General features: G+C 59.3%; 112 protein-coding genes, 1 tRNA gene and 3 pseudogenes (2 of these 116 only partly in view). 71 read left to right on the top strand and 45 right to left on the bottom strand.

Translation table 11 applies throughout. The features are described 5' to 3' along the window. The 3 genes in view from NKJ00_RS17725 to NKJ00_RS17715 are tightly spaced (at most 34 nt apart) and all read left to right on the top strand, a layout consistent with a single transcriptional unit that may run on beyond the window. Nucleotides 1-1,668, top strand: the 3' portion of a protein-coding gene (locus tag NKJ00_RS17725; RefSeq protein ID WP_352551651.1) for an ABC transporter transmembrane domain-containing protein. The gene continues 1,047 nt to the left of window position 1, outside the view; the window shows 1,668 of its 2,715 coding nt (coding positions 1,048-2,715); its start codon lies off the left edge, out of view; it ends in the stop codon at nt 1,666-1,668. A gap of 34 nt (nt 1,669-1,702) precedes the next feature. After that, entirely contained in the window at nt 1,703-2,149 is a 447-nt protein-coding gene (locus NKJ00_RS17720; protein WP_031212612.1) for a cyclic nucleotide-binding domain-containing protein, read from the top strand. 23 nt (nt 2,150-2,172) lie between these two features. Continuing rightward, nucleotides 2,173-3,027 (top strand): MBL fold metallo-hydrolase, encoded by an 855-nt coding sequence (locus NKJ00_RS17715; RefSeq protein WP_127320283.1) that lies wholly within the window; start codon nt 2,173-2,175, stop codon nt 3,025-3,027. Nucleotide 3,028: 1 nt separating this feature from the next. Here NKJ00_RS17715 and NKJ00_RS17710 read toward each other — a convergent pair whose 3' ends face one another. Beyond that, entirely contained in the window at nt 3,029-3,790 is a 762-nt protein-coding gene (locus NKJ00_RS17710) for a polysaccharide deacetylase family protein (RefSeq protein ID WP_352630586.1), read from the bottom strand. Continuing rightward, nucleotides 3,787-4,875: a glycosyltransferase family 4 protein gene (locus NKJ00_RS17705; protein ID WP_023809547.1), complete on the bottom strand. Its 1,089-nt coding sequence runs from the start codon at nt 4,873-4,875 to the stop codon at nt 3,787-3,789. The genes NKJ00_RS17710 and NKJ00_RS17705 overlap by 4 nt, the downstream gene beginning before the upstream one ends. A 74-nt stretch (nt 4,876-4,949) precedes the next feature. Here NKJ00_RS17705 and NKJ00_RS17700 point away from each other — a divergent pair, with 74 nt between their 5' ends. The 8 genes from NKJ00_RS17700 (at nt 4,950) to NKJ00_RS17665 (ending at nt 15,093) form a co-directional block, all read left to right on the top strand. Then, on the top strand, nt 4,950-6,131 hold the full coding sequence (locus NKJ00_RS17700; protein WP_081734769.1) for a DUF3095 domain-containing protein: 1,182 nt from the start codon (nt 4,950-4,952) through the stop codon (nt 6,129-6,131). 179 nt (nt 6,132-6,310) lie between these two features. After that, on the top strand, nt 6,311-6,415 hold the full coding sequence (locus NKJ00_RS17695; protein ID WP_023809549.1) for a hypothetical protein: 105 nt from the start codon (nt 6,311-6,313) through the stop codon (nt 6,413-6,415). A 534-nt stretch (nt 6,416-6,949) separates the two neighbouring features. Further along, nucleotides 6,950-8,284 (top strand): adenylate/guanylate cyclase domain-containing protein, encoded by a 1,335-nt coding sequence (locus tag NKJ00_RS17690; RefSeq protein ID WP_352442503.1) that lies wholly within the window; start codon nt 6,950-6,952, stop codon nt 8,282-8,284. A gap of 157 nt (nt 8,285-8,441) precedes the next feature. After that, on the top strand, nt 8,442-10,337 hold the full coding sequence (locus tag NKJ00_RS17685; RefSeq protein WP_023809553.1) for an ABC transporter ATP-binding protein: 1,896 nt from the start codon (nt 8,442-8,444) through the stop codon (nt 10,335-10,337). Continuing rightward, entirely contained in the window at nt 10,334-12,232 is a 1,899-nt protein-coding gene (locus tag NKJ00_RS17680; protein WP_352630584.1) for an ABC transporter substrate-binding protein, read from the top strand. Before NKJ00_RS17685 ends, NKJ00_RS17680 begins: the two co-directional genes overlap by 4 nt. A gap of 2 nt (nt 12,233-12,234) precedes the next feature. Further along, nucleotides 12,235-13,233, top strand: coding sequence for an ABC transporter permease (locus NKJ00_RS17675; protein ID WP_023809555.1), 999 nt, complete (start codon nt 12,235-12,237; stop codon nt 13,231-13,233). Beyond that, nucleotides 13,230-14,411 carry an ABC transporter permease gene (locus NKJ00_RS17670; protein WP_031212616.1) on the top strand — a complete coding sequence of 394 codons (1,182 nt, stop codon included), beginning with the start codon at nt 13,230-13,232 and terminating at the stop codon, nt 14,409-14,411. The genes NKJ00_RS17675 and NKJ00_RS17670 overlap by 4 nt, the downstream gene beginning before the upstream one ends. 202 nt (nt 14,412-14,613) lie before the next feature. Then, a complete protein-coding gene (locus NKJ00_RS17665) occupies nt 14,614-15,093 on the top strand; it encodes a class I SAM-dependent methyltransferase (protein WP_023809557.1) in 480 nt (159 codons plus the stop codon). A 124-nt stretch (nt 15,094-15,217) separates the two neighbouring features. On the opposite strand, the gene NKJ00_RS17660 is transcribed toward NKJ00_RS17665, so the two are convergent. Further along, nucleotides 15,218-16,633, bottom strand: a complete 1,416-nt coding sequence (locus NKJ00_RS17660; RefSeq protein ID WP_023809558.1) for an adenylate/guanylate cyclase domain-containing protein — start codon at nt 16,631-16,633, stop codon at nt 15,218-15,220. Nucleotides 16,634-16,822: 189 nt separating this feature from the next. Between NKJ00_RS17660 and NKJ00_RS17655 the strand changes: the two genes are divergently transcribed. The 3 genes from NKJ00_RS17655 (at nt 16,823) to NKJ00_RS17645 (ending at nt 19,640) form a co-directional block, all read left to right on the top strand. Then, nucleotides 16,823-17,662: a hypothetical protein gene (locus NKJ00_RS17655; RefSeq protein ID WP_023809559.1), complete on the top strand. Its 840-nt coding sequence runs from the start codon at nt 16,823-16,825 to the stop codon at nt 17,660-17,662. A gap of 74 nt (nt 17,663-17,736) precedes the next feature. Continuing rightward, complete coding sequence (locus NKJ00_RS17650) at nt 17,737-18,261, top strand: GNAT family N-acetyltransferase (protein ID WP_352630582.1); 525 nt, start codon at nt 17,737-17,739, stop codon at nt 18,259-18,261. Continuing rightward, a complete protein-coding gene (locus tag NKJ00_RS17645; RefSeq protein ID WP_031212620.1) occupies nt 18,261-19,640 on the top strand; it encodes a hypothetical protein in 1,380 nt (459 codons plus the stop codon). Before NKJ00_RS17650 ends, NKJ00_RS17645 begins: the two co-directional genes overlap by 1 nt. A 306-nt stretch (nt 19,641-19,946) precedes the next feature. On the opposite strand, the gene NKJ00_RS17640 is transcribed toward NKJ00_RS17645, so the two are convergent. The 4 genes from NKJ00_RS17640 to NKJ00_RS17625 are packed head-to-tail and all read right to left on the bottom strand — an operon-like array spanning nt 19,947 to nt 24,889. Then, entirely contained in the window at nt 19,947-21,017 is a 1,071-nt protein-coding gene (locus tag NKJ00_RS17640) for an adenylate/guanylate cyclase domain-containing protein (RefSeq protein WP_023809563.1), read from the bottom strand. 3 nt (nt 21,018-21,020) lie between these two features. Continuing rightward, nucleotides 21,021-21,515 (bottom strand): Rab family GTPase, encoded by a 495-nt coding sequence (locus NKJ00_RS17635; protein ID WP_023809564.1) that lies wholly within the window; start codon nt 21,513-21,515, stop codon nt 21,021-21,023. Between the two features lie 13 nt (nt 21,516-21,528). After that, nucleotides 21,529-24,207, bottom strand: coding sequence for an OmpA family protein (locus NKJ00_RS17630; RefSeq protein WP_352442500.1), 2,679 nt, complete (start codon nt 24,205-24,207; stop codon nt 21,529-21,531). 7 nt (nt 24,208-24,214) lie between these two features. Further along, nucleotides 24,215-24,889, bottom strand: a complete 675-nt coding sequence (locus NKJ00_RS17625) for a coiled-coil domain-containing protein (protein WP_031212622.1) — start codon at nt 24,887-24,889, stop codon at nt 24,215-24,217. Nucleotides 24,890-25,791: 902 nt separating this feature from the next. Here NKJ00_RS17625 and NKJ00_RS17620 point away from each other — a divergent pair. Continuing rightward, nucleotides 25,792-28,698, top strand: a complete 2,907-nt coding sequence (locus NKJ00_RS17620) for a glycosyltransferase (RefSeq protein WP_352630580.1) — start codon at nt 25,792-25,794, stop codon at nt 28,696-28,698. A gap of 158 nt (nt 28,699-28,856) precedes the next feature. After that, a pseudogene (locus NKJ00_RS17615) lies at nt 28,857-29,024 on the top strand (IS1595 family transposase); the annotation flags it as partial. A gap of 93 nt (nt 29,025-29,117) precedes the next feature. On the opposite strand, the gene NKJ00_RS17610 reads toward NKJ00_RS17615, so the two are convergent. Beyond that, nucleotides 29,118-30,200, bottom strand: coding sequence for a RelA/SpoT domain-containing protein (locus NKJ00_RS17610; protein WP_352630578.1), 1,083 nt, complete (start codon nt 30,198-30,200; stop codon nt 29,118-29,120). A gap of 408 nt (nt 30,201-30,608) precedes the next feature. Then, nucleotides 30,609-30,989: a type 2 periplasmic-binding domain-containing protein gene (locus NKJ00_RS17605; RefSeq protein WP_206638033.1), complete on the bottom strand. Its 381-nt coding sequence runs from the start codon at nt 30,987-30,989 to the stop codon at nt 30,609-30,611. 11 nt (nt 30,990-31,000) lie between these two features. On the opposite strand from NKJ00_RS17605, the gene NKJ00_RS17600 reads away from it, so the two are divergent. The 3 genes from NKJ00_RS17600 (at nt 31,001) to NKJ00_RS17590 (ending at nt 32,591) form a co-directional block, all read left to right on the top strand. Further along, nucleotides 31,001-31,477: a UvrD-helicase domain-containing protein gene (locus NKJ00_RS17600; protein ID WP_348629834.1), complete on the top strand. Its 477-nt coding sequence runs from the start codon at nt 31,001-31,003 to the stop codon at nt 31,475-31,477. 43 nt (nt 31,478-31,520) lie between these two features. Continuing rightward, on the top strand, nt 31,521-32,165 hold the full coding sequence (locus tag NKJ00_RS17595; protein WP_352630575.1) for a hypothetical protein: 645 nt from the start codon (nt 31,521-31,523) through the stop codon (nt 32,163-32,165). A 69-nt stretch (nt 32,166-32,234) separates the two neighbouring features. Then, a complete protein-coding gene (locus NKJ00_RS17590) occupies nt 32,235-32,591 on the top strand; it encodes a tyrosine-type recombinase/integrase (RefSeq protein WP_023809574.1) in 357 nt (118 codons plus the stop codon). 831 nt (nt 32,592-33,422) lie between these two features. Here the strand turns inward: NKJ00_RS17590 and NKJ00_RS17585 are convergent. The 6 genes and pseudogenes from NKJ00_RS17585 to NKJ00_RS17560 form a co-directional block, all read right to left on the bottom strand. Continuing rightward, nucleotides 33,423-34,140: pseudogene (locus tag NKJ00_RS17585) on the bottom strand (CNNM domain-containing protein); the annotation flags it as partial. 129 nt (nt 34,141-34,269) lie between these two features. Beyond that, nucleotides 34,270-34,983 carry a HoxN/HupN/NixA family nickel/cobalt transporter gene (locus tag NKJ00_RS17580; protein WP_023809575.1) on the bottom strand — a complete coding sequence of 238 codons (714 nt, stop codon included), beginning with the start codon at nt 34,981-34,983 and terminating at the stop codon, nt 34,270-34,272. A 21-nt stretch (nt 34,984-35,004) separates the two neighbouring features. Then, nucleotides 35,005-35,649, bottom strand: a complete 645-nt coding sequence (locus tag NKJ00_RS17575; RefSeq protein ID WP_502895378.1) for a DUF1007 family protein — start codon at nt 35,647-35,649, stop codon at nt 35,005-35,007. Between the two features lie 94 nt (nt 35,650-35,743). Continuing rightward, nucleotides 35,744-36,178, bottom strand: a complete 435-nt coding sequence (locus NKJ00_RS17570; RefSeq protein ID WP_127292005.1) for a YqaA family protein — start codon at nt 36,176-36,178, stop codon at nt 35,744-35,746. Between the two features lie 24 nt (nt 36,179-36,202). Then, a complete protein-coding gene (locus tag NKJ00_RS17565) occupies nt 36,203-37,531 on the bottom strand; it encodes a cation diffusion facilitator family transporter (protein ID WP_127292003.1) in 1,329 nt (442 codons plus the stop codon). An 8-nt stretch (nt 37,532-37,539) separates the two neighbouring features. Continuing rightward, entirely contained in the window at nt 37,540-37,821 is a 282-nt protein-coding gene (locus NKJ00_RS17560) for a metal-sensing transcriptional repressor (protein WP_127292000.1), read from the bottom strand. Nucleotides 37,822-37,924: 103 nt separating this feature from the next. Between NKJ00_RS17560 and NKJ00_RS17555 the strand changes: the two genes are divergently transcribed. The 3 genes from NKJ00_RS17555 (at nt 37,925) to NKJ00_RS17545 (ending at nt 39,781) form a co-directional block, all read left to right on the top strand. Continuing rightward, complete coding sequence (locus tag NKJ00_RS17555; protein ID WP_352630573.1) at nt 37,925-38,314, top strand: hypothetical protein; 390 nt, start codon at nt 37,925-37,927, stop codon at nt 38,312-38,314. Nucleotides 38,315-38,428: 114 nt separating this feature from the next. Then, entirely contained in the window at nt 38,429-39,097 is a 669-nt protein-coding gene (locus NKJ00_RS17550) for a HupE/UreJ family protein (protein WP_245490340.1), read from the top strand. 36 nt (nt 39,098-39,133) lie between these two features. Then, the gene (locus NKJ00_RS17545; protein WP_352442498.1) at nt 39,134-39,781 is read left to right on the top strand and encodes a transmembrane anchor protein; all 648 of its coding nucleotides are present in this window, start codon (nt 39,134-39,136) and stop codon (nt 39,779-39,781) included. A gap of 157 nt (nt 39,782-39,938) precedes the next feature. Here the strand turns inward: NKJ00_RS17545 and NKJ00_RS17540 are convergent, their stop codons facing one another. The 6 genes from NKJ00_RS17540 to NKJ00_RS17515 all read right to left on the bottom strand — a co-directional run bounded on the left by NKJ00_RS17540 (nt 39,939) and on the right by NKJ00_RS17515 (nt 46,706). Beyond that, entirely contained in the window at nt 39,939-40,955 is a 1,017-nt protein-coding gene (locus NKJ00_RS17540) for an ABC transporter ATP-binding protein (protein WP_127291993.1), read from the bottom strand. Next, nucleotides 40,952-41,947 (bottom strand): ABC transporter ATP-binding protein, encoded by a 996-nt coding sequence (locus tag NKJ00_RS17535; RefSeq protein WP_127291991.1) that lies wholly within the window; start codon nt 41,945-41,947, stop codon nt 40,952-40,954. Before NKJ00_RS17535 ends, NKJ00_RS17540 begins: the two co-directional genes overlap by 4 nt. Next, nucleotides 41,940-42,848: an ABC transporter permease subunit gene (locus NKJ00_RS17530; RefSeq protein ID WP_031212634.1), complete on the bottom strand. Its 909-nt coding sequence runs from the start codon at nt 42,846-42,848 to the stop codon at nt 41,940-41,942. The genes NKJ00_RS17535 and NKJ00_RS17530 overlap by 8 nt, the downstream gene beginning before the upstream one ends. Further along, nucleotides 42,839-43,774 (bottom strand): ABC transporter permease, encoded by a 936-nt coding sequence (locus tag NKJ00_RS17525; protein ID WP_023809586.1) that lies wholly within the window; start codon nt 43,772-43,774, stop codon nt 42,839-42,841. The genes NKJ00_RS17530 and NKJ00_RS17525 overlap by 10 nt, the downstream gene beginning before the upstream one ends. 12 nt (nt 43,775-43,786) lie before the next feature. Continuing rightward, the gene (locus NKJ00_RS17520) at nt 43,787-45,364 is read right to left on the bottom strand and encodes a nickel ABC transporter substrate-binding protein (RefSeq protein WP_127291988.1); all 1,578 of its coding nucleotides are present in this window, start codon (nt 45,362-45,364) and stop codon (nt 43,787-43,789) included. A gap of 121 nt (nt 45,365-45,485) precedes the next feature. After that, the gene (locus NKJ00_RS17515; protein WP_352442496.1) at nt 45,486-46,706 is read right to left on the bottom strand and encodes an amidohydrolase family protein; all 1,221 of its coding nucleotides are present in this window, start codon (nt 46,704-46,706) and stop codon (nt 45,486-45,488) included. Between the two features lie 169 nt (nt 46,707-46,875). Between NKJ00_RS17515 and NKJ00_RS17510 the strand changes: the two genes are divergently transcribed. Continuing rightward, nucleotides 46,876-47,556 carry a GntR family transcriptional regulator gene (locus NKJ00_RS17510; protein WP_352442495.1) on the top strand — a complete coding sequence of 227 codons (681 nt, stop codon included), beginning with the start codon at nt 46,876-46,878 and terminating at the stop codon, nt 47,554-47,556. 39 nt (nt 47,557-47,595) lie between these two features. Further along, nucleotides 47,596-48,288 (top strand): flavin reductase family protein, encoded by a 693-nt coding sequence (locus tag NKJ00_RS17505; protein WP_127291983.1) that lies wholly within the window; start codon nt 47,596-47,598, stop codon nt 48,286-48,288. 138 nt (nt 48,289-48,426) lie between these two features. Here the strand turns inward: NKJ00_RS17505 and NKJ00_RS17500 are convergent, their stop codons facing one another. Next, nucleotides 48,427-49,497 carry an NAD/NADP octopine/nopaline dehydrogenase family protein gene (locus NKJ00_RS17500; protein ID WP_127291980.1) on the bottom strand — a complete coding sequence of 357 codons (1,071 nt, stop codon included), beginning with the start codon at nt 49,495-49,497 and terminating at the stop codon, nt 48,427-48,429. 232 nt (nt 49,498-49,729) lie between these two features. On the opposite strand from NKJ00_RS17500, the gene NKJ00_RS17495 reads away from it, so the two are divergent. The 8 genes from NKJ00_RS17495 to NKJ00_RS17460 all read left to right on the top strand — a co-directional run bounded on the left by NKJ00_RS17495 (nt 49,730) and on the right by NKJ00_RS17460 (nt 56,348). After that, nucleotides 49,730-50,701 (top strand): LysR family transcriptional regulator, encoded by a 972-nt coding sequence (locus NKJ00_RS17495; protein WP_127291977.1) that lies wholly within the window; start codon nt 49,730-49,732, stop codon nt 50,699-50,701. Next, entirely contained in the window at nt 50,698-52,167 is a 1,470-nt protein-coding gene (locus NKJ00_RS17490) for an NAD(P)-binding domain-containing protein (RefSeq protein WP_352442494.1), read from the top strand. Before NKJ00_RS17495 ends, NKJ00_RS17490 begins: the two co-directional genes overlap by 4 nt. An 8-nt stretch (nt 52,168-52,175) precedes the next feature. Next, nucleotides 52,176-52,646 carry a CMD domain-containing protein gene (locus NKJ00_RS17485; protein WP_206535270.1) on the top strand — a complete coding sequence of 157 codons (471 nt, stop codon included), beginning with the start codon at nt 52,176-52,178 and terminating at the stop codon, nt 52,644-52,646. Further along, a complete protein-coding gene (locus NKJ00_RS17480) occupies nt 52,643-53,206 on the top strand; it encodes a peroxidase-related enzyme (protein ID WP_023809595.1) in 564 nt (187 codons plus the stop codon). The genes NKJ00_RS17485 and NKJ00_RS17480 overlap by 4 nt, the downstream gene beginning before the upstream one ends. Nucleotides 53,207-53,262: 56 nt before the next feature. Next, nucleotides 53,263-54,003 (top strand): amino acid ABC transporter ATP-binding protein, encoded by a 741-nt coding sequence (locus NKJ00_RS17475; RefSeq protein ID WP_023809596.1) that lies wholly within the window; start codon nt 53,263-53,265, stop codon nt 54,001-54,003. Between the two features lie 24 nt (nt 54,004-54,027). Continuing rightward, a complete protein-coding gene (locus tag NKJ00_RS17470; RefSeq protein WP_023809597.1) occupies nt 54,028-54,855 on the top strand; it encodes a transporter substrate-binding domain-containing protein in 828 nt (275 codons plus the stop codon). A gap of 66 nt (nt 54,856-54,921) precedes the next feature. Further along, nucleotides 54,922-55,638: an amino acid ABC transporter permease gene (locus NKJ00_RS17465; protein ID WP_352442493.1), complete on the top strand. Its 717-nt coding sequence runs from the start codon at nt 54,922-54,924 to the stop codon at nt 55,636-55,638. A 17-nt stretch (nt 55,639-55,655) separates the two neighbouring features. Beyond that, complete coding sequence (locus NKJ00_RS17460; RefSeq protein WP_023809599.1) at nt 55,656-56,348, top strand: amino acid ABC transporter permease; 693 nt, start codon at nt 55,656-55,658, stop codon at nt 56,346-56,348. A 487-nt stretch (nt 56,349-56,835) separates the two neighbouring features. Here the strand turns inward: NKJ00_RS17460 and NKJ00_RS17455 are convergent, their stop codons facing one another. Next, entirely contained in the window at nt 56,836-57,246 is a 411-nt protein-coding gene (locus tag NKJ00_RS17455; protein ID WP_352630569.1) for a helix-turn-helix domain-containing protein, read from the bottom strand. Nucleotides 57,247-57,684: 438 nt separating this feature from the next. On the opposite strand from NKJ00_RS17455, the gene NKJ00_RS17450 reads away from it, so the two are divergent. The 6 genes from NKJ00_RS17450 to NKJ00_RS17425 all read left to right on the top strand — a co-directional run bounded on the left by NKJ00_RS17450 (nt 57,685) and on the right by NKJ00_RS17425 (nt 63,309). Beyond that, nucleotides 57,685-58,608: a hypothetical protein gene (locus NKJ00_RS17450; RefSeq protein ID WP_127291972.1), complete on the top strand. Its 924-nt coding sequence runs from the start codon at nt 57,685-57,687 to the stop codon at nt 58,606-58,608. Then, entirely contained in the window at nt 58,605-58,982 is a 378-nt protein-coding gene (locus NKJ00_RS17445) for a hypothetical protein (protein ID WP_127291969.1), read from the top strand. The genes NKJ00_RS17450 and NKJ00_RS17445 overlap by 4 nt, the downstream gene beginning before the upstream one ends. A 301-nt stretch (nt 58,983-59,283) precedes the next feature. Beyond that, a complete protein-coding gene (locus NKJ00_RS17440; RefSeq protein WP_352442492.1) occupies nt 59,284-60,663 on the top strand; it encodes a site-specific DNA-methyltransferase in 1,380 nt (459 codons plus the stop codon). Next, a complete protein-coding gene (locus NKJ00_RS17435) occupies nt 60,660-61,106 on the top strand; it encodes a DUF5681 domain-containing protein (RefSeq protein WP_127291965.1) in 447 nt (148 codons plus the stop codon). The genes NKJ00_RS17440 and NKJ00_RS17435 overlap by 4 nt, the downstream gene beginning before the upstream one ends. Beyond that, a complete protein-coding gene (terL, locus tag NKJ00_RS17430) occupies nt 61,103-62,557 on the top strand; it encodes a phage terminase large subunit (RefSeq protein WP_127291963.1) in 1,455 nt (484 codons plus the stop codon). Before NKJ00_RS17435 ends, terL begins: the two co-directional genes overlap by 4 nt. A gap of 452 nt (nt 62,558-63,009) precedes the next feature. Beyond that, the gene (locus NKJ00_RS17425; protein WP_127291960.1) at nt 63,010-63,309 is read left to right on the top strand and encodes a hypothetical protein; all 300 of its coding nucleotides are present in this window, start codon (nt 63,010-63,012) and stop codon (nt 63,307-63,309) included. Nucleotides 63,310-63,404: 95 nt separating this feature from the next. On the opposite strand, the gene NKJ00_RS17420 is transcribed toward NKJ00_RS17425, so the two are convergent. Continuing rightward, the gene (locus NKJ00_RS17420; protein WP_245273111.1) at nt 63,405-63,755 is read right to left on the bottom strand and encodes a response regulator; all 351 of its coding nucleotides are present in this window, start codon (nt 63,753-63,755) and stop codon (nt 63,405-63,407) included. 490 nt (nt 63,756-64,245) lie between these two features. On the opposite strand from NKJ00_RS17420, the gene NKJ00_RS17415 reads away from it, so the two are divergent. Further along, a complete protein-coding gene (locus tag NKJ00_RS17415) occupies nt 64,246-64,992 on the top strand; it encodes a Crp/Fnr family transcriptional regulator (RefSeq protein ID WP_023809607.1) in 747 nt (248 codons plus the stop codon). A gap of 460 nt (nt 64,993-65,452) precedes the next feature. Here NKJ00_RS17415 and NKJ00_RS17410 read toward each other — a convergent pair whose 3' ends face one another. From NKJ00_RS17410 to NKJ00_RS17400, 3 genes are all read right to left on the bottom strand, one after another. Then, nucleotides 65,453-65,695 carry a DUF982 domain-containing protein gene (locus NKJ00_RS17410; protein WP_352630566.1) on the bottom strand — a complete coding sequence of 81 codons (243 nt, stop codon included), beginning with the start codon at nt 65,693-65,695 and terminating at the stop codon, nt 65,453-65,455. Beyond that, nucleotides 65,695-65,925, bottom strand: a complete 231-nt coding sequence (locus NKJ00_RS17405) for a hypothetical protein (protein ID WP_023809610.1) — start codon at nt 65,923-65,925, stop codon at nt 65,695-65,697. Before NKJ00_RS17405 ends, NKJ00_RS17410 begins: the two co-directional genes overlap by 1 nt. Before the next feature lie 270 nt (nt 65,926-66,195). Continuing rightward, nucleotides 66,196-66,531 carry a hypothetical protein gene (locus NKJ00_RS17400; protein ID WP_352630564.1) on the bottom strand — a complete coding sequence of 112 codons (336 nt, stop codon included), beginning with the start codon at nt 66,529-66,531 and terminating at the stop codon, nt 66,196-66,198. A gap of 852 nt (nt 66,532-67,383) precedes the next feature. Here NKJ00_RS17400 and NKJ00_RS17395 point away from each other — a divergent pair. Both NKJ00_RS17395 and NKJ00_RS17390 read left to right on the top strand, forming a co-directional pair. Beyond that, entirely contained in the window at nt 67,384-67,683 is a 300-nt protein-coding gene (locus tag NKJ00_RS17395) for a hypothetical protein (RefSeq protein ID WP_127291957.1), read from the top strand. Between the two features lie 407 nt (nt 67,684-68,090). Further along, on the top strand, nt 68,091-68,264 hold the full coding sequence (locus NKJ00_RS17390; protein WP_023809614.1) for a hypothetical protein: 174 nt from the start codon (nt 68,091-68,093) through the stop codon (nt 68,262-68,264). Between the two features lie 489 nt (nt 68,265-68,753). Here NKJ00_RS17390 and NKJ00_RS17385 read toward each other — a convergent pair whose 3' ends face one another. Then, a complete protein-coding gene (locus NKJ00_RS17385) occupies nt 68,754-68,942 on the bottom strand; it encodes a DUF3606 domain-containing protein (protein ID WP_023809615.1) in 189 nt (62 codons plus the stop codon). A gap of 111 nt (nt 68,943-69,053) precedes the next feature. Between NKJ00_RS17385 and NKJ00_RS17380 the strand changes: the two are divergent. After that, nucleotides 69,054-69,916 (top strand): annotated as a pseudogene (locus tag NKJ00_RS17380) (ATP-dependent DNA ligase). Then, nucleotides 69,916-70,143 carry a hypothetical protein gene (locus tag NKJ00_RS17375; protein WP_023809616.1) on the top strand — a complete coding sequence of 76 codons (228 nt, stop codon included), beginning with the start codon at nt 69,916-69,918 and terminating at the stop codon, nt 70,141-70,143. The pseudogene NKJ00_RS17380 and the gene NKJ00_RS17375 overlap by 1 nt, the downstream one beginning before the upstream one ends. On the opposite strand, the gene NKJ00_RS17370 is transcribed toward NKJ00_RS17375, so the two are convergent. After that, nucleotides 70,140-70,385: a hypothetical protein gene (locus NKJ00_RS17370; RefSeq protein ID WP_023809617.1), complete on the bottom strand. Its 246-nt coding sequence runs from the start codon at nt 70,383-70,385 to the stop codon at nt 70,140-70,142. The two genes, NKJ00_RS17375 and NKJ00_RS17370, sit on opposite strands and share 4 nt — an antisense overlap. An 11-nt stretch (nt 70,386-70,396) precedes the next feature. After that, complete coding sequence (locus NKJ00_RS17365) at nt 70,397-70,630, bottom strand: hypothetical protein (RefSeq protein ID WP_023809618.1); 234 nt, start codon at nt 70,628-70,630, stop codon at nt 70,397-70,399. An 80-nt stretch (nt 70,631-70,710) separates the two neighbouring features. On the opposite strand from NKJ00_RS17365, the gene NKJ00_RS17360 reads away from it, so the two are divergent. After that, the gene (locus NKJ00_RS17360) at nt 70,711-71,430 is read left to right on the top strand and encodes an SOS response-associated peptidase (RefSeq protein WP_023809619.1); all 720 of its coding nucleotides are present in this window, start codon (nt 70,711-70,713) and stop codon (nt 71,428-71,430) included. Here NKJ00_RS17360 and NKJ00_RS17355 read toward each other — a convergent pair. Next, nucleotides 71,427-71,615, bottom strand: coding sequence for a hypothetical protein (locus tag NKJ00_RS17355; protein WP_023809620.1), 189 nt, complete (start codon nt 71,613-71,615; stop codon nt 71,427-71,429). The genes NKJ00_RS17360 and NKJ00_RS17355 overlap by 4 nt on opposite strands. A 167-nt stretch (nt 71,616-71,782) precedes the next feature. On the opposite strand from NKJ00_RS17355, the gene NKJ00_RS17350 reads away from it, so the two are divergent. Further along, nucleotides 71,783-71,968 carry a hypothetical protein gene (locus tag NKJ00_RS17350; RefSeq protein ID WP_245273113.1) on the top strand — a complete coding sequence of 62 codons (186 nt, stop codon included), beginning with the start codon at nt 71,783-71,785 and terminating at the stop codon, nt 71,966-71,968. A gap of 606 nt (nt 71,969-72,574) precedes the next feature. Here NKJ00_RS17350 and NKJ00_RS17345 read toward each other — a convergent pair. Further along, nucleotides 72,575-73,297, bottom strand: a complete 723-nt coding sequence (locus NKJ00_RS17345) for a Crp/Fnr family transcriptional regulator (RefSeq protein ID WP_023809623.1) — start codon at nt 73,295-73,297, stop codon at nt 72,575-72,577. A 561-nt stretch (nt 73,298-73,858) separates the two neighbouring features. Continuing rightward, the gene (locus NKJ00_RS17340) at nt 73,859-75,301 is read right to left on the bottom strand and encodes a LuxR C-terminal-related transcriptional regulator (protein WP_352630562.1); all 1,443 of its coding nucleotides are present in this window, start codon (nt 75,299-75,301) and stop codon (nt 73,859-73,861) included. A gap of 192 nt (nt 75,302-75,493) precedes the next feature. Between NKJ00_RS17340 and NKJ00_RS17335 the strand changes: the two genes are divergently transcribed. Together NKJ00_RS17335 and ligD are read left to right on the top strand one after the other, a co-directional pair. After that, entirely contained in the window at nt 75,494-75,868 is a 375-nt protein-coding gene (locus tag NKJ00_RS17335; protein ID WP_031212655.1) for a hypothetical protein, read from the top strand. 424 nt (nt 75,869-76,292) lie between these two features. Continuing rightward, complete coding sequence (gene ligD / locus NKJ00_RS17330; protein WP_023809626.1) at nt 76,293-78,065, top strand: DNA ligase D; 1,773 nt, start codon at nt 76,293-76,295, stop codon at nt 78,063-78,065. Nucleotides 78,066-78,115: 50 nt separating this feature from the next. On the opposite strand, the gene xth is transcribed toward ligD, so the two are convergent. Then, the gene (gene xth / locus NKJ00_RS17325; protein ID WP_023809627.1) at nt 78,116-78,913 is read right to left on the bottom strand and encodes an exodeoxyribonuclease III; all 798 of its coding nucleotides are present in this window, start codon (nt 78,911-78,913) and stop codon (nt 78,116-78,118) included. Between the two features lie 551 nt (nt 78,914-79,464). On the opposite strand from xth, the gene NKJ00_RS17320 reads away from it, so the two are divergent. The 11 genes from NKJ00_RS17320 (at nt 79,465) to NKJ00_RS17270 (ending at nt 93,591) form a co-directional block, all read left to right on the top strand. After that, entirely contained in the window at nt 79,465-80,634 is a 1,170-nt protein-coding gene (locus tag NKJ00_RS17320) for a fasciclin domain-containing protein (RefSeq protein WP_352443095.1), read from the top strand. A 914-nt stretch (nt 80,635-81,548) separates the two neighbouring features. Beyond that, the gene (locus tag NKJ00_RS17315) at nt 81,549-83,186 is read left to right on the top strand and encodes a methyl-accepting chemotaxis protein (RefSeq protein WP_023809629.1); all 1,638 of its coding nucleotides are present in this window, start codon (nt 81,549-81,551) and stop codon (nt 83,184-83,186) included. A 23-nt stretch (nt 83,187-83,209) separates the two neighbouring features. Further along, a complete protein-coding gene (locus NKJ00_RS17310; protein WP_023809630.1) occupies nt 83,210-83,677 on the top strand; it encodes a chemotaxis protein CheW in 468 nt (155 codons plus the stop codon). Continuing rightward, nucleotides 83,674-84,912, top strand: coding sequence for a CheR family methyltransferase (locus tag NKJ00_RS17305; protein ID WP_023809631.1), 1,239 nt, complete (start codon nt 83,674-83,676; stop codon nt 84,910-84,912). The genes NKJ00_RS17310 and NKJ00_RS17305 overlap by 4 nt, the downstream gene beginning before the upstream one ends. Next, a complete protein-coding gene (locus NKJ00_RS17300; RefSeq protein WP_127297588.1) occupies nt 84,912-85,616 on the top strand; it encodes a chemotaxis protein CheW in 705 nt (234 codons plus the stop codon). Before NKJ00_RS17305 ends, NKJ00_RS17300 begins: the two co-directional genes overlap by 1 nt. Further along, nucleotides 85,613-87,886 (top strand): hybrid sensor histidine kinase/response regulator, encoded by a 2,274-nt coding sequence (locus tag NKJ00_RS17295; RefSeq protein ID WP_352630559.1) that lies wholly within the window; start codon nt 85,613-85,615, stop codon nt 87,884-87,886. The genes NKJ00_RS17300 and NKJ00_RS17295 overlap by 4 nt, the downstream gene beginning before the upstream one ends. Then, nucleotides 87,879-88,928 carry a chemotaxis response regulator protein-glutamate methylesterase gene (locus NKJ00_RS17290; RefSeq protein ID WP_352630557.1) on the top strand — a complete coding sequence of 350 codons (1,050 nt, stop codon included), beginning with the start codon at nt 87,879-87,881 and terminating at the stop codon, nt 88,926-88,928. The genes NKJ00_RS17295 and NKJ00_RS17290 overlap by 8 nt, the downstream gene beginning before the upstream one ends. 13 nt (nt 88,929-88,941) lie before the next feature. Further along, complete coding sequence (locus NKJ00_RS17285) at nt 88,942-89,946, top strand: diguanylate cyclase (RefSeq protein ID WP_352630555.1); 1,005 nt, start codon at nt 88,942-88,944, stop codon at nt 89,944-89,946. Between the two features lie 362 nt (nt 89,947-90,308). Next, nucleotides 90,309-90,767, top strand: coding sequence for a YidB family protein (locus tag NKJ00_RS17280; protein WP_023809636.1), 459 nt, complete (start codon nt 90,309-90,311; stop codon nt 90,765-90,767). 439 nt (nt 90,768-91,206) lie between these two features. Then, complete coding sequence (locus NKJ00_RS17275; protein ID WP_023809637.1) at nt 91,207-92,943, top strand: adenylate/guanylate cyclase domain-containing protein; 1,737 nt, start codon at nt 91,207-91,209, stop codon at nt 92,941-92,943. A 111-nt stretch (nt 92,944-93,054) separates the two neighbouring features. Then, nucleotides 93,055-93,591 (top strand): GNAT family N-acetyltransferase, encoded by a 537-nt coding sequence (locus NKJ00_RS17270; RefSeq protein WP_023809638.1) that lies wholly within the window; start codon nt 93,055-93,057, stop codon nt 93,589-93,591. A 219-nt stretch (nt 93,592-93,810) separates the two neighbouring features. Here the strand turns inward: NKJ00_RS17270 and NKJ00_RS17265 are convergent, their stop codons facing one another. Next, the gene (locus tag NKJ00_RS17265) at nt 93,811-94,797 is read right to left on the bottom strand and encodes a 5'-nucleotidase (RefSeq protein ID WP_081734773.1); all 987 of its coding nucleotides are present in this window, start codon (nt 94,795-94,797) and stop codon (nt 93,811-93,813) included. Nucleotides 94,798-95,163: 366 nt separating this feature from the next. On the opposite strand from NKJ00_RS17265, the gene NKJ00_RS17260 reads away from it, so the two are divergent. Genes NKJ00_RS17260 through NKJ00_RS17250 form a run of 3 tightly spaced genes read left to right on the top strand, consistent with a single transcriptional unit; the run spans nt 95,164 to nt 97,735 of the window. Then, nucleotides 95,164-95,538, top strand: coding sequence for a DUF3489 domain-containing protein (locus NKJ00_RS17260; RefSeq protein ID WP_245273115.1), 375 nt, complete (start codon nt 95,164-95,166; stop codon nt 95,536-95,538). 5 nt (nt 95,539-95,543) lie between these two features. Continuing rightward, nucleotides 95,544-96,050 (top strand): DUF2924 domain-containing protein, encoded by a 507-nt coding sequence (locus NKJ00_RS17255; protein WP_032908834.1) that lies wholly within the window; start codon nt 95,544-95,546, stop codon nt 96,048-96,050. Continuing rightward, complete coding sequence (locus NKJ00_RS17250; protein ID WP_352630553.1) at nt 96,047-97,735, top strand: recombinase family protein; 1,689 nt, start codon at nt 96,047-96,049, stop codon at nt 97,733-97,735. Before NKJ00_RS17255 ends, NKJ00_RS17250 begins: the two co-directional genes overlap by 4 nt. A gap of 213 nt (nt 97,736-97,948) precedes the next feature. Here the strand turns inward: NKJ00_RS17250 and NKJ00_RS17245 are convergent. Continuing rightward, nucleotides 97,949-98,024 (bottom strand) — tRNA-Ile (locus NKJ00_RS17245). Between the two features lie 135 nt (nt 98,025-98,159). On the opposite strand from NKJ00_RS17245, the gene NKJ00_RS17240 reads away from it, so the two are divergent. Next, the gene (locus NKJ00_RS17240) at nt 98,160-98,870 is read left to right on the top strand and encodes an SIMPL domain-containing protein (protein ID WP_023809641.1); all 711 of its coding nucleotides are present in this window, start codon (nt 98,160-98,162) and stop codon (nt 98,868-98,870) included. Between the two features lie 246 nt (nt 98,871-99,116). Here NKJ00_RS17240 and NKJ00_RS17235 read toward each other — a convergent pair whose 3' ends face one another. Together NKJ00_RS17235 and NKJ00_RS17230 are read right to left on the bottom strand one after the other, a co-directional pair. After that, nucleotides 99,117-99,473, bottom strand: a complete 357-nt coding sequence (locus tag NKJ00_RS17235; RefSeq protein ID WP_023809642.1) for a hypothetical protein — start codon at nt 99,471-99,473, stop codon at nt 99,117-99,119. Nucleotides 99,474-99,726: 253 nt separating this feature from the next. Beyond that, complete coding sequence (locus tag NKJ00_RS17230) at nt 99,727-100,173, bottom strand: YcgN family cysteine cluster protein (protein WP_013530173.1); 447 nt, start codon at nt 100,171-100,173, stop codon at nt 99,727-99,729. Nucleotides 100,174-100,369: 196 nt separating this feature from the next. Here NKJ00_RS17230 and NKJ00_RS17225 point away from each other — a divergent pair, with 196 nt between their 5' ends. Continuing rightward, nucleotides 100,370-102,352: an OmpA family protein gene (locus NKJ00_RS17225; protein ID WP_023809643.1), complete on the top strand. Its 1,983-nt coding sequence runs from the start codon at nt 100,370-100,372 to the stop codon at nt 102,350-102,352. A gap of 305 nt (nt 102,353-102,657) precedes the next feature. Continuing rightward, nucleotides 102,658-103,173, top strand: coding sequence for a TIGR00645 family protein (locus NKJ00_RS17220; protein WP_023809644.1), 516 nt, complete (start codon nt 102,658-102,660; stop codon nt 103,171-103,173). Nucleotides 103,174-103,297: 124 nt separating this feature from the next. On the opposite strand, the gene NKJ00_RS17215 is transcribed toward NKJ00_RS17220, so the two are convergent. Continuing rightward, the gene (locus tag NKJ00_RS17215; RefSeq protein WP_023809645.1) at nt 103,298-104,164 is read right to left on the bottom strand and encodes an SDR family oxidoreductase; all 867 of its coding nucleotides are present in this window, start codon (nt 104,162-104,164) and stop codon (nt 103,298-103,300) included. 179 nt (nt 104,165-104,343) lie between these two features. Here NKJ00_RS17215 and NKJ00_RS17210 point away from each other — a divergent pair, with 179 nt between their 5' ends. Both NKJ00_RS17210 and NKJ00_RS17205 read left to right on the top strand, forming a co-directional pair. Beyond that, complete coding sequence (locus tag NKJ00_RS17210; RefSeq protein WP_023809646.1) at nt 104,344-104,610, top strand: type II toxin-antitoxin system VapB family antitoxin; 267 nt, start codon at nt 104,344-104,346, stop codon at nt 104,608-104,610. Continuing rightward, nucleotides 104,607-104,996 carry a type II toxin-antitoxin system VapC family toxin gene (locus NKJ00_RS17205; protein WP_023809647.1) on the top strand — a complete coding sequence of 130 codons (390 nt, stop codon included), beginning with the start codon at nt 104,607-104,609 and terminating at the stop codon, nt 104,994-104,996. Before NKJ00_RS17210 ends, NKJ00_RS17205 begins: the two co-directional genes overlap by 4 nt. Before the next feature lie 6 nt (nt 104,997-105,002). On the opposite strand, the gene NKJ00_RS17200 is transcribed toward NKJ00_RS17205, so the two are convergent. Beyond that, the gene (locus NKJ00_RS17200; RefSeq protein WP_023809648.1) at nt 105,003-105,638 is read right to left on the bottom strand and encodes a helix-turn-helix transcriptional regulator; all 636 of its coding nucleotides are present in this window, start codon (nt 105,636-105,638) and stop codon (nt 105,003-105,005) included. An 8-nt stretch (nt 105,639-105,646) separates the two neighbouring features. Further along, nucleotides 105,647-106,519: a S1C family serine protease gene (locus NKJ00_RS17195; protein WP_023809649.1), complete on the bottom strand. Its 873-nt coding sequence runs from the start codon at nt 106,517-106,519 to the stop codon at nt 105,647-105,649. A gap of 168 nt (nt 106,520-106,687) precedes the next feature. Between NKJ00_RS17195 and NKJ00_RS17190 the strand changes: the two genes are divergently transcribed. Next, nucleotides 106,688-107,638, top strand: coding sequence for a S1C family serine protease (locus NKJ00_RS17190; protein WP_023809650.1), 951 nt, complete (start codon nt 106,688-106,690; stop codon nt 107,636-107,638). Between the two features lie 6 nt (nt 107,639-107,644). Here NKJ00_RS17190 and NKJ00_RS17185 read toward each other — a convergent pair whose 3' ends face one another. After that, nucleotides 107,645-108,070, bottom strand: coding sequence for a VOC family protein (locus NKJ00_RS17185; RefSeq protein ID WP_023809651.1), 426 nt, complete (start codon nt 108,068-108,070; stop codon nt 107,645-107,647). Nucleotides 108,071-108,136: 66 nt separating this feature from the next. Between NKJ00_RS17185 and NKJ00_RS17180 the strand changes: the two genes are divergently transcribed. Further along, entirely contained in the window at nt 108,137-108,757 is a 621-nt protein-coding gene (locus NKJ00_RS17180; protein WP_023809652.1) for a TetR/AcrR family transcriptional regulator, read from the top strand. Here NKJ00_RS17180 and NKJ00_RS17175 read toward each other — a convergent pair. Further along, nucleotides 108,696-109,646, bottom strand: a complete 951-nt coding sequence (locus tag NKJ00_RS17175; protein WP_023809653.1) for a LysR family transcriptional regulator — start codon at nt 109,644-109,646, stop codon at nt 108,696-108,698. The genes NKJ00_RS17180 and NKJ00_RS17175 overlap by 62 nt on opposite strands. A 111-nt stretch (nt 109,647-109,757) precedes the next feature. Here NKJ00_RS17175 and NKJ00_RS17170 point away from each other — a divergent pair, with 111 nt between their 5' ends. After that, nucleotides 109,758-110,393, top strand: a complete 636-nt coding sequence (locus NKJ00_RS17170) for an FMN-dependent NADH-azoreductase (RefSeq protein WP_023809654.1) — start codon at nt 109,758-109,760, stop codon at nt 110,391-110,393. A gap of 55 nt (nt 110,394-110,448) precedes the next feature. Here the strand turns inward: NKJ00_RS17170 and NKJ00_RS17165 are convergent, their stop codons facing one another. Both NKJ00_RS17165 and NKJ00_RS17160 read right to left on the bottom strand, forming a co-directional pair. After that, nucleotides 110,449-110,748 (bottom strand): AzlD family protein, encoded by a 300-nt coding sequence (locus NKJ00_RS17165; RefSeq protein WP_023809655.1) that lies wholly within the window; start codon nt 110,746-110,748, stop codon nt 110,449-110,451. Then, nucleotides 110,745-111,479, bottom strand: a complete 735-nt coding sequence (locus tag NKJ00_RS17160) for an AzlC family ABC transporter permease (protein ID WP_023809656.1) — start codon at nt 111,477-111,479, stop codon at nt 110,745-110,747. Before NKJ00_RS17160 ends, NKJ00_RS17165 begins: the two co-directional genes overlap by 4 nt. 173 nt (nt 111,480-111,652) lie before the next feature. Here NKJ00_RS17160 and NKJ00_RS17155 point away from each other — a divergent pair, with 173 nt between their 5' ends. Continuing rightward, nucleotides 111,653-112,111: an Lrp/AsnC family transcriptional regulator gene (locus tag NKJ00_RS17155; protein WP_013530158.1), complete on the top strand. Its 459-nt coding sequence runs from the start codon at nt 111,653-111,655 to the stop codon at nt 112,109-112,111. A gap of 126 nt (nt 112,112-112,237) precedes the next feature. Next, nucleotides 112,238-112,543 carry the 5' portion of an MFS transporter gene (locus NKJ00_RS17150; RefSeq protein WP_023809657.1) on the top strand. Its footprint extends 897 nt past the window's final position, so 306 of the gene's 1,203 nt are visible here — the first part of the coding sequence; it begins with the start codon at nt 112,238-112,240; its stop codon lies beyond the right edge, outside the window.

Here is a 112,543-nt window from a genome sequence, read left to right as displayed (position 1 = left end):
ATCATTGCGCCGGGAATCGCGGCACTGACGATCGACGATCCCGGTCCGATGACAAACCCGCTGTCGGCGGTCGGTCTCTCCATGGCAGACGATGGCGGTGCAATGCTCCTCAACCGTGTCTCCATGCAGGTCAAGCCGGCTGAGACGGTGGCGCTGGTCAGCACCCCGACAGGCGGAGCGGAGGCGCTAGCAGAAGCCTTCGCGCGTCTGAACTGGCCAGAGAGTGGAAAGGTCGCTTCGGGCGCCGATGACCTGCTTGAACTCCCCGAAGCCGTGACCGGCCGGCGCATGTCCTACGCCTCGTCGGATGTTTTCCTGTTCCAAGCAAGCCTGCGCGATAACCTGCTCTACGGGTTGAAGCATGCACCGCTGACATCGGTGACTTATGACGGCGCCGCGGCAGACCAGCAGCGCTGGAACATGGACGAGGCGCGCCGGTCGGGCAATCCGGATTTCGACGTCCATAGCGACTGGATCGACTATGCTTCCGCCGGTGCTACCGGCCCGCACGACCTCTTTGAAGCGGTGCGCCGGGTGCTCGACGCGGTTCTTCTGTCGCGCGACATTCTGGATCTTGGCTTGCGCTCTTCGGCCGACCTCACGCGTCACACGAAGCTCGCCGGGCGGATCGTCGAACTGCGTGCAGCGCTGCGAACCCGGCTGGAACAGGAAGGGCTGCGCGAACTGGTGGTTCCTTTCGAGCCGGGCGCTTACAACACGGAAGCGACGATCGGCCAGAACTTGCTTTTCGGCGCCGCCGCCGGCCCCGAACTGGCCGACAAGGCTCTGGCGGCCAATCCCTACTTTGCTTCCGTGCTGAAGCAGGCCGGCCTCGACAGCACGCTCTACGAGATGGGCATGGAGATCGCCGAACAGGCCATCGAGCTGTTTGCCGACCTGCCGCCAGATCACCAGTTCTTCCAGCAGCTCGCCTTCATGAGCGCCGAGGAGATCCCCGCCTACGAGACCTTGCTGCAGCGGCTCAAGAACCGCCCCTACGAGGCGGTTTCGGAGGCCGACCGCGCCATGATCATCACCTTGAGCTTTGCCTATATCGAGCCCCGGCACCGCTTCGGCCTGCTGACCGACGAGTTGATGAGCAAGATCGTCGCCGCACGCAACCAGTTCTATGAAAACCTGCCGCCCGAACTGCACAACGCGATCGAACGGTATGATCCTGCCAAATACATTGCCGCGGCCACCGTCATGGACAATGTCCTATTCGGCCGTGTGGGAAACAACCATCCCGACGCCCCGGACCGCATACGCTCCATCGTCTATGACATTCTTGACGAGCTGGGGCTCTATGCCGAGCTTCTGGATGTCGGCCTGGACTTCAACGTCGGCGCCGGTGGAAGGCGGCTGACCGGCGGACAGCGACAGAAGCTCGATGTTGCCCGGGCTCTGCTCAAGCGTCCCGATTTTCTCATTCTCAACCGGCCGCTGTCGGCGCTCGACCAGCGCATTCAGGACAAGGTGCTGCGAAACGTGCTCGAGGAAGCCAGACGCGACGGCCATTCGCCGGCAATTGTGTGGGTCGTGACGAGTCCGGCAATGGCGATGATGTTCGATCGCGTTATCGTCTTTGACTCGGGTCAATTGGTGGAAGACGGTACACACGAGACACTTTTGGCAGAGAACGGTATCTTCAAGGAACTTCTGTCATAGTCTGGCAGACGCGAATTTAGGAAGGTTTGCGACAATGCTGCTCAAGGATGAAGTTGGAATGCTGCAACGCGTTCCCTTGTTCTCTGGCATTGAGCCGGCAAAGCTCAAGCTGCTCGCGTTCACATCCGATCGCGTGAATTACAGCGCCGGCCAGATTCTTTTCCGGCAGGGCGACGAGGCAGACGCTGCCTATGTCATCCTTTCAGGCAGGGCGGATATTCTGGTCGATTCCGACAGCGGGCCGATGAAAGTTGCCGAACTGCTGCCAAATTCGATTGTCGGCGAGATCGCCATATTGTGCAACAGCTCCCGCACTGCCACCGTCAGCGCGGCAAGTGATCTGGAGGCCTTGAGAATCCGCAAGGATCATTTCCTGAGGCTTATGAAGGAGTTCCCGGAAATGACCATCGAGATATTGCGGGTTCTTGCCGATCGGCTAAGCCATACGACCGCGGATCTGATCGACGCACGAAGCGCCTAGAGCTATGATGGGCGAAAGGTAGCATGGACGACGATTTTTTCCTGGTCAGATTTTGGGGCGTGCGCGGCAGCATTGCTGTATCCGGGCCAGAATTCGCTCGCTATGGCGGCAACACAATCTGCATTGAGATGCGATGCGGCAAGCATACGCTTCTGTTCGACGCAGGCTCTGGCCTGCGGCCTGCCGGCAGGGCGCTTCAGGCGTCGGATGTGACCGATTTCGACCTGCTTTTCACCCATTGCCATTACGATCACATCATCGGGCTGCCGGCTTTTGCGCCTATCTTCGACCCGAGCGTCAAGCTTACGCTTTGGTCCGGGCATCTTGCAGGACGCATGACGACCCGGCAGATTATCGATGAGTTCATACGGCCGCCGTGGTTTCCGGTGAAAATGAACGTCTGCAAGGCAAATCTCGACTGCCGCGATTTCGTATCCGGAGACGTGCTTCGGCCGCGCGAAGGGGTGGTGGTTCGGACCGGCAGTCTCACCCATCCGGGAGGCTGCATAGGCTACCGGATCGAATGGGGCGGCCGCGTCGTGGCGGTGATCACCGACACCGAGCACGAGCCGGACAAACTCGATCAGTCGGTGCTCGACCTGATCGAAGATGCCGACCTCGTCATTTACGATTGCACCTACACCGAGAAGGAAATGGAACGCCGCCGCGGTAACGGTCACTCGACATGGCAACAGGGCGTCAAGCTCTGTGAGGCGGCCGGTGCACGGGCGCTTGCACTGTTTCACCACGATCCGACACGCACCGACGAGCAACTGGACGAGATGGAGAAGCTGGCCAAGGACAGGTTTGCCGGCGCTTTTGCCGCGCGGGATGGCCAGATGCTCAAGTTCCCGGTCTCATCGCACAGAAAGCGCTGAGCTATTTTCCTTTACCCGCGTGGCGCCCGATCAATGTCCTGATCGGAAGCCATGCACAGGGTTCAGCCTGTGCGGTGACTGTCAACAATCGTTCGAGGAAAAGCCAGGCCGATTCATCATGTACAAGATGGTGGGTGAGCAGGCCGATCGGCTCGCCGTCGGATGCATGCTGCAGGTGTGCGATGATAGCCTGGACCAATACACCATGATCGCGGCAGCCGCGCGTGCCATGCCAATCCATGATGTCGACATTGCTGTTGATGACCGCCAATGAAGCCGGCTTCGGCGGCCCATAGACTGACAAGGCCGCAAAACCTATCGATCCAAGGTCGGATACCACGCCGGCGTCGATCCTGTTCCAGGGCGGCACCAGCATCGGAACGGCACGTGCGCCGTGCAGGCCGGTTACTCGCGACAGTCCGCGAGCCAGATCATCGAGCACCGCCTCGCGTGGCCGATGCGCGCCGAGCTCCTGCTTTTTCTGGTCCTCGGGCGCATGAGTCCGGTGCGCCCAGCCATGGATGGCGACCGTGGCATACGGGGCCTCGTCGAGCCGGGCGACAAGCTTCGCGTCGGTCAGGGCCGGAATGACGGCCAGAGTGACCGGAACCGCGAATTCACCGGTGAGGTCGAGCAGCCGATCAAGCGCAGGCGTCGGATACACGGCGTCGTCGTCGCGCAGCCAGAACTCCGCCTTTCGGCCCGCCCGTTGCAGGCGCGCCAGCTCTTCCACCAAGGGCTGCCAGATCGGATCGGACGTCATGAGACCGGGACCTTCGCAATAAGTTCGGCCAGACGCGCAGCTGCGCCACCGAGGGAACGTTCTTCGAGAACGAAACGCCGGGCTTCCGCGGCCATGATGGTTCTTTCGTCGTCCCGGGCCAGAAGCCTTTCAATGGCGGAAGCGAACGCCGCGACATCGCCCGGCGGGGTGAGAAACCCGGTCTGGCCATCCCGCACGACCTCCGGCACGCCGGCGATGTCCTGGGCCACCACCGGAAGGCCGGCGGCCTGTGCTTCAAGATAGGCAACGCCGTAGGCCTCGCCATAACCCGGCCAGACATAGATTCCCCCGGTGTAAAGGACATCCGGCACGGCGGCAGGCTCGATCGAGCCGATCCATTCGATACGATCGGCGGGCAAGCCGGCGAATTGCGCTTCGACCTCGTCGCGAGCTGGCCCGTCTCCGACGACCGACATGGTCCAGGGCATATGGCCGATCAAGCCGAGCGCTTGCGCCAGCATGCGATAGCTGCCCAGTTTGTCGCCCGGGCGCATCATGGCGACGGTAACGAGGCGCGTCGGACAACCCCGTGCCGGGATTTCCCGGAATGCCGATATGTCGATGAAGGGCGAAAGCATACCGAAAGCGGCCTTGGGAATAGCATCCGCCAGTCCCTGACGATCCCTTTGGGTGAAGCAGATGTTCAGAGCCGCTTGTTCGATGGCTCGCGCCACCAATGCTTGGCTATCGGCCCACAAGCCGGCATTGCGTCGCCTGGAATAGGAGGCTTCCGCTGTCACATAGGGGACAGCAAAGGCCGACGCCAGCTCCGGCCCGATCAAGTCGGGCGCCTTGTAATAGGGATGGTAGGTGAACCAGAGATCGGGCTTGCCGTCACGATCCCAAAGCTTGGTCAGCCGCGCGGCTTCCTCTGCGGCCTCGATCTTGAGTGCCTCGAAACTTTTCGACTCCGGCTGGCGTAGATAGAAGCGCAACTCAGATGCCAATTCGACGCTATGCCCTCCGTACTCCAGCGCTTTGACAAGCATCCGTGCCATCTGGCGGTCGCCGGAGACAACGGGATGATTGGGTGACTTCAGCGGCGCGTAGAAGGCAATTCGCATCGCGCGACCCTATCATCGGAAAGCCTGCGCAAGTCAATTTCCAAGCGTGATCGACTTCACCTTCAAGTCGTGGAATGTGCTATCTGATGGCCATGGAAACAGCTGTCGCGTCCGACCCTTTTGTCGCTTCTTTGCCGGTCTTCGCAAAGTTCGAAAGCGTTGCCGATATCGATAACTATCGGCCCCTCCCCGATGGCTGGGCGCTGGCCACTGCCGACATTGTCGGCTCGACCAAGGCGATCGAGGCGGGGCGCTATAAAACCGTCAATATGGCCGGCGCAAGCGTCATTTCGGCGCTGCTCAATGCGCTGGGTCGGCAAGATCTCCCCTTTGTCTTCGGCGGCGACGGCGCACTCGTGGCGTTTCCCGGCTCGGCGCTGGAGATCGCCCGCAACGCGCTGGCGGCCGTCCAAAGATGGGTGGCGGACGAACTGGGCCTGACCTTGCGCGCCGCGATCGTGCCGATAGGGGACATAAGGGCGCAGGGCCTCGACGTTCGCGTGGCGAGGTTCCAGGCCTCCGAAGCGGCCTTCTATGCCATGTTCGCCGGCGGTGGCGGCAGTTGGGCGGAAGCTGAGATGAAAGCGGGGCGCTACCGCATCGATCCTGCGCCGGTCGGCGCGCGGCCGGATCTGACCGGCCTTTCCTGCCGTTGGAACCCGATCGAAGCACGGCATGGCGAAATCGTCTCGATCATAGCCACACCGGGGGCGTCGCGCGACTTGCGCGGGTTTCAGTTTCTGGCTTCCGACATCATCGCCCTCGCCGGCAGGCAGGAGCGCGATGGCCACCCGGTGCCGGTGGACGGCCCGGGCTACAGTCTGCTGCCCGCCGGCCTGGATGTCGAGGCGCGGGCGATGGCCACGGCAGGATGGCGGTGGCGGTCGAAGCTGTGGATCGTGTTCCTGATGACGCTTACGGCTGTAACCGATCGATTTGGCTGGACGATTGGCCGTTTCGATCCGAAGGTCTACAAACGCGAGGTGGCCAGCAATTCGGATTTCCGAAAGTTCGACGACGGCTTGAAGATGACCATCGACGTTGACGCGGATGTGCTGCATCGGATCCAAGACCGGCTGAAGCAGGCGGAAGAGGCGGGCATCTGCAATTATGGCCTGCACCGCCAGAAGTCGGCCTTGATGACCTGCCTCGTCATCTCGCCGCTGCAGCGCGATCATGTTCATTTCATCGATGGCGCCGCCGGCGGCTACGCGATGGCTGCCGCAAGCCTGAAGGCGAAGGCGCCGGTCTGCTGACTGCTTGCGGAAATCGATTTCCGCAATATGCCCTCACTCATGGTTCTTGGCACCGGTGAGCCGCGCCATGGGAGCGGGTAGCCTGTCCGAATTGACGGGAAAGCAGATTTTTGGACGCCTAACGATCAACATATGACCGTCTTCTGAACCGGATTTCGAGGTGCGTCGCGCAAGTCGGCGTGATCGGACCGAGCTATGTCGGGTTGCCGCTGTCGGTTGCGATCGCACGCGCCGGGTTCCCGGTTTCCGGCTTCGACATCGAAGCCCGGAAGGTCGATGCCTGAGCAACGGCCAATCCTACTTGAGGCAGTGACGTCGACAGCCGTGCCGGCCGGGCGGTTCCGCACCACTGCGGATTTGCCGAACTAGCCGTCTGCGATGCCATCATAATCTGCGTTCCGACACCGCTGACGAAACACCGGGAGCCGGAGAGGATCCCCGAAGGATCCGATGCTGTCGTGTGGCAACCTACCACGACGCGATCGACTATCAGGCGATCGCTGATCACGCTCCTCTGGTCGTCGACACACGCAATGATTTTGGCCGCCTCGGGCTGGTCCAAGCGACAGTGGTGGTGAAGGCCCGACGATGTCTGAGACGGCGAATTCTTTGCCCGATGTCAGGATCGAGATTGCACTCCGCCGGAAGCCTCGCCACATAGGGTTCCAGGTGATAGATGCTGTTTACGCCTGCTTCCTTCCTGCAAGGAGTTATTTAGGAAATTCTTCGCCGGCTTTCGTCGCCGAAGCCGGCTTCACTGCCTTCACTTGTGTGGCGGATCAAAGGAGATGGCTCGTCTTCGACGGGTTTGAGATAGCATGAGCACAGCGCAAGCAGAAGTTTCCACCATTCTCATGGATAAAGTTGCCGACTGGCTGAGCCAATCGGCGCTGGCGGGCAACGACCTGGAAACATTGGTAAAGGGCTTTTGTGAACGGTTGGCTGCTGCCGGCCTGCCGCTGAAGCGGGTGCATTTGAGCTTTTCGATGCTTCATCCGCTCTATGACGCGCTTGGTTTTACCTGGCTTCGCGGCCAGGGCCTGGAAGTGGAAGGCTTCCGCAGTGAGAACGGCGTTCATTCCGACAGATTCCTGACCAGCCCATACTACCATCTGCTCAGCAACAAGCTCGACCACCTGCGGCGCCGGCTTGACCCCTCGGTGCGGTCGGAGTTTCCTGTTTTCGACGACCTCAGGCGTATGGGCGTCACCGATTACATGGCATTCGTGCATCCCTTCAACGGCGATACCAGCCAGGGCATGATGGGGTCGTGGTCGACCGACAGTGCGTCTGGCTTCAGCGACGGCATGATTTCGGCGCTATTGCGGATCCAGAACTATCTCGCTATCGCCACCAAGATGGCGGTGCTCACCAAGCTCGCCGACAACATGATGACCACTTATCTTGGCGGCGACGCCGGCAGACGTGTGCTGGACGGCCAGATCAAGCGCGGCGAGGGTGACACAATCCGGGCCGCACTGGTCATGGGCGATATGCGGGGGTCGACAAGGCTTGCCGAAACCTCCGGTCGCGAAATCTACATCGATACGCTGAACCAGTTTTTCGATGCCATCGCTGCACCTTTCAATCGCAAAGGCGGGCAGATCATGAGTTTCCTGGGGGATGGCTTCATCGCCGTCTACCCCTGCGAAAGGCATCGCTCGCAGTCCGAGATCGCCTGCCAGGCTGCTCTTGCGGCAGCGCACAAGGCCAGCGCGCGCATGATGGAGCTCAATCTGCGCAGAAAGGAGCAGGGGTTGGGCGACATAAAGTTTGGTATCGGCCTGCATGTCGGCAATGTGATGTTCGGCAACGTCGGACTTACCGACCGGCTGACATTCTCTGTCTTCGGCTCGGCTGTAAACGAGGTCCAGCGTCTCCAGACCCTGACCAAGAAATATCCGCACAGCGTTCTCGCCAGCAAGGACTTCGCCAGCTATTGCGGCGACAACAGTTGGCTGACGCTCGGCACGGAGGAACTGGCGGGTATCAAGCAGAAGCTGACGGTGCTTTCACCCGATTTGTCGGGTGCTCTCGCGCTCGATGAAGACGCTGCGCCGATTCAGGACCGGATATCGGACGCCGAGCAGGTCATGCTGCTTCATCGCGATGCCGCGCGGTTGTCGGCAAGCGACCGGAGGAAGCTCCAGTAACCGACACGATCCGGTCCGAAAGCCTTGGTGTGCAGCCCGGTCGCCGGTTCCGTCGCGGAATTCGATTCGAATCCAAGTTGCTCTAGGCTGGCAATACGCTAGTCTCGCTTTTTGGGTCTGCCGCCCGGCAGACTGCCAGAGTGGGGCTGGTGTGAGGATGAATTCGGGCATTGATCTGCTGCGGATCGAGGATCTTGGCATCTCTTTTGCCATGATCGGGGGACCGTTGCATGCCGTCAGACGCGCAAATCTCCGCGTCCTGCCCGGCAAGGTTACCGCGCTTGTGGGCGAGTCCGGTTCCGGAAAATCGGTTCTCAGCCAGGCAGTGATGGGCATTTTGCCGAATACGGCCCACGTTCGCGGCCGTATCCTGTTTTCTGATCCTGAAAAGCCTGGCACGACGCAAGACATCCTGCAGATGCAGCGTGACGGAACCGAAATCCGGGCGTTGAGAGGCAGCCGCATCGGCAAAATCTTTCAGGAGCCAATGACATCGCTCTCGCCGCTGCACACGATCGGCAACCAGGTCAGCGAATCCTTGCAGATTCATACGCCTATGGCTCGGGCGGAGCGCAAGGCGCGGACCGAGGAAATGCTCGGCCTTGTCGGCTTCCCCAATCCCAAGCGCGCCTACGACATGTATCCATTTGAACTTTCGGGAGGATTGCGGCAACGCGCCATGATCGCCATGGCGCTTATCTGCCGGCCTGCTTTGTTGATCGCCGACGAGCCGACGACGGCGTTGGACGTCACCATCCAGGCGCAAATCCTGCAATTGCTGCGCGGGCTTCAGACCAAGCTGAACATGGCGATGCTGCTGATCACGCACGACCTCGGCGTGGTCGCCAATGTCGCCGACGAGGTGGTGGTCATGTACCATGGCGAGATCATGGAAATGGGGCCTGTCGAGGCGATATTCCGCCGGCCGGGCCACCCTTACCTGAAGGGCCTAATGGCAGCCGTTCCGCATTTCGACCTGAAGCCCGGTGAAAGGCTAAAGGCGCTCCGCGAGGTGCCGGTGAATGTCGGGAACCTGCTCGGCAAGCAGACTGCCCCGGCATCGAAGGGGCCAGACGACATCCTGCTGTCGGTAAGGGATCTGACTAAGACCTTCACCATCCGCAAGTCAGGATGGTTCAGCGGGGGTCATCAATCCTCTGTTCGCGCCGTGGACGGCGTGAGCTTCGACATCAGGCGGGGTGAGTGTCTGGGTCTGGTCGGCGAAAGCGGCTGTGGCAAAACAACCGTCAGCAAGATCCTCATGCGGGCCATTACCCCCAGCGGCGGTTCTGTGATCTTCAACGGCCGCGATGGACCGACCGACGTCCTGGGCGCAGAGGGAGATGCCCTGCGCATATTGCGCGCGAAAATCCAGATGGTCTTCCAGGACCCGGTTTCGTCGCTTTCACCTCGCATGACGGTGGAGAACATCTTGAGCGAGCCGCTGGAGATCCATGAGCGTGGCAATGCGGCGTCCCGACTCGCCACGGTCAAGAGCCTGATGCAGGCAATCGGGCTCGATCCGCGCTTCATCAAGCGTTATCCGCACAGTTTCTCCGGCGGGCAGCGTCAGCGCATCGGCATCGCGCGCGCATTGGCGCTGGGGCCTGAACTCCTGATCTGCGACGAGCCGGTTTCGGCGCTCGATGTCTCTGTCCAGGCGCAGATCCTGAATCTTCTGAAGGACCTGCAAAAAGAACTGGGCCTGACCTACCTGTTCATATCCCACAATCTGGCGGTGGTGGACTACATGGCAGACCGCATCGCGGTGATGTGCGGCGGGCGTATCGTCGAGCTTGCGCCGCGCGAAATTCTGCTCAGGAAACCAATCCACCCCTACACGCGCTCCCTGGTCGCCGCGGTACCTTTCCCCGATCTCGACCGGCCGATGGATTTCAAGACGCTGAAGCTCGGCGGCGCTTCTGACACCAGCGCATGGGGACCACAATTCCGCGAAGAAGGCGACGAGGATGTCCTGGCGCCGCTCGATCTTGGCGGCGGCCACCTCGTGCTGGCCCGACGTTCGGCCGATGTCAGCGAGTTACGCCATTGATCAGCCGTCGCACCGTCCTTGGCTTGATGGCTTCGGCACTCCTGCCGGGCACGTCGCGCGCTGGCGACCTGGAGCCGGAATTTCTTCGGCCGCAGCTGACGGCCAGGGCGCTGCCAGCACTCACCGAGCGCCTGCCCAAGAGCCCGCGCGCCTTGAATCTCGCCACGATGGGCCGGCAGCCGGGCCAATATGGCGGCACGCTGCGTACGATCATCGGCAGCCAGAAAGATATCCGGATGATGACGATTTACGGATATTCTCGCCTGGTCGGCTACGACGAAAAGCTTAGCTTGCAGGCCGACATTCTCGAAAATTTCGACGTCGCGGATGATCGCATCTTCACGTTCAAGATACGGGAAGGACACAAATGGTCCGACGGCAGCCTGCTGACGCCGGAGGATTTTCGCTATTGTTGGGAAGATGTCTGGCTGAACGATGAGCTTTCGCAAGGCGGGCTCGCCCCGACCCTGATGGCGGACGGCAAGCCGCCACGCTTCGAGATCGTCGATCCGTTGACGGTGCGCTATAGTTGGGATGCGCCCAATCCCGACTTCCTGCCCAAGCTCGCTGCCGCTTCGCCGATATCGCTTGTTCTGCCATCCGCCTATCTCAAGCAGTTCCACAAGAAATATCAGGATCCATTCCGGCTCGCCGGCCTGATGAAGGAGAACCGGACCCAGAAATGGACGCTCCTGCATATCCGTATGTCGCGGCAATATCGCCCGGAGAACCCGGAACTGCCGACGCTCGACCCCTGGCAGAACCGAACCAAGCCGCCGGCCGAGCAATTCATCTTCGAGCGCAACCCCTTCTTTCATCGGACAGACGAGAACGGCCGGCAACTGCCCTATGTTGACCGAATCATCATGAATGTCAGCTCATCGGCGATCATCTCCGCGAAGACCGGGGCGGGCGAGAGCGACCTGCAATGCATGGGAATTGACTTCAGCGATTACTCCTTCCTGAAGGACGCGGAGAAGCGCTATCCGGTGAAGATGCACCTGTGGAAACGCACACAGGGTTCTCGGCTGGCGCTGCTGCCGAATCTGAATTGTGCCGACCAGGTGTGGCGTGGCCTTCTGCGTGACGTGCGCGTGCGCCGCGCACTTTCGCTCGCCGTGGACAGGCGCGAGATCAATATGGCCGTGTTCTACGGATTGGCGCAGGAAAGCGCCGATACGGTTTTGTCCGAGAGCCCGCTCTACCGGCCGGAATTCGCTAAAGCTTGGGTTGCCCATGATCCCGACCAGGCCAACGCGCTGCTCGACGAGGTCGGGCTTCTGGCACGTGACGATGACGGCCTGCGGATACTTCCCGATGGACGCTCTGCCCAGATCATCGTGGAAACCGCCGGCGAAAGCACGCTGGAAACCGACGCGCTCGAACTCATCACCGATCACTGGCGAAAGATCGGCATCGCCCTGTTCATCCGGACTTCGCAGCGCGACATCTTCCGCAGCCGCGCGCTTGGCGGCCAGATCATGATGTCGATGTGGTCGGGCATCGACAACGGCGTGCCGACCGCCGACATGAACCCGAGTCAGTTGGCCCCCACAATCGACGATCAGCTGCAATGGCCGCTCTGGGGTGCTCACTACTTGTCTCATGGCAAGATGGGCGAGGCGCCCGATCTTCCTGCAGTGATCGAGTTAATGGTTTTGCTCAAGCGCTGGAACGCATCGACCGAAGCGACAGAGCGCGCCGAAATCTGGAATTCGATGCTGTCGATCTACACCGATCAGGTGTTTTCGATCGGGACCGTGAACGGAACGCATCAGCCGATTCTGGTGTCCTCACGGCTGCGCAATCTGCCTGACAAGGCGCTCTTCGGCTACGATCCGACCGCCTATTTCGGTGTCTACATGCCGGATACATTCTGGCTTGGAGAGTCCTGAGCGTGCTTCGATATATTGTCTGGCGCATTACTGTGATGGTTCCAACGCTGCTGGTGATATCAGCGCTGGTGTTCACGATCATCGAACTTCCCCCCGGCGACTATTTCGACAGCTATGTCGCCGAGCTTCGGGCACAGGGCGAAGGGGTGGATTCCGATCGCATCGAGATGATGCGCAAGGAATATGGTTTCGACAAGCCGCCGATCATTCGTTACTTCTATTGGGTCGGCGGGATGCTGCACGGCGATTTCGGCTATTCCTTCGAGTATGAGTTGCCGGTTCGCGACGTCGTCGGGGACCGAATGTGGCTGACTGTGCTGGTTTCCTTCGTCACGATCATCTTCACTTGGCTCATCGCCTTTCCGATCGGCATGTACTCCGCGACGCATCAATACAGTTGGGGCGATTACGGCCTGACCTTTTTTGGCCTCCTAGGCCTTGCCATTCCGAACTTCATGCTGGCGCTGATCCTGATGTATTTCGCCAACATCTGGTTCGGCACGTCCATCGGCCATCTCATGGACCCGCAATATCTCAGCGAGCCGATGAGCTGGGCCAAGGCGAAGTCGATACTCTCCCATCTCTGGATCCCGGTCTTGATCATCGGCACCGGCGGCACGGCAAGCATGATCCGGCGGCTGCGCGCCAATCTGCTCGATGAGCTACACAAGCAATATGTGGTGACCGCGCGCGCCAAAGGTCTTCATCCGTTCAGGGCGCTGGTCAAATATCCGCTGCGCATGGCGCTCAATTTCTTTATTTCCGACATCGGCTCCATCCTGCCGGCCATCATCTCCGGCGCCGAAATCACCGCGATCGTGCTGTCTTTGGAAACGACCGGGCCAATGCTGATCAAGGCGCTGCAAAGCCAGGACATGTATCTGGCGGGGTCGTTCCTGATGTTCCTCGCCTTCCTGACGGTTATCGGCGTCCTGATTTCCGACCTGGCGCTGGCGCTGCTGGATCCACGAATTCGTTTGCAGGGCGGCAGCACCAAATGAAAACGGATTCGCCGCTCCCCGCTCCGAGTGCTCCACTAGAACACTATGTTTCCAGCGCGCCCTTTGACCTGCAGTCGGTCGAGGCGATGACAGTGGAGCAGTCGAAGGTCTTTCAGGCGTCGCAGTTGCGGCTGATGTGGTGGAAATTCCGCTTGCACCGGCTCGCCCTTGTATCCGGCATATTCCTGGTAGTGCTTTATTTCGGGATATTAATCTGCGAGTTCCTGGCGCCCTACAACCTGCACACGCGCAACATGGACTACATCTATTCGCCGCCGCAGCAGGTGCACCTGTTCCACAACGGCCAGTTCGTCGGGCCGTTCGTCTATGGCCGCCAGATGACGCTGGACATGGACACGCTCAAGCGGAACTACATCGACAACCAGGACGATGTTCAGCGGCTCCGTTTCTTCTGCAAGGCCGATCGTTACCGGTTCTGGGGCCTGATCGAAGGTGACAGGCATTTTGTCTGCGCTGCCGAAAACGGTCAGCTTTTCCTGGCGGGCACCGACCGGCTGGGGCGCGACGTGCTCTCGCGCATGATCTATGGCGCACGCATTTCACTGACAATCGGCCTCGTCGGCATCAGTTTCAGCTTCCTGCTGGGCATCGTCATCGGCGGACTGGCCGGTTATCACGGCGGTATCTTCGACCTGATCGTTCAACGAATAATCGAAGTTCTGCAATCGATTCCCAGCATTCCGCTATGGTTGGCCCTGGCGGCGATCATGCCGATAACCTGGAGCCCAATCCTGATCTATTTCGGCATCACCGTCATCCTCGGAGTGCTCGACTGGACCGGACTGGCGCGGGCCGTGCGTTCAAAGCTTCTGGCCTTGCGCGAGGAAGATTACGTTCTCGCCGCGCAGTTGATGGGCGCCGGAAGCAGCCGCATCATTAGGCGGCATCTCATTCCCGGCTTCATGTCGCATCTGATCGCGACGGCGACGCTCTCGATTCCTGGCATGATCCTGGGCGAGACGGCGCTGAGCTTCCTCGGACTCGGCCTGAGGGCGCCGATAACCAGCTGGGGAATCCTGCTCACCGAGGCGCGCAGCGTCAGCGTGATCGCGTTCTATCCATGGCTTCTCCTGCCGATGCTCCCCGTCATTCTCGTCATCATGGCGTTTAACTTCCTCGGTGACGGCTTGCGGGACGCCGCAGATCCCTACAAGTGAGGTCGTTATTTTGCCGCGCGCCGTGCCGCCTATTCCACCCGGTATGATCCTTGCCGGCTGCCTGTACGGTTGTTGCAGTGTTCATCGTCCGCCTCTATATGTTCCGACACGTGATCGAGCACTACGCCTTCGGGATACACCCGTGAACAGTTCTTGTCGGAGGCATTGCCGATCTTGAGCTGGTTCAGGACACACAAAGCATATGAGTCGCCTTGAGAATTTCATCAGCAGGATGACCGCACAGCGCGACATTCTCGACCAAGTCTGCGTCGAGGTGGCGAAGATGGAGGGGCTTGTGCTCGAGCTCGGCCTCGGCAACGGACGGACGTTCCACCATCTGCGCGAGCGCCTGCCCGGGCGCCGGATCGTGGTGTTCGACCGCGAAGTCGGTGCACATGCCAGCTCAATTCCCGAAGCCGAAAACCTCGTGCTCGGCGAAATACGCGAGACGGCCCGCAAGTTCATTGGCATCGAAGCCGCCCTTGTTCATGCCGACATCGGCACCGGCTATGACGATCGCGATGCAGTGACTGCTACCTGGCTTCCCGATCTGATTGCGAGCCTGCTTCGCGTCGGCGGCTTCGCGGTCAGTGGCACGCCGCTCGATCACCCGCTGCTGCAACGCCTCCCGGCGCCGACTTCAGAGCCCGCCGATCGTTATTTCCTCTGCAAGCGCGTGTGAGCGGCCGAGAGCCCTCATCTTTTCACGCAAACGATGCTCTACCGCAATTCCAAGGGAAAGTGCTAGGCGCTTTTTCCGAAAACCGTTTACACTTCCTTGGAATTGCTCTGGACGGCCCAATTGCTCAGGGGATTGTATACACCGCTATCTCCCGCTCGATGCCGCGCAGCGAGACTTCGTGAAGCACGGGCGTCAGAGCGTTCCTGCGCAACAGATCGGCGGTGAGATTGTCGTCGACCACTGCACGGGTGGCGAAGATAGCCTGTGCGTTGGCCAGGTTCTGGACCCGTGAAGCAATGTTGACCGTCTGGCCGAAATAGTCCTGTCGCTCGTTCATGGACACGGCGATGCAGGGGCCGGCATGGACACCGATCTTGAGCAGCAGATCCTCGCGCCCGCTTCTGTCATTGAGCGCACGCATGGCATCACGCATCCTGAGGGCCGCAGCCATCGCGCGATCAGGCGTCGCGAATGTCGCCATCACCGCATCACCGATGGTCTTCACCACCGCGCCTGCCTCCGCCGCGACGATCTCGTGCAGAACCTGGAAATGCACGTGCACGAGATCGAAGGCTGAAAGGTCGCCCACCCGCTCGTAAAGCGCGGTCGATCCGCGCAGGTCGGTGAACAGGAAGGTGAGGCTGGTGATCTTCAGGCGCTGGTTGATGTCGAGCGTATCCGTACGATAGAGGTCGCGGAACGTCTGGTTGGTGAGCAGGCGCTTGGCGGTCAGAAAAGGCCGGCGTTTGCCCAGGAGATTATGCAATGCCTCGCCGGCGATGAAGACTGCCGGCAGCACGCGGGTGTCGGTCCTGTTTTCCAGCGAAATACGCAGCGGACCGGGTAGCATTTCCAGTGTCTGGTTCTGGACATGGTCGCGGTCGAAAGCCAAAGACAGGCTTCGCCGCTCTTTTGTTGGTTTGCCCTTCGCGTCGATGAACTGCGCTGAATGGGTGACCGGCTCGAAGACGATGATGAATTCGGGCGGAAGCTGTATAAGCAGGACGGCCTTTTCACCCGGCGCCAGCTCGATATCCTCCAGCGAGAACGCTCCTATGTTTTTCGCCAGATCCTCTTCCGGCAGATCGACGCCGGATCCCCAGTAAATCTGGCGAAAATATTCCACCAACGGCAGTTCGTGTGGATTGTGGGCGGCAATCCTGCGCACGCGAGGGCTGACGGTGAATGTCACCTCGACCATCTCATCAAGGGTCGGCGAATAGCCTTCGGAGCATAGCGCGCAGGTGTATTCGTCCTTCTGCAGGGTTTTCAGCGTAGCGTTGGTGTCGAGCACGCCGCCACAGCCGGGGCACAGAACATTCCATGAAATGTCGAAGATGCCCACCCGCGCCGCATGGAGGAAGGCGCTTATGGCGCGTTCCTCGTCGAGGCCATGCTTGCTGGCGAAAGCCGGCACATTGATGCGGCAAAGTTCATAATCCTTGCCTTCCGCGATGGTCCGCCGGATCGCGTCGATTGCCTGGAGATCGACATCGGTTGATTGCCGCAAAAGCGAGAACAGATCCTGAATTTCGGTCATCGTGCAGGCTCCGGAAAATGCGCCCCCTAGGTGGTTCACCGGAACCGGTCTTTGTTCCGAGCGCTCCATCTTACTTCGAAACGGATCGTACGGCCATTCGAATGGCAAAGCCCGCGCGACGGTTCAATTTCCGTCGGGATTTTCACCGATCGCAAGCGGCACTATGGTGAGTCCATGGGGTATTCATCTTTGGGACTTTCTCCCGCGCCGACACCCGGCAACCCGCCATTTCCCGCGGCCCTGCGGCTTTTCTCGGCGGGGGTCATCATCGTCCTGATCGTCGGCGCCGGCCTGTTTTTCGCGCCTGCGCTGGTCAAGCCGCGCTGGCCCTGGGCCGTCACGCCGTTCAATGCCCGCTTCCTCGGCGGCTTCTACACCGCCGAAATGGTCGTGATGGCGGCGCTGCTGGTCTGGAACCGCTGGTCGCCAGGCAGGCTCGTGCTTGTCATGGCCTTCATCTTCACCGTCATCGTGTCGGCGGCTTCGTTCTTCAGTCTCGGCTATTTCAACTTCGAGCGCAAAGCGCCCTGGCTCTGGTTCTTGGTCTATCTTGCTTCGGTCGCGGTATCCGGATCGTTCCTTTGGCGGGCCAGGGGCCGTCCTTCCGCAAAGGGCGTGACCTTAAACTCTGCATGGCGCGGCTACATGTCGATGGAAATGGTGATCCTCGGGCTCTATGGCGTCGGTCTGTTGCTGTTTCCCCTGACATTCGGCGGCTTCTGGCCGTGGCCGATCGACGCCTTCCACGCTCAGGTCTACAGCGCCATCTTCCTCGCCGGAGCGGGCGGCACATATCTCGTCAGGAAAAGCGCGCCGCGCGAAGAGCTGCTGGTGCTCGGTCTGGCGCAGTTTCTGGTCGGCTTGTTTGCCATCCTTGGCCTTGTCATCACCGAGGCCGCAGTGCACCGGATCGACTGGACGGCGACGGGAACATTGTGCTGGCTCGCCCTTTTCGGCTGGATCGGAATCAGCGGCATCTTCAAACTCTACGCCGTCTCCTGGTACTTCAGCGCGCAATCGGCATCATAGGATGATGAGATGGCTGGATTTTCAGATGATGTCCGGTGCATCGTGCCGGGCCCATTGCCTTTGCCGGGAAAGCCATGACCAGCACGACCTCGCCATTCGCAAAGAAAATCCAGCCGCAACTCCGGGCCATTCGGCCAAGCGATGCGGAGGCGCTTTGCGCCATCTTCAACATGCCGGGCTTCCGCTGGGGCACGCTCAGGATGCCATTCGAGATGGTGGAGCAGGTAGAACGGCGTATCGCCAAGTCCGGCCAGGAAACCACCTGGATCGTTGCCGAGCTGGACGGCAAGGTCGTCGGCCATGGCAGCCTGGTCGTGCAGGGTTCGCCGCGCCGTTCGCACATCGGCGAGATCAATATCGGCCTTGACGATGGCTTTGTCGGCAAGGGTATCGGCTCTGCCATACTTGGCGCGCTGCTTGACGTGGCCGACAACTGGCGCGCCCTGAAGCGAGTCGAATTGACCGTCTATGCCGACAATGAACCGGCCATCCGCCTCTACACAAGCCACGGCTTCGAGGTCGAAGGCCGGCATGTGAAGGCCGGCTTTACCGAAGGGCGGTATCACGACCTTCTGAGCATGGCCCGGCTGCGGTTCTGATGACCACGGACTTTGATCCGACCCTTAAGGCTCCGGTGGATGTTCTGGCAGTGCTATCACTGCTCTGCCCGGAAGTCGTGCGTGACATCGAGCAGAACTGGAATGCACCGGTTTCCGAATACGCCCGCCATCTGTGGCGGCCGGTGGCAAGGCCTGCATCGAGTCCGGCGATCGCTGCCCGTTCGATCCTGCTTGATATACTGCATCAGCGCCTTGATTTGATCATGCAGCCTGAAGAGGTCGGCAAGGCCCTTGAAGAATTCGACCACAGACCGGTGATTCAGTCCGGCCTCCACTGCCTGCTTCTGATGGACCGGATCACCTTCGATGCCCTCCTGTTTGCCTGGCTCGGCGCGGTCGAAAACGGGCTGTCGGCCTTCGTCGGCTTCATGGGAACGACGATGACCATGGAGACAATTGGCCGGGAGGGGCCGGGATGGCTCGATGTCGGCGACGACAAGGTCAACTTGTTTGGCATGGGGCGCCACAAACTATGCCGCAAAAGCGCCTGCGCGGCCGGCCCGGTCACCCTCAACAAGCGGGCGCTCGAAGCGGTGGGCGACGAAACGGATGCCAGCCGCTGGCTGGGCACACTGCTCGCCAGCCAGGACAAGGTGTTTGGAACCGCCGCCGATGCACTGACAGAACTCAACGAGGATCTGGTCGCCGATTGGGATCGTTCCGGCATGGCTCGGCCGGTGTTCATCGATGACCGGCTCGCGGCTTCCGTCGTGGCGCGGCATCTGGACCATGACAGCAGCCTTCTTTCCAAGCTGCTCCTTGAGCCCGCAAGGCGTCAGCGTCTCGAACGTACCCTGCAAGAGACCGAATCGAGCCCATTTGGCAGATTCCTGCCCAATGCCACGGCCTATTTCTGGGGCATTCGCGAGGAGCGCGTGCGCAAGCTCGTCCTCGAGAACGGGCACCTGATCGAGCCTGAAAGGCCGAATGGTCTTTCCATCCCGTTCGAGCGGGCGCATCTCAAGCAGGCGCTGCTGGACGGCGTGCTGCTGCCGAACTTGTTCCTGACGTTCCTCGTTCTTGCCATATTGCCGCGCGTGCGGGTCGTGGGCGGCCTGAGGCAGATCGGTTATGTAGCGCTTTTCCATTCGATCCTGCTGGCCGCGCTGGATGAAACCGCGCCGGAAGAGCGCGGTCTGGCTGCCGAGTTGCAGGTTCGGGAAAATGCCTGGGGCACCCGGGTCATCGATGAAAAAATGTCGGTCCGCGAACAGGTTGCCGGCCTGCCGGCAGGGAGGCTGTTTCCTGACCTGCTCGGGCACTACCGTTCGCACACCTTTGCCGAGACGACCGACGACCTGAAACTGGTTCGTGAAAACGCCCGATGGCGCAAGATAGGCCGAGCCTTTGGCGTCTGATCCGGGCCGCATGCCCTCATTTGTCATTGCACTATTCCGGCCTTGCGGAGCCCGTCGACCGTGAGTTCGATATCGGCAGGGTTCCTTGTAAGGCAAGACTTTGCGACGGTATTCCAGCGAATAGTCAGGATTGACGCGAGCAGTTCCTGCCATGCCGCCACGCGTGGGGAAAACGGCCCAGGTGGCCGTAACTGTCGTTGCGAGCCAGCCCCAAGTCGCCCAATGAGGGTCACTAGTTGGGTCAAATCTTTGCGTTGATCATTTGCGGCTTGAGATGCAGTGCGCTCCAGGATCGTCAACCGGAAATCAGGCTGGGAGCCGCCACATTCGTACACGACCTGCACCACGCAATTCCGTTTCCTCAAGTGGGTCGCAAGCAAATTTTGGCCCAAGCAGTTGGCGCGTTGCATCGGAGATACGGATTTCACCGGGCTCCGCGGACGTTTGAATACGTGAGGCGAGATTAACGGTCTCGCCCCATAGGTCATAGGCGAACCGCCTTTTGCCTATGACGCCAGCGACGATCGGTCCCGAGTGAATTCCAATTCTCAGCCTTATCGGTTCTCCTGCGAAGAGTTCGCGCTTGACCGCCTTGCGCAGTTCAACTGCATAGTGCGTGAGGGCTCGTGCATGATCGGATCGCGCGGTGGGCAGGCCAGCGACCACCATGACACAATCGCCGATAGTCTTGATCTTTTCGCAGCCGTGTCGTTCCGAGAGCCTATCCGCCGCCTTGAAGAAGTAATTCAAGATAGCGAGCGTAGTCACCGCTCCGACGCTGCGCGCTCTTTCGGTAAAACCGACGATGTCGGCAAAAAGCACACTCACCTCCGCGTGGTTGTCGGCAATTTTCTTTTGCGCTTTCAACCGCTCCGCGATCGACGCCGGAAGAATGTTGAGGAGCAGGGATTCCGCGCGCTGGTATTCACGCGACAATCCCTCCTGACTCTTCCTCAACGCCTCATTGGCCGAATGTAACTTCTCGTTGAGTTGGCGCTCCCTCTCTTGCAGAAGAGTCATTTCATAAGCCTTCTGTTGAAGCCGCTGCTTGTTGTCGCGTTCGGCAGTGGCATCAAGAAAGAGCAGCCACACGCAGTCATCATCAGCAAAAAGATGAAGGTCCGCGACACGCCCGCTGGGCAGTTCGACCATAGGCATATGAAATGGAAGCTCCGGGCAAGGCAGCAAACCTTCCATGAATTCAAGCTGGTCGGCTACAGGCTTACCGATGCGAAGGCATGAGAGCCCGTAATGTTCAACGTTACCGCCCTTCGCCGCTGTCCGCAGCTGGGCGTCAATTTTCACATACGCAATAGCACGCTCGTTGTAGAAGAAATCGTAAATCCAGCTTCCGACCTCTCTTGGCAATCTTTGCATGGTCTATTTGGTGACCATCGAAGCGAGTTTAAGAAACGCATCATCGACATGCTCACCCGAGAGCGCACTTGTCAGATAGACTTGCCATCCGCGTTGCCTCAGTTCGTCAATTTCTCTATCTGGTATTACCCACCGATCGGCCAGATCTGATTTGTTGAAAAGCAGTACGAACGGCATAGCACCGAATTCAGCCTCGACCCGCTCGCGCAGCGTGAGTGCAGCGGTAAGGGTAGCGGCGCGGGTTCCATCGACGACAAGCACGAGGCCTGTCGCACCTCGCACATGGCTGACGCGGAATGAGCCGATATCATCTTCGCCGGCCAAATCCCATAAAATCAGATCCACTGTTTTGTCCGGGAGTGCGACACTCTTTTTGTCGATTTTCACTCCCACCGTGGTCAAGTAGGTCTCTGAAAAGATGCTTTTCACAAACCTGCGAACCAGGCTCGTCTTTCCAACAGAGAACCCGCCCAACATACAGATCTTTTTTTGCAACATCTTGGGCTCCGACCTAGTCCAAGTTTACCGTAACGGAAACCCGGCGATTGGTGGAGCTACCAGCCTGACTATTTTCAGGCACCGCCGGTTCAAAGGTGCCCGCGCCCCGAACCAGCAGCAGTTCCGGGGCGACGCCGCGCTTGTTGAGAAGCGCACGAACTGTCTCGGCACGGGCGGCGCTGATCGACGCGTTGGCCGTCTCACGGCCCGTGGTGTCCGAATGGCCGGTCAACATGAACCGCGCAGTTACGCCTGACTTGCGGGCATTTTGGGCGAATTCCTTTATTTGATCCGCCAATCTGTCGAGAACCGGCGTCTGCTCTGGTCCCGGCACAACTTTGCCGGAAGAGAAGAAAATGTCGGTCGTCTGGATAGACTCTCTCAAATGATTGAGCTCTGCAAGGTCCAGCTCACGCAGTTGCGAGACATCCAGAACCACTCCGTCCGCCGAAAGTTGTTCAGCGGCGGCCTGCGCCCGGTCGATCCAGGCGGCAGGAGCCTCGCCCACGACAACGATGCGACCCTGGATGATCGAAAGTCGGACCGATTTCGGCGGCGTCAGCGACGCCGTCAGCCGCTTCACCACAAACTTCGGATCAAGGCTCTGGTAGAATTGCCACTGTGAATGAACGCGGGCAGGATCGACCTCCGTTCCGGACAGCAGAGCTTGCGGGTCGGCGGCAAGCGGGTCTCGCAGGCCGGAAATATAGAAATGTCCACCCCTGGTCGATTGTTGGGCGACGACAATTCCCGGTTGGGCCTCAAGTCGCGACACATAATACTGCCAGTGCTCCGCCGCGCGTGCTTCGGGGCTCACATCACGAACCTTGGAAATGTCGAATTCCGGTCCACCTGCCGAAAGCTGTCGGGCCGCTGCGCGCGCCCGATCTATCCAGGTGTCGGGAGCCTCGCCCTCGGCAATGATGCGATTATTGACGATCGAAAGTCGTACTGTATCCGGTGGATACAGCGACGCCGTCAGCCGTTTCAACACGAACTCCGGCTCAAGGCTCTGATAAAATTGCCATTGTGAATGAACCCGGGCGGGATCGACCTGCGTTCCAGACAACAGCGACTGCGGGTCGTCGGCAAGCGGGTCTCTCAGGCCGGCAATATAGAATCGGCCATCGCGTATTTTTTGTTGTGCAACGATGATGCCCGGCTGGGCCTCCAGTCGCGACACGTAGGCCTGCCAGCGCTTCGCCTCGAGTACTTCGGGGCTTACGTCACGAACCTTGGAGATGTCGAATTCCGGTCCGCCTGCCGAAAGCTGTCGGGCCGCTGCACGCGCCCGATCTATCCAGGTGTCGGGAGCCTCACCCTCGGCAACGATGCGCTCATTGTCGATTGATAGTCGTACTGAATCCGGCGGAGCCAGCGACGCCTTCAGCCGCTTCAGCACGAACTCCGGTTGAAGGCTCTGATAGAATTGCCACTGCGAATGAACCCGGGCGGGATCGACCTGCGTTCCAGACAACAGCGACTGTGGGTCGGCGGCAAGCGGGTCTCTTAGGCCGGCAATATAGAATTGGCCGTCGCGCGCCTGTTGTTCGGCAACGATGATGCCCGGCTGGGCCTCCAGTCGCGACACGTAGGCCTGCCAGCGCGACACATAAGCCTGCCAGCGCTGCCCGGATTGCCAGGAAAGAAAGAACCAACCGCCTGCCAGAATCAAAAACAGCAGGGCCACGGCGGCCACCAGCCACGGAAATCCCTCGTTTGATTCCTCCTGCTTCTGCTCCACGCAGGTCCGCAATTGCGCCTCTACCCCGGCCAACTGCGAACTGTCGCCGTCAAACTCTACTAAAGCCTGTGAGCATTCCTCATGGATGCGAAGCAATACATCGCGAACTATTTCATGCAATTCCTCTGGCGGATTTCCCCGGATCACCGAAACCAGGGTCGCAAACGGTCCAACTTCCGACCAGAGACGAAGGTCGCCAAAACGGATAGTGTCCAGGCCGCTCTGCTCTCTCTCGTTGAATGAATCTTTCACAAAATCTTGAATTGCACTAAGCATCGACGAAATCAGCTGGGGATCTTCGCTCGTCGCATTGTCGGCAGCTACATGCGCTATCAAAAGCCCGGAATTACGATTAATGAGAAAGGCATGCTCTACACGATAGATAAGAGAATGCTTTAGGACAACTTCCGAGAAGCTCGCACCTGTCCTCCAAGCTTCAAATCTCCACTTGAGCCCATGCCAGGTAAATATATGTCTTAAAGTTTCATTCAGTGACTGAAATGTCTGGTCGATCTTTTCCCCGATCGACTTGCGGATTGCCGGCAGAAACACCGGGTATAATATATCCGTCAGCGTGCGCGGGCTCTTCTGGATTGACCGTTGCACAGCCCGTTCGACAGCTGGCGCAAGCGCCTCGCCGAGCTGCGCATGAGTCGCTCGCGCGACCGCAATGGGAAGAACATCGCCCACCGCTGCCGCAAGCTGCTCGGGTTCGTCCAGCAGATGCGTAACTCGTGAAAGCTCCGAAATTTCGCGGCTGACCAGCAACTGGCGCAGCGTTTCCATGCGAGGATCGGCGGTTGGAACTCCGTCGAAACGCGCACGATAGTCCGGATCAACGTTCCGGGCAATTTCGACCAAAAGACGAGCCAGAGCCTCGCGATCAATTTCTGTATCGTTCGAGGCTGTTCTTTGTGGAAGACTGATTGGGTCGACGGTTGACGTCAAGGTCCCATCAACTCACTTTCCAGCTACGATCCGAGTTGCCCTTGCTGCCGACGGGATCCTGATTCAGACATTTCGCAACCTCTACAAACAGGCCAGCCAAAAGATTTCGGTCGGTCTTAACGTTGCTGAGATCGGCAAACATTTTCTCTATCAGCATCTGAACGCCTTCATTCTTCTGCTTAATTTCCTCACGCAACAAATGATCGTTTCGATTTATCCGGTCCGAAACGTCCCGCTCAAGCGCGCTCAATTGATCCGACAACGCACGCACCTGCTTTTCAAGTGCCTGGTTTTGCTCGCGAAGATTCCGGTCAATCTCCTTGTCGGCATCGGCTCGTGAGTCTTTTTCGTTCCGCAATTGCGCCGCGAGCGAATCGATCTGCTTCTTTGCATTTGACTCGTACATCTCAAGATTGCGCTTGGCTTCGGATTCGACATCCTTGAAGCGCTGCAACACCCGTTCTTCAAGCTTGGAAAAACGGCGGTCATAGTCCTGCATCTGGTTGCCGAACAGCAGATCGCGTATCTTGTCGACACCTACGGCGTCGCCGGCGCCCCCGTTTTCGCGAACCTGGGCCGCCATGAAGTTCAGCCCGCTTCCGTCTGCATTACCGATCAAATTTGCGTCCGCCTTGTTTGCGGAGGAAACGGCACTCGAAGTACTCGAAGATTCCTTGGCCATCCTTATACCCCTCTATTTGAACCACCTGCCACAGTGCAGAGACCCATAAACAGGTGAAGATGCCAGCAAAATCCGCGACCTGCAAGCCGGAATCTTCTTGGCGCAAGCCAATTTGCGTGCTCTTTTTACACGTCTTGGACCGGCCGAAAAAGCACCAGTACCGCTAGGTGTTGCTCTCGCCCCTCTCTGTGATAGCAACCATAGCCGTTTAATCTAATTGGTTATCGAGCGAAATCTACTATGAAGCCGAGTGATACAATGGCATTATGTATATCTATTTAGACAGATGTAAGTAATGAGTTTTCATTAGAAATTGCTAAAATAGCTGTTCCAGCGGGCAGCATATTGGCTCTCGCTCCGCTATATACTGCCACCATCAGCTTCCGGCGCGAGCTCAACAGTAGAAGGAGAATCTTCTTTTCACACGCGGAATCGCCGATCAAGAATGCAGCCCGGAATCGAGGTGTTTCGGTCGATAGGAGAGAGCAATAGGTCCCAATAGCTGGCAGTCATTCAACCAAAGCTTCAGTGGGCTTGCATTGTTGCGTCGTCGATTGCAAAGGACGGCAGTTTGCCATAGCCAGGCCAGGGACCGCAGCTTGTGGTCATGGCGCCGAGTTCAGGGATCGACATGAGTATGCGGCATGCTTGGCTTTGACGTGCATCTGCGACAGCCGGCGTCCGATCTCGGCGGCACGGATGAAATGCTGCGCCAGGCTTCTAACGTCGCTAGCAGGACAGGAGCAAGCTCGCACTGCAGCCAAATGGCGGCGCGACGGCTCGGAAGAGTTCACGGGAGACTGTTTGGATGCAGCATCCTCGGTGACCGTTTCCTTTGGCGGGAAATCGCCGGCTATGTCTCGGGGCTCTTGTACCTTCGAACCAGGCTTGGGTAAGACGGCATGGCGCATAATCCATTGGTTTCAATCGTGGTTCCTGCGCACAACGCAGAGGTGACGCTGGCGCGCGCACTCGATTGCCTTCTCGATCAGGAAATCGTGGATTGGGAGGCGATCATCGTCGACGACGCCTCCACGGACCGCACCCCCGCGATCATTGCCAGTTATGTGGGACAAGATTCCCGATTTCGGACGTTGAATTCTTGCGCCCGTGGCCCCGCCGGCGCGCGCAATAGCGGGATTTCGACGGCGCGCGGCCACTGGCTCATGTTTCTGGATGCGCACGATTGGGTAGACGCCAGCTTCCTCGCGAAAATGCTAGCCGCACTGGAGGCTGCGCCCGATTCAGTGGCCGCCTATTGCGGCTCCCAATGCGTGATGCCCGATGGCGAACTTATCTGGTTGAGCATCTCGTCAGAGGTTGCGATCCAGCCCTTTGAAACATTTGCCCGCCGGTGTGCCATCGCCACCCACGCGCTGCTGCTCGACCGGGAGACAATCGTCGAGTTGGGCGGTTTCGATGTGTCGCTGCGTACATGCGAGGACTGGGATCTGTGGCAGCGCCTCGCCCGTCTCGGCAGAAATTGGGTAATGGTCGACGAGCCGCTCGCCTTCTACCGGGCTAGCCCCAACTCGCTCACCCGCAATTCATCTCAGATGCTGGCCGACGCGGAAATCGTCATCGCCCGTGGCTTCTCTGCCGACTCCAGAGTCAAACACCCGGTGACTATCCACGCCAACGGAGCGAACTCGGCGGATGGCCGCACCGCTTCCGAAGCACTCGCGTGGTTCGCATTTTGGAACGCCGCGTCGGATTGCGGCGGCGGCTCGGGCTCGATCAACCCGCAGTCCCTGCGCGCGCTTCCGGCCGGACGCAAGTGGGCGAGTGAGATCGCCAAGGTAGCCATCAACGGCCTTGCGGTGGGAAGCCTGTCTGTGCCGGCGCAACTGGCTGCCAGGTGGGGAAGGTTCGGCCGCGCCATCACCGAGTTGATTACCGAACTCAGCAAGGTCTGGGACAATCCCGCAGCGGCTCGCCGCATCCAGTATCAGCTTGAGCAAATGCTTCTCGACGCCGACGATCTTGGCGCGCCGCGCAGGCTGGCGCGAACACTTGGAATCCGCGTCGACGCTCGAAATCCGACCTCGACCGAACTGCCGGAAGGAATCGACCAAATCTATGCCTACCTGATGATGGATGGCCACATCGAGGCCGTCGTACAATTCGGCGTGCTCGGGACAGTGACAAGGGATCATTGGATTGAACTGATCCGGAATTTCGCACCGCAAAAGGAGGCTGGCGCCAACACTCCGAACACGCTTCCAGCCCGGGCATTGTCAGGCACAGCCGAACGCGAGCCTGATCCCGACAGCCATTTCGGCAAACTCGCGAGATTGGCTGCGCAAGCGCGGGAGTTGGTCCGGTCGAGCGCCGAACCTGCGGAGCCTTCTGCCGCGCCGCGCCGTGCACGGCCCAGGCACGACGAGAATCGCACGTTGTTCTGGAATGGCTATTTCACGACCGAGGATCCCTGGAACTACGGTTCGTCCTATGAGCAGGAAAAATATGAGCGGCAACTCGAGATTCTGCCTGCGGGTCCCATCGGACGGGCACTTGAGCTCGCCTGCGCGGAGGGCCACTTCACGCGGCAGCTGGCGCCGCGAGTGGGCCATCTGACCGCAACCGACATCTCCGCCATAGCCGTGGGACGGGCCCGCGCGCGATGCAGCGATCAGCCGAACGTCGAATTCGGCGTACTGGATTTCTCCGCAGACACGCTGCCGGGTGAAATGGATCTGATCTTCTGTTCGGAAGTGCTCTACTATCTGGATGATCTCGCCGAGTTGCGGCGCATTGCCAAAAAATTCGCAGAGGCGTTGGCGCCTGGCGGCAGTTTCATCAGCGCCCACGCATTCGTGCTGCGTGACAATGTTGAAAGGACGGGCTTCGACTGGAACACATTCGGGGCACAAGCGATCTCAGAGGCGCTCGCAGCGACCGAAGGTCTCGTCCTCGAGCAGTCGATCCAGACCGAGCTCTATCGCATAGACCGCTTCCGCCGCCTGTCACCGCACGATGTAGTGACGGAACCGAGGATTGATCATGCGCCGATCCGCGCGCCCATCGGACTCGGGGTCGCCCGAAATATCGTCTGGGGCGGGGCGCGGGCCTTGCGCCGCGACGTCGCGCGCAGCGAGCGGCGGCCACGTATCCCTGTCCTCATGTACCACAGCGTCGCCGAAGAAGGTCCGGCTGCCCTCGCCCGTTTTCGGCTAACGCCCGCCGCATTCGCCAGCCAGATGGCATGGCTGCGCGCCAATGGCTTTCACGCGATCACGTCCGAGCAACTGGAACGGTCCATCGCCAACCGTCAGCCTTTCGCTGGCCGCCCAGTGCTCATCACCTTCGATGACGGCTTCCAGAATTTTGCCGACCAAGCCTGGCCAACCTTGCGCGCGAACGACCTGACCGCGGAAGTGTTCCTGGTGACTGACCTGGTGGGTGAAAGCGCGCAGTGGGATGCCGAAAACGGTCCGCCGACGCAGCTTATGGATGCCGGGACGGTGCGGCGGCTCGCCGCCGAAGGTGCGTTCTTCGGAAGCCATCTCGCGACGCATCGCGCGATCGATGGTCTGTCGAGCTCTGACTTGGCCGCCGAACTGCTGCGCTCTCGTATGTTCATCGAACGTTGGACCGGTCGGCCAACCTCGGCGTTCGCGGCACCCTTCTCTGTCACCGACCGACGGCTCGGCAGACTGGCCAAGGAGTCCGGCTATCGGATCGGCTTCGGCAGCAGACACGGGCCGGCGGACCTTAATTGCGATCCCATCGATCTTCCACGCATCGAGATTCGCGGGGATCGCTCGCTCGACGACTTTGTCGCCACCGTCGAGGCCATGCTCGATTAAACGGTGAACTTTGTCACGGTCATCGGTCCCGCTCACGTGCGCAAGATCGACGAAACGCTCCGCACTCGCCAGACTGCTGCGATCGCCCGATGTCACCCCGAGATCGGAATGACCTGCCCCGGCGGCTGAGTAAACACTGCCAAAATACCCGGCGCATCAGCATCTTCAAGCGCGGCATGCGTGGCACCTATCAGCCTTGCGCAAAAAAGCATCTGCACCGCGACCTCTCCGAATATGACTTCCGCCATAATTCACGCGTAGCCCCTGGCATGAACGACGATGCACGGGCCGGTCGCAGCCTCGATGGTATCGTCGGCAAGCGCCTCGCCTCGGGTTACTTCACACGGAAGCGAGCGACGGCGCTTAAGCCGAACCATAATAGGGCCTTTCGTAGGGTTCGGAGCTACCACCTGTGCAGGCTAACTGTATTCGATAGCCGCTTTTCCCGTGCAGATGGATTTCAGATTACGAGCAAATAAGTAAACGTCTCCGAAGTAATTCGGATACATTTCCACAAGCTTTTCTTTCTTATCTACCTCGACCAAGACAGCCTTCACCTCACTGCCCCTTAGCTCGATTTTTTGCTCGGTCTCTTTCAGTTTTCGCGCACCTAATATAAGCGCCCAGAACGGCTCGATGGACAATTTATGATCTTTTCCATATTGAAGCAAATAGTATCGAGTTTTGGCTGCTTTATGTACGAAGTTTTCTGGGCAGTGAGTAGTATTATTGATTTTTTCTAGTATGCCGATCGCATCTATACGCTTGTTGAGATCCCGCAATTCTCGAACCCGGTCATTGTGATCCGGAACACTTACATGAACGGGGCACTGCTCAACGTGCGCGAATTCCGCCGACATAAGCTGGAAAAGGCGAAGCCAATCCTGGTCGCCCTCTCCGTGCTTCAAATCCTGGCCCCGGAATAGCCCGACAGCCTCAACCGCAGTTGCCCATGAGTGCTGAAGCTTGGTACGAACTTGCAACTCGATGCGTCGTCCGTCGAAAGCCTCGGTGTCGGCATCTCTGGGTCGGTATTTGAAAACAATATGGTGACTTCGATACCCGTCCGGCTTCGGCTCATCGATATAGTTAAACTCCCTAGAGTGGATCTCATGGGGGAACTTGTCTCGCATCGATGCGAGAAGCGAGCGAACACCTTTGATATCGGCCATGATCGCTCGGCAACCGCCGATGTCGTTCATGGTGTCCAAATTGGTGGTGGACTCTCGAAGCTTCCGACGAATGGATGCCATGCGCTTCGGCCGGGATGCCATGTCGCCCTCCAGTCGCAGGGCTCTTATGTGATGACCGACAGAGAACCGAACGCTGCGCATCGGCAGAAAGTGCGAGTCGCGCCAGCTATTGGCGATTGAGAAGATTTCGAGTGCGTCCACATACTGGCCGACAGTGATGTCTCGTCCGAACTGAATAGGTTTTGCCAGCCGGTCGCCTGCCTTGCGAACGGCTTTCATGCTGTAGGCAAGGCGCGGGTACTCAGTCATTGGAGCCAAGAAATCAAGATAGCCCGCCTCATTCTGGACTGGCCGGACTATCGCAGGGGAATCAGATCCCAAGAGTCATATCCGTTTGGGTAAGCGAAGTACCATAGCGCGCGACATCGGATCTCCGCGAGCGATCGTCTCGGCCGTATCTGCCTAGATCGCGCCCCTGGACATGACGCGGACGTAGATGCCGTCACGGTCAGCCAGCTTATAGTTCTTTTCAGTGCTTTAAGGGCGACGCCGACAACATAGCAATTGCCTCCTGAAAGATACCTCAGGACAATTGAAGGCTTCATGGCAGGAAATTGCCTTTTCTCCATCGCATTGGGCATTAAAAAGCACCACCGTGAGCCTTATTGCTCTGATGGTGGTACCTAGAAATCCGGGTGGGCGATATGCGAAGGTTCATCAAAGCCAATCGACGTTTGAGTGGGCCTGAATCATTCCCACTCGATTGTTCATGTCGGCGACGATCAGCGTCGGTGGCGGCAGTTCATCGAGGATTGGTCTTCGAACGATCTCCTCCCCATCGGCGGTGGCGCGACCGATAGGCCGCATGTTGAGGACGGCCATGCCGAAGCCGGATGCGACGGCCGAGCGCACCGTTTCGTAAGAGCGCGTGCGAAAGCGCACCTCCGGCCGTTTCGCCAGCTCCTCGATCGGCTCTCGAACGCGTGAGGACGATGCTGGGAAATCTTCCTGAATGATCCGTGCGGAACATTGGAAACCTTCGGACGGGTTCGTTCTGGAGCCCAATGCCCTAGAGGCAGCAACAGAGACCGAAGCCAACCTAGCGCTCACTGCCGGACCGGGAGCCGGCAAGACGGAGATGCTCGCAACGCGCCGACTTTCTCCTGCGGACGCGAAGCTGCAGATACCCAAAGCGTATCCTTGCGATCTCCTTCAAGGTCGATGCCAGCACGAACCTCAAGGCGCGCGTAAGGCGCCGGTGCGGCCACCAGCTTGGGGAACGCTTCGACAGCTTCACATTCCATCGCTTCGTGCTCCGCATAATCCAGCAGTTCCGCCTCGCGCTCACCGGGCAGGACGTACTGGCTGCGGACTTCTCCGTCGGGCCGGCTCGCATCCAGGGCCAGTCGATTACATTCAGGGACATGATCCCTCTTGCGAAGACGATCGTCGAGGGCAGCGTGATCGCGCGGAACGCGCTGAGGAAACATACAGCCAGGTATTCTTGGACGAGTTCCAGGACTGCACCGATCTCCAGTACGGCCTCATTAAGGCCTGTTTCCTTGGAACCGGCGCGCAACTCGTAGGGGATGTCATGGAAAGACAGTCTATCGCTATCGTGCAAAGGGAATGCCTGAAATCCGCCTCCCAGGTCAGCCCGGCGATCCGGAATTCGAGGCTGCCTACGAAAAGGCGACGCAAGGCCAGAGCCTCAAGGCAGCTATTATCGACCTACCCGGTCGGGCGTTGCCAAAGACATTCGGTCATGCTGCGCGGCGGCTTGAAGCGACGATGGAATGGCTGGACTTTGACGAAGCGACGCAGCGGAAGAATGCCCGTCTTATTGAACGCTTCCTTCGGATGCAGGTCGATCCTGCCTGTCCGCTAACTTGGCGCGATACGCCCGTCGAACATCTCGACGCCGACCATCTGCGTTCGATTATAGAAAGCGTCTTTGCCGCCAACAGGACGGTTGCCAAGCACCTGCTGGTCGCAATCAAGAAGCTCTTGTGGGTGGGGATCGAAATTGAGAAATGGATCAAACCGCAGAACGAATCCTCACTGTCGATCCACGTCCGGATTCCTAATCGACCGCCAATCCCGCGTGGCGGGTCCCCATTCGGGAAAAGTTCGAGGCGCGCCATCCGATTGGCTCCCCGCCCCGCACCTGCTACGCGCTCGCGTTCTGGCTCGGCAACCGTCGAGGCGATATCGCCTCGTTGGAATGGGACGATTTGGTTTTCGAGGAGATCGAACTGTTCGACGGGTCTCTAGAGGTGATCGAGGCCTTCGATTTCCGGCAGAAGAAAAACCGCAACCATCACGGCGGGCGCGAGATGTTTATTGGCGCCGCTTGATCGTTCGAAAGGCGGCACGGTGCTGAAGAATGCCTATGGGCACCCATTCGCGGAAAAGAGTCTCACCGGCATGATGGCACATTGGCACAAGCAGGCCGGCATTCCGGAGGGCTACACTCTGCACGGGCTACGCCGTACCTTCGGCACGTATCTCGCCGAATGCAACATCCAAGCGCGCGCTATCATGGAGGCGATGGGGCATTCTTCCATGACGGTGACGGACGAATATGTCCGAGAGGCCAACAAGAAGCGAATGGCTGTCGACATAGCCCGCGCCATCAATGAGCGCGAGGCCAAACGCGATGCGATGAAGCAGCGAGCGGCCCTGCGCGTCGTCAAGTAAGTGAAATCAACCGACCATGCGCAGCGTGGCCATATCAGCGGCCCTTTTTTTGGGGCCCACAATGGGTCCAAAACGTTTTGGACCGAGGCATATTTTTATCAATGAAATCAATGGTTATGGTGGTGCAGGCAGTCATTGGCGAACCAGTCTCTGTCTGATTTTCCCTATTAGAGCCCGAAAAACAGCGAATTTCTGGCGATTTTGAGCGGCCGAGCCAATTCCGGCCTGAAATCTCACAGTAGTTTCAACGCGTTGTCCAGGAATTCCCTATTCGCCCTAACAGGGAAATGAAAGTAGTCCAACAGGGAAACGCCACGTGCGTCAGGCGCGGGAAATGCGCATCGCTTGCTTGACTTTGAGCGGCCTAGCGACTGGGTTGTCTCACCCACCGAATCCGTCCCCAAGCCAAAAATGCCGCACACCTTCACCCGCCAAGAATTGTATGACCTCGTTTGGTCGACCCCTATCGTCACGCTTGCTGAGCGGTTCGACATATCGGACGAGGGCTGGCGAAGACTTGTGCTCGCTATCAGATACCCGTTCCCGGCCGCGGCTATTGATCGAATGGGCCAAACAGCGGCTGGCTCACATCGAAGCGCAGAACCAACTTGATGTGCTGACTTCGAACCTGCGCGAGCAAAATCTCTTTCCCGACCCAGACGATTTGGTAATCCTGAGGGTGATCCGCCACCGCCAAAGACCCTGTGGGGCTAGCAACGCATTGCAAACGACCTGCTCAGACGGTGGGCCAGCGCCCTGCATCCCGTCGGCCCAATTGAGTTGCAGGTTCGAGGTGAGCTGTGCCTTGCGAAACAGGTCTTTACCTTCCGGGCTGTTTGCGGACGACACGCCGATCCAGTCGATATCGCGCCGCGGCGTCATGATATCGGCGATGCGCCGATCGCCAATGTTGAAGACGCGCTCGACGAGCTCCTGCTGGGTCTGGTGAAGCAGCCCTGCCTCCTGGCTCGCCGCGACAAGCAGCTTCAGCTCTAAGCGAATGCAGGGACTCCTCGCCCGTCCCTAGCCGCAATCCTCAGAGACGCAACACCAAAGCGAGGATCGCCGGCCTGAGCAGGAACAGGAACAGGCCTAGCGGCCGCACCACCCAGAGTGCCGTGCCCTCGCTACGCTGAAGCGCCAGGCTTTTCGGCGCCAACTCGCCCAGAACGATGTGGAGAGCAGTGATGATAATAAAAGCAATTGCTACGGCGATTATATGGGATCCGGCGGTGGCAAGAGACCCCATCGCTCCGACCAGCAGTGGCTCGATCAGATGGGCGAGTGCAGGTTCGCCAACCCAGCCAAGCGCCAGCGACGAAATGGTGATACCCAGCTGGGTCGCGGCAAGATTGGCATCGAGATTCGCCAAGGCTCTTTGAAGCAGCCCGGCATTCAAGCGTCCAGCGGTAGCAAGTTCGTCGACTCGGCTCCGCCTGACCGCCATCAACGCAAATTCCGCAGCGACAAAGAAGCCATTTGCGCCAACGAGTACTAGAACCAACAGAATTCCAAGAATGTCGCGTAGACTACCATCGTCCGCCGGCATGATATCCTCTGCTGGATCTGACTGGCGGGATCTGTGAAGCGTATTTGGCGCTATTGCGCAACCGCATTGGGCTCAGAATTATCACGCGGAGCTGCTGCCCCGACGCGGGGACTCTGGCTTTGGACAGCGTTAGGAAGAAGTGATTTGCCAGACCGCTACGCCGGCTAGAACAATTCCGGCAGCGCCTTCGATCGTCCGCGAAATGGCATCGAACAGGCGTGGCCGGCTGTCGAAGAAATGCACTAGGCGCTCCCGAAACAGGATCGACAACACCGCAACGCAAGACAGCGTCAGCGCCACGCCGGCCATCATGGTGATTGCAAACAGGATACCGGCGAGCGGAACGCCTCTGGATATTGCGAAGGTCATCACGAAAAGCGTCAGCGGGCATGGGATCAAGCCGGCCATGACGCCGACGGCCTCGCCCTCATGCTTGTGGTGATGGCCGTGGCTCAATGCGCGCCAGAGCATCCAGACGCCTATGAGTCCAAGCAGCCCGCGACTGACGTCTTCTAGTAGCGGCGCGCGGCCAACACTGCCCAGGGCAATAGACACCAACGGTAGCGAGAGCGCCGCGATCAGCACGGCAATCGTCACATGCGTGAAGGAAAGTGTCAGTGATACCCGAAGACCGCGCGAAACCTTTGCGTCCGAACCGGCCAAATACGTGGCCAGTAGGGCTTTGCTGTGACCCGGCGTCAGCGCATGCGCTGCACCGAATAACACGCCCATCGGCAGAAAGGCCGTGAAGGCCAGCCAATCGCCGCCGGCCGAAAGCAGTTTGATCTGCTCGGCCAGCGCCAGGTAGATCGTGCGTTGGAAGTCGACCAGCGTCTGGAACATGGCCATCGAACCGGCTCCGGGTCAGCCGCAGGTCAATTCGAGGCGTGTCGCGAAAATCTTGCCGAGATCGGTCCCTGTTGGGTCACTGAAGAACGCGTCTGTCAGGCTTTTCTGGTTCTGTGCGATGGCCGTGTCCGGATCTGGACGGACGACCGCGCGTGAGCAGCCTACAGGCAGGCCAGCCACAGCAATCTTGTCGTCGTCGGTAAAATCGATCGCCGTGTAGAAGGTCGGGTCATATACGCCGATGCTGACTTTTCCAGCAAGAGCCAACGGGTCCTTCGGCTGCGTTTCGAACTGGACAACGAGCTGATCATTCTCAAAGCTGACGCTGAACTTCGGTGGCGGCGCCATCGTCACGTCCTTGCCGTTCAAGGTCACCATCTGAAAGTAGTTGTACCCGGCCAGCGACGCATGGACGGTGAGAGCAACCTCATCGAGTTCTTTTGTATCAAGAACAAGGTCGGAATTCTTGTCGAATTCCATCAGCACAGTGCTGGAAAAGAGGTCGTCGAAACGCCAGAGATGCCGAAGTGATTTGACCGTGCGGTCTTGACCGACGGTCATGTCCAGCTTCGCTTCGGCAAAGACATGGGGATGGGCACTCGCCGCCGCGGCGGAAGCGAGCAACAGCGCGACGCCTGATACCATGCCCGTCAGTCGCATTTTCACTCGCACTTCATCGTTTCCGGTCAGGCAGCACGTCTGGCATTGCAAGCAGGCCGAAATGGGACATGCGGTTAAGGTGGGCCGCTCAAGATCAAATCACGCTCAGCGTCATGGCGGCAAGAACAAGATAACGGCCGACCTTGGCCGCAGTGACCAGCAAGAGGAAAACCCGAAAAGGCTCGCGCAGGACGCCCGCGACGACGGTCAGCGGATCACCGACAATTGGCAGCCAACTCAGCAGAAGCGACCACTTCCCGTAACGGCGATACCACACTTGTGCGCGGTTTAGTTGCGTTTGGTTCGCCGGAAACCACCGCCGGTCCCGAAAGCGCTCAATGCCTCGGCCGAGCAACCAGTTAATCACCGACCCAAGCACGTTGCCGACGCTCGCGACTCCGACTAGCAACCAGGGCGAATAATCCGCAAGCAAGAGCCCGATCAGCACCGCTTCCGATTGCATCGGCAAGATCGTCGCGGCGATGAAGGCTGCCAGGAAAAGACCAGCGTAGGCTGCGAGATCGGTCATTGAACAGCGTATCTGTCTGTCGACCTAATGATGGTGACCTTCGGGTTCGACCATCTTGAACGGTAGCACCTGTTCGCGATCCTTGGCCTTCAGGACCAGTCTTGCCTCGAATTCATGCGGCTCGGCAGGGGTGACTGTGCTCTCAAGGCGATGATGATTGTCGGCGACAGGATCGAGGTGCAACGTCTCCGGCCCCTCTGGCCGGTCGATGATCACCGTCGCCGTCAAATCGTCGGCATGCCGGTCGATCGTCAGACGCATCCGCTCGCCAGCCGGTGTATCGACGATTTCCAATGTCCCTTCAGCCAGATCACAGGCGACCTTGAAGGGCTCCGGCGCATGATGGTGAGCATGAGAGGTTTCCGCGCCAGTGACGGCCGGGCTCACCAAGCGAACGTTGGCTTCGGCCAACGCCGGCAAGTGGGCGAACAGCTCCTGTTTGAGGGCTTCAGTTACACCCAGCACGTCGTTGGCCGTCGCCATCTCCGGAACACTGATGGCCACGTCGGCATGCAGGCGGTGGCCGATCCAGCGCGCCTGCACGCTTTGGACACGCTCGATGCCGGATACATGCTTGGCGGCATGATGGATTTCATCGACGATGCCAGGCTCGACGCCATCGAGCATGCGGGTCAACACGGCTTTCGACGACTGCCATACGATGGCGAAGATCGCCAGCGTGATCAACAGTCCGATGATCGGATCGGCAAGCGGAAAGTCTAGCCACACGCCAATAGCGCCAAGCACGACCGCCAGACTGGTAAAGCCGTCGGTGCGGGCATGGTAACCATCCGCGATCAGCGCCGCGCTGTTGATCTCGCGGCCGACACGGATACGGAACACAGCGACGGCCTCGTTGCCTAAGAAACCTATGATGCCGGCTATGGCGACCCAGCCAAGAAATGCGATCGGCTGCGGATTGATCAACCTGTCGATCGCCTCGTAGCCGGCAACGATGGCGCTGAACAGGATGATGAGGACAATCAGAATGCCGGCCAGATCCTCGACGCGGCCCAGCCCGTAGGTGAACGTCTCGCTCGGTTTGCGACGGGCCAGCATGAAGGCGACCCACAATGGGATAGCGGTGACCGCGTCGCCGACATTGTGGATCGTGTCGGCCAGCAGTGCCACGCTGCCGGAGAGGAACACGACCACGAGCTGAAGCGCCGCCGTGATGGCCAGAACGACGAATGACCATTTGATCGCCCAGATGCCGCGCGTCGTCGTGGCGATCGTCGGGTCGATGACGCCATGGGTGTGACCATGGCCGCCCTCGCCGTGATCATGTCCGTGGCCGCCCATGCCGTGCGTCATCGGGCCGAATCCGAACCAATCGCGAACTTTGTCCATCATGGCGCTTCTCACAGGTATTTGGTGATATCCTTGAACTCGTCGATCGAGCGGCGCTGCTCGAGCGCCAGCGGTCCGACGACGTCCTCAAGGCAGTGGTTGAGGTGGTCTTGGATCAGCGTCTTCTTGGCCTGGGCGATGGCCCTCTCCACGGCATGAAGTTGCTGGGCGATGTCGAGGCACGGTCGACCGGCCTCGATCATCTCGACGATCCCGCGCAGATGGCCGTCGGCGCGCTTCAGCCGCTTGATGATGGCAGGATGGGTTTCGTGGACGTGGGGACGCTCATTCATACCTTGATGCTATCCCCCCAGAGAGGATATTCCAAGCCTCAAAGTGGCCTCGATTCTGGTGCACGCAACCATTCGTTAGGATTTTAGAGAATAATCGTTAAGCATGCCGAATTGGATCCATAGCATAGCCTTTCGTCTCATCGTCGCTTTCGCGATGACTCTCGGCGTGCTGGTCTCCCCAATGGGTGGTTCGGCCTCGCATAGCCCGATGGCGCTCGCTGCCGCCGAGGCAGCGCGTCACGCAGAGCTGGCAGCACAGATCGAAAAACACGGCCACAGCCATGACGATGGCGAAGCCGATGAGCAGAGCTTTGGTCATACCCACGGCCACAATCCGGCCGACCACACCCATGAGACGGCGAGCACGCTTCCGGGCTTCGCGCAGCCAGCACCGCCGATAGGCCGGAGCTGGCTGGTTTACCCGCCTTCGTTTGCCGACCTCAAAATCCGTTTCCGGCTTGAGCGCCCTCCCAGGCAGATCGTCATCGCATGATCGCGGCCGCACGCGCGGCCATCCTCAACGACGACGATTGGAATTCTCATGCAAGGATCCTTCTACGAGGGTCCGCCACGCACGCCTTGCGCGCGCTGGCGGTTGGCCCTTCCTATGCTCATTGCTCTCCTGACCCTTCCATTGCTTGGGGCGGTTGCCCTCGCCCATGCCGTTGCCGAAGGCGACAAGGGCTATATCCAGGAGATCACGGGCATCAATCTGCTGCCCTTCATCTATCTCGGCGCCAAGCACATGGTGACGGGATACGACCACATCCTGTTCCTGTTCGGCGTGATCTTCTTCCTCTACCGGATGAAGCACATTGGCATCTATGTGAGCCTGTTCGCGCTCGGCCATTCCACGACCATGCTGCTTGGCGTCTATTTCAAGGTGGGCATCAACAGCTACATCATCGACGCGATCATCGGCCTGTCGGTCGTCTACAAGGCGCTCGACAATATGGGCGCTTTCCAGAGGTGGCTCGGTTTCCAGCCGAACACCAGGATCGCGACGCTGATCTTCGGCTTTTTCCACGGCTTCGGCCTGTCGACGAAGATCATCGAATACAACATCTCGCCCGACGGGCTAGTGCCAAATCTTCTTGCCTTCAACGTCGGCGTTGAGATTGGCCAGCTTTTGGCGCTCGCTGCCATCCTTATTGTCATGGGCTACTGGCGCCGGACCGACAGTTTCTGGCGCCACGCATACACCGCCAACACCATCATGATGACCGCCGGGTTTGTGCTGATCGGCTATCAGCTCACCGGCTGGGTCGTCTCCTGAGCCTCCAAGTAAAGATCCCAAAAAAGGAATTCTCCTATGTACAATACCGACATCCCGACCCGCGCCGAGCTGCCGACATCCATGCAACTCCTTCGCTCTACCGTCATCGCAATTCTCGCGGCAGCTGCCATCCTTGTGACCATCGTGCTGCCGGCCGAATACGCCATCGATCCCACCGGCGTTGGGCGAGCGCTCGAGCTCACCGAGATGGGCGAGATCAAGACACAACTGGCCGAAGAGGCCGAGCATGACCGCCTTCGCGAACTGCAAAACGGCACTCCGATCGCCGTGCCAGCCCGAGATCAGCAGTCGAGTCTTCTGGAGCGCGTCTTCGCTGAACTGGTGATGGGTTCCGCCTCTGCCCAGGAACTCCGGACAGACGAAATGTCGGTCACCCTGAAGCCCGGCGAAGGAGCTGAGATCAAGCTCGTCATGGCCAAGGGCGCACAGGCACAATACTCTTGGACGGCCAATGGCGCGGCGGTGAACTTCGACACCCATGGTGACGGCGGCGGCGAAAACATTTCATACGAGAAGGGCCGCGGGGCTGCAGAGGACGAGGGCGTACTTGAGGCAGCGTTTGACGGCAATCACGGTTGGTTCTGGCGTAACCGCACCGATGCCGACGTCACCGTGACGCTGAAGACGAACGGTGCCTACACCGACATCAAACGGATGATGTGAACGATACGTCAATTTTATCCGGCGCCGTTTGGCGCCGGAGTGACGCGCTGTTCATTGCCACGACCTCACTGTTTGGCGCACCACCGTCCCGTGAGCATTCGTGTCGAGGTAGGCGGCGGCGTGGTGAATTGGTGCGCCGCTAGGCTGTGTCAACGTGTCATGCCGCATTGGCTGTTGGCGAAATCAGCGCCGAACGTTTGCCGCGATGGAGATCCTTGGCAAACACGCAAGCCGAACTGTGCCCAGGAGATAGCTTCAAGGCCGGTGGCATCTGTTGTTTGCATTCTTCGACCACCAAGGGGCAGCGAGTCCGGAACCTGCAGCCGGATGGTGGATTCGTAGGGCTCGGCACCTCCCCGATCATGACCGGAACCCTGCGCTGCTTTTCGGCGATCGGATCCACCTCCGGTGTCGAGGCCAGCAACATCTGCGAATAGGGATGGCCTGGGTGATCGTAGAGTTCCTGCGATGGCCCGTGCTCCACGATCTTGCCGAGGTACATCACGTAGACGCGCGATGCAGCCTGCCTGACCAACGCAAGGTCGTGGGCAATGAACAGGCACGCCACCCCAAAATCTTTCTGCAGGTGCAGGAAAAGGTTCATCACTTGGGCTCGGATGGACAAATCCAGTGCGCTAACTGGTTCATCGCAGATCAGCACTCTTGGATTCACGGCGAGGGATCGGGCAATCGCAACGCGCTGGCGCTGCCCTCCGGACAGTTCCCGCGTGTGCCGATCCTTCAAAGCGTCCGCCAGTCCGACCTGATCCAGGAGCGCCTTGGTACGATGGTTGCGGTCGGATTGTGATTTCAACCCGCTGATCAGCAACGCTTCATCGATCGTCTCACCGACCGTCTGTCTGTCGTTCAGGGACGAATATGGATCCTGAAACACGTATTGGAGCGCCCTGCGGCTTTCGCGCAGTGCTGCACCGGAGAGTGTGGTGAGGTCCACTCCATCAAGCAGGACTCGTCCCGCGCTTGCCTTTTCGAGACCCACAATGGTGCGGCCCAGCGTCGACTTTCCGCAACCGGACTCGCCTACCAGACCGACGATCTCGCCCGGATAGAGCTCGATCGAGACGTCGTCGACGGCATGGATGAACTTGCCTCGCTGAACGCTTTTGAAGCGCGTCTGCAGGTTTTCGACTTTCAGAACAGGACCGTGCGTCATGCTGCTGCCTTCCTTTGGTTGACAACCGCGCAGGCCACGACAACAGCGCTGTCGACCGACCGCGCAAGTGGAGGGCGGCTTGCGGTGCATGCGGGAATTGCGAGCTCGCAGCGCGGGGCAAAGGCACAGCCTTTGAATGGCGCGCCCAGCGTTGGCGGTATCCCGGGAAGACCGCGAAACTCCGAACCGATCGGGTCTTCCCGCCGTGGGATCGCGTTGATCAGCCCTCTCGTGTACGGATGGCGTGGGGTAACGAGGACCTTGTCCACGGGACCTCGTTCGGCGGCCCGAGCCGCATACATGACAACGATGTTGTCGGCCGCTCCGGCGACTACCCCCATATCGTGGGTAATCAGCACCATGGCCATGTTGAGCCGCCGCTGCAGGTCCTTGAGCAGGCGCAGGATTTGAGCCTGGACCGTCACATCGAGAGCGGTCGTAGGCTCGTCCGCGATCAGAAGTTTTGGCTCGCCGGCCAGCGCAATGGCAATTACGATGCGTTGCCTGAGACCACCCGACAGTTCGTGGGGGAATTGACGAAGTCGCGCTGCTGGATCCGAGATGCCGACCAGCTTGATGAGTTCCAACGCCCGCTCCTCCGCAGCGCGTGGGGTCATCTTGAGATGGAGCTCCGCCATCTCGGCGATCTGCCTTCCAACACGGCGGACGGGGTTCAGCGCGCTCATCGGATCCTGGAAAATGAATCCGATCGACTTGCCTCGTACCTTACGGATCTCGGATTCCGGCAGGCCGATCAATTCACGCCCATCGAAGCGCACCGATCCCGACAAGTTCGTCGTCACGCCGGTCGGCATCAGACCGAGCGGCGCGAAGTTCATTACAGTCTTGCCGCTGCCGCTTTCCCCGACGATGGCAAGGCATTCTCCTTGCCGGACGGTGTAGCTGACGCCATCGACGGGGCGTACCGCGGCCTTCGCGGTCAGGAGATCGACCGTCAGATTGCTGACGTTCAAAAGGGGTTCGTCATGCATCCGAATTCTCCTTGGCCCAGCCGGCGACCTCAATTCTGCGCAAGGCAAGCGTCCGCCTCGAAAGCGGCTTGGGAATGCGATTAAGTGCTATGGATTCGCCGAGGATGTTGAAGCCGATCACCGCAGCGGTCAGGGCCAGGCCGGGCAGGATAACCTGTCGCGGATCCGACTCGAGATACGGCAAAGCATCAACAAGCATCTGTCCCCATTCCGGCGTGGGCGGCTGAATGCCCAGACCAAGGAAGCTGAGTGTTGCGACAGCCAAAGCGGCTGTCCCGGCATCCGCCGTCGCATAGACCATGACCGCGCCGATGGTGCCGGGGAGCAAATGGCCGAAGTAAATGCGCCATGGGCTGGCGCCCAGCACACGCAGGGCTTCGATATGCGGCTTGCTCATGATGCTGACCGCCACGGCCCGGCTGATACGACCGCTCATCGGCCACCATGCCAATGACAGAGCCAGTACCATGGTCCAGTAGCCCGGCCCGACGATCCCGATCACGGCAAGGGCAGTGATCAGGCTTGGGATGGACAGTCCGACGTCGACGATGCGCATCAGCAGGTCGTCTACCCAACCGCGGTGGTAGCCAGCGATGGTCCCCATGGCGACACCGACCGTCATTGCAATGATGAGGACCGAGCCAACGCTGACCAACGACGTATTCGCCGCAATGATCAGGCGGCTGAGCGTATCGCGCCCGAGATGGTCGGTGCCGAGCCAATGTGCGGCAGTTGGTCCCAGGCCGGTCTCCAGTAAGTTCTGTGCGCTGGGATCTTGTGGAGCGAGCCATGGCGCGAAGCTGCCCAGGGCGAGGAAGAGGCCGATCACGATCAAGGCCACGCGGGGCAACTTGTTCAACCGGGCGAATGCAGGCTTTAATCTATTCATGGTCAGCTCCATTGGCGCCGGACACGTGGATCGGTCATCAGAACTGCGAGATCGACGATCAGATTCACCACGATGAAGAAGGCGAGGAAGATCAACAGGCAGGCCTGCACGACCATGAAGTCCCGAAACTTCACGCCTTGGAGAAAGTAGTCGCCCACGCCCTGCCAGGCGAACAGCGGTTCAACGATGATAGCAGTTGCGGTCATCAGGCCGACCTGGGTTCCCAGTGCGTTGATGAACACAGGTATGATGTTTGGCAGCGCGTCCCGGAACAGGATGGCGGTCCGTCCCAGACCTTTGCTTTTGGCCGTCAACACGAAGGGGCTGGCCATGGCCTCTTCCAGTCCCACACGAACGACACGGCTGAGCACGGCGGCGGGCAGCACCGCGACAGTGACCCATGGCAGCACCCAACTTTCCGGACCGCCGAAGCCGAAGGATGGAAAGAGCTGAAAGGTGACAGAGAAACCATAGATCATCAGCGCCCCGACGAAGAATGTCGGTGTCGATGCGCCGAGAAGAGCCAAACCGCGCGAAACGCGGTCCGGCAGTCTGTAGGGCCAGAAGGCACCCAGGAATCCGAGAGCCAGGCCGAGCAGGGTCGCAACCACGGCGCTGCCAACGATCAGGGTACCGGTGACCAACATGCGCTTTGGCAAGTCCGCACTGACTTCCTGGCCCGTTCTGTAGGAGATGCCAAAATCTCCTCGGACTGCATCGCCGAGCCAACCCGCGTAGCGCATCAGCAGGGGCTTATGCAGTCCGATCTCTTCGGCAACCTTTTCGACGTAACCCGGGGTTGCAACTGCTCCTCTGAGTTCAGCGATGAGAACAGCGACATTTCCCGGAGCCGAAACAACCAGGGTAAAGCAAACCAGAGACGCCATGAACAGCAGTACGAGGGAGTGCCTCAGCCTCTTGCTGATGAAGTGGATCAACGCGCCCTCCCTCTACTCGGCCAGCACGATATTTTCGTATGGCATATCGTATTCGGTGACCGGGCTGGTGAAGCCCTGGACCCGCTTGGAGTGCGCCCAGATGCTGGGAACGTAAACCAACGGCGCTATCGCGTCGTTGTCACGCAGCCAGTCGTAAACCTTTTGGATCGATGGCGCGATCTGATCCCCGGTTGCCGCTGTCGCAGCGTTGATCAGCGGGTCCAGGTTGGCCGGATCGGTGAACAGCTTGCCCTCGACATCGTTTTTGAAGGTCGAGAGGCACAAGGCCACCACCGTGCCGAACGGATCGTAAGGAGCCCCGTAGGTCAGGAAGAAGCCGAGATCGTATTTCCGTTCGAGCATGTCGGTGTGCTTAGAAGCGTGGTCGACAGAGCGGACGATCAAATTGATGCCGATTTCCTTCATCTCGGATTGTATGACTTCGGCCACGACGCGAGAGCCGGGAACGGCGTCGGGACTGACGACAATCTCAAGCGTCAGTGGCGTGCCGTCCTTGGAACGCACGGGACCACCCGTCCAACCCGCCTTCTCCAGGAGCGCTGATGCGGCCGCAACGTCGCGAACTGGGGCATCATGCTGGGTGCCAGCAAATGGCAATGCATCGGAGAACAGGTTGCCCGCCGGTCGGGCAAAGCCTTGGTAGAGCGCCTGGGAAATCGCCGCGCGATCGATCCCTATGCTGACGGCCTTGCGCACTTGCGGATCCTTGAGCGCTTCGGTGCGATCGGGATTGAAAGCCATCACCAGTGTGACGTTGCCGGGATCGATGACCACGTTGAGCCCTGCGGCCTCGAGCTGCTTTGCCTCAACGGGGGTAAGCGGCGCGATCCAAAACCCGCCGACGAGATCGATCTCGCCAGCGCGCAGGGCGGCAACCCGCGCGCGCGGATCAGGGATGACCTTGGCTTCGAGACGCTGATAAGTCGGCTTGTCGCCCCAGTAGCCGTCGTAGCGCTCGAAAACACTTTGTGTATCGTCAGCGCTAAGTTGACGCCAAGGACCGGTGCCGACGGGTTCGACAAATTTGCCATTCGCATCGACCGATTTGGGGCTAAGGAACCTCGGCGGCCGTGTGTAGGAAAGCTCCTGCATGAGCGCCAGCGGCGGTTCTTTGAAATGAACGGCTATCTGGTGCTCATCGATCACTTCCAACGATTGAAAATACTTGGAGCAGTTCATCCAGCTGAACTGATCGAGTCCTAGCCAACGCTCCAGATTCCACTTGCAGCTAGCTGCATCGAACACTGCGCCGTCCTGGAACGTTACCCCCTGGCGCAACGTAAGATGCAACGTCTTGCCCCCCTCTTCGATCTTCCAGTCGGTCGCAAGGCAAGGCTCGATCTGGCCGCCCTTGCCGTACCGCACCAGCGGCTCGAACATCAGGTCCTGAATGGCCCAGATCGCGTAGTGGCTCTGCGGATCAAGATTGCCCGCGGGTTTGGCGATCGCCACTCGCAATGTGCCCGCCGCCCCCTCGGCAAAGGCAAATTTGGTGAAGGTAGCATCGGTTATTGCGAGTCCTAACGCCCCTGATCCGATCTGCAGAAATGTACGCCTGTTGAATGACATGATTGCTCCTCTCGTTGCTTATTGTTCCCTGGGGCCTAGTTGCCTCGAAAGGCACTGGGGCCTTTTTTGTATAGACATATCACATTATTGTATACAATTTAATTTAGACATCGTATCCCTTCTAATAAGTTTTTGTGCTCATTTGCGCAGGTGAGGTCTGCACCGCAACCCCGCCTCGCGCGACGACCTTGCCGCGCTTGACGACCAACGCGCGCGGCCGGTGGGACACGACGGCATCGGCGAGTGTCTCGCCTTCCACCAAAACCATGTCCCCCCAGCAGCCGGGCATCAGGCCGTACCTTTCCAGCGCAAGAACTCCGGCACCGCCGCGCGTGCAGACGTCGAGGGCCCATTCGAGTTCATCGTCGCGGCGAAAATTGTTGCGCAAGCCGACAAACATCGCGCGTTCCAGCATGTCACCACTGCCGTAAGGTCCCCAGATGTCACGGATGCCGTCATTTCCGGCGCCGACGACCACTCCAGCAGATCGCAATTTGGCGACCGGAGGCGACGGCTGCGATGCCGGCCCGGTGGTAAGAATATGGATCGAAAGCTCCGCCAACTCGTCGATTAGTCGGCCGACATAATCGGCATCGTGCATGCCGAGACAGAAGGCATGGCTGACTGCCACCCTTCCCTGCATGCCGAGTGCACGGGTGCGTTCGATGATGAGTTCGAGCGAAAAGGCGCCAAGCTCTCCCGCTTCGTGCAAATGTATATCTATGGGCCGGCCAAAGCGTTGAGCGAGGTCGAAAATTGCATCGAGGTGCCCTTTGGGATCGCGATCAACCCCAGCAGGGTCCAGCCCGCCGACCACCTCGGCGCCCATTTCCAACGCCCGTCGCATAAGTTCGACAGTGCCAGGCCGGATCATCATACCGCCTTGAGGAAAGGCGACGATCTCAATATCGACGAGGTCTCGTAGCTCGTCACGAGTGCGCATGACGCCCTCTACACCGGCAAGGCCGTGCACGGTGTCGATATCGACGTGGCTACGGATATGGGTGGTGCCTTGCGCCACTGAGGCAAGCGCCTGTCGACGCGACTGGCGGACCGGATCGATACCCAAGCGGATCTTGGCTTCACGCTCGGTCTCGATCTTGTCTATCAAGCGAGGGCCGACTTCATTGCGATACCACGCCATTCCGATCATCGATTTGTCGAGGTGGGTGTGCGCTTCGACCAAGCCCGGAACGACGATGCGACCTCCGCCGTCCTCCACCAGCCCGCCCAAAGGTGAAAGCTCCGGCTCGACGCGGGTAATGCGGCCATTCTCAATAAGAATATCCACATTGGAGCCAGCCATCGGGCGCACATTTCTAATCAACAAATTGGTTGTCATGCGGTGCGCTCCTCCCAGAGGCAGCCTATCGTCTGCGGCACGGCGACGGCCGCCTGCAGGTCGTGTACGTAACTACCGCATAATTGTATACCTATTTCAAGATAAATCGTATCCCATATTGACAAAAATATATCTTGATCGATAAGTTGCGGGAGCTTAGGGGGATGCGATGACCAAATCGAGTCGAGCCGAAAACGTCTACTTGTCGCTGCGTCGCGCCATCATTGAGCAGGCGCTTCGCCCCGGTATGAAATTGCCCGAAGACGCCATCGGCGAGCAGTTCGGCGTTAGCCGGACCAGCGTACGAAACGCGCTTGTCCGACTGAGTGCCGAAGGCCTGGTGGAGGTGAGGAATAATCGCGGAGCCTGCGTCGCCGAACCGACGCTCGAGGAAGCGTTAGATATATTTTCCCTACGACGCTGCCTGGAGCGCGAGGTAGTGGACCGGCTTTCGCGAAAGATCACACCCGCTCAATTTGCGGCACTTGAGGGCCACGTCAAACTTGAAAGGGACGCAGTAAACACGAGCGGACCATTATCGATACGGCTGGCGGGCGAATTCCACATTCTGCTGGCCGAACTCACGGGATCGAAGCCGCTGACCCGTTATGTCAGCGAGATTGTATCGCGCTGTTCGCTGATCCTAGCCTTGTACAGCCGTCCGCACTCCGATCAGTGCGGCGTCGACGAACACGTCGAAATCATTCAGGCGCTGCGCCAACACAATCCCGAGCGCGCCATGCATGCGATGGAACACCATCTCGAGGCACTCGAGGCTCGGGCGCAAATCAGCGATCAAACTGAGCCCGACGTTCGCTCCATCCTGAGTACATACGCTCAGGCAGGGTGACCAACTCTCAAGCAGCTTGGCAAAATTCAGGAGGATATAATGCTCAACCCCCAGCCCGAGCCGGTGGGGCAGCGGAGCCGCGTGAGCATCGACTTCGCCCGCATCTCGGCACGCGAACGCTACAAGCTGCTGATCGGGGCAGTGGTGCCTCGGCCAATCGCTCTGGTGACCACACGACACCCCGACGGGACTGTCAATGCTGCGCCCTACAGCTTCTTCAATTGCCTCTCGGCCGATCCTCCAATCCTAGCCCTGGGTGTGGAGAACCATAATGACATGTCCTTCAAAGATACGACGCTCAACATCCGACTGACTGAGGAATTCACAGTCAACATCGTGGACCATGCGCTGGTTGACGCCATGAACGTCTGTGCCGTCCCATTTCCTTCCCACATTGACGAACTGGCCGAGGCCGGACTGACGCCTGTGCCCGGTGAGACGGTCCAATGCCCCTACATTTTCGAAGCGCCTATAGCCTTCGAATGCCGCCGACATTTGACGCTTGGCCTGGGTAAGTCGCGCGAGATTGTCCTTGGTCAAGTTATGCGGATGCACATTCGTGAGGATCTTGTTGACCAGGAGCGTTTCTATATCGATCAACTCGCGCTAGACGCCGTCGGCAGAATGGGTGGACACGGTTATTCGACCACCCGCCACCAGTTTGACCTGCCAACGATGTCGCATGAGCAATGGTTGGCAATGAGGCCTATGCCACCCAACACCGATGGATAGCGCCCTGATCGCGCAACGCGCTCGTCGCTTCAATCATCCTTCCTGATCGTGCAGAGACGCTGCCTGCGGCCAAGGACCCTGCCGATGCCGGGCTGGGAGAATATTCACTGCAGCTGGGCTACAGCGCACTGGAAGCTGTTATAACCCTTTGCGGCAAAGGGTTTCAAGATCCGCCTTTGTCATTTCCTCGATGCCGAGCGCAGGAAGAATATCATTATCTCCCTTGAGATCCCGGCCATAAGCCGCCGACAAGATGGAAATTCCGGATTCATGGAGTGTCGCCGGATTTCCGCTGATCTTCCCCAGAACGGCAGTCGGTAGCAGGCCGAACGGAACATCCTCGAGAATATAGCGGCTCTGGATGGTTGTCGGGCCAAACCCGCCGCGGCCTAGACGATCCATCTCCTGGTTCATGTCCGAAACAGTGCTCATGGGCACATGAAACGACAATGAAAAATGTTCCTGGACCGTACGAACCGCGATACCGAAATGGGCAGCGATGGCCAACCGTTCGGCATCCAGAGCCTCGATCAAGCGACCAACGGCAGGAGTGACATTTCCCCCTTGGCTCCACTGCTCGGCCTTTTCCATGCGTGTGAGATTGAGAAGGGCAATTCCCAGATGGTTCTGCGGATTGAGGTTGCTGAGCGCAATCGCCAGCAGACCATCCCGCTTGACGAAACGATTGCCGAACAAGGCCGTGCAAAGCTCGTACCCTTGGTCGAGCGCATCGAAAGGCAGCGTCGCAACATCAAGCTTCTGGCGAATGGAAGTGACATTGACTTCGGTTGATCCGAGCTGGCGGCCAGTCAGTAGCGTTGTGCCCCAAACGACGATCGGCAACCTGACCTTGCGCTCGGCCAACCGCTTCCAGAGATACAGAGCCCCGAACGAACTATGCGAACTGATGATGACCGGAATTCCATCTGCCAGATGAGGGACGGCGGCGTCCATCACCATCTTGTGGCCGTAAGCCGGAAGCGCGATCACCACCACGTCCGCGTGCTCGATAGCATCTCTGCAATCCTTGGCAATGCGCACCGGCACCGTCGCCTCGATATCCCCCGTCGCCTTCAACAATTCGCCAGTAGCCAACGTTCTGGTGCGGTGTCCCGACGGTGACCAAAGTGTTGGCGAGTGTCCCGATTGTGCCAAATAGGCCGCAAGGCCATAGGCAATTGCTCCGGCGCCCAGAATACTCACGCGCATAACATTCCTCCTGTTGCAGGCTTTATGGTTCGAGAATCCTTGTAGTCCCGGCCTACAAGTTTTTTCATCACGAGGTTTCGAATTGGAGTCACCTCGGTTGCCCCCAGCCGTTTCGATCAAGGGCTCCGGCTCTGAGCCGGCAAGCGCCGCTGAGAACATTAGTTTCCGCTTGACATATATCAAAAATGAATGAGACGATGTCAATCATACGTATTTCACATGTAGGGAGAATATGGAAACTCGGGACCTTCAGACCTTCCTTGCGGTGGCTGCCAGCGGCAGCATTACCAAGGCGGCTGACATGCTCGGGCGTTCCCAACCTGCGGTGACACGCACCATTCAGGATCTTGAGGGCGAACTTGGCTTCGAATTGCTGCACCGGGTCGGTCGACGGGTGCAGCTATCTGAAGAGGGTGTCGCATTTGAAGAAGAAGCGCGGCGACTGCTGATGTCCTTCACCGAACTCGCGGCGCGGGCCAAGATGATCGCCGCCGGCCGGGGTCGGATCCTGCAGATTGTCACAACCTCCGCGATCGGCACTGGCCTGATCCCGACGGCCATGGCCGAGCTCAAGGGTATCGAGCTTCCGCACGAGACACATCTCGGACAGTTTCTTCCCTCCATCGTGGCCCAGGAAGTGCGCAGCGGTCGTGCCGAGATCGGCTTTTCAAGCCTGCCGCTCGATACACCCGGCCTGGATGTCCTGCGGCTCTATTCGGCGCCCGATGTTGCTGCTGTGCGGGAGGACGATCCGCTGGCAGAACTCGACGTCATACCGCTTTCGGCCTTTGCCGGCCGTCGCGTCGCTACCTTGCTCAACCCGCTGCGTTTCCAACTGCACGTCTCCAAGGCATTGGCCGCCAGGGGTATCGACACCGGGCCAGTGATCCGGACGAATACTGCCTATGGCGCGTTGCAGCTTGTGCGCCGGACCGGCGTTGCCGCTGTCATTGATCCCCTCACCGCCTATGGCGTGGCCTTGCCAGGGGTCGCCATCCGCCCGATTGACGCGACCGTTCTCTTTTATTGGGGGGTTGTGGCTGCCGAAAAACGTCCCCTTCGTCCAGTCGCACAGGCGTTGATGGAGGCGGTCGAAGCGGTGGCTGAACGATCGATAGTCGGCTTCAAGAAACTCGATCCGGCCTTGGCCGGCCAACTGGTGACCGATCCTGCATCCGCCACAAATCACGGAACGGGGATATGAAGCATTCCCCCACCGCGCCAATTTTGACAAGTCTTGCCGCGCTCGAGGCACAGCTGGCGCAGGATCTCGACTTCCTCGAACTGCCTGCCAGGCCATGGGTCCCGGCACGTTCGCACGATGGTGTCCCTGTCCGTGACGTCGTGGTGATCGGCGCCGGCATGTGTGGACTTGCTGCCACGGCAAAGCTGGTGCTGACGGGGATAACCAATGTCGTCGCCTATGACGCGGCTCCGGCAGGGCTCGAAGGGCCGTGGGTAACGTTTGCCCGCATGCAAACGCTCCGGTCGCCGAAAACCCTGCACGGTCCGTCGCTCGGCCTGCCGCAATTGACGTTCCGCGCCTGGTTCACGGCGCAATGGGGCGTTGAGGCCTGGCGGTCGCTGGACAAAATCCCCAAGGGCCAGTGGATGGATTACCTGGTCTGGTACCGCAAGGTCCTGGCTCTGCCATTGCGCAACAGCGTGCGCATGACCGCCGTCGAACCCGTTGGTGATCTGATTGCGATCGATATCGAAGGCGCGGAATCCGGCCGGGTTCTCACCCGTCGTCTGGTTCTGGCCACCGGTCGCTCCGGTCTGGGCGGTATTGCCGTACCCGATTTCCTCAACGGGATCGATCGCGCCTATTGGGCCCATTCTGCCGACGACATCGATTTCGATGCGCTGAAAGGCAAGCGTGTGGCAGTTATCGGCGCCGGTGCCTCTTCCATGGACAATGCTGCGACCGCACTCGAGGCGGGCGCCGGTTCTGTCGACATGTTGATCCGGCGCAAGGAGATGCCGCGCATCAACAAGCTGACCGGCATCGGCAGCCCGGGTGTCGTACTCGGCATGCATGAATTGCCCGATGCCTGGAAGTGGAAGTTCTTCGACTACACCGCCTCCACCCAGACGCCGCCGCCGCGTTCATCCACGCTTCGCGTGTCTCGCCACGCGAATGCCCGGTTCTTTCTCGACTGCGGCATCGTTGCGGTAAGGGAAGATCCGGAGGGCCTGCTGATCGAAACCACACAAGGGCTGATGCGCTACGACTTCCTGATCGCGGCAACCGGTTTTTCAAATGACTTCAACGGCCGCCCGGAATTCGCGGCGATCGCCCCACATATCCGCACCTGGTCGGATGGCCGATATAGGCCGGATATGGGGCCGGGTCGTGCAGGCATGTCGGACGCGCCGGATCTCGGTCCTGCCTTCGAGTTTCGCGAACGCGTCCCCGGCTCCTGCCCGATGCTTGCACATATCCACTGCTTCAACGACGCCGCCATGCTAACGCACGGCAAGGTCTCCGGCGACATCCCGGCCGTCAGCGCCGGTGCCGACCGTCTTGTGCGCGGCATTGCCGCATCGCTGTTTGCCGAGGATGTCGAAACCCACTTCGCCAATCTGATCGCCTACGACACGCCCGAACTTCTGGGCGACGAGTGGGTCGATTCAACACCCTTGTTGCACAAGGAGGCCGCGCTGTGATTGACGCAATGGACAAGGCAGCGGGTCTTTCACCGGACGATGCCCTTTTCGCTGCACGGCGGTTTCGGCCCGAATTCGTGCGAGGGGCCGAGGAATGTCGCCTCTCGGTGCTGCACCCGGCAAACGATCAGGGGCTGGCGCCGAATTTGCGTGTTGCTCTTGCCCGTCGCATGGCCGCCCTGAATGCCGATCCGGTCCTGGTGGCCGAATATGATGTTCAGCTGGATCAGCTTGATCCTACAGAGCAGCTTCTGGCTGTAGCCCAGGGCGAGACGGCTCTGGAAGAACCATTGGCGACTATCGCCCGGCACGCCGACCTGGTCACGGTGACGCCAAAAAAGGCCGAGGCGAGCGACATCGCCCTGCTCGCCCAGGCCGGATTGAGCAATCCTCAGATCGTCGCGCTCTCCGAACTGATTGCCTTCGTCAACTTCCAGACGCGGGTAGCGACCGGCTTGCGATTGATGAGGTCGGCATGATTTCCTCGGTGCGCCTGAAGCCGCTGAACTGGCAGCCATACATCGCGCCGGTCAAGCTATCCGAAGCCACGCCGGAACAGCTTGAAGCGATGAAGGTTACGCCTTCGGCCAAGAAAGTTTCGGAATATGTGCGCACCCTTGCGCATGACCCAGAGAGCTATCTTGCCCGCACGGTTCTGTTCAACGCAATCATGTATGTCGAAGGCGGGCTCGCCCGTCCCGACCGCGAACTTGGCGCATTGGGGGCCTCGATCGTCAATGGCTGCAAATTCTGTGCCGTTGTCCACGCCCGCCGGCATGCGGAGTTGACCAAGAGCGACCAAGTGGTCACCGCACTTTATCTCGACAAACCTGAAGCGCTCGGCCAACGCGATGCGGCAATCTACAGCTTTGCCCGCCGCCTGTCGGCGGCGCCGTCGGAAGCGACGGCAGACGACATCGCCGCGCTTCGATCAGTTGGCATGGATGACCGCGAGATCATCGATCTGATCCACGCCATATCGATCTTCGGCTGGGCAAACCGGCTGATGCACGTTCTCGGCCATGCGGAGAGCGGGTGATGATGTCGCATGCGGTCAAGGCACTCCGTCCCACACTGTGAAGGGCACCAACCAGAATGCTTGAACTCAAAGATATAAAGCTGTCCTACGGAAGCACGCAGGTTCTGAACGGCGTCAATCTCTCGGTAAAGCGGGGTGACGTGGTGTCGATCATCGGCCCCAGCGGCACCGGCAAGACCACGTTGCTGAAATGCATCAACTACCTTGCCAAGCCGTCCTCAGGAACCATCGCGTTCGATCAGATTCGGATGGATTACCAGCGTGCCGACAAGACCGCTGTCCAGGCGATCCGGTTGCGAACGGCGATGGTCTTTCAGCAATTCAACGTCTTCAAGAACATGACGGTCCTGCAGAACGTGATGGATCCCCTGGTGATCGTGCAGCGCAAGTCCGCAGATGAGGCGCGGGAGATCGCCTTGCGGGAGCTCGAGCGGGTCGGCCTCACCCCGAAGCGAGATAGCTATCCCTCCCAACTGTCGGGCGGCCAGCTCCAGCGCACCGGCATCGCGCGCGCCCTGGCGGTTCGCCCCGACGTGATACTCTTCGATGAGCCTACGTCATCGCTGGATCCCGAGCTCGTCGGTGAAGTTCTAAAGGTGATCAAGGATGTCACCTCGTCAGGGATCACTTCGCTGCTTGTGACCCACGAGATGCAATTCGCAAAGAACATCTCCAACCGGATTGTCTTCATGGATCGTGGCGTGGTTGCCGCCGATGGCAGCCCGGCTGAAATCTTCGATGCACCTTCCAGCCCGCGACTTGCCCAATTCCTGCAGTCGGAACTCGCTTTTCAATAGCTCAACAAGAAGGGAACCTAAGAAATGTCTGCAATCACATCCAGTTTTTCTCGCCGCTATGCCCTGGCCATCGCTGGCGGCATCGCAATTGCCCTTGCAACAGCGGGGATCAGCCATGGCCAGACCGTTCGGACGATCAAGATCGCCACCTCTGCCGAATCCAAGCCGCTGGCATGGGGCGCGATCGGCGTCGAGCCGCAAGGCTATGAGCCCGATCTTCTGAAGGCGATCAACGCAAAGCTGCCGCAGTATAAGTTCGAAATGGAAGGCGTCTCCGACATTGCCCAGGAAACCGGCCTCGCCACGGGCAAGTACGACATCGCGGTCGGTGGCTACTACAAGTCGCCCGAACGCTCCAAGCAGTTCCTCATTCCGGAAAATCCCATGGGCGCCAGCCTGATGAAGATTTACAGCAAGAAAGACAGCGGCATTAAGGAAATGAAAGACCTGGTCGGCAAGAGGATCGTTCCGACCACGGCCGGCGGTGGAACCTACAAGTTCATCATGAATTGGCAGAAAGAAAACCCGGAATACAAGCTCGATGTCACGGCATCGAGTGCCGGTATCCCCTACCCGAACCGGCTGGACGAAGTTCAGAACGGCAAGTTCGACGCTCTCGTCCTGCCGTCGAATCTCGGTGAGCAGACCGTCATCGAGCAAAAGAAACTCGATATCGTGGCGTCCGAGCCAGTGTTCAGCAACAACACCTACATGCTGATCCACCGATCTGACGAGAACAAGGTTCTGGCCGACGATGTGAACAAGGTTCTCAAGGAATTGAAAGACGACGGCACGATCGAAAAGCTCTCGCAGAAGTGGTTCGGCGAGGGCATCGTCCAGTACATGAAATAGCACGGCCGTCGGCGACCATATTCGCTAGTCAGCGGCAAGGCTGAATTGCAAGAAGGAGCGTTCAAAGTGGATGTATCTGCTATGATTCCCGAGTTGCTCTCGGCACTGCCGCTGACGCTCGCCATCACGTTTACAGCCCTCATTTCCGGGTTCTGCCTGGCTCTCATCGCGACAACCCTCCGGGTCCGCAGGGTGCCAGTCATCAGTCACCTGGTGGACCTCTACGTGTCCTATGCCCGGAGCGTTCCTGTCGTACTGCAGTTGTTCGTCGCGTTTTATGGGCTTCCGCTGTTGGTGATCCTGTTCGGCGCCAAAGATTTTATTTCGGCGACGATGGCTGCCATGGTGGGGTTGAGCCTCTACCACGGCGGCTATCTGTCGGAAGTCATGCGGCCTGCATACCTGGCCGTCGATCGCGGCCAGCACGATGCGGCCGACAGCCTTGGATATACGTTCCGACAGAAAATTACTCGCGTCGTCGGCCCGCAAGCGGTGCACTTCGCTTTGCCGGGCTATGGGAACTCCGTCATCTACCTGATCCATAACGTTGCGCTGGTCATGTACATCGGGGCGGCCGACATCATGGCGACTGCGCATCTGATCATGGAGCGAGACTACAACCAATTCCAGTTCGAAACCTATCTCGTCCTGGCGGTCATCTATTCGCTGATGTGCCTGGTCGCATGGCTCATCGTGCGCTTCTTCGAGCTTCGATCACCGATGCAAGCGCCTGAGGCGACGCCAACAACCCCGATCAAGAACCAGCTCCTCGCGAGCGTCTGACGTAAGGGTATTCAACCATGTTTGATACCGATATTTTGCTCCAGGACACGCAGGAAATTCTGAGTGCCGTACCCGTGACGATTGGAATGGCGCTCATGATTTTCGTCCTGTCGACGATAGTCGGCAGCATATTCGCACTTATCGAATACAGACGGGTACCGGTGCTGCGAGAGCTCATCATGACTTACAAGATCGTCTTCAAGGGCGTTCCGATGGTCATCGTTATTTTCCTCGCCTATTTCGGTCTGCCGCCCGCATTCCAGTTCCTGTTCTCATTGCTTGGTATCAACTTCAACGCCCACGAAACCCCCAATTGGGTCATCCTTGTAGTTGCGATTACCGGCTGTGTCGCCGCGTTCCAATCGGAGATTATCAAGGGAGCCCTGAATGCATTCGACACCGGTCAGTCGGACGCAGCCCATTCGCTGGGCTATACGGGCGGCCAACTGTTCCGACGTATCCTATTTCCCCAGGTGGCCCTCACGGCAATTCCTGACCTGACGACTTCGATGATGGTCATCATGAAGGCCCTTTCTCTCGGATTCGCCATCGAGGTTGTCGATATCTTCGCCCAGTCCCAGTTGACCGCCGCGCTGAACTACTACTACCTCGAAGCCTTCGTGATTGCCGTCGTGATCTATATGGTGATTGCCTATATCGTCACACAGATTGCCGACAGGCTGGAGCAGGCGCTGAGGGTGCGGACATGAGGTGGATGTGGGATAGAATCGTCAAGCTTCGGATATCGAGCCGTACCTTGGAGGCAATTCTGTTGGCCATGAAAAGCCCGAGGAGAAGCCCAAGTAGCCGATGTATGTATCGATAATTTTGAGTGCCTGCCGGTCGACCCCATGCCGCCTGGAGCGTGGGCAAATAGACTGAGCTTGCATGCCGACTTGCATTCTCTATCGGCAGCTGCAGATGACACATATTTGTTGAGGTGGGTTCTCCCCCGTCTGGAGGGCTTCCCCTTAGCGGGCGCCGGGCTTTGGACGACAACGAGCCCGCCCGCAGTCTAAAGTATGATTGCGATCAGCGTCGCCCTTACGATCTTGCGCGTGACGCTAATGACATCGACAGCGCCGATAAATTGGGTGTCAACGCCAACCGCAGCCACGCGCCAAAGATTCCCCCAACCCTTGCTACCCAAAATCCCGTGTAGAACATCGGGCGCTGGCACCAGGCCCGTTGTCAACGTCAGCCCAACTGCCTCAGCGCCTTGACCTGCTCCACCGCAACTTTGATAAGCCGAGGTGTCAGTTGGCGCGCCGTCTCGAGGAGCTCGGCCTCAAGTTCCGCCCGCTCGCGCGAAAGCGGGCGTGTCTTTTCCAGACCATCAAAAAAGTCCATCAATGGCATCTTGAGGATGCGCGCTAACTCGGCAAGCGTCTCAATGCTGGGTAGCTGTTTGCCGCGTTCGATATTGGAAATGCTCTCAGGGGTGCGCCCAACACGGTCAGCCAACACTTCCTGGCTCAGCTTCGCCCCGCGCCGCGCAGCCTGAAGTCGCGCACCTATAGCCTGCTTTAAAGAGTCGCTCATACTTGAAGCGTGACTTCGGCATTTCTCGTTGACAACGAAGTCAGCTTCAGCATTGGTCATCATCATGAAGTTTACTTCAAGTCACGTCAGAAACATCACCGAACCAGCGGTGACCGCGTCCAGTGTGAAGCCGGCACATCCTTTCAGAAAGAGCGTCATACCCGAATGAGTGCATTGCTCCTATCATCCCTGCAAGACATTGCCACGCCGCTGCGTCGACACCCTCTGGTGCGCAATGCACCGAGCGTCGGAGAGTCTCCCACCAGCGTCTCAGCGCCGGCTTATGACGAGCGCTGGCTTCGCGATCTTCTATTTCGACATCCCGAACTCATCGTCGCCGACCGCGATCACGGCCTTGGAGATATCGTTCCCCTATGCTGCGAACTCCCTCTGCCTCGCGCGGGCGGGACAGTATTTGCGGACCTCCTGGGCGTTAGCAGAAGTGGCCGGCTGGTCGTCATCGAGTGCAAGCTTTGGCGAAATCCCCAAGCACGACGAGAAGTGTTGGCGCAGATCCTCGAATATGCCGCTTTGCTACGACACTGGAGTTTTGGCGATCTATCCTCGACCTTGAGGCGCAAGCTGACCTTGGTTGATCCCAACCCGATCTTCGCCGCGGCGAAGCTTCGGTGGCCAGACCTGGAAGAAGCTCCGTTCGTCGATGCGGTAACACGATCGCTAAGACTCGGAGATTTTCAGCTCATCATTGCCGGTGACGGCATCCGATCGGACACTCACGCGATTGCCGAGCACCTCAACGCGCAGGGCGGCGGACTAGCCCAACTCGCGCTACTTGAAATCCAGATTTGGCAAACGACTTCTGGAAATATTATCGTTATGCCTACGGTGCCGCTGCGGACCGAAGTCCTGCAGCAGAGAGTTTTGGTCGACCTCGCCGGTATGCCGCTCTATTTGGAAACGCCAGAACCTATCAGCGCCCCGCCCGCTGACACCATGGAGAATGTTGTCGATCCCGACCGAGTAAACCGGCGGGGCATCAACCGTGCATTCTGGCAGCGGTTCATTGATGAGGTACAGTTCGACCACGCAGACCAACTGGCACCACGCCACGGCGGCGACAATTGGGTGAGAGTTCCCCTGCCCGACCCGCTAGGATGGCTGACTGCCTTTCGGTCGACTGGCAGCAGAGCCGAAGTCGGCCTGTTCCTGACCTTCCGCGAAGAGGATGGTCAGGCTCTCTTTGATGAATTCCACAACGACATTGCAGAATTGCGCGGAGAAACCGGCCTTGATTTGGTCGCGCGGCTGAAATCGGACAGGCCATTTCATGCGGAGTTGGGCGTGTTTAGGCCAAGGTCAGACTTCGCAGACGAAGGCCAGCAGCTCGACTGGCTCTGCCATGCGGCTAATCGCTTTGTTTCGTTGATCCGCCCAAGGCTCAGCCTGATGGCGGAGGCTGCCGAATGACAAGGCTGCTCAAATGGGAACGGCTGGCCCTGGAGGGCGACTTCTCAACCATGCCCGCGCCCCTTAAGTGGGATCAATCCGGCCGCTTCGCCCATTTCCTCAACGGGTACGAGGTCGCCGGAGGAATGGACGCTCTAGCCGGCCTTGCCATCGCAATGTCGGGGCAAGCTCGCAAGACGGGCAAATGGCAAGGCAGCGCGCTCGACCTTTGGCTCAGCCTGTTCTTCCAGCAACGCGCCCATCGCCATACCGGATCAGAAGACAATGACCCAATTCTCGACGAACTGTGTGAAGCGCTTCGTGTGGCTCTCAATCAACTGACGCCGGAAGAGGCCAAGGCATTGGCTCTGCGGCTCAAACAGGAGGCCCTTTAGCTCAGCATTTTGCGAATCAGCTTGCGACGCTGAGGTCGCTGAAAAAGCATGTATTGGCTCGGCTTAGATATAGGCCAACAAAATATTTTGTCGGCCTTCGGCATCACTTTTGCCGAGCGACAAAATATTTTGTTGCAATCTCAAGTCGTGATAACACAAAGAAAAATGCATTTAGTTCAAGTTTCGTTCGATGGATCCGAAGATTTGGTATTTTGCGCCAAGTCAATGGTCGCTATTCTCTGGGTAATTCTCAGGAACATACCGATGTCGGTCGTTCCTGGGCTGGCATTCAGAGGATCTCATGGCCACCAACATCACCACAGTTTCGATCCACGCACTCACCCCTTACCGCAACAACGCTCGCACCCATTCCAAGAAACAAATCCGACAAATTGCCGACAGCATCGAAAAATTCGGCTTCACCAATCCGGTCCTGGTCGACGAGAAGAACAACGTCCTTGCCGGCCATGGCCGACTCTCAGCAGCGCGCCTGCTGGGATGGAAGAACGTTCCAACCCTCTCGATCAACCATCTCAGTGAGGCGCAGAAGCGCGCTTACATCCTCGCCGATAATCGGATCGCCGAGAAGGCCGGCTGGGACAAGCAGATCCTGGCCATCGAGTTGCAGGCGCTGGTCGATCTCGACTTCGATGTGAGCCTCACCGGCTTCGACATCCCAGAGGTCGATCTGATCATCAGCGAGTTCTCGCCGGACAATCAGGATGATGAAGCCGAAGGGGACGAAGCGGAACATCTGGAGCAATCGGCGGGGCCAGCAGTAACACGGCCTGGCGATCTATTCCTACTTGGCGATCATCGACTGCTTTGCGGCAACGCGCTTTCGGCAGAGCATTTCGATATGCTGATGCAGGGCGAGAAGGCATCCGTCTGTTTTACAGACCCGCCCTACAATGTTCCGATCGGCGGACACGTCAGTGGTCTTGGCAAGACAAGCCACCGGGAATTTGCAATGGCATCCGGCGAGATGTCCGACGATGAGTTCGCAAGGTTCCTGGAACAGTCGTTCTCACTGATTGCTGGGTCGAGCAAGCCGGGCGCTATCGCCTTCGTGTGCATGGATTGGCGTCATATCGCAGAGACCACATTGGCGGGTAAACAGACGTTCGGCGATCTGCTCAATCTGTGCGTCTGGAATAAGACTAATGCCGGCATGGGCAGCCTCTACCGCTCTCAGCACGAGCTGGTGCTGGTGTTCAAAAACGGGAAAGAGCCGCATCGCAACAACGTCGAACTCGGCAAACACGGACGTCACCGCAGCAATGTCTGGACCTACCGCGGCGCCAACAGCTTTGGCACGACGCGGATGGAAGAGCTCGAAGCCCATCCGACCGTCAAACCTGTCGCTCTGGTTGCCGACGCACTGCTGGACGTCAGCCGCCGCGGCGACGTCGTGCTGGACCCATTTGGCGGCTCGGGGACCACGCTACTCGCGTCGCACAAGACAGGGCGCCATGCACGCCTTATCGAGATCGATCCTCACTATTGCGATCTGATCATCCGCCGCTTCGAAAGGCATACGGGCAAGCAGGCAACGCTCGCCACCACGGGCGAGACGTTCGAGGAACTGTGCGAGCAGCGTGGAAGCCTCGAATCTTCCGACGCACGCGCCAAAACAGCGTCCGCGACCCCGGCGCCTGAAACTGTGGGAGGCCTGCTGTGACACGGAGAAAGAAACCTGCCGACTACTCGATAGGCTACGGCAAGCCTCCAACTGAAACCCGGTTCCAGAAAGGAATGTCAGGCAATCCGAAAGGGCGACCGAAAGGCAAAAAAAACATGAACACTATTGTACGTGAGACGCTCTTTGGGCCGATCCAAATCCAGCAGAATGGCAGGACGACGACGGTGACGGCACTCGAGGCCATCCTCCTCAAAATGCGCAACAATGCGCTTTCAGGCGATTTCCGGTCGGCGGCCCATGCTCTTCAGCTCGCATCCCGTTGTGCCGAACTTGAGGAAAGCCGGCAACCCGATGCAGAGGTCGACGTGTTCGATCCGCAAACAATGGTCGACATGATGCGGGATTATCTCGACCACAAGGACTCGCCAGAGAATGATACCGAGACCCGTTCCAAGACCGGCGACGAGGGAGACGAGGAATGAACGCTCCACTCCCCCTACCGGGCCGACCATCCTCCTCGCCCGTTGCACCGACTGCCCTTCAGCTGCTGTTGGGCGCGGCCCGCGATGACTTGGCGACCTTCGTGGCGCTGGCTTTCTCCGCTGTCGATCCAGGTGCCAAGTATTTGCCCAACTGGCACATCCGAGCGATTGCGCATCAGCTCGAGCGCGTCTCAGCGGGCAAGTGCAAGCGCTTGATCATTACGATGCCACCGCGATCGTTGAAGTCGGTCACCAGCTCGGTCGCGTTCCCGGCATGGATTCTTGGCCGCGATCCGTCGAAGAAAATGATCTGCGTCTCTTATGCTCAACCTCTTGCGGTCAAGCACGCCAACGACTTTCGAACAGTCGTCAACACCGCCTGGTACCGGTCGATGTTTCCGACCTTCAAGGTTAGCCCGCGCAAGAACACTGAAAATGAGCTGCAGACCACGCTCGGCGGTGGGCGCCTGGCGACCTCGACCGGTGGTCAGCTAACCGGCCGCGGTGGCGACATCATCATTATCGATGACCCCTTGAAGGCAGATGAAGCGCATTCGGAATCGGCTCGCAATAGGTGCGCCGACTGGGTTCGCACGACATTGATGTCGCGCTTCGACAATCCCGCTGCCGGTGCCGTCGTCCTTGTCATGCAAAGATTGCATGTCGACGACCTGGCAGGCGTGCTTCTGGAGACTGGCGGCTGGGAGCATTTGAACCTGTCGGCGATTGCCGAGCAGGACGAACGCGTCCAGACAAGTGTAAATCGCTGGCACGATCGCAAGTTTGGCGACTTGCTCCACCCCGCGCGTCTGGGACACGCGGAACTGGACGGTCTAAAGCGCCTATTAGGATCGCTCAACTTTTCCGCGCAGTACCAACAATCCCCTGCCCCACCGGACGGCAACATGGTCAAGAGGGTGTGGTTTCGCGACTACGATCCGCATCAGTTCGACCGTCGGTCGATGACCATCGTTCAAAGCTGGGACACCGCCCTTAAGGGCGACCCCTCCAGCGATTACTCCGTCGGAACGACATGGGCCAAGGATGACAACAACTATTATCTCCTTGATCTCGTGCGCGTCAGGGCAGCTTATCCAGACCTCATCAAGTCCGTCAAAAACTCCCTTTTGGAGCACGACCCTGACATCATCCTCATTGAAGATGCCGGCTCTGGCTCAAGCCTCATCGCCGACTTGGAAAGCCAAGACATCAGCACGACGCCGGTAAAAGCCAGAACCGACAAGGAAAGTCGGCTGTCACGCGTTGCCGCGATGATCGAAAACGGCAACGTCAATCTTCCGAAAGACGCACATTGGAGAGATGACTTCCTGCTTGAGGTGCTCGCATTTCCGCATGGCAGGCACGACGACCAAGTCGATTCCATGACGCAGGCGCTGATCTGGATGAAAGACGACAAGCCTACGGGAAGGTTCTATATCGGCAAATTTTGAAGTCCTGCTCCAAAATCTGGGCGCTTTCGCGAAATGTCAGCTTTGCGCCCACATAACGACGTTGAGCAGAACCCGGCCGCATCCGAGGAGCGGACATTAAAGTGAACGGACGATGTAGCACGCCGATGCCGCTAGACGATCCGAGATACTGAGGTTGTCGGCTCAATGATCGCAGCTTGTAGCAGAGCGCGAAAGGCTACGGTCAGGACAGCCGCCGCGATCTGCACCCGGAGGGTTCGTTGCCATTGTTTTCGGGCGCCCACACCATCAGTTACGACCTTCGAAGCGTTCGGGGTTTTGAGACGCCCGCAACGCCGCCGTCGATTTTCTGTATTTCAAACCGAGACAAAACCCGAAATGTACGTCCTTAACCATTCATTGACTCGCGCCCCTTGCAATCTCTAAATCGGTTCTGAGGGAACGTTCTTGCACGTTGCGTTTTGAGGCGCTTGATGTTGAACCGACTCGATCACCCAAACCTTTCCCCCGATGATTTGCAGACCTGCAAACGGGTCTTCGAGCGGCTTTGTTCCGAGCGAAATTTCGACCATACGAGCGAAGAAGCAGAGCACATCGCTCCGGCGGTGATCCGTCACTTTCAAGAAGGCCACATGGACGAAGGCGATCTTTGGCTTGCCGTTCGAATGTGCCGCACATTTCGGGAGGCCTTGGCAATGCATCGCAGTGTCGGTCGGCTGGCCTACTATCAGGGCGCCCGACCTGGCTCGGATTTGCTGAACAGCCTGGCATAGACTTCGAGTTGGCCATGAAAGCTACGGCCGTACCGATACGCCTGACCGACGCGGCTGCGCGAAGACCCTATGACTAACCAGCTACCACCTCGCAGCTATTCTGAGGCAGGTAGCTGCTTCACGCTCTCTTGATTGAGGAGAGTTGCCAGCCCGATAATGATCTGCGGCATAACAAACGGCTTGGTGATCATCAGGCTGTTGGGCACTCCAAGCGACGGCCAGTCGTCCGCGCCATCGCCGCTCATGTATATCACTGGCATAGTGGGATTGACGGTTCGGAGGTGTCTGGCCACATCCCACCCGGTTCGGCCGTCTCCAAGCCTGATATCTGTGAGCAGAGCCGCAACTCGCTCCGGCTCACGATCAAAAATTGCAATGGCTTCAAGGCCCTTTGAGACGGGAATCACCTCAAACCCGGCCTCCCGGAGGGAGCTTTCGATGTCCAAGAGAATGATGCTTTCATCTCCACAACCAGTACGGAAACCGACGGCATTGAAAGGTATGCCTCCCTGAGTATTCCTCGGCAATTCAACGGCCGCAGGCCCGAAAATGCTCCTTAGACAATAACATATGTTAATGCGGCGAAAGCGGGCTGGGACTCGGAGGGCGCAGCCGAAAGGGAGGAGCCTCACGCAAAACAGTCATTTAGATAGGAACTTATAAACATATGTTATAGTTTGGAGGGTTCTGAGTGGTAGGTCATAGGGGAGCACGATTTGAGGTCTGACTCGAGCGTCGCCTTGTCCCAAGGCTTATCGGAGAGACAGACATCACAGAGGCGCAAGCCCTGGAGTTGATATCGCTTCTAGGAGCGAATTGGTCCTCCCTGATGCGGGAGGCCAAAGGCATCAAGCACAATCTAAGGTCACCAACCATGCCGCCCTCGAGAACATTAGCGCCCCCAGCAAGTTAGGGCCAACCCCAAACAGGTTCTTGATGGCACAGGCTCCCTCTTCGAACATTTTAATCCGCAAGCTCCAGACCATCTCGGAACTCGCACCGTCAGATATTGCGCTCTTGGGGAACATCTCGATTCAGGAGAAGGAATATCATGCCAACGAAGACATTCTGCGCGAGGGCGACAAACCGACCCTTTCCTTCGTCGTTCTGGACGGCTTGATAGGCTCGACCAAACTAACCGGCGACGGCAAGCGTCAGATTTCCTCCTTTTTTGTTCCGGGCGACATTCCCGACCTGCATGGTTTGCATTTGTCGGTCATGGATTCCACTTTCACACCTTTCATGCCGACGCGGGTGGGCTTCATGCGGCATGACGCTCTTCACGATATTTGCGACCAGCACCCTTCGATAACGAGAGTGTTTTGGCGCTCGACGGTGATCGATGCGGCGATTTATCGAGAGTGGGTCACCAACGTCGGGAGACGCGACGCCTATGCTCGTATGGCTCACCTTCTTTGCGAACTGATAGTCCGCCTGCACTCCGTGGGCCGCATTGAGGATCGTGTGGCCCACCTTCCGATCACGCAGGCTGCACTTGGCGACGCACTTGGGCTTTCCACCGTGCACGTGAACCGGGTGCTTCAGGAACTTAGACGCGACGGTCTGATATCCACCGTTGGCTCGCGTTTTCATGCGACCGACTGGGCAGGGCTCGTCCGCGCTGCAGATTTTGACTCTACCTATCTGCACCAAAGGGCTGCGCAAACAGGTGCCGATTTCTGAGCCTGCTGGCTCGCTCATAATCCGTTCAGCCAAGCCCTTCGCGATCCGCCGGTCACAGCTTGACGAACCCGACCGCAGACATAAAATAGCGACGGCATGACTTCTCAAAGATACGACCTCAGGAAGGAGCCCGACGAAACCTGGACGGTGTTTGACGTGTTCACTGGGCAGCCAGCAGACGCGTGGGGCGCTCCGGCGGAGTATCTTGACGAGGAGTATTCCCGCGATCTCGTCAGCGTTCTGAATCTTGTCGACCTGAAGCGAAGGGCCGCCCCAGGTAACCTCTAAGTACGACTGCCTAGGAGCGCCTGATAGCGTCGAAATTCCGCAAAGTCACCGTTCTGCGGGCGCCACCTGACATGGTGGAGAGGCTGAGCGGGCCGTGCTAAGGGCGAACCCGAAGCCTTAAAGGCGCTGGTCAATTCGCCGCCGCCATAGCTACCAGACCCGCATAACGTTGTTAATCCGGCAGCAGCATCTCCTCTTGGTCGGCCGCAGCCTCGAACAGTAGCCGGAAGTCACCAATCGGCATTCTGCCATCCATCGCAGACAGACATGCCTCCGCCGCCGACCGCCACTTTGGGCCACGGTTGGACCACTTCAATAGTTCCTCGGCGGCAGTGCCGATACGGCTGATCCCAAGGCGGAATCCCGGTCGGTCGGTTTTGACGTAGACAGGCGGGTTGAACCAACGATGGGGCATCAGGGTTCGCGCACGTCGAACGCGACGAATAGCTGCCAAATGGAGGCTGTATTGACGATCATTTCGACTAGTTGGCAGTCGGTTTCACGAAGGTCACGGCCGCGCTCGCGCACCAATGCAATGGTCGCCTTCACGGAAATTATGTCGCCCGGTAGATAGCCCAACAGGGCCTCGCGAACCAGCTCCTTGGCCGCTAGCTGCGCAGGCCAAACAGGTGCTTGAATGTCCATCCCATCCTCCCAGAGAGACAGAACCTCAATGACCCATTCTGTGGTGCACTTTCCGAAAAAGGCAAGGGCCGGAAACGTACAAAGCAGGTTCTGAAGGGCGCCAATCCCTTAGATCTGCGCCTTGCGCTTGAGGGCATTGCTGGGCGCTCTTGATCGTGCCGGCACACGTGCGGAGGGTCGGCATTTCGTATCTCCTAGCGGTTTGTTCGGCCCTGTGAGAGCCTGGGCCACTGGTCGGATTGAGGGTCGTGCCGGTGATCTGCCAAACATTTACCCGGACGGAGAATGCTCCCCTTCGAGATGTGTAATCCGAAAGATCGTCGGGTTACGGTCGCAAAGCGCGCCGCCAAACTGCGCCCCACAAGCGTTCGCACTCTCTTGCCCTAGACTCGGGGTGCCCGGTTCGCCATAGAAGATCATGGCTCCGCGAACATCGTATCCAAGCACCGAAGCGTTGGCCACCAACTGAATGGCCATACCCAAGGTGATGGGACCGATTTTGGCCTCAGTTTTAGTGGAGAGGTCGACCACACCAAACACTTCCGCATTGACGCCTCTGCCAGCCAAAACGGCCGTCGAGATCGCATTATTCGCGGAAAGAAGCATTCGATTAGTCGCCCGTTGAAACGGCTCTACCAACTCTCAAAGGCAAGGTTTGCTCCCGATCACCCGACCTATCGCAGGTGGGGCGCCTTCGGCTGCAACAATCAACTGAATCAGGCGGCATCTCTCATTTCTGCGTCGTTGACGGGAAACTCCTGGAAAGACAGGCCACTCCGTCGAGCCCAATTCCGCTCAACATCGAGGAGTTCATTCTCACCAGTCAAGCCGTTCATAAACAGTCTGAGTACGTGTGCAGCTATGCGCTCACCGTCCTGCGAAGCAACACGTACACCGCGCTCTTTGCAGACCGTCCGACAAACATGGGCAAGCACCATAATATCGCTCGGCTCCAAAAACCGACCTGGATATAACATACCGTCCTCCCTGGGAAAGCTACATTGAGCTTCTGATTACATAGGGTCACCGGCAGCCACAATTAACTATGATAGTCGTTTACTCGACTCTGCAGAAATTTGAGCTGCCCACCAAAACGCATCGGGCATAGCGCCACTACGGCACCGAGGTACGGGCTATTCAGGACACGCGAGGTGCCTCCGAGCTTAGAATTTTAGGCAAGCTTCGCTTCTTCGCGTGAGAGATCCACCATAATCCGCAGGCAGTGCACTGTGAACTCTCCCCCGAAAGACCGATAGCAGCGGCGCAATTGTGTGGATCCGCGCTGTTTAGCCCATTCACTCGACGATGTTCAGGACGCTCGTTCTATGACAGCGACGCGCTTGGCCTCCCCTCATCGCTCCGCAAGCGGGGCGGGCGCCTTGATTAGTCATTTTTCTGGGAACCGTCGTTTCGCAGCGAAGTTCGGTACCGAAGGGACGTTCCGAGATGGAGTTGATCATGAAACAGGTTCTTTTCGCTTCAGCCATTATGGCACTGTCAACTGGCCTCGCCTTTGCGCAATCGACCACCACGACCACAGGCGGATCGTCGAGCTCGACAACCAAGACAATGCCGAGCACTACGACCGATCAGGGGACGGATTCGACCACCACGAGTGGAACGAACTCGAACTCCGCCAAGGACTGCGCTCCGGGTCAACAAACTGGTAGCGCCAAGCAGGCCGCGCCAGGTCAACAGGATACCGATGCTAACTCGGCTGCTCCTGGCCAGGTGAAGAAGACCACGGAAGGCTGCTGACCTGACCTGTCCCAGGTTGATGCATAGCGGTCGATTCTCAGGATGTCGCCGCATTGGAAAAACCCGTCGTGCTAGGCCGGCACGGCGGGTTGATAGCAGGACTATAGTCTTGCATTTCGCAGCGAAGGTCCAAGCTGTGCCAGTTGGTTCTCTGCTTGTCCAACGGCCGTTCCATTACATTAGTTAGTCGACATATATGTTATCGCCGCCTGCAATCTGTGCCATGTTGGTTCACCCTAGTGGCACCTGTTTTGCATCGCCCGCGACAGCAGGGGAAAACCAACACCCCAGCGAGTCCCGTTATCCCTGGGACGGCCTGCCGCTGCCGTGAATGGGGCGGCGGGCTTTTTTCTTATTCGATGAAACGAACGGTCATGCCGTGAGTTGGCTTCCCAAAGGAGGAGCCGATGAAAAAGGAAGGCGATGGGCGTGTAGACAAAGGCAATCAGCAACTGCTTGCCCGTCGTTTGTCTGAAGAAGTCGGCATTTCAGAACCTGAGGCGCGCGCTCTGATCAAGCTTATCGGCACGGACTGGAATTCGCTGCTTCGTGAAGCCCGATTCTTGAAGGAGCGTCATTAGAAGTCCGCCGCCTATTGGGGCGCCGGCGGCGGACCTGTTAAGCGGCTACATCCTTGGGAATCGACCGCTCGTAGGGTTAATGTGCCACTTGGAGGCCAGTTCCATGTAATTGCACAGCGGCAAGAGCATGCGACTTCCGCTTTATCCGGCATAGGCCATCAGGCGTAATTGTAGCGACGCCATTGTCTAGTATCATATGGGGCCTGGTCATTAGGCCCACCCTCGTGCCCAGCATGGTCGGCACGGTCACTCACTCGATCCTTCGGCTGCTTGATCGTGCCGACTACTGCCGACGTCTGCTACTGCCGGTGGAAAGAGCCGGTTCCAAGGGCTGGTGCCCTGGCAATTCATGCCAAGCGACTTGGCGTAGGTCGCGCATGTCGACCTGCTGGCCGCACGTGGGGCAGGTGTAGAAATTCTCCCGCTCGTCGGCTGGCTCGCCGCCGTGCTGCCTGCCGGGGATGGGTGGTCCAAGGTCGGATAGCTTGGTCATCTACTGCCCAGCGCTTTTGCTTCTCGTTCTAGCGTCTCACGGTCGTTGCCGTGCTTTTTGATAAGTTCACGCACCTCGGGGATCGTAAGCTGAAACTTGCTGGCGAGATAACCGACCTCATATTCTTCGTCGCCTGATACCCGGTCGCGGTCGCGGAAATCACGCTTGCTTTTGTCGTCGGCCATTGGTGTTGCTCCTAGAGGTTGTTGATCCGCAACGCGCACCGGGTCGCATTGTTCATCCTTCTTGGAACTATTTTAGCTAAAGCTGATTGAATCGCGGGTGTGGGTCAGTTGATGCGTTTGAAGTTCATCAAGCCGATGGAGCCGGAGCTTGTCGATAACCCGCCAGAGGGTGACGACTGGATTCACGAGATAAAGTTCGACGGCTATCGCACGCAGATCATCAAGGACGAAGACGGCATCCGAGTGCTGACGAGGAGAGGGTACGACTGGACTGCACGCTACCAGATCCTTGCCGACCAAGCCGCCGCGATTGAAGCCGACGACTTCATCATTGAGGGTGAAGCCATCGTGGTTGATGAGGCTGGACGCTCCGATTTCCATGCGCTGCAGTCGGCGGTCAGCAGCCGCGAGACCTATCAGGACTATTATCTCGTCGCCTTCGATTTGCTGCACCTAAACGGCACGACCTCCGCAGCATGCCGCTCGAGGATCGGCGCGAGATCCTGCAGGGAATGATCGAGGCCGGCGGCCGCATCCAATTCAGCGAGGCGATGCCCGGCACGGGCGACGCGGTTTACTACCTTGCCGACCAGACTGGACAAGAAGGCATCGTCTCGAAGCGCCGGGACAGTCTCTATCGCAGCGGCCCGACGATGAACTGGCGCAAAATCAAGTGCTACGATGAAAAGGAGATGGACATCATCGGCGTTCAGCGTGATCCGGGCCAGGCGGCAAGGGTTCTTATGGCTGACAACGGCCGCTATCTCGGCACCGCCAACGTCAATTTCAAATTCGACAAACGCAAGCGCCTCTGGGACCGCGTGCAGGGCAAGGTGGGCGGCCCTGTGCCGAAAGGCCTGAAGAGAGACAAGGCGGAATGGCTGAAGCCGGGTCTTGTCGGCCGCGTGAAGTTCCTGAAAGGTGAGGAGCAACTACGCCACGCGAAGCTGCTCGATTACCGGGAGGAGGAATAATGGCGGTCGCCAAGAAAGATCAGGAGCGCATCACCTATGCCTGGATGTATGGCTCCCAAGCGCGCAAGGACGGTAAGGAGCGCTCAGTGCCGGAGTATTGGGAAGAACAGGCCGACGCTTGGCTGCAGGGTTTTGATGACCATCCTTTGGCCGACGCCGGCAAGGTCAAGCCTGTCAGTGAGCAGATGGAAGCGGAAGTCGATGAGGCCGGCGTCAGCGAGCATTAGAGCGGCTTGCCGGCGCGCATCATGGCCCGCGCAATCGCGAGCTGCGTTTCCGTCCTGGCGTTCTCTTTCTGCGTCATGTTGTCGGCGGCGATGAGCCGTTTCAATGCCCGCAATATCTCGCCCCGCGTCCATCCCGCCTCTATCATGCAATCGACAATCGCCTGAAATCCGGGCTCCATTGCCTCCTGGCAGTCAATTGCCCGGTCCTGATATTCGTCCTGTCTCCTGGGTGGATTGATCATGCGCTGCATTCTCAGTTGGCGGGGCCTTTGGGCATCGTCTCGGACGTAGTTCCGTCGAGAAGATCGAGAAACGAGTGCATCGCCTTCACCATCATCCGCGCACCGTTTTCGTTTAATGTGAAGGATCGCTTCCCCTCATCAGTCAACAGCCCGACCAGGCAGACCTTGGGATTGTCGCGGTCGTCGATATCGATTGTGACGCCCGATACCCCTGGCAGCATCACGTCCTTTTGCTTCTTAGGCATCACTACGACAGCCTTGACTCGTTCTCACTCTGTTCCCATTTTGGGCAGGCCTCGATCCTTGTCAATGAGACGACCCTAAAATGTGTGGACGCGTTTTCGTAAAATCGACAATCCCGGACATGGTGCGGCGCTTCGAGTTCGCGCACCCCGGCGACATCGAGCGCTTGGGCAACGGGTTCCCGATCTGGAACGGTGCGCCCAGCCTGACCTATCCAATCATTAGCCGCGAAGAGCTTTCCACGAGCATGGCCGGTTTCGTTTCTGCGAAGTGGGGACTTGTTCCCGGCTGGGCGCGCGATGGCGGCGGCCGTCCGCCGCCTGTCAATGCGCGCTACGAGACCATTGCCAGCAATGGCATGTTCCGAAAGGCATATGCCGCGCGCCGCTGCCTGGTGCCTGTCGACGGCTATTTCGAATGGCAAAAGCTCGACCCTTCGGGCAAGAAAAAACAGGCTTACGCTATCGCCATGAAGGATGACGATCCTTTTGCCATGGCTGGAATCTGGGAAGAATATGCCGACAAGGCGACCGGCGAGTTGATCCGGACCTTCGCTGTCGCCACCTGCGAGCCAAATACGTTGATGGCGACGATCCATGATCGCATGCCGGTTATTCTGGCGCCGGCCGATTACATGCGCTGGCTCGGGCCGGAAACAGATCCTCGCGACCTCATGAAGCCCTATCCATCCGACCTCATGAAGATGTGGCCGATCGACAGCAAGGTCGGGAAACCAAGCAACAACACGCCCGACATCATCGACGAGATCGGTTTGGGGCCGACCGATTTGTTCGACGTCTAGAGATACTGATCGCCGTCGCCGCGGTGCTCATAGCAGAACCAATGTGATTCCCTGCGCGGCCGGGCAAAGCCCCAGCCGGCGACCTTGCCACAACCGTTACGCTCACATGTGTGGCCAAGCACCTTCACGTGGTCGCGCTGTGCCGGCGTCATGCCTTCGGCTAGTCTCGCTGGTTCGTCGCTCATGGCAGAAAGATTCCACAGTCAGACTTGACGGGCAAGGAAAATGTTCCTTTTCTGTTCTCATGGCACACGAACCGATCGACACGCTGGGCAAAGCGACCCGGCACAACATGCTTGTGAAAGCGGAATGCAGCTGCGGCAATGTCCGCTACTGCCGATCGGCCGACCTGATGATGGTCTACGGCGGCGGCGTCGATCCGCAGACGCTGAAGTTCAATTGCAGCCGGTGCCAACCTCAGATCAAGATCACGCTGCTGGAGGTGCATCCAGAGCACTTGCCGAAGCGTCTGCTGATCCACAAACCGATGAAGATCGACGGCAAGATCACCTGGCATACCGAGCGCTTCAAAGGATGACGAAGACCCTCGCCGATACGTTGGCCGCGCGCGAATGCCTCTATGTAAATTGCGGGCATGCTATGTGCTGCAAGTCCATCAAGCTCGACATCTATGCGCTGATAGATCGCCTCGGGCCAGATCACGGATCGATGCACTGGGACCTGGTCGGGCTTTTTGGCTGCTCGGATTGCAAGGCTGCGGGTCGCGACCATCGACCGGTGTTCTTCACATGTATTCCCGATTACGAGGGTCAGCAACGGAAGCGCAATCGCGAATGGGAGCCGACTTTCGATGGTGAGTAACAGGTAGCCGCGCGGCAGGGCATGGGAGCGTACCGGCAGCATGTGGAGTTGTTGGGCTGTGCGGCGCTGGCCAAGCAGACATCAGGTCCGCCGCCTAACACACACATGGCCATTCTTCCAGGCGCAGTTAAGGTGTGGTCCCGGAAGCCAAGGCCTGTGTGTGCGTCCGTCGGCCATTCCCTACGGTTGGGTAGAGTCATTGTGCTTGGCAATTTTCTCCAAGAGCTTACGTGAGGCTTCGAGGATAAGGCGTGTTACGGCGACTCGTCGGCAGGCTAGCCGCTGTGCTGGTCGGATAGCTTCGTCATGGCTATTTAGTGGTTTACGTCCGGCATGCGATGGTCTTAACGAGCAGTACGTATTCGGCCTCTGGCTTGCCGTAGGTGCCATTTGAGCAGGCCGCAAGGCCGCTGCGGTCCCTAATACGCACTTCGCCCCGCCGAGAATAGATGAGCCCGCGTCCTTCCAGCATTTGAAGCCCAACGGTAACTCCTGGCCGTCTTGCTCCAAGCATGACGGCGAGAAACTCATGGGTGATCGCAAGGCGTTCGCCGTGGATCCGATCGTCACACATCAGAAGCCAACGCGCCAAACGCTCTTCAAGGTTTGATTTGGCGTTGATCAGGGCCGTATAGCTGGTCTGAATGTGGAAGTAGTGGACATAGCGTAACAGGAACAGGCGCAATGTTGGGCTGTTCGCAAGAGCATCCTTGAAGGGCTCGGTTCCGATCCGGAAAGCGCTACCGGGCGACTGAACGTAACATTCATGCGGGGCATAGTCAGCGCCCATCACGAGCGCGGCACCGGTCATTCCCTCAAAACCGACAAGTCCAACCTCGGCCTCCTTGCCTGAAGCCGTCGCGACCACAGAAGCGATGCCGTCCTCCAGGAAGTAAACCGTCTCGATCTCTGAATCGGCTTTCTCTAAGGTCATCTTCAGCTTGAGGGCACACGGCTCAAGATGTGGCTGCAAAAGCGCCAGGTCACCAGGGTTAAGCCGACGCAGCAATTCGTTTTTATAGGAATCGTTCTGTGGATTGGTCATAGCTCAATCCCACTTGGGGCAAGAGCTTTCCAATCTCCTTGCCGTCCGCGCCCGTAAACACGTGCAGACGATTTGGCGAACTTACGCCCTCTGGCGCGCGATTGACAGTGAAATGCAAACTGATGCACGGCGTCCCCTCAGCCGCGGAATTACAAAACAGGGTGTACAAATTTAAAGGGTTGGAATCGTACAGAACTCTGCTTCGTACGAATCCAACAATTTGCGATAGCGGCCAACGAGCCGGCTTGATGTGCACCGGGAAGGAAGCAACTCTGGGGCGGCCTCGGTTTTGGCGGCACGATCAACTGGGCCGACGACAGGTTCTCGGCTTTCGGCGAAGCCATCGCCCGGACGGGCCTCAAAGACTTCGGTGATAGTCATGTACTGACCGGCTCGCTCGGCTTGCGCGTCAAGTGGTGAGTTGCTTGGCTCTTACAAGCTGATGTAGATCATCGTTGAGCGTCGGCTGTTTGGAGTTGCAGAGCTGAAGCTGCCATTCAGCTTCCGGCCCCAATGCTGCCGAGGAGCAATGCGCCTCTGAGGTGACCAGGAGTGAAGAAGCTATGCCAAACCCGCACGACGGGCGCCTTCTCTGATTGCAGCAGTGGCGACAGGATTGGTAACCGGATAGGTTCTGATGAACACCTCAGCCGTGAAATTCGGGAACTCGTCCTTCAGTCGCGAATTGATCCTGGCGACCTGAGGCGTTTCATTGAGCATCGCATGAGCCATTGCCACAAACAGAAGTGTGGCGGGCGAATCTGGCGCAGATTGACGTAGCGCGACCAGGGATTCACGGTAAAAGCCTAGAACGTAGCTGCATCGCGCAAGCATTCCATAATACCAAGGAACATAAGGATTTAGCCGGACCGCTCGCTTGGCCAGTTCGTAGCCACGCTTCGGGTCGCTACCAACAAGAGCAAGGCTACCCGCAAGAAAGGCAAGTGAGTCCGCGTCATTTGGAGCAGCCACCGACACTCGGTCATGTTCTTCGACAGCAGCTTCGACATCGCCCTGCAATGCCCGAAGATCGGCAAGCATTATGCGGGCGTAAATGTCGGCCGGATCGAGCGCCAGCGCTTGCTTGACACATTTGCTCCAGCTCTCGATCGAGCCGGAAAGGTTGTCGGTAAACCCGTTGATGGCTTCCACAGCATGCGCAAGTGCCAGCGCGGTCCAAGCTCTTGCTAGACCCGGGTCGAGTTCGATCGCACGCGCCAGTAGCCGTATCGCCTCCTTGTTCGACTCACGGGTGAAAAGGTGCTTCTGCTCAAGCCCAAGCAGATAGCAGTCATAGGCCTGCAAACTTGCTGGAGCCTTCCGACGAGCAGCATCGCGTCGCAGATTGGCGAGCTGACCGTGGCAAGTTGCAAGGACATTGATGACGTTTTCGCTCACGCTGTCCAGCATCGCAAACAGGTTGTTCGCGGAACGATCGTAACGCATCGTCCAGACATCGACCCCTGTGTGGGCGTCGACGAGTTGGACGCGGATGCGCACCCGCTGCCCGTCCACTTGAAAACTTCCCTCGATCACATAGTCGGCATTCAACTCTCGTCCGAGAGCTCGCACGTCAACACGCCGTCCCTTGTAGGAAAGCATTGTTTGGCGGGCGATCACCGCAAGGTCCCGGTAGCGAGAGAGATCAACTATGAGGTCCGCCGACAAACCATCAGCGATACGAGTCCAGCGTTCTTCTCCGCTTAGATTGTCGAACGGGAGAACTGCGAGGACCGGCGGACCCGGCTCGTCGGTCGAAAGACTTCCGGGTGGTGCATGGCTGCGGTCCTGCTGGCGGTGATCGGCAAGTAACCCAGCAAGCGCCACTTTACTGCGAACATCGAGCTTCCGATAAATGGCCGAAAGATGGGTCCGAACGGTGGTAGGCGCTATGAAGAGTGTTTCGCCAATTTCGCGATAAGTCATTCCCTCCGCAAACTTTGCCGCGACCATCAACTCCCGATCCGATAAGCCGGCGAGAGGATTGCCTACGGGGCGAAGCATCGTTCCATTTTCCTTGCTGCCGACCTGTGGCCAGAACCCGATGGCCTTACATCAGGATGAAAATACTACAGATGCGATATCGAAAACACTGCATTTGCACGATTCCATGCGACGGGTCAGCATCCTAGTCTCTGCGGGTGGGCAGGTTAGGTTGCTTGGCAGGCCTGGTCGATTTAGAACACGGAGGGCTCCATGACAAAGTTGCCTGTCTTGACCGTACTACTGGTGCTTTTGGTGTCGGCGGGGCCATGCTTGTCCGAAGGTACCCAAACCGACAGCAAACTGACTTCGGAAGAAACGGTGAAAGCTGCCAGCGCTGAACTGTATTCCGACATTCTCGTGCGAGCATGCAGGAACGGATGGCGGTATCCGCGCAGCTACATTGAAAACGGATTCAGGCGCCACCTGGCGGAGCTGAAACTGCAGCTTGTCGATCAGGGTTACACTGTCGTACCCGACATGACCGCGAATGATCCGCAGGTCCAAAGAACGATATCGAGGACCAAACGCCGTCTGGTTGGCTCGCGCCAATTCAGCTGTTCCCACCCATACTGGCGCGATGAATGACTCCAACGCGACGGTGTGCAATCTGATAGCCTGATTTCCGGCGGTTCTCCCCAGGTTGGAAGGATGGCGTTGACGAATGGCAGGTTGTTATTCCGGGAGGAGTGACACTCCTCCTGGGGCTGTAAACAACTTCATGGAATGACCGCTCTTCGGCTGCGTGGCTCCGCAAGCTGCCGATCCGCTCCCGGCCCAAAAGCCGAGCTAGCCTCAGTTGGCCCTTAGTAGGCGAGTGATAGCCCAATTTTCCTGCAACGAAGACCCGCTAGGCCCGCTGACCGACGAAGAAAGTGCGATTTCTCCTGTCGTTGATCTCCCTTGCAGCCGGCTGGCCCAGGATTGCCGGTGCAAGCAGTCGAACATACTATTTCGCTAAAACCTGGAACCTATTGGTGCACTGAGCCTTGAGTCGCGGTTCGGAGGGTGCATGAGTAAGGCAGCAAACGGGCTCTCTTTCGTCGAGTTTCAGTCGCCGACTCTGGTCGCAACGGCGCCCGAGGGCAGCGAATGGATTCACGAGATCAAGTACGATGGCTACCGCACTGAGCTGATCATGCAGCGTGGCAAAGCACGGGCCTTCACGCGCCGTGGCTACGACTGGTCGCATCGATACCGCCGGATAGTTGAAGCAGCGGCGGGCTTGCCGGTGAGGACCGCGATCATCGATGGGGAGGCTGTCGTTCTCGGCGACACCGGCCTTCCGGATTACCAAGCCCTGGAAAGAGAGTTGGGCAATCCAGATTCCGCGAGACTCATCTTTTATGCGTTCGACCTGCTGCACCTTAACGGGCGCGATCTTCGGCAACTGCCATTGGTGAAGCGCAAGGCAGCCCTGGAGAGGCTACTGGAGAACACCGCGCCGACACTGACCTATGCCGAACATCTGGAGGTAAGCGGCAAGGATGTGTTTCAACATGCCTGCCGGATGGGGTTGGAGGGGATCGTATCCAAGCGCGTCGATGCGACCTACGGCTCGGGGGTTCAGACCAGTTGGTTGAAGGTAAAGTGCATCAAGAGCGACACCTTCCCTATCGTGGCTTTCGTAGAGAAACTCGGTGCTCACCCGCGCCGCATTGCATCGCTTTATATCGGGCGCCGCGAGGGCAACCGACTGCTCTATGCCGGGAAGGCTCGCAGCGGGTACACCTTGAGCGCTGCGAAACTTGTGCGAGAGCGGCTTGACCCGCTGATCATCAGCAAGTCGCCTTTGTCAGAGCCGATTGTGAAGCCGAAAGCGACTTGGGTGAAACCACACGTGCTGGCCGAGGTCCAGTTCAGCGGCGTCACCGATCGCGGGGTGCTGCGCGAGGCAGTGTTCAAGGGTTTGCGCGAAGACCTCGTGCCAATCCCGGCCAAGCCTCAAGCGCCATCAAAGCGACGCGGGCCAACCCGGAAACATGGCGTTCCCAGTGAAAACATCCTGCAACTGCTGCCAGACGCTGTCTCGCCCTCCAAGGACGAGCTTGCGCGTTACTGGGAGAGGGTTGCGGATCATGCCCTGGTTCATCTCGGCCACAGACCGCTGAAGCTGGTCCGCCATGCTCATGGCGCGACCTTCTATCACAAAGGCGCACTGCCGCAGATCCCGGCGGCAGTGCATCAATTGCGGCTGCAGAAGCGCGAGGGTGGCGAAGGTGTGCGCGTGTGGGTGGACGACCTTGCCGGTTTGCTGGGACTGGTCGAGATGGATGCGGTAGAGCTGCATCCCTGGAACGCCACCGTCGACGATATCGAACATGCCGACCGTATTGTTCTGGACCTTGACCCCGGCGAGGGCGTGGAGTGGGAGCAAGTCATCGAGGCCGCACTGGCGCTCCGCGACATCCTGGAAGCGGAAGGGCTGGAGAGCTGGCCGAAGGTTACTGGCGGCAAAGGCATTCACCTGATGGTCCCGCTGGAGAGCAAGATCACGCACGACAGCGGCCGCCTCTTGGCCAGGTCCTTCGCCAATCGGCTCGCTGAAGCGCATCCGGACCGCTATCTACTTTCGGCCTCGCCGTCGGCTCGAACAGGCCGCATCTTCATTGATTACCTCCGCAATGGTCGGGGCAGCACTGCGGTGGGCGCCTTCTCGCCACGGGCGCGCCGCGGTTTTCCAATCGCCCATCCGGTGACCTGGAGCCAGGTTGAGGCAGCCATCCGTCCAGATGCCTTCACGATCGACCGTCCGTTCAGGGCGGCCCTCAGAAAAGCTGCGTGAGCGCAAACGCCGGAAATGAAGAGTGCTCGCCGGAGACATCCCGAATGAGATCACGTCGTGTCTTTGCCGGACCGGCCGAGTTCTATCCAGGCTGGCGCATGATCACTCGGCTTTTCCCAACCGCGCACGTCAGCGTCAACGCCGGCGTCACACAACCTGTCCGAAAGGGATGGGCTGACCAGAAGATGATCCATCCTCAGGCCGGAACTTCGATCATAGCGACCCTGGTAGGAGAAGTTCCAATAGGTGTAGACGCCTTTCTCCGGGTGGATGCGGCGGACGCCATCGGTCCAGCCGCCATCAAGCATTTCGGCATAGGCTTGCCGGCTCTCCGGAAAGTAGACTGCATCGCCTAACCAACGTTGCGGCACCACGGCATCGATCGGGGTGGGCACGACATTGTAGTCGCCGCAGAGAATGCTTGGGACGCCTTCCCTGAGCAGCAGCTTGCCGTAGCTGATCAGGCGGTCGAACCAGCGCAGCTTATACTCGAATTTCGGGCCAGGAGCGGGATTGCCGTTGGGCAGGTAGAGGCAGCCGACGACGATCCCATCCACCTCAGCCTCAATATATCGGCTGTGCGTGTCGTCAGGATCGCCCGGGAGCCCACGACGGCGCTCCAACGGCTCTTTTCCACGAGCGAGTATGGCTACGCCGTTGTAGGACTTTTGCCCGTGCCAGATTGCGCCGTAGCCGGCGTCCCTGATGGCTTCGGCGGGGAATTTCTCATCCGAGGTCTTCAATTCCTGAAGGCACACGACGTCATAGTCGGTCTGACCCAGCCACTTGATGAGCACAGGCAGGCGGCCGTTCACACCGTTGACGTTGAATGTTGCGATGCGGGTCATCAGGAGCTCTCTCCAAAACTCTTCACGCGGTATCAAGGTGAATGGCTCAGCAGTTGATCCCTCACTACGCTGCACAGGAAGACCGCATGCCGTCGGACCCTCTGCCATCAGATTTCGACATCGTTGATCCTCTCGGCTCCTTTTAACCGCCGAGCGTGGGGAAAGTTCAAGATGACAGCGATAGGATGAGTCCGGCCGAACTCGAGCGAAACTCTCAGGCAGGTGCGATGCGGCCCTCGACTGACTGAATGTCTGAAATGCGCCTCGAAGCCGACATCAAGAGTCGGCGTGCCGAACGTCCTGTCTGGCAGAGAGCGAACAGGCAGCTTACGGTATGATGATCCTCAGACGGGGCCGTTCGCGGCCCCTAAACTCGCGTTGAAAATCCTTGGCGCGCCATTGCAGTAGTGATGTCACCGCCTCCCGCAGTTTCATTGGTGGCGCAATCGTAAGGCCAAACGTCCAAAGAACTGCGCCTTGGGCAAATAGCCAAGGTCACTTATCAAAACTGATGGTTATGATAAATTCGCTCTCTCTGGGCGGAGTTTGGCATGAAGCGTCGACTGATTTTTGCAGTGTGCATCCTGATAAGTCAGGTGGCGGTCGGAAACGCCCAGACGGTTGAGACGGCGGTAGCACGCGCCCAGACGACTTCCGACAACAATATCATCCAGAATGCCGCTCTTTCCAAGGACTACACCACCCTTATAGCAGCTGTGAAAGCGGCCGGGCTGGTTGAGACGTTGGAGGGTAAAGGCCCGTTCACTGTTCTCGCGCCGACAGACGCCGCATTTGCAAGATTGCAGCAAGGTGCAGTGCAGGTTCTTCTTGCGCCCGAAGCTAAAAACGAACTCTCCAAAATCCTAAAGTGTCATGTGATTTCCGGAGATCTGAGTACCGACGCGATCCTCGCTGAGATAGCCGCGAACAACGGAGCCTACTCGGTCGACACAATCGGGGGATGCTCTCTCACTTTTCGGGCGGCAGGAAGCAATATTTCTGTAACGGACCAATTTGGCGACATTGCCAGTCTCGTTGCCAGCGACGTGAAACAGACGAACGGCTTGGTCTACGCGGTCGACAAAGTACTTTCGCCCGGCGCTCCAGACACCTCTCACGAAATTCACGCCTCTAGGATCTTTGCCGGACCGAACGAATATCCACCCACTAATTTCGCGGCTTATGGGATTCTGGCATTCAAATCGAAAGTTACCATCTACGACCAGGAACGGCAAAAGATGCTGTGCGAGGCGTTTGTGAATGCCGTCCTGCCGTCGTCGTCGCTCGTCGTCCCTACAGCGGCCCAAATGGTAACGGTATGGCCGATGGACAGCGCCGAGCATGCAAAGGCCGCAACCAAGGCGAACATAACCAGGACCTGCGACGAAGCCCTTCAGGATTATGGACTGGCTGTTTCGCAAAAGGCAGTCCGCGATGCAGTTGCAAGCGGCGTTGCTGTCGACGGCGACGGGCCTTTTCTGATTGCGTGGGCACCGCCGACGCAAATCGGAAAGCCTGGTGCTGTGGTTCTTAAAGCCGACCTTTCAACAGTGACCGAATACAAGATGGCAAGTGACATCATGCACCGGTGGGTAGTGGAAATTGAAAACAGGCCCGAGCTTTGGAGATCGGGAACGTTCGATAGAAGCTTGATCGCAACAGCTCGCGAGTGGGCGGATCACTACGGGTCCCTGATCTTTTCAGTCGTCGGTGTAAAGTGACGCCCTTCCTAGATTTCATAGCCGGGTTCGGTGTGTCCGGAGTGGTGGGATTGGTGCTTGGGCTCATTGCGATGACGATCATTGCGCCAAACACCACTGGTGGAGCGTTGCTAATCATTTTTGTTGGGATAGCAGTGGGGATTATTTTCGGCGCGATTTACCGCTCATTTAGACCAGCTAAGACGCCACCCGAAACGAAACAGTGAAATTTGCTGAGTACACGAAACGCGCTGGACTAAAAAAAAGATATTGAATAAAAAAGCCGCCGAAGCGGGTTTTTCGTTATCAAATACTAGCCAAAAGCGCGGGGCCGAGGATCATTACCTCCGGCGGCCTGTCTGGAGGCAAAGCGCGGGAATATTCGAGGCCGCCCAGAGCGATCTGCAGGGCATTTGCTGATCCAGCAGAGCCGGGAGATCGGACTGAAGGCACGGATATTTGATGTGATTCTGTACCTCTTCTCAAGCAGCGTTCTGACGGTCGCTGGCGCAGACAGACCGTCAGAACGCCGATCATCACGATGTACGCTTTTGGACGCGGCAAATGTCGACCTTCTGGCCGAAATGAGGCGCATTGCAGACTGGCGACTCTGGGCCGCAAGCGGGAGGTCGGCTTTCGGGCATCGAGCTGACCTAAGCAGTCATTCAACTCATGGCCACAAGTAGCTCATACACGCTCCTCTTGACGCGGCGTGCCACCCTAGCCGATGTCGGGCTGATGTGCGTGGACGGCAGGACGTCCTTGACCACCGCTTCTGGCGCCGCCGATTGGCGAGCCGCCTCTCCATCATTTGCGATGGAACGGAAAAGAAACCATTCAGCATCAGACTGCCGCTTTTCGACGCACCTTTTCGAATACGTCGGAACGAGCGCTTGTCGCGCAGCCCACGATGCCCCCATTGGTGAACCGGTTCCATGAAGAGTCTGACAATACGCCACCGCATCCTCGTCAGTTTCGCTGCCGTTCTGGTGGTCATGTCCGTGATAGCCGTCATGGCGTACGCCTGGTTTCTTCAGGCGGGCCAGGAGGCGACTGAGGTCGAGAAGGGCATCCTACCGGACCTTTATCACAGCACCGAGATCATGACGGGCCAGATGGCGGCCCATAGTCTGCTTCAGGAATTTGCCCTTCAGGAAAACCCGTCGGACAGAAGCACGCTTGAAAGCGCGATCACGACCAATCGCGACCAAGTGCAGCGATCGATGGACGACTATGAGGCAACAATCGTCTCCGACATCGACAAGCAGAATTATGCACTCGTCAAAGAACTCGCCAACCAATTCCGTCTGGCTGAAACTGCTGTGCTGGACACAAGCCGGGCTGCCTTGTCGAAAGGTGAAACTCCCAATGAAAGCCCGGCCCTCAAGAACACCGTAGAGCCGATTTTTGTAAAATTGCAGTCCGCTCTGCAGGCCATGGTTGAGGATCATAGAGGCGAGGCAAACAGTGCGACCCAGCGGATCAGCTCGATCGTTAGAACGGCCGAAGTCGGTTTGAGTGTTGGCTTGTTGGTAGCCCTCGGGCTAGCCCTTCTTTTGGGTTACCAGCTGTTTCGCGCCATTACAGGTCCGCTCACCCGTTTGGTCAACGCGGTTCAATTGATGCGGCAAGGCGACTTCAGCGAACGCCTCGATCTGATGCGCCGAGACGAATTCAGTGTGCTTGCCGACGGCTTCAACGCAATGGCGGACGATCTCACAACCCTCATTGGTCAGGTTCAAAGGTCCAGCATACAGGTCGGCACGTCGATAACTGAGATCGCCGCCACCTCCAAGCAACAGCAGGCAACTGCGACTGAAATCGCAGCGACCACAACAGAAATCCGCGCGACAGCCAAGGAAATCTCCGCCACATCAAACGAGCTGGTCCGCACGATGAACGAGGTCTCCACAGTTGCCGAACAAACGGCTGCCGTCGCCGGCGGAGGTCAAGCCGGGCTGACCCGTATGGAAGAAACCATGCAGCAAGTCATGGAAGCGGCCGGCGCGATCAATTCCAAACTCGCGATCTTGAGTGAGAAAGCCGGCAGCATCAATCAGGTGGTGACGACCATCACAAAAGTCGCCGATCAGACGAATCTGTTGTCGCTCAACGCTTCCATCGAGGCTGAGAAGGCAGGCCAATATGGCCGGGGTTTTGCAGTTGTAGCGACGGAAATCCGAAGGCTCGCGGACCAGACGGCTGTCTCCACCTACGATATTGAGCAGATGGTCAAGGACATCCAGTCGGCAGTCGCGGCCGGGGTGATGGGCATGGACAAGTTTTCCGAGCAGGTCCGCCGGGGTATGCAGGAAATCCAGCAGGTCGGCGGGCAACTCTTCGATATCATTCAGCAGGTTCAGGGGCTGGTGCCACGTTTCGAAGTCGCCAATGAAGGCATGCAAGCACAGGCGACCGGCGCGGGGCAGATCAGCGACACGCTAACCCAGCTAAGCGAGGCAGCTCAGCAAACAGTCGAATCCCTTCAGCAATCGACGCTCGCGATCGACGAGCTCAATCAAGTCTCAGGCGGCATGCGAAGTAGCATTTCGAGGTTCAAGCTGCGAGCATAGCGAGTCGGCAGTAGGAGGTGACAATGCTATTCCTCGCCTTCAGCATGGGTCCGGATCGCTACTTGATCGATGTCCACCAAATTGAAGAGGTGCTGCCCTATTTCGATGTGAAAGTTCTTCCGGGTGCGCCAACTGGTGTGGTGGGTTTGGTCAGCTATAACGGAATACCCATCCCTCTGATCGATGTTACCCATCTTGCGCTTGGCCGGCCATCGGAGCGCCTATTGAGCACCCGGATCGTTGTGACGCGCTATCCGGCGCATGATGGCGAGCAACGCCTGCTGGGGCTGATCGCGGAACGGGTGACGGATACGCTCGAGCGACACCCTGCCGATTTCGCGCCGTTCGGACTTGAACAAGGAACCCCGCCCTATCTTGGGCCGGTGGCTTCCGATGGTTCGGAGATCATTCAGTCGGTCAAAGTGGAAGCGCTGCTTTCGGAAGAGATTCGTACCGCTTTGCTCCGCCAGGCCGCAATAGGTGATCAATGACCGGCGCAATAGAAAAGCTCCTGATGGAAACCATCGGACTGGACAGTGCCAGTGTTGGTCCGACAGTGGTTCGTCAGGCGGTCAGAGACCGGATGGAAGCATGCCGGATAACCAACCCTCAGGCCTATAGGGAACACTTGACCGTTTCCTCGCAGGAGCTGCAGGAGCTGATCAATGCGGTGGTGATCCCAGAGACCTGGTTCTTTCGCGACCGAGAAGCGTTCACGATGCTGGCGCGGCATGCGCGCGTGCACAAGCCTGCTCAGCCGATAAGAGTCCTGAGCCTGCCATGTTCAACCGGCGAAGAGGCTTATTCGGTCGCCATGGCGATGTTCGATGCCGGCTTTGAGGCGCACGAGTTCAAGATCGATGGCGTGGACGTCAGCAGTCGCAATATCGCCACGGCTGAACGCGCCATCTATGGGCGCAATTCGTTTCGCGGGAGCCATCTCGAATTTAAAGATCGCTATTTCGAAGCGGCTGAGGGCGGGTTGCGGCCTATTGCTGGGGTGCTGAAACAGGTTCGGTTCAGGGTAGGAAACCTGTTCGGCTCTCGCGCTTTCGGGCAAGAGGTGTATGACATCCTGCTTTGCCGCAATTTGCTGATCTACTTCAATCGAGAGCTGCAGGATCGCGCATTGAGCTGCCTGAAGGACCTGCTGGCCAAGGACGGACTTCTTCTGGTCGGTCCGGCGGAAGCAGCTCTTCCAAGGTTGCATGGCTTTATTTCCGCTGAATGGCCATTGGCCTTTGCCTTTCTGAAATCGGAGGCCGTCAAGACCACGGCGCCGAAAGTTCCGGCCGCCGTCCCGGTGCGGGCGCCAAGCCCGAAGGTCAACAAGAGCGAGCCTCTTCTTCCGTTCCGACCGACAATTGGCAATGAAGGCCGTAGGCAGGCTCCGACCAAGCCGCTTGCACAGGCCTCGGAAAGCCTCATCGCGGTTGAACGGATCGCCAATGCAGGACGGGTAAAGGAGGCACAGGAGGTCGCCCTGGCGCATCTCAAGGAATTCGGTCCTTCCGCGGAAATCTTCTACCTGCTGGGCCTCGTCCAAGATGCGGATGGTTCTGCACCCGAAGCCGCGCGAAGTTATCGCAAGGCGCTCTATCTCGCACCAAATCATCGAGAAGCTCTCGTCCATCTGGCCTTGCTGCTTAGCAAGCAAGGCGACCATAACGGCGCCGAGGCGCTGGCCGGCCGGCTGGGTCGGGTCCAGAAAAGGAGCGGCGGCTGATGGCGGCTTCGACAAAGATCGCTCAGCCGGTGGAGGAGATTGCAATCGACGACTGCTGGCGGCAAATAGGCGTACGGGGCGACAAGTCATGTCCGCTACTGGAGCAGCATCTCCACTGCCGGAATTGCCCGACCTACAAGAAGATTGCACGACGCCTTCTTGACCGTGCAGCGCCCTCGGCATACCGCGACGAATGGCATGATAACGCTGATCGTGCAGGGATCCATTCGACAGACAGCGACGCGCTGCAGACGGCCGTTCTCTTCCGTTTGGGGGACGAATGGCTTGCACTGCCGGTCGGTATTTTTCATGAAGTGGCTGAATCTCGTCGCGTTCATTCACTTCCACACCGCAGGAACAGTGCACTGCTCGGTATTGCGAATGTCCGTGGTGAATTGCTCATTTGCCTGTCCCTGGCCGAATTGCTCGGGATAGACGAGCGCAAGGAGGGGGAACAAGGCACACGCACCAAGGTATTTCGCCGCCTAGTCGTGGTAGGCGAGCACGACAAGCGGGTTGCTTTTACGGTTGACGAGATCCACGGCTTACATCGGTACCAAGAACGCGACACTCTCGATGTTCCGGCCACGATTGGCAAGGCAGTGTCGGCCGCTACAGTTGCCGTGCTGCCGTGGCAGGGACGAGCCGTTGGCTGTCTCGATCCACGACAACTGCTCACGATGCTTGACCGGAGCATCGCATGACAGATGGAGACTTCAGCCAGGTTTCGATGCTCACCCTCTTCCAGGCCGAACTGGAGACGCAGTCACAGGCTCTAACCTCTGGGCTTCTGGCACTCGAACGCGATCCTATCGCCCCCGACGCCCTGGAAGCATGCATGCGTGCCGCGCATTCCCTGAAAGGAGCTGCCCGCATCATCGACCTGATGCCCGCGGTCAAAGTTGCAAATGCGATGGAAGACTGCCTGGTCGCCGCGCAACGTGGGCAGCTGAGGGTGCGACGGGAGCATATAGATGCGCTTCTGCAGGGCTCTGACCTTTTGAAATTGATCGCATCGGGATCATCGAGCGACAGCGCCAACTCAGAAGTCGAAACCTTTCTCGCGAAGTTCGAGGAATTGTCCCTCCCCAAGGCAAAGCCCGGGCCCCAAGATTCTGCAGCTGATTTCGCAACTCCAGATCATGCCCAGGAGCAACTGGCGACGACCTCTTCAGCGAACCTCCTAGTTGCGGCGGAACCGCAAGCCCAGGGCAGCATCGGCTCTGATAGAATGGTTCGGGTGACGGCAGACAGCCTGAACCGATTGCTCGGGTTGGCTGGCGAGTCGCTGATGGAAGCTCGGCGACTCAGGCCATTCGCTGACGGGCTGCTACGGCTGAAGCGACTTCAAGCGGACCTCGCGAGTTCGTTCGACAATCTTCATGCAATGCTGCCGCCGGTTTCAAACAATGCGGCGGTGGTGGAGGCGCTGGCTGAAGCGCAGCGAAAGCTTCGGTTGAACCAAGCGTTCCTGGCGGAGCGTCTCGATGAATTGGATTCAGTGGATCGGAAAGCGACTGATCTTGCCAACAGATTGTACGATGAAACGTTGGCGAGCCGGATGCGGCCTTTTGAGGACGGCGTGCGACACTATGCGAGAACGATCCGCGACCTCGGTCGTACCCTTGGCAAGCGGGTGCGACTGGAGATCGTAGGCGGCTCGACCGGCATCGACCGTGATATCCTCGAGCAGCTTGATGCCCCTTTGGGGCATCTCCTGCGCAACGCTGTAGACCATGGGCTTGAACCGCCTGATGAGCGCCTCGCGATGGGTAAACCCGAAGAGGGGCTGATCAGGCTCGAAGCGAGGCATAATGCCGGGCTGCTGCAGATAGCCGTGGTGGATGACGGCAGGGGGGTCGAGCTCTCGAAGCTGCGCGAGACTGTCGTCGCCCGGCAACTTGCAACCAGGGAAAGTGCTGACACACTCAGCGAAACCGAATTGCTCGCATTCCTGTTTCTGCCAGGCTTTTCGATGAAAGCGGGCATTACCGACGTCTCCGGTCGCGGTGTGGGGCTCGATGCAGTGCAAGCCATGACGAAGGAAGTGCGGGGAGTCGCAAGCGTCTCCTCAGAATTTGGGCACGGAACCCGATTTCAACTGCAACTGCCGCTGACGTTGTCGGTCCTGCGCACGCTGCTCGTCGATGTCGATGGGGAGCCTTATGCTTTTCCACTCGCTGCCATTTCCAAGACTTTGAAACTGCAGCGGACGCAGATCACTCTCCTGCAGGGGCGGCCACATTTTCGATTGAATGATCGACAGATTGGGCTGGTCACCGCGCGCGAGGTGCTGGATCGAGGTGAGCCCGGATCGGAACCGAACGAACTCTCGGTCGTCGTCGTGGATGCGGGCCGGGGCGATGCGTACGGCCTGATCGTCGACCGTTTTCTCGGGGAACGCGAGTTAGTGATCAGACCTCTCGATCCACGGTTTGCCAAAATTAAGGATATCAGCGCAGCAGCTCTGATGGAAGACGGTTCGCCTGTTCTGATCTTCGACGTCGACGATCTGATCCGATCGGTGGAGAAGCTTGCGTCGTCGAGCGGATTTCGAACTCTTCGGCGCGCCGCGGGCGGTCCCGAAGCGAGCAGGCGCAAGCGCGTGCTCGTGATTGACGATTCACTGACGGTTCGCGAACTCCAGCGCAAGATGCTGGGCAATTACGGTTATGAGGTCGAAGTTGCGGTCGACGGTATGGACGGGTGGAATGCCGTCCGGTCTGGTCCTTTCGACCTCGTCGTCACCGACATCGACATGCCTCGCATGGATGGCATCGAACTGGTGAGTTTGATCAGAAAGGACACTCATCTCAAGAACACACCCATCATGATCGTTTCATACAAGGATCGGGAAGAAGATCGCGCGCGCGGGCTCGACGCAGGTGCTGACTATTATCTGACCAAGAGTAGCTTTCAGGACGAGGCGCTGATCCATGCCGTCGTGGACATGATTGGCGAGGCGGTTGAATGAAATCGAGATGGGACGCCAGCGAATGAGAATCGGCGTAGTCAACGACATGCCGATGGCGGTCGAACTTCTGCGTCGACTGGTCCTGTCGACCGGCGAACATCAGGTCGCGTGGATCGCGACCAATGGGCGAGAGGCGGTCGAGGTCTGCAGACGAGATCTGCCGGATCTGATACTGATGGATCTAGCGATGCCAGAGATGGATGGCGTTGAAGCGACCCGCAGAATCATGGCGGAAACTCCGTGCTCAATCTTGCTTGTGACCGCCAGTATCGAAGCCAACCTCGCCGGCGTCTACGAAGCAATGGGTCATGGCGCCCTTGACGCAGTCGATATTCCGTCGGTGGGCATCGAAGGTAACGCGTCCTCGCAATCCGCCCGGCTTTTGACGAACAAGATAGGAACGATCGGCAAGCTGATCGGTGATGCGCCGACCCAGGCAAAAAGGCGGATGTCACGTGCGGCTGAGCCGACACCTCGACGCCTGATTGCAATCGGTGCCTCTGCCGGCGGGCCGGCTGCCGTTGCCGCAGTCCTGAGTTCGTTTCCCGTTGACTTTGGCGGCGCGATTGTACTGGTCCAGCATCTCGATGCTCAGTTCGTTCCAGGCCTCGTTGATTGGCTGGGGCAGCATACGCCTCTCCCGATCCGTCCGGCGCGGGAAAGGGATAGTCCTCAAGCGGGCACCGTTCTCGTTGCCAGTTCTGCGGATCATCTGGTTTTCAAGTCAGCTCGGCAACTTGGCTATACGCCCAGCCCCAAGGACAATGTTTATCGGCCGTCCGTAGATGTGTTCTTCGAAAGTGCGGCGCAATGGTGGCCCGGCTCGGTGACTGGTGTTCTGCTCACAGGCATGGGCAGGGATGGTGCGCGCGGGCTGAGACAGCTCCGCGACAAGGGGCATCTCACAATCGCGCAGGATAAAGCAACCAGTGCCGTCTATGGCATGCCGAAGGCCGCCGCCGACATCGGCGCGGCTGTTGATATTCTTCCTTTGAGTGCTATCGGCTCACGTATAATCGAAGCCTGCGAGCGCTCCACGTGAAAGGGCCCGTCCGATGACGCAAGAACCAGAGCTGGTCCCGCCACTCGCAGATAATTATTCATCCATGGTTCTGCTCATCGATGATCAGATCATGGTTTGCGAGGCGGTCAGGCGCGCTCTAGCCACCGCGCCCGATATTTCCTTACACTTCTGCACCGACCCATTGAGAGCGATGACGGTCGCGGATGAGGTAAAGCCAACGGTTATTCTGCAGGATCTCGTCATGCCCGGGGTCGATGGGCTGCATCTGGTGCGAGAATACAGGAAGCATGGGTCGACACGCGCGGTCCCAGTCATTGTGCTGTCGAGCAAGGAAGATCCAGCCACCAAGGGCGAGGCGTTCGCTGCGGGAGCGAACGACTATCTCGTCAAACTGCCGGACCGTATCGAGTTGATTGCACGTATTCGATATCACACGCGGGCCTATCTGGATCACGTCCAGCGAGACGCGGCGTACCGAGCGCTAAGGGAAAGCCAGCGACAGCTGATCAGTGCAAATCTCGAGCTTGAACGTCTGACGAGGATCGATGGCCTGACGGGTCTAGGCAACAGGCGCTATTTTGACGAATATCTGGCGGCTGAATGGAAGCGCGCTTTTCGCGCACAGTCCCCATTGTCGCTGTTGATGATCGATGCAGACAACTTCAAACGATACAACGATACCTATGGCCACATGGCCGGCGACGAGGTGCTCAAGCAAATCGCCAGCGTAATCCAGAGTGGTTCCGGCCGCTCCACCGATCTCGCTGCGCGGTACGGAGGCGAAGAGTTCGTCATCGTGCTGGTCGACACTTTACTGGAACAATCCAGCGCGATCGCAGAGCGGCTCGTCCAGAGCGTGCGGGAATTGAACATACCCCACGGCCCGGATCGCGTGACCATCAGCGTTGGCGCCGCAACAGCGGTGCCCACCGAGAACGAGACGCCAAACGATTTCGTCAATGCCGCCGATTTGGCTCTGTTTCGTGCCAAATCGGAAGGACGAGATCGTGTTGCGCTTCATATGTCCCGCAGCTAGAGAAGCTCAATGCACCTCCGAAGAGCGGGTGTGTAATTTGAGGCTAAGATGGGGCGTGAGAGCGGCACTCGGTTGAAGATAGGAGCCGGACAACGGGCTTGAAGACTGGTTGGGCAAACGTTGGGAATGACAGCGACAGCGAGCTGGCCAGGTTCCGCTCCCTCCTCCTTATCATTGCGCCGCTTAAAACCCCAGGGTTGATTGCCGTGTGAAGCACTGGCGCGGCGAGGAAAACTTGCGGCGCGCTTCGCTGCAGAATTCCGGGAGGAGAAGGCTGAGCGTGTTCCAGAGGTCTATTAACTCCAGCAGGCGGAACCTTGCGAGCCTCGAAGCCTTCTTCCTGTTAGCTAAGGAGGAAACCAATGGCAAATCTGGGAAGACTGGCTGTCGCGATGCTTGGCATTCTTGCTTACCAAAATCGCGATAAGATCGGTGACTTGATCCGCGGCGCGGGAAATCGAGATCCAAACAACACACAAGGCGGGCTCTTGGATCAGCTGTCCAAGGGCGTCTCCGGGACCGCGTTTGGGGACATCCTCGACCGCTTCAGAAATGCAGGAGCGGGATCGAAGGTCGATTCGTGGGTTAGTACCGGACCCAACGAACCGATCGACCCGAAGGACGTGGAGACGGCAATTGACGAGGACACTCTCACTGCGCTTTCGATGCAAACTGGTCTGTCGCGCGATGAGTTGATTGCCCGGATCACTAAAGACTTGCCCGAGGCGGTCGACAAGCTGACGCCAAGGGGCGAACTGCCAGCAGCGACCGATGAGATCGCACTCCTAGATCAGGTGCCGCCACGCACTCCAGAGCGGTAAACGGGGGATTACATCGACCGTTAAATTGGCCGCGCCGCAATCCGGAGCGCATGACTGAACGGGCGGGCCACGGCCTGCCGTTGGGCGCCGCGAAGGAAAGAGTGGTGAAAGGGGGCGATCTTCTCTTTGGACTGGTTGTGATGAGGCGGGACCCTGGCACAGGTCGGCGTTGAGTTCCACTCTGCATTTTATTCAACATGACCCTAAATTGATTGGTCCACCCGGTTCCGAAACGACACAATGCGGGCTCGGCTGAGGCCCCTCCGTCTTTGAGGTATCGTCCTCGCGACCGCGTAAACAAGAAAGTGAATGATCGACCGACGTGACGCGATCACCCCATGTAGCGGCTTGCCGATCGAGCTTCAAAGTCAGCCTGATAGACTTTTGAAATAGACGTCATACAATCCCATTTTTCTGCTTTCAATGAAAGCAAAGCGAAATGGCCGAAGAACGCGCCCAACGCCGTCTTGCCGCCATATTGGCCGCCGACGTGGTGGGCTACAGCCGACTTCTGGACCTGGACGAGCAAGGAACATTGAACGCGTTAAAGAGGAGGCGGAAGGAGATCCTGGAACCACTGGTCCGCGACCGTCACGGCCGTGTCGTAAAAGTGATGGGTGATGGCGTCCTAGTCGAGTTCGGAAGCGCAGTGAACGCGGTGTCATGCGCCGTCGAACTCCAGAAGCGGATGATGGCCGCGAACGAGGGTTTGGCGTTCGACCGACAAATCAACCTGCATATCGGCATCAATCTGGGCGATGTCGTTGTCGAGGACGGCGATCTGTTCGGCGATGGCGTTGTTGTCGCAGTGCGGCTTCAGGCAATGGCCGGGGCCGGAGATATCTGCGTCTCCGGCAGCGTCTACGATCAAGTCAAGCGAAAGCTTGAATGCGACTTCGACGAACTCGGTCCGCAAGCGATCAAGAACGTTGCCGAACCGGTATCCGTTTACCGGATTCGGTTATCGGCCTCATCTGAAAGTGGCGGACCGGCAGAGAAAGCGCCGCTGCCGCTCCCCGGCAAGCCCTCCATCGCCGTCCTTCCCTTTACGAACATGAGCAACGATCCGGAGCAGGAGGCTTTTGTCGACGGCCTCACCGAAGACCTGATCACGGATCTGTCGAGGAACAGCGAGTTGTTTGTCATCGCCAGCAACTCGGCTTTTGCATACAAGGGCAGGCATATGGATGTGCGTCGCATCGCGCGAGAACTGGGAGTGCGCCATCTTCTTGAGGGTAGTGCACGGCGGGCAGCTGGACGGGTGCGTATCAACGCTCAATTGATCGATGCGATCGGGGGCGACCACCTTTGGGCCGAAAGATTCGACCGAAGCCTTGAAGATATCTTCGCTGTTCAGGACGAGGTGACCGGCAAGATTGTCGAGGCTCTGGTGGGCCGTCTGACCGCCGCGCCGGGGCGCAACAGACCGAAGAACCTGGAGGCCTATGATTTATGTGTGCGTGCACGGGCCTTGGGCCTGCAAACGGCACTCACCGCGAAAGAAGCCATTTTCCTGCTGAACCGGGCAATTGCGCTCGATCCGGAATATGCGGAGGCGCATCGTTGGCTGGCACTCAACCTCTGGCTGGGCTGGGAGTTCTGGGACGAACCGATGGACCCCAATCGCACAAGTGCGCTTGCCGAAGCACAGCAGGCGGTCGAACTCGACCCGAATGACGCTGGGAACCGATGGGTATTGGGCGTTATACTAGGACATGAGGGTCGCTGGGCGGAATCGGATGCCGAATTCGCCGCCGCCCACAAGCTGGATCCCAACCACGCCGACGCATGGGCAATGCAAGCTGAACTGACGACGGAAAACGGCCGGCCTGCCGAAGCCATAGAGCAGGTGCGCAAGGCGCTGCGGCTCAACCCTCACCCGCCCGGTTGGTACTACTGGATGTTGGGCCAGGCTCAGTATGCCATCGGCGACTACGAATCCGCGGTTCAAACGTTGCGGAGACCCGAAACTTATCGCACGACTTCACGACGCCTGCTTGCAGCAAGCCTTGCGCAACTTGGCCGTTTGGAGGAGGCGCGCTGGGAGGCGGAAATGTTCATGATAAGCAATCCGCACTTCACAATCAGGCATTGGTCAGCTTCGCAGCCTTTCCCGGCCGAGGACGTCCGACGGCATATCGTGGAAGGCTATCGCATGGCGGGGCTGCCAGAATGACTGTCACGGCTATGCCGTCGGGGCCGCAGTGGATAGCGTCTCGAGGCTGCCGCAGCAGCGAATATTTGGTCTCTTCTGCCGGAACGAAATTCGTCAAATCGAGACTTGAACATGGCAAGTGAAGACTTTCGGCACCGGAAAGCACAACGGGAGGATCTCCCGGCCCTGATTACGCTCATGGACGCGGCGATCTCTGAACTCCAGAAGCCCTTTCTAGATGACGCTCAGATCCAATCCAGCCGGGCCATCATGGGGCTGGATACACAACTTGTCGACGACGGCACTTACTTCCTCGTGGAGCACAACGGCGTTTTGGCAGGTTGCGGCGGTTGGAGCCGGCGCGCAACGATGTATGGTGGAGATCAGTCGCCTGGACGTGATGCAGCGCTGCTTGATCCTGCCAAGGACGCAGCACGCATCAGAGCCATGTACACCCATCCGGACTTTGTCCGGCGGGGGGTCGGCCACTTGATCCTTGCGCTTTGTGAGCGTGCCGCCAAGGCCGAGGGCTTCGCCCGTGCTGAGCTGGCAGCTACCGCGGCCGGAGAGCCACTGTATCGCGCCTGCGGGTACCAATCCGTCAAGAAATTCTTCGACGAGCGTGGCGGGGCTCCGGTTCCTATCCTGCTTATGAGCAAGACGCTCTGACCTCCGGCTTACAGGGCAGTCGCACGCAGTTGGCGGCGCTCGCCGGCACGGAATGCTCACCTATACTTCCGCCCCATGGTCCGCTTTTGGTGAATGGACGGGACCGTACGAATGACTGCCATTGGGCGCAAAGCCGCCGTTCGGCTTCCACTATGCCCAGATCGCATGCCGTCACGTTCGGACGCTCAGTCAAAGCGAACGAGATCTAATCCTGAAGAATCAGCCGGCCGGGATTACCGGCGCAGCCGGATCGTGAGGTCCGGGAACATGGCCGGCAGGAACCACTGCCGCCGCGCCTAAAACGTGCTTCTCTTGATCATCAAAGAAAATGTGGGCCCCGAGCGCCTTCAGGATGGGTGCTTTCTCACGGCTGCCTACGAAGTGCGCCTCGTCAGCTGGTGTTCCCCACGCTCTCAGCGTCCGAATTACGCGCTCATGCGCAGGGGCGTTCCGGGCAGTGACAAGTGCGATGCGGACCTTACTCACGTTGCCCTCATTAAGGAAAACTCGGCGCAATGCCGATAACTTGTGAAGAAAATTGCCAAACGGGCCGCGCGCCATCGGATTGCTCGCGTTCGCGGTCTCATGCGCAAGGAAAGCCTCCAGGCCCTTTTCTTTGTAGATTGCGTCGGACTCGGGGCCAAACACTACAGCATCGCCGTCGAACGCGACCCGGACCTCGCCCTGGGGTGTTTCGGCACGATCCTTGGGCGCCAAGCCAAGCCGAGCAGCGGCTGCTCCGCCGTCCACCGCTCCTTTTACATCCGTGTCCGCGTTTGAGAGAAATAGGTCAATGCCCCAAGCAGGAACAAAAGGAGCGAGTGACCGCCCGCTAGTAAAACTGCCTGTCTTGACGACAAGCCCATAATGATCGATCGACTTGAACGCTCGGAGAGAGAGGTCGGGCGAGTTCTGGGACAGAAGGATCACTTCAACATACGGAGCAGCCTCAGGATCGTTCAGCGCGAGTAACCGCTCGACTACCTCAAAGCCAGCACCCCTGCGGAGGATCACGTCCTCGCGTTCGAGTTGCATGGCCGCATACGACTTGACGCCGTAGTTCTCGAATACGCGATGTTCCTCCTCCAGATCAAAAAGAGCGCGCGTAGAGATTCCGATGCGGAGAGGGCTGGCCCTTAGCGTAGACCCTGGATCGCCATTCCCCTTGTCATCTTCGGCTGTAAGAGAGGCTTCCGCGATTTCCATTTGCCCTTCCTCCGATATTAAGACAGCCTAGGCAATGCCCTTTCTATATTTGACTTATTTCCGAAGAATTGAAGATCTGCGGTTCATTGCGGATCGCTGTCATTTCATCGCGATTTCCTAACTTTTCAAATGCCAGATGGACTTGGGAGCATCGACACGTCGTGGGAAGGTCCACTGGTGTGGTCTAAGCCCTCGAAGGCAGCGATATTCGACTGGACTTCATACGGCAACGAAGCATTGGTGTTGCCAGCGCAGCAGAAGAACAATGGATTAACAACGAGCAGAATCTCCAGCCCGCCAAGACAGCGGGCTTCGGTCAGTACAAGCGCCGGAATGGTCCGGGCTTCTAACTGATGGAGATTTGAAATGTCTATCTTTAACAACACCACTATGAAGGCCGACAATGCGGAAGCCGCCGATACGGCACCCAGCGTCGACGACAGCACCCCAACCCGGAAGCCGCGCGAGAAGTCCGTGGTGACCGTCGCGGTGACGGTCAAGAAGGCAAAGGACGAAGCGCCCGCAGCGCCTACCAAAACCGACATCGTCCTCAAGAAGCTGAAGTCGGCCAAAGGCGCTACAATCCAAACCCTGATGGATGCGACGGGATGGCAGGCGCATTCGGTGCGGGGTTTCCTCTCCGGTACCGTCAAGAAGAAGCTTGGCCACGAACTGCTCAGCGACACCGGCAAGGACGGACAAAGGCGGTACCGCATTGCCGAGGCGAAGACCGCCGGTTGACCTAGATGCGCAAAAGACAGGATCTGGATAGTGAGATCGCCGGGATTGGCGGTCTCACGCGTGATGAACTCACGGCAGCATGGAAAAAGGCCTATGGCTGCCCGCCGCCCAAAGGGGTCAAACGTGGGTTGCTTGAACGGTCGGCCGCCTGGCATCTCCAGGCCAAGCGATTGGGTGGTTTACCTTCGACCGTCAAGAAAACACTCGGAGCAGGCAACGCGCGCCAGTCCAACGTAAAGGCTGTCCAACCGAGCAATACTGGACCGGATCGCGAGGACGGTGTTCCGTCGGTCCGAGCAGCGTCATCGGATAAGGCACTAACGTCGCCGCCACGATCCCTTCCGCCAAGAATCGGCTCCCGTCTGGTGCGGGAATGGAATGGCCGGATGCACGTTATCGAAGTGGTCTATGACGGCTTCGTGCTCGATGGCAAGACGTACGGATCGCTGTCGGCTGTCGCCCGCCGCATTACCGGCGCCCATTGGTCTGGCCCGAGGTTCTTTGGCCTATGACAGCAATCCCTCGCCTCAACTGCGCGATCTACACTCGCAAATCGACCGAAGAGGGATTGGAGCAGGAATTCAATTCGCTCGATGCCCAGCGCGAAGCGTGCGCGGCCTTCATCGCATCGCAGGTCGGTCTTGGCTGGAAGTTGATGCCAAGCCACTACGATGACGGCGGGATTTCGGGCGGCACGATGGAGCGCCCTGCCCTGCAGCGTCTCCTACAGGACATCCGGGACAAAGAGGTCGATGTGGTGGTCGTCTACAAGATCGACCGCCTCACCCGTTCGCTGATGGATTTTTGCAAGATCGTCGAGATCTTCGATGCCAGCTCCGTCTCGTTTGTCTCGGTCACGCAGCAGTTCAACACCACAACCTCAATGGGCAGGCTCACGCTCAACGTGCTCTTGTCCTTCGCCCAGTTCGAGCGAGAGGTTACAGCAGAGCGTATCCGCGACAAGATCGCGGCCTCGAAGAAGAAAGGCATGTGGATGGGTGGCGTGGTGCCCCTGGGCTATCGTGTCGAGTACCGCAAGCTGGTGATTGACGAAACCGAGGCACAAACAGTCAGACACCTGTTCGCCCGCTATCTCACCCTGAGGTCAGTGCGCGACCTTGTCGATGAGGCTGCGAGCGACGGGGTTTCCACACGATCGCGACACCTCATAGACGGATCAGTTGCAGTTACCATGCCGTTTGGTCGCGGCAACCTCTACCACCTGCTTTCGAACCCGGTCTACGTCGGCAAGATCAGGCACAAGGATCAGGTCTACGATGGAGAGCACAAGCCAATTGTCACGTCTGCCACGTTCGACGAGGCCCAGGCACTACTTGCCTCTCAGGCGCCGCGGCGGCGAAGCGAGTCCAATGTCACGCAAGCCCATTTGCTCACCGGTCTGCTCTTTGATGAAGCGGGCGAGAAATTGCGATCGGTTCATGCCAATAAGCAAGGTGTTCGCTACCGATACTATGTCTCAAAGCAGTTCGTCGATGAGCGCAGGAAAGGTTCCGAGGGCTGGCGTCTTCCGGCACCCGCACTTGAGTCAGTTGTTGAGCATCGCCTCAATCGGATTCTCAGTGATCAAGCCCAACTGTCTGATTGGATTTGGCAATGGGCAGACTCTGGCGAAATCCAGGCAGCGATGCGGCGAGTTGACGAGATGCGGTCGTGTTGGGCTTCAGGCACTACGGATGCGAAGCGATCTCTCCTCCAAAAGATCGTTCACAGGATCACCCTCAAGCTTGGTTTATTGACCATCGAACTGGATCGCCGCTCGCTATCGGAATTGCTTCTCGACCGAAAGCTGCCACCCAACGATAGCGCCCAAGTAACTTCCATCGAATGTCCAATCGGAATGAAGCGTCGCGGCGTCGAAACGCGGATCGTGCTTACCAACGGATCCAATATCAACCGGGCACCCGATGCCGCCTTGATCAACCTTCTGCGCCGCGCCCACCTATATCTCGGCCAACTTACAGACGGAGTCGGTCGCAGCCTTACCGACGTTGCCATGCTCAACGGCACCGATACATCCGAGGTCAGCCGCCTATTGCCCTTCGCTTTCCTCGTTCCAAAAATTGCGGCCAACATCGTTGCAGGTGATCAACCTGTTGAACTAACGGCGCACCGGCTGTCCCGATTGTCGGACCTCCCCCTTACTTGGACTGACCAGGCTGCACTCCTGGGCTTCTAACCATCCGGCGAGCATCTCGCTGACCAGTCGACCATCGCTTTGGCAAACACTTGGCTACGGAATTCGCCCGACAGAGACGGACGACTTAAAAGTCGGGTGTTTTGCGTTTACCGCGGCGTCTCAGCCAAGTGTTGCCCACTACTCGGCGCTAACCCACGGAAATGTCGGAGGTATTCTGAGACGGTCGAAACCCCGAAAAACGAGGGGACTGGATGGTGGGCCCGGAGGGACTCGAACCCCCAACCAAGCGGTTATGAGCCGCCGGCTCTAACCATTGAGCTACAGGCCCCACGCGGGCTGGATTAATGTTTTTCGCATCGCGGCACAAGGCTTTCCCTACGGGCTTCCGCAGATCGCCCAAATCAACCCATAATCGCGCTCTACGCGACCCCTTGCGACTTGATCGCAGACCAAGGAGATTTTCATGACCAGACATCTTTTGCCTCTCGCGCTCGCCGCTGCAATCGCTTTTCCGGCGATGGCTGGAGCCGCCGATCTGCCGACGCCGCCCCGCATCATCGTGTCGGGCGAAGGCGAAGCAACCGTAGCCCCCGATCTGGCGGTCCTGACGCTGAGCGTCATGCGCGAGGCCAAGACCGCGCGCGCCGCGCTCGATGCCAACAATGACGCCATGGCCGCCGTGATCGCGGCGATGAAGTCCGCCGGCATCAAGGACCGCGATCTGCAGACCGCTGGCATCCAGATCAACCCGCGCTACAACTACACCAACAAGCCGGACGGCAGCCAGGAAGCCGAACTCGTCGCCTATCAGGTGACCAACACGCTTTCGGTGCGGGTGCGCGACGTCGACAAGACAGGCGAGGTCCTCGACAAGGCGGTGTCGCTGGGCGTCAACCAGGGCGGCGGCATTGCCTTCACCAACGACAACCCGGCAGCCACGGTCACCGAGGCGCGAAAGAAGGCGGTCGCCGACGCCATGGCCAAGGCCAAGACGCTGGCCGAAGCCGCCGGCGTCAGCCTCGGCCGGGTGCTCGAGATCACAGACCAGAACATCAGGCCGGCGCCGATGCCGATCAATGCCAAAGCCTTCGATGCCGCGGCCGGCGCGGCTCCGGTACAAGCCGGTGAGAACGCCTACAATGTGCAGGTCACCGTCACCTTCGAACTGAAATAATCGGCTCTGACGGTCCGTAGCTGAGCCTAGCCACGGCAATCATCAGCCAATAGCGTGCATGAAAAACCCCGCAGGATTGCTCCCGCGGGGTTTTTTCGAGCCACACCCTTCAAACGGAAAGGGGCTCGGCTAGTCCCGGCTGATCTTCGTAGGAGATCATGCTGCCAGACCGACCTTCACTGAAGGTCGTGTCTCCCGGCTGATCCTCGCAGACGATCATGCCTCTATGATCCGCCAAAGCCGGCCTTAGCGATAGATGACGGGGCAGCCGCGCTCATTGGCGAACACGACGACGACGCGGTCGCCGTCCTGGCGGCCCATCACCTTCACCGTACGACGGCTGACGTCGACGATGCGGGCACGGCGCAGACCCATGCGTTCGGCCTTGTCGAGGGCGCGGTCCGGCGAGCAGCCACGGCGCCAGTCGCCACGGCGCTCGTCACGGCGATGGCGATAACCGTCGTCACCGGTATAGACGCCGAAACGCGGGTCGTTGTTGTTGCCGAAGCCGAGGTAAAGGCTGTCGGCGTGAGCGGGAACAGCCGCCAGCGTGCCGAGACCGACCAGGGCCGAAAGGGCTGCCGTCTTGATCGTGTTGAACATCGTCTTCTCTCCTTTTGCGGGCCTTCGCCCCTTGTGAACCGATGAGGGGGAGAATGCGCTTGCCTGTCTGAACTCTTTACGAACCTGCCGTTCATCTCCGGTTCATATGGCGGGAAGAAGGAAAGTTCCGGCCATTTGCCGTCGTCCCCAGCCCTTGGTGAAGGCCAGAACGTCTGACTCGACGCCCCGGTTCCAACCCCGCTGATTGGCCGAATGCATTCGAACGGGAGGCTCCTGCTCACCGTCGCTGGTCCTACGGCTCCTCGTCCAGCACATAGTCAAAATAGTCTTCCGGCTCGGCAAGATCGGTTTCGCTCGCCTTGACCCGGCCGCGCATCGAGATGCCGGCTTCATGCACGGTCTCGGCGCTGCCCGACACCAGCCGGTGCCACCAGTAGAGGTCGCGGCCTTCGGCCACCAGCCGATAGGCACAGGTGCTGGGCAGCCAGCTGATGGTTCGCACATTCTGCGGCGTCAGCCCGACGCAGTCGGGAACGCGCGCCAGCCGATTGGCATAGTCCGAACAGCGGCAGGTCTCGGCGTCGAACAGCCGACAGCCGACGCTGGTCCAGTAGATCTCGCCAGTGTCCTCGTCCTCAAGCTTTGACAGGCAGCATTTGCCGCAGCCGTCGCACAGTGATTCCCACTCGGCCGGGCTCATCGCCTCCAGCGCCTTGGTTTTCCAGAATGGCGTTTCCATTTCCGGGATGTGGCCCCAGCCGCGGGCAAGGTCAAGCGCGGCAATGGTCGCAATGCGGCTATCGCCAGGTGAATGACATGAAGTTGCCTTCAAAAGGTCGGTCAATCGCCCCGTACGGCCTCTATCCGTGCCAGACTGGAACCAATCGGCACAAGATCGGTTTCGGCAAGGATGGGACCCCACAAGGAGAATTTCGATGAAACGCCAACCACGGATTCTGGCAGGCACGGCACTTGGCCTGTTGATGGCATCCGCGCCGTTGGGCGCGTTCCCGCTTCAGGGAAGTGTCGCGTCCGGCCTTGCCCAGCGCACGGCAGCCCCATTCATCCTGGCGCAAGCAGCATGCGCCGAAGGCGAAGCGGCCGAAGCCTGCGCACAAAAGCAGCAGGCGGAACCCGAACAGAAGCGCGAACGCAAGAAGGCCGAGCCTGAACAGCAGGCCGCGCCTGCCCAGAGCGAGCAGCCCGCCGAGGAGCAGCAGCCACGCCGGAAGAAGCGCGACCAGCAGCAGCAGACCGAGCAGGCGCCGGCCGAACAGGCAGCACCCGCCGAGGAACAGCAGCCGCGCAGGAAGAAGCGCGACCAGCAGCAGCAGACCGAGCAGGCGCCGGCCGAACAGGCCGCTCCAGCCGAGGAACAGCAGCCGCGCAGGAAGAAACGCGACCAGCAGCAAACCGAGCAGGCGCCGGCCGGCCAGGCGGAACCGGCCAACGACAATCAGCCCGGCGAGCAGGCCAAGCCGCGCAAGAAGAACAGGCAGGACCAGCAGGCCCAACCTGAAGTCGCCCCGGCACCGAAGGAGGCTCCCGCTGGAGAGGCGACGGCCCCTGCCGGCGAACAGCCCGCGGCCCAGGGCGAGCAGCCCCAGGACACGACGAAGAAGCGTGTCAGGAAACCTGTTGGCGAGCAGCCGGCCACAGCCGAGCAGCCAGCCACCGGCGAACAACCGGCCAATGGTCAGACGGCAGCACCGGTACAGGGCGAAAACCCGGTGCAAGGCGAAGCACCGGCCGATCCAAACGCCGCTCCCATCCTGGACAGCCAGAAGGACGCCGAGCGCAGAGGCGGCCGCAAGCAGGGCGACAAGATCGTCCCCCAGGATGGCGAGCAGCAGAATGGCGGGCAAAATGCCCAGCAAGGTGGCGATCAGGGCCGCAAGCCGGTGGCTGCTCCCATCGACCAAGGCCCGCCCCCCACCGACGACAGGGCCGCACAGCAGGAGATCAAGCCCGAGAAGATCGCGCCGGTGACCGAGGAAAAGGGCACACGCGTAGAGCGTGCACCCGATGAGAACGCCCGCGACCGCCGGCGTCCGAAAGGCGTCGACGTCGTCAGGGAACTCGGCGACCGCGTCATCCTGCAGTTCAACAACCAGACGTTCGTCGAGAGCAATGACGCCCCGCGCATGACCCGCGGCGCCAGGAACGTCTATTATGAGGATCTCTCGGGCAATCGCACCCGGGAAATCGTCGAGCGTGACAACGGTGTCCAGATCGTCACCATCCGCAACCGCTATGGCGACGTGATCCAGCGTTCGCGCATTGCGCCGGATGGACGCGAATATGTGCTGAGCTATGTCGATGAGCGGCACTATGAGGACGACAGCGACTGGCGCGATCCCGGCGATGATCTGCCGCCGATGCGGCTGACAATCCCGCGCGAGGAATACATTCTGGACTCCGAGGATGTCGAAGATCCGGACGACTACTACACCTTCCTCGAACAGCCACCGGTGGAGAAGGTCCAGCGCCTCTACTCGATCGACGAGGTCAAACGTTCGGCCCGCGTGCGCGACATCGCACGGCGCGTCGATCTCGACACGCTCAACTTCGAATTCGGCTCGGCCTCGATCTCCGACACCGAGGTGCAGAAGCTCGAGGGCGTCGCCACCGCAATGGAGAAGTTGTTGAAGAAGAACCCGGCCGAGACCTTCCTGATCGAAGGTCACACCGACGCCGTCGGCTCGCCTGAAGCCAACCTCGCCCTGTCAGATCGCCGCGCGGAATCGGTGGCGGAGGCGCTGACCAACGCCTTCGGCATCCCGCCGGAGAACCTGACGACACAGGGCTATGGCGAGGAGTATCTGAAGGTCAATACGTCGGCGCCGAACCGCGAGAACCGGCGCGTTGGCATTCGCCGCATCACGTCGCTGGTGGCACCGGTCGCCAGCAACAATTAGGTCATGATTTCAAAACCATGACCTGGTTTGCGGAATCGGCACGAGAAGCATCCATCCCCGGCACTGCCGGGGGTGGATCAACGCGCCGGGTTCAACAAGAATTGTTCGGGGATTAGACACGGCTCATTGAATCGCGGGCGCAGCCACCCCAGATTCGGCGCTGGGCGTTCCCTGCCCCGTCCCGACTCCAGCGGGACGCATTAAGCCCCGCCGGACGTTGTTTGGCGGGGTTTTTTGTGTTGCAAACGGTGGCGACCTGGCCGAATACGGCCATTGTCCGAGAGATAACCAGCCGGAATCATTCTATGAAGCGTCTCGAACTCGCCATCGAATCGATCATCCTCGCGTCGCGCTGGCTGCTCGTCGTTTTCTATATAGGCCTGGCCCTTGCATTGGCCGTCTATGCGCTGTCCTTCGGCAAGAAGCTTTATGAGTTCATTACCCTGGCGTTCACGCTCGGTGACACCGACACTATCCTCAAGATGCTCGGCCTGATCGATGCCGCGCTGGTTGCCTCGCTGGTGGTGATGGTCATCATCTCGGGCTACGAGAACTTCGTCAGCCGCTTCGACGACCAGGAGGGTGGCGTGCACTGGCTGGGCACCATCGATGTCGGTTCGCTGAAGGTCAAGGTTGCCTCGACCATCGTCGCCATCTCGTCCATCCACCTTTTGCAGGTGTTTTTGAACTCGTCGACCTACACGACCGACCAGTTGATGTGGCTGACCATCATCCACCTCGCCTTCGTCGTCTCGGCCCTCATGCTCGCCTATATCGACCGGCTGATGGGCCTCAGCAAAGGCAAGAAGGATGAGGCGTAAGCAAGCGCCTGCCGGACCTTGAATCATCCCGGCAGGGTTGGCGCCCTATGCTTTGTTTGCGCGAGGCTTTGCCGTGGCTCAGCCACGGCGGATGGCTTAGCTCGACGCTCACAATAACGCGGATCTAGTAGATGCTCTTGATCTTGCTGTCCGTGCGGGCAAACACCTCATCAGGGACAAAGAAATCGCCGGCCAGAGGCCCGGTCGCACCTGGCGCATAGGCTGAAAAATCGCTGACGCCCTCGGCGCGCAGCACCTCCTCGTCGATGTAGAAATTACCTGTTGTCTCGCGCGCGGGGCGCATGAAGATGGCATGCGCGGCGTCGGCCATGATGTCGGGCAAACGGCTCATCGCCGCCACCGTCGCGCCCCCGAGCAGATTGCGCACCGCCGCCGTGTCGATGGTCGAAATCGGCCACAGTGAATTGACGGCGATGCTGTCCTTGGCGAACTCCGCACTCATGCCCAGCGTGCACATCGACATGCCGAACTTGGCCATCGTGTAGGCGACGTGATTCCTGAACCACTTGGCCTTCATGTCGAGCGGCGGCGCCAGATTCAAGATGTGAGCATTTTGCGCCAACTTCAGGTGAGGAATGCACATTTTCGAGACCAGGAAGGTACCGCGCGTGTTGATCTGATGCATCAGATCGTAGCGCTTCATGTCGGTCTCGAGCGTGCCGGTGAGTTGGATGGCGCTGGCATTGTTGACGCAGATGTCGATACCGCCGAATTTCTCCACGGTCCTGGCGACCGCCTCGGCCACTTGTGCCTCCTCACGGATGTCGCACAGCACAGGCAGCGCATTGCCGCCGGCCTGTTCGATCTCTTCAGCCGCCGTATAGATCGTGCCCGGCAGCTTCGGATGCGGGTCGGCGGTCTTGGCCGCGATCGTCACATTGGCGCCGTCACGCGCGGCGCGCAGCGCGATCGCCAGCCCGATGCCGCGCGACCCGCCGGAGATGAACAGCGTCTTTCCCTTGAGCGACATTTTTCCTCCGCCTGCATTGTCTCGCTGCGCGATCCTTGCCTGTGAGGGCCTCGGACATCAAGAGCTTGCTGCGGGAGGCCACGGTGACGTTGCGGAGGCTGTCGTTGGCCAGCACTACAAACCTATTGGATTTATCGCCGCCTGGGTAATATATTCTATATGGATAGGTATGATATAGAATGGCGCTATCGATCAAGAATCTGGAAGTCGAGCAACTGGCGCGCGAACTTGCCCGCCGCCGGCGCGTCTCGGTGACGGAGGCCATCCGCCAAAGTCTCGAGCGCGAGGTTGCACGCGAGCGGCTGGTGCCGCGCGACGAAGCCAGCGACCTGTTTCAGCGGTTGATGGCGATCTCCGACAGCGCCGGAAAAATCCCCAAACGCGAAAATGCGATGACCGACGACGAAATCCTTGGATACGACGAGTTCGGAATCCCGACGAAATGATCATCGATTCCTCGGCCCTGGTCGCCATTCTGCGCGCCGAGCCAGGTCACGAACGTTTCGTGCTGGCGATCACGCAGGCCAAGAGACGCCTGCTGGCCGCGCCAACTTTTCTTGAAACGACGATGGTTCTTGCCGGCGGCAAGCAAGATGAAATCCTGGATCGCCTCGACAGCTTCCTACACACCGCCTCGATCGAGACCGTCGCCCTCACCGCCGATCATGCAGCTGTCGCCCGTCAAGCCTTCCTGCGCTACGGCAAGGGTCGGCACCCGGCGGCGCTGAACTTCGGTGACTGCATCGCCTACGCCACGGCGCGGCTCGAGGCCATGCCGCTCCTGTTCAAGGGTGATGATTTCCACCTCACCGATATCGAGGCGGCGGTGTGATCGGGATCAGACCAGCACCAGCCCTTGGCGCATCGCAATGGCAATCGCATCTGTGCGGTTGGCGGCACCGAGCTTGATCAGGATTGCGGCGACATGAAACTTCGCGGTGTGCACCGAAATGTTGAGCCGCCGCGCGATCACCTTGTTTGGAGCGCCCTCGGCCAGCAGCGCCAACACTTCCGCCTCACGCGGCGACAGCGAAGGCCGGGCGGCATGCTCGTCGGAGGCTTCCTCCTCGAACGGCTCGCCATCGCCGGCACGGAAATCCTCATGGCGTCCGCTTCCGCGCTCGCCCGAGACGCAATAGCCGGCCGCGGCCAGCCGCGCCGCCGCGGCGATCAACAAATCGTCCGCGCCAGCGGACATCACGGCCAGCACCTCACCGACGGGCCACTCGCCGCCAGCGCGTCCGGTCAGCAGCACCCGTGGAATGAGGGCCGGCACGCCATCACCAATGCTGTCGTCAACGATGGCGACGTCGGCTCTTCCACCGCCAGCCACGACCGGCAGCAGGTCATAGCTCGCGGCCAGCGAGGCCGCCAGGCGCTCGGCGCGTGACGCATCGCCAAGCGCAATCAGCACCACCAGCCGCCGCGAGACGGCACCGTCATGCATGATCCGGTCGCTGGTGAGCGTGTCCATGGATCCTCTCAGCTCAGCGGCTTTTCGCCGATTGTCAGCGCGACATCGCGCTGTTCGCCGCCGCGCACGACACCGAGCGTCACCGAAGCGCCGGCACTGTCGGGTCCGAGCCTGCGGATCAGGTCCCGCGGGCCGTGCACCGCCTCGCCGTTCCACGCCACGATGATATCGCCAAGAGAGAGACCGGCGGCCTTCGCGGGACCATCGTCATCGAGACTCATCACCATCGCGCCGTGCGCGTCGCGGTCGCGTACCGGATGCAGGCCGGCGCCGAGATAGCCGCGCGCGACATGGCCCTTTTCGCGCAAGGTCGCGACCGCCCGCTCGATCGTCTCGTAAGGCATGATCAGCGCCCGGTGGCGCGGTCCGAACAACAGCATGCCGATCAGCGCACCCTTGGCGTCGAGAACCGGGCCGCCCTCGAAACGGCCGCCCGCGCCGACGGCAAGATTGATGCGCCGGTCGATGGTGCCGCCGCGCATCGAGCGCCAGGCCGGGCCGACTTCGCCCACCGAGCCTGAAACAGCCAAAGCGGAACCGTCACTGCTGCCGATGGCAATGGCGATGTTGCCCGGCCGCACCGCATCGGCCTTGGCCAACGGCGCGGCGCTGACGGCCTCCGCCGGCTTCAGCAGGGCAACACCGGTAGAAGGGTCGCGGCCAACCAGCTCGGCCTTCACCGTTTCCCCCGAAGCCAACACCAGTTCGATCTCCTCGCCGGCCTCGACAGCCTCTTCAGCGGTGACGAAATAGCCGTCGCGCCAGTGGAAGGCGCTTGCCGTGCGGTGATGATGCGTGGCGAAGCCAGCCGTTGCCGGCGCGGCCTTGGCGGCGAGATCGGCGACGGCTTGCGAAAACGCGCTCAGATTGAAATCGCTCATAATGGTCTCCTGGGTTCATCCATGCCCCAGATATCGCTCGACAGCGCGTCCGCGGGTACTCGCCTGACGGCTAGTTGCCGGTTTGACTGGCCATCTGGTCAGGTCGCTGCGGTTCCAGCCGCTCCGCACATATAGTCACGATCAAGCCTGAACACACGGAGCCCTCCCATGGCCCTCGCCGTCGCCAAATTCCAAACCGATGATACGCTGCTCGACGCCTATTCGACGACGGTTGCCGACGCCGTCGACCGCATCGGTCCGGCCGTCTGCCGCATCGAGCGCGTTGGCGGTCAGGGCGGCCATGGCTCCGGCTTCGTCATCGCGCCGGACGGGCTGGTCGTCACCAATTTCCACGTCGTCGGCGACGCCAGGACGGTGCGCGTGTCGATGCCGGACGGTGCCTCCCGCGAAGGCCGCGTGCTTGGCCGCGATCCCGACACCGACATCGCGCTGGTGCGCGCCGACGGCAGCTTTGCCGACATCGCACCGCTGGGCGATTCCAAGCGGCTGCGGCGCGGCCAGATCGCCATTGCAATCGGCAACCCGCTCGGTTTCGAATGGACCGTCACCTCCGGCGTCGTCTCCGCGCTCGGCCGCTCGATGCGCGCCTCCACCGGCCGGCTGATCGACGACGTTATCCAGACCGACGCAGCGCTCAATCCCGGCAATTCCGGCGGACCGCTGGTGTCGTCGGCCGGCGAGGTCATCGGCGTCAACACCGCCATGATCCATGGCGCGCAAGGCATCGCCTTCGCGGTTGCCTCCAACACCGCCAATTTCGTCATTTCGGAGATCATCCGCTTCGGCCGCGTGCGCCGCGCCTTCATCGGCGTCTCGGCCGACACCGTCAATCTGCCGCGACGCGCTGCCCTGTTGTCGCAAGTCTCGACCAGCACGGCGGTTCGCCTGCGCAGCGTCGAGAAGGACGGCCCGGCGGCCAAGGCCGGCTTGAAGGAGGGCGACATCATCGCCGCAATAGACGGCCGCCCGGTCACCGGCGTCGACGACCTGGTGCGCGTGCTCGACGCCGAGCGCATCGGCCGCGAGACACAATGCACCGTGGTGCGCCGCACCGGCGTCAGCCAGGTGACGGTGACGCCGGTGGCAAGGGCGGGCTGAGGACGGTCACCGTTCCGCAGCCCCCTCGGCGTACTGCGCCAGAAACGCCTCGCTCGGCGGAATCGGCTTGATGACGTCGATCAGCACGCCATTGGGGTCTTTGGTGATGAAATGACGCTGGCCGAAGGGCTCGTCGCGCAAGGATTGGAGGATCGGCAGGCCGGCGGCAAGGATCCGCTCATAGACCGCGTCCGGGTCGCGAACCTCGAAATTGATCAGCAGGCCCGATGTGCGGCCCCGCCCCTCCTTCGGGATGGTCTCGTGGTCGCCCTGGACGATGCCGAGATTGACGCGTTTGTTGTCCACCGATTGCAGATGCACATACCAGTCGCTTTCAAACAGCGGCTGGAAGCCGAAATGCTCGACATAGAACGCCGTCGTGCCGGCGACGTCGCCGGTCATCAGCACCGGGTAATAGCTCGTCGTCTTCATCTTTCCTTCTCCCGTCAATTAACATACAGTCTGCATGTAAATTGAATTAACATACAGGCTGCATGTATGCAACGCGATTCCGCGCGCCGTTCCAACCGTGACCGTACCGAGGCGACGCGCGCCGACCTGATTGCCGCGGCGCGAAAGCTGTTTACGGAAAAATCCTATGCCGAGACCGGCACGCCGGAGATCGCCGCTGCCGCCGGCGTCACGCGCGGCGCGCTTTACCATCACTTCGCCGACAAGCAGGCGCTGTTTGCCGCCGTGGTCGACCAGGAGGCGGCAGCGGTCGCCGAGGAGATCGAGCGCGCCTCGGCGCCATCACTCAATGCCCGCGACGCACTGATTGCCGGTTCCGACGCCTATCTCACCGCCATGCGCACGCCAGGCCGCACGCGCCTGCTGCTGCTCGACGGCCCGGCCGTGCTTGGCCGCGCCGCCATGGACGCGATCGACAATCGCCATGGCAACCGCTCGCTGCGCGAAGGGCTGGTCGCGGCGATGCGGGCGCAAACGATGACGAGATTGCCGGCCGACGCGCTGACCGCACTGCTCGGCTCCGCCTTCGATCGTGCCGCCCTGGCCATCGAGGCCGGTGCGTCAGCTCAGGACTACCGCGCGGTGCTCATAGCACTGATCGATGGCCTGTCTCTTCCTCAGGCACCTCGCCCGGTTCGAACTCGTTGAAGCAGCCGAGCTGGCGCTTGAACTGGTCGATCAGCCAGGCGGCCGCTGGCTTCGGGCTGCGATCGTTGCGGTGCATGGCAAACAGCGGCGAACTCACCTCCCTGAAGGATTCGAGGTCGATTTCGACCAGCCGGCCACTCGCCAGGTCGTCTGCTATCAGCCAGCGCGGCAGCCCGCCCCAGCCCAGCCCCTCGCGCATCAGCATATGCTTGGTGCGCACATCCGTCAGCCGCCAGGTACGGTAGGCGAAGACTCCGAAGTCGCGCCCCTTGGTACGCTCCGACTGGTCGGTGACGACAAGCTGCGTGTGTTCGCGCGCATCCTCGATCGCCACCGGCTTCGGCAGCAGGGCCAGCGGATGGCTGGGCGCGGCGGCCAGCACGATCGACATGAAGCCGATGCGCGCGAGATGCACATCGACATCGCCCAGCAGGCCGCCAATGCCAAGGTCGGCCTGCCCGCTGACGACATGATCGGGGATCAGGCCGAGCGTGCCGATATGCAGGCGCAGCATCACGGTCGGAAACTGCACCTCGAATGCCTTCAACACCCGCACCAGCACCGGCGACGGCAGCGCCGCATCGACCGACAGCGCGACTTCGGCCTCGAGCCCCTGGTGGTGGCCGTCGACGCGGGAGCGGATGCGCTGCAGCACGCCGATCATGCGCCGCGCATCCTCCAGCATCGCCCGGCCGATCTCGGTCAATTGCGGCTCGCGCGTGCCCTCGCGCTCGAACAGTTTCAGCCCCAGCTGCGCCTCGAGATTGGCGATGCCGTAGCTGATCACGGACTGTGCCCGGTTGAGCTTGCGGCCGGCGGCCGAGAAGCTGCCGGCTTCGGCGACTGTCACAAAGATCTGAAGTTGATCGAGCGTCGGGTTGGGCTGCATCGATATATCTAACTTATAGATGGATCGTATAGAAAATATACCAGTTTATTGAATGGATCGAAAGCCCCATATCTGGTGGGACAAATCATTCCAACCGCTGGAGAGCCCAAAATGTCCATTCTTCTTGTCACCTCAAGCCCGCGGGGCGCCGCCTCGCATTCGACCCGCATCGCTACCGAATTCGCTGAAAAGCTCGTCGCCGCCGATCCGTCGAACACGCTCGTCGTGCGCGACCTCGTCGCCAACCCGCTGCCGCATATCGATGCCGACTACGCCAGCGGCATCTACGTGCCGGCGGAAGCCCGCACTGCGCGCCAGGCTGAAGTCGTCGGCGTCTCCGATGTGGTGCTCGACGAGCTGTTTGCCGCCGACACAGTGATCCTGGCCACAGGCTTCATCAACTTCAACATCTCCTCGACACTGAAGTCCTGGGTCGATCACATCTCTCGTTCCGGCAAGAGCTTTGCCTATGGCGAGAACGGCCCCAAGGGTCTCGTCACCGGCAAGAAGGTCTATATCGTGCTGGCTTCGGGCGGCATCTACTCCGAAGGTGCGGCCGTGCAGTTCGATCACGCCATTCCCTACCTGCGCGGCGTGCTCGGCTTCCTCGGCATGACCGACGTCGATGTCATCCGCATCGAAGGCGTCGGCATGGGTCCTGACGCGGTGACCGCAGCGCTCGCCAAGGCGACCGCCAAGGTCGATGCCGTGGTGGCCGCCAGCCAGGGTGTCGCGGCTGCCGCGTAAAGAGCCAAAATTTGTCCGCTTCGAAAGGCAGGCGTGCGCGCCTGCCTTTTTCGTTCTAGCCGATGAGGTGCCTCAGCAGACCAGCGGCGCTGACTCCGATCAGCACGGTCGGCAGCATGGAAAGCCGCGTGGCGGCTACCAGAGTAACAGCCAGCGCCAGAATATCCGCCGGGGACTTCGACACGAAGGCCGGTGCGATGACAGAGATCAGCACGCAACCAGGCGCGGCTCCCATGACCGCCGTGGCACGCGCGCTGAGTGTGCGGTTGCGCAGCACGACATAGCCGCCGATGCGCGTCAGGTAAGTGACGCCGGCCATCAGCACGATGGTGAGAAAGGTCATTGCGTCGATCATGCATCACCCGCCATCAGCCAAGCCGCGACCAGCCCCGATACCGCGCCGGCGGCGACATACCAGGCGCCGGGAACGAAGAGATAGACCAGTGCTGCCACGATCAGGCTGACCAGCCAGGGCCGCGCCGCCGCCATACCCGTCCACATGCCGCGCATCAGCACCAGGAAGACGGCCGGGAACGCCATGTCAAAACCATAGGTCCCGACGTCGCCGAGCATCGGACTGAGCAAGGCACCCAGCGTGGTGAAGGACACCCAGGCGAGATACATCGCCAGCGCCGCGCCCATATAGTAGCGCGGGCTGAAGGCCGGCGTGATGCCGGCGGCAGCGCGCTGTTTGGCATCGGCCAGGCCCAGCGCCCAGCTTTCATCGCACATAAAGAAAAGCGCCGGAAACACCTTGCGTCGTGGCAGGTGGCGCAGGAATGGCGCCAGTGCCGCACCCATCAGCAGGTGACGGCTGTTGACCAGGAAGGTGATGGCGACGATGAGCACGACGTGCGGCGGCGACGTCCACAACTGGATCGCCGCGAATTCCGAGCCGCCGGCGAAGTTCAGCCCTGTCATGGCAGACAGTTCGACCGTGCTTAAGCCTTTCTGCGTGGCCTGGGCGCCAAGCACCAGCGCATAGGGGATGGTGCCGAACAGCACCGGCGCGCAGGACGCCACGCCACGGCGGAACTCGGATCCCGAACCATTGCCCGCCGCCTCGACTGCCTGTGAAATGCTCATGCGTCTCCCCTGGCGCGCCTCGCGGCCGCCGCTCCCGGGTTGCTTCTGGACTCTTGTGATGTCGGCCGCAAACATAGCGGCACCGGCTCACAATTTGGTTGCGAAGATTGTTGTGTTTCATCAGAATTTGGCATTTGGCGCTACAAAGCCATAAATAGATGGAATCCAGAGCCATGAAACTTGATGAGATCGACAAGCGGATCCTGCGGGCGCTGCAGCGCGACGGCCGCATGGCCAACAACGATCTGGCCAATGAGGTCGGGCTGTCGCCATCGCCTTGCCTGCGTCGCGTGAAGCTGCTGGAGGAGGCCGGTGTCATCGACCGCTACGTCGCCGTGCTCAACCCCGCCAGCATCGGCAAGGGCCTGACCTTCTTCACCCGCATCTGGTTGAAAACGCAGGACGAGGACACGATCGAGCATTTCGCCACCGAAGTCGCCAAGCTGCCGCAGGTGATGGAGTGCTACCTGATGCTCGGCGATTGCGACGCCATGGTGCGTGTGGTGGCGGCCGGCATCGACGATTACCGCCGCTTCCAGTCGGAGCATCTGAGCCGCATCAAGGGCGTGCAGAACGTCAAGACCGACGTCCCCAGCCAGACGATCAAATACACGTCGGAACTGCCGATCTGAGCTACTGAAAACGGCGTCACGTCAAACTGGATAAAAAATGCAACCGGATTGTAGGATCGAACCCGGTGCCGGCGTCCTTCGGGTGCAAGCAGCGCGCAGCGCTGCCCTTAGGCATGGGAGATTTGAATGAGCCTTTCCTATCGTTGGGTCATCGTCGCCGCTGGCGCGCTGATGTCCTGCGTCGCCATCGGGACGATGTTTTCGCTGGCGATCTTTCTCGAGCCGATGGCGGTCGACACCAACTGGTCGCGCGCCGGCATTTCGAGCGCCATGACGCTCAACTTCCTGGTGATGGGCCTTGGTGGCTTCGCCTGGGGCGCGATATCGGACCGTTTTGGCGCCCGCATCGTCGTGATGATCGGCGCGGTGCTGCTCGGGCTGGCGCTGGTGCTGGCCAGCCGCGCCGGTTCGCTGCTGAGCTTCCAGGTCACC

The organism is Mesorhizobium sp. M0227 (assembly GCF_040321855.1).
In the GTDB taxonomy this organism is placed as follows: domain Bacteria; phylum Pseudomonadota; class Alphaproteobacteria; order Rhizobiales; family Rhizobiaceae; genus Mesorhizobium.
Note: the sequence above shows the minus strand (reverse complement) of the source record. Positions and strands in the feature narration are given on the sequence as shown.

Bases quoted from the DNA above. Each gene is read 5' to 3' on its own strand.
- NKJ00_RS17505 (WP_127291983.1), top strand. From the start codon at position 47,596: ATGCTCAACCCCCAGCCCGAGCCGGTGGGGCAGCGGAGCCGCGTGAGC.
- NKJ00_RS17580 (WP_023809575.1), bottom strand. From the start codon at position 34,983: ATGTTCCAGACGCTGGTCGACTTCCAACGCACGATCTACCTGGCGCTG.
- NKJ00_RS17575 (WP_502895378.1), bottom strand. From the start codon at position 35,649: ATGCGACTGACGGGCATGGTATCAGGCGTCGCGCTGTTGCTCGCTTCC.
- NKJ00_RS17700 (WP_081734769.1), top strand. From the start codon at position 4,950: ATGTGCTATCTGATGGCCATGGAAACAGCTGTCGCGTCCGACCCTTTT.
- NKJ00_RS17425 (WP_127291960.1), top strand. From the start codon at position 63,010: ATGTTGAACCGACTCGATCACCCAAACCTTTCCCCCGATGATTTGCAG.
- NKJ00_RS17570 (WP_127292005.1), bottom strand. From the start codon at position 36,178: ATGACCGATCTCGCAGCCTACGCTGGTCTTTTCCTGGCAGCCTTCATC.
- NKJ00_RS17320 (WP_352443095.1), top strand. From the start codon at position 79,465: ATGAAGCGTCGACTGATTTTTGCAGTGTGCATCCTGATAAGTCAGGTG.
- NKJ00_RS17260 (WP_245273115.1), top strand. From the start codon at position 95,164: ATGTCTATCTTTAACAACACCACTATGAAGGCCGACAATGCGGAAGCC.
- NKJ00_RS17355 (WP_023809620.1), bottom strand. From the start codon at position 71,615: ATGAGCGACGAACCAGCGAGACTAGCCGAAGGCATGACGCCGGCACAG.
- NKJ00_RS17685 (WP_023809553.1), top strand. From the start codon at position 8,442: ATGAATTCGGGCATTGATCTGCTGCGGATCGAGGATCTTGGCATCTCT.
- NKJ00_RS17710 (WP_352630586.1), bottom strand. From the start codon at position 3,790: ATGACGTCCGATCCGATCTGGCAGCCCTTGGTGGAAGAGCTGGCGCGC.
- NKJ00_RS17560 (WP_127292000.1), bottom strand. From the start codon at position 37,821: ATGAATGAGCGTCCCCACGTCCACGAAACCCATCCTGCCATCATCAAG.
- NKJ00_RS17220 (WP_023809644.1), top strand. From the start codon at position 102,658: ATGAAGCGTCTCGAACTCGCCATCGAATCGATCATCCTCGCGTCGCGC.
- NKJ00_RS17510 (WP_352442495.1), top strand. From the start codon at position 46,876: ATGACCAAATCGAGTCGAGCCGAAAACGTCTACTTGTCGCTGCGTCGC.
- NKJ00_RS17490 (WP_352442494.1), top strand. From the start codon at position 50,698: ATGAAGCATTCCCCCACCGCGCCAATTTTGACAAGTCTTGCCGCGCTC.
- NKJ00_RS17365 (WP_023809618.1), bottom strand. From the start codon at position 70,630: ATGCCTAAGAAGCAAAAGGACGTGATGCTGCCAGGGGTATCGGGCGTC.
- NKJ00_RS17300 (WP_127297588.1), top strand. From the start codon at position 84,912: ATGGCGGCTTCGACAAAGATCGCTCAGCCGGTGGAGGAGATTGCAATC.
- NKJ00_RS17185 (WP_023809651.1), bottom strand. From the start codon at position 108,070: ATGAAGACGACGAGCTATTACCCGGTGCTGATGACCGGCGACGTCGCC.
- NKJ00_RS17495 (WP_127291977.1), top strand. From the start codon at position 49,730: ATGGAAACTCGGGACCTTCAGACCTTCCTTGCGGTGGCTGCCAGCGGC.
- NKJ00_RS17165 (WP_023809655.1), bottom strand. From the start codon at position 110,748: ATGATCGACGCAATGACCTTTCTCACCATCGTGCTGATGGCCGGCGTC.
- NKJ00_RS17305 (WP_023809631.1), top strand. From the start codon at position 83,674: ATGACCGGCGCAATAGAAAAGCTCCTGATGGAAACCATCGGACTGGAC.
- NKJ00_RS17295 (WP_352630559.1), top strand. From the start codon at position 85,613: ATGACAGATGGAGACTTCAGCCAGGTTTCGATGCTCACCCTCTTCCAG.
- NKJ00_RS17650 (WP_352630582.1), top strand. From the start codon at position 17,737: ATGACCAGCACGACCTCGCCATTCGCAAAGAAAATCCAGCCGCAACTC.
- NKJ00_RS17530 (WP_031212634.1), bottom strand. From the start codon at position 42,848: ATGGAGCTGACCATGAATAGATTAAAGCCTGCATTCGCCCGGTTGAAC.
- NKJ00_RS17415 (WP_023809607.1), top strand. From the start codon at position 64,246: ATGGCACAGGCTCCCTCTTCGAACATTTTAATCCGCAAGCTCCAGACC.
- NKJ00_RS17555 (WP_352630573.1), top strand. From the start codon at position 37,925: ATGCCGAATTGGATCCATAGCATAGCCTTTCGTCTCATCGTCGCTTTC.
- NKJ00_RS17670 (WP_031212616.1), top strand. From the start codon at position 13,230: ATGAAAACGGATTCGCCGCTCCCCGCTCCGAGTGCTCCACTAGAACAC.
- NKJ00_RS17485 (WP_206535270.1), top strand. From the start codon at position 52,176: ATGGACAAGGCAGCGGGTCTTTCACCGGACGATGCCCTTTTCGCTGCA.
- NKJ00_RS17405 (WP_023809610.1), bottom strand. From the start codon at position 65,925: ATGGACATTCAAGCACCTGTTTGGCCTGCGCAGCTAGCGGCCAAGGAG.
- NKJ00_RS17180 (WP_023809652.1), top strand. From the start codon at position 108,137: ATGCAACGCGATTCCGCGCGCCGTTCCAACCGTGACCGTACCGAGGCG.
- NKJ00_RS17205 (WP_023809647.1), top strand. From the start codon at position 104,607: ATGATCATCGATTCCTCGGCCCTGGTCGCCATTCTGCGCGCCGAGCCA.
- NKJ00_RS17520 (WP_127291988.1), bottom strand. From the start codon at position 45,364: ATGTCATTCAACAGGCGTACATTTCTGCAGATCGGATCAGGGGCGTTA.
- NKJ00_RS17500 (WP_127291980.1), bottom strand. From the start codon at position 49,497: ATGCGCGTGAGTATTCTGGGCGCCGGAGCAATTGCCTATGGCCTTGCG.
- NKJ00_RS17340 (WP_352630562.1), bottom strand. From the start codon at position 75,301: ATGCTTCGCCCCGTAGGCAATCCTCTCGCCGGCTTATCGGATCGGGAG.
- NKJ00_RS17635 (WP_023809564.1), bottom strand. From the start codon at position 21,515: ATGTTGCAAAAAAAGATCTGTATGTTGGGCGGGTTCTCTGTTGGAAAG.
- NKJ00_RS17345 (WP_023809623.1), bottom strand. From the start codon at position 73,297: ATGACCAATCCACAGAACGATTCCTATAAAAACGAATTGCTGCGTCGG.
- NKJ00_RS17215 (WP_023809645.1), bottom strand. From the start codon at position 104,164: ATGTCGCTCAAGGGAAAGACGCTGTTCATCTCCGGCGGGTCGCGCGGC.
- NKJ00_RS17275 (WP_023809637.1), top strand. From the start codon at position 91,207: ATGGCCGAAGAACGCGCCCAACGCCGTCTTGCCGCCATATTGGCCGCC.
- NKJ00_RS17370 (WP_023809617.1), bottom strand. From the start codon at position 70,385: ATGATCAATCCACCCAGGAGACAGGACGAATATCAGGACCGGGCAATT.
- NKJ00_RS17310 (WP_023809630.1), top strand. From the start codon at position 83,210: ATGCTATTCCTCGCCTTCAGCATGGGTCCGGATCGCTACTTGATCGAT.
- NKJ00_RS17455 (WP_352630569.1), bottom strand. From the start codon at position 57,246: ATGATGATGACCAATGCTGAAGCTGACTTCGTTGTCAACGAGAAATGC.
- NKJ00_RS17395 (WP_127291957.1), top strand. From the start codon at position 67,384: ATGAAACAGGTTCTTTTCGCTTCAGCCATTATGGCACTGTCAACTGGC.
- NKJ00_RS17565 (WP_127292003.1), bottom strand. From the start codon at position 37,531: ATGATGGACAAAGTTCGCGATTGGTTCGGATTCGGCCCGATGACGCAC.
- NKJ00_RS17280 (WP_023809636.1), top strand. From the start codon at position 90,309: ATGGCAAATCTGGGAAGACTGGCTGTCGCGATGCTTGGCATTCTTGCT.
- NKJ00_RS17515 (WP_352442496.1), bottom strand. From the start codon at position 46,706: ATGACAACCAATTTGTTGATTAGAAATGTGCGCCCGATGGCTGGCTCC.
- NKJ00_RS17665 (WP_023809557.1), top strand. From the start codon at position 14,614: ATGAGTCGCCTTGAGAATTTCATCAGCAGGATGACCGCACAGCGCGAC.
- NKJ00_RS17480 (WP_023809595.1), top strand. From the start codon at position 52,643: ATGATTTCCTCGGTGCGCCTGAAGCCGCTGAACTGGCAGCCATACATC.
- NKJ00_RS17715 (WP_127320283.1), top strand. From the start codon at position 2,173: ATGGACGACGATTTTTTCCTGGTCAGATTTTGGGGCGTGCGCGGCAGC.
- NKJ00_RS17445 (WP_127291969.1), top strand. From the start codon at position 58,605: ATGACAAGGCTGCTCAAATGGGAACGGCTGGCCCTGGAGGGCGACTTC.
- NKJ00_RS17595 (WP_352630575.1), top strand. From the start codon at position 31,521: ATGCCTGAAATCCGCCTCCCAGGTCAGCCCGGCGATCCGGAATTCGAG.
- NKJ00_RS17545 (WP_352442498.1), top strand. From the start codon at position 39,134: ATGTACAATACCGACATCCCGACCCGCGCCGAGCTGCCGACATCCATG.
- NKJ00_RS17610 (WP_352630578.1), bottom strand. From the start codon at position 30,200: ATGACTGAGTACCCGCGCCTTGCCTACAGCATGAAAGCCGTTCGCAAG.
- NKJ00_RS17385 (WP_023809615.1), bottom strand. From the start codon at position 68,942: ATGGCCGACGACAAAAGCAAGCGTGATTTCCGCGACCGCGACCGGGTA.
- NKJ00_RS17660 (WP_023809558.1), bottom strand. From the start codon at position 16,633: ATGACCGAAATTCAGGATCTGTTCTCGCTTTTGCGGCAATCAACCGAT.
- terL (WP_127291963.1), top strand. From the start codon at position 61,103: ATGAACGCTCCACTCCCCCTACCGGGCCGACCATCCTCCTCGCCCGTT.
- NKJ00_RS17315 (WP_023809629.1), top strand. From the start codon at position 81,549: ATGAAGAGTCTGACAATACGCCACCGCATCCTCGTCAGTTTCGCTGCC.
- NKJ00_RS17360 (WP_023809619.1), top strand. From the start codon at position 70,711: ATGTGTGGACGCGTTTTCGTAAAATCGACAATCCCGGACATGGTGCGG.
- xth (WP_023809627.1), bottom strand. From the start codon at position 78,913: ATGACCCGCATCGCAACATTCAACGTCAACGGTGTGAACGGCCGCCTG.
- NKJ00_RS17400 (WP_352630564.1), bottom strand. From the start codon at position 66,531: ATGCTTCTTTCCGCGAATAATGCGATCTCGACGGCCGTTTTGGCTGGC.
- NKJ00_RS17265 (WP_081734773.1), bottom strand. From the start codon at position 94,797: ATGGAAATCGCGGAAGCCTCTCTTACAGCCGAAGATGACAAGGGGAAT.
- NKJ00_RS17170 (WP_023809654.1), top strand. From the start codon at position 109,758: ATGTCCATTCTTCTTGTCACCTCAAGCCCGCGGGGCGCCGCCTCGCAT.
- NKJ00_RS17270 (WP_023809638.1), top strand. From the start codon at position 93,055: ATGGCAAGTGAAGACTTTCGGCACCGGAAAGCACAACGGGAGGATCTC.
- NKJ00_RS17720 (WP_031212612.1), top strand. From the start codon at position 1,703: ATGCTGCTCAAGGATGAAGTTGGAATGCTGCAACGCGTTCCCTTGTTC.
- NKJ00_RS17705 (WP_023809547.1), bottom strand. From the start codon at position 4,875: ATGCGAATTGCCTTCTACGCGCCGCTGAAGTCACCCAATCATCCCGTT.
- NKJ00_RS17190 (WP_023809650.1), top strand. From the start codon at position 106,688: ATGGCCCTCGCCGTCGCCAAATTCCAAACCGATGATACGCTGCTCGAC.
- NKJ00_RS17225 (WP_023809643.1), top strand. From the start codon at position 100,370: ATGAAACGCCAACCACGGATTCTGGCAGGCACGGCACTTGGCCTGTTG.
- NKJ00_RS17470 (WP_023809597.1), top strand. From the start codon at position 54,028: ATGTCTGCAATCACATCCAGTTTTTCTCGCCGCTATGCCCTGGCCATC.
- NKJ00_RS17375 (WP_023809616.1), top strand. From the start codon at position 69,916: ATGGCGGTCGCCAAGAAAGATCAGGAGCGCATCACCTATGCCTGGATG.
- NKJ00_RS17640 (WP_023809563.1), bottom strand. From the start codon at position 21,017: ATGCAAAGATTGCCAAGAGAGGTCGGAAGCTGGATTTACGATTTCTTC.
- NKJ00_RS17335 (WP_031212655.1), top strand. From the start codon at position 75,494: ATGACAAAGTTGCCTGTCTTGACCGTACTACTGGTGCTTTTGGTGTCG.
- NKJ00_RS17550 (WP_245490340.1), top strand. From the start codon at position 38,429: ATGCTCATTGCTCTCCTGACCCTTCCATTGCTTGGGGCGGTTGCCCTC.
- NKJ00_RS17625 (WP_031212622.1), bottom strand. From the start codon at position 24,889: ATGGCCAAGGAATCTTCGAGTACTTCGAGTGCCGTTTCCTCCGCAAAC.
- NKJ00_RS17410 (WP_352630566.1), bottom strand. From the start codon at position 65,695: ATGCCCCATCGTTGGTTCAACCCGCCTGTCTACGTCAAAACCGACCGA.
- NKJ00_RS17460 (WP_023809599.1), top strand. From the start codon at position 55,656: ATGTTTGATACCGATATTTTGCTCCAGGACACGCAGGAAATTCTGAGT.
- NKJ00_RS17390 (WP_023809614.1), top strand. From the start codon at position 68,091: ATGAAAAAGGAAGGCGATGGGCGTGTAGACAAAGGCAATCAGCAACTG.
- NKJ00_RS17200 (WP_023809648.1), bottom strand. From the start codon at position 105,638: ATGGACACGCTCACCAGCGACCGGATCATGCATGACGGTGCCGTCTCG.
- ligD (WP_023809626.1), top strand. From the start codon at position 76,293: ATGAGTAAGGCAGCAAACGGGCTCTCTTTCGTCGAGTTTCAGTCGCCG.
- NKJ00_RS17235 (WP_023809642.1), bottom strand. From the start codon at position 99,473: ATGTTCAACACGATCAAGACGGCAGCCCTTTCGGCCCTGGTCGGTCTC.
- NKJ00_RS17175 (WP_023809653.1), bottom strand. From the start codon at position 109,646: ATGCAGCCCAACCCGACGCTCGATCAACTTCAGATCTTTGTGACAGTC.
- NKJ00_RS17240 (WP_023809641.1), top strand. From the start codon at position 98,160: ATGACCAGACATCTTTTGCCTCTCGCGCTCGCCGCTGCAATCGCTTTT.
- NKJ00_RS17645 (WP_031212620.1), top strand. From the start codon at position 18,261: ATGACCACGGACTTTGATCCGACCCTTAAGGCTCCGGTGGATGTTCTG.
- NKJ00_RS17160 (WP_023809656.1), bottom strand. From the start codon at position 111,479: ATGAGCATTTCACAGGCAGTCGAGGCGGCGGGCAATGGTTCGGGATCC.
- NKJ00_RS17535 (WP_127291991.1), bottom strand. From the start codon at position 41,947: ATGCATGACGAACCCCTTTTGAACGTCAGCAATCTGACGGTCGATCTC.
- NKJ00_RS17195 (WP_023809649.1), bottom strand. From the start codon at position 106,519: ATGAGCGATTTCAATCTGAGCGCGTTTTCGCAAGCCGTCGCCGATCTC.
- NKJ00_RS17475 (WP_023809596.1), top strand. From the start codon at position 53,263: ATGCTTGAACTCAAAGATATAAAGCTGTCCTACGGAAGCACGCAGGTT.
- NKJ00_RS17255 (WP_032908834.1), top strand. From the start codon at position 95,544: ATGCGCAAAAGACAGGATCTGGATAGTGAGATCGCCGGGATTGGCGGT.
- NKJ00_RS17155 (WP_013530158.1), top strand. From the start codon at position 111,653: ATGAAACTTGATGAGATCGACAAGCGGATCCTGCGGGCGCTGCAGCGC.
- NKJ00_RS17350 (WP_245273113.1), top strand. From the start codon at position 71,783: ATGATGGTCTACGGCGGCGGCGTCGATCCGCAGACGCTGAAGTTCAAT.
- NKJ00_RS17285 (WP_352630555.1), top strand. From the start codon at position 88,942: ATGACGCAAGAACCAGAGCTGGTCCCGCCACTCGCAGATAATTATTCA.
- NKJ00_RS17250 (WP_352630553.1), top strand. From the start codon at position 96,047: ATGACAGCAATCCCTCGCCTCAACTGCGCGATCTACACTCGCAAATCG.
- NKJ00_RS17440 (WP_352442492.1), top strand. From the start codon at position 59,284: ATGGCCACCAACATCACCACAGTTTCGATCCACGCACTCACCCCTTAC.
- NKJ00_RS17620 (WP_352630580.1), top strand. From the start codon at position 25,792: ATGGCGCATAATCCATTGGTTTCAATCGTGGTTCCTGCGCACAACGCA.
- NKJ00_RS17540 (WP_127291993.1), bottom strand. From the start codon at position 40,955: ATGACGCACGGTCCTGTTCTGAAAGTCGAAAACCTGCAGACGCGCTTC.
- NKJ00_RS17230 (WP_013530173.1), bottom strand. From the start codon at position 100,173: ATGGAAACGCCATTCTGGAAAACCAAGGCGCTGGAGGCGATGAGCCCG.
- NKJ00_RS17210 (WP_023809646.1), top strand. From the start codon at position 104,344: ATGGCGCTATCGATCAAGAATCTGGAAGTCGAGCAACTGGCGCGCGAA.
- NKJ00_RS17690 (WP_352442503.1), top strand. From the start codon at position 6,950: ATGAGCACAGCGCAAGCAGAAGTTTCCACCATTCTCATGGATAAAGTT.